Origin of the sequence: Syntrophothermus sp., from assembly GCF_013314835.1 — a bacterium.
GTDB lineage: Bacteria > Bacillota > Syntrophomonadia > Syntrophomonadales > Syntrophothermaceae > Syntrophothermus > Syntrophothermus lipocalidus.
This window is the reverse complement of sequence record NZ_JABUEX010000001.1, coordinates 1-114191: the sequence shown is the minus strand read 5'-3', so window position 1 is coordinate 114191 and position 114191 is coordinate 1. Positions and strand designations below refer to the sequence as shown.

General features: G+C 53.0%; 117 protein-coding genes, 1 tRNA gene, 2 pseudogenes and 3 riboswitches (1 of these 123 running past the window's edge). Of the genes and pseudogenes, 36 read left to right on the top strand and 84 right to left on the bottom strand.

The window, feature by feature from the left end; translation table 11 throughout:
* Window positions 1–134, top strand: a pseudogene (locus HPY90_RS00590) (methyl-accepting chemotaxis protein) (its annotated part extends 433 nt beyond the left edge of the window); the annotation flags it as partial.
* Window positions 135–195: 61 nt separating this feature from the next.
* Window positions 196–1380 (top strand): HD-GYP domain-containing protein, encoded by a 1185-nt coding sequence (locus HPY90_RS00585; RefSeq protein ID WP_287189910.1) that lies wholly within the window; start codon window positions 196–198, stop codon window positions 1378–1380.
* 446 nt (window positions 1381–1826) lie between these two features.
* Here the strand turns inward: HPY90_RS00585 and HPY90_RS00580 are convergent, their stop codons facing one another.
* The 11 genes from HPY90_RS00580 to fdhD form a co-directional block, all read right to left on the bottom strand.
* Window positions 1827–2462 (bottom strand): phenylacetate--CoA ligase family protein, encoded by a 636-nt coding sequence (locus HPY90_RS00580; protein WP_287189908.1) that lies wholly within the window; start codon window positions 2460–2462, stop codon window positions 1827–1829.
* Between the two features lie 174 nt (window positions 2463–2636).
* Complete coding sequence (locus HPY90_RS00575; RefSeq protein ID WP_287190170.1) at window positions 2637–2777, bottom strand: heavy-metal-associated domain-containing protein; 141 nt, start codon at window positions 2775–2777, stop codon at window positions 2637–2639.
* Between the two features lie 46 nt (window positions 2778–2823).
* Entirely contained in the window at window positions 2824–5223 is a 2400-nt protein-coding gene (locus tag HPY90_RS00570; RefSeq protein WP_287189906.1) for a heavy metal translocating P-type ATPase, read from the bottom strand.
* A gap of 257 nt (window positions 5224–5480) precedes the next feature.
* A complete protein-coding gene (locus HPY90_RS00565; RefSeq protein ID WP_287189905.1) occupies window positions 5481–5834 on the bottom strand; it encodes a hypothetical protein in 354 nt (117 codons plus the stop codon).
* A 72-nt stretch (window positions 5835–5906) separates the two neighbouring features.
* Window positions 5907–6386 carry a DUF6803 family protein gene (locus HPY90_RS00560; RefSeq protein ID WP_287189902.1) on the bottom strand — a complete coding sequence of 160 codons (480 nt, stop codon included), beginning with the start codon at window positions 6384–6386 and terminating at the stop codon, window positions 5907–5909.
* A 343-nt stretch (window positions 6387–6729) separates the two neighbouring features.
* A complete protein-coding gene (gene cysK, locus HPY90_RS00555) occupies window positions 6730–7659 on the bottom strand; it encodes a cysteine synthase A (protein ID WP_287189899.1) in 930 nt (309 codons plus the stop codon).
* A gap of 159 nt (window positions 7660–7818) precedes the next feature.
* Window positions 7819–7920: a YezD family protein gene (locus tag HPY90_RS00550; RefSeq protein ID WP_287190169.1), complete on the bottom strand. Its 102-nt coding sequence runs from the start codon at window positions 7918–7920 to the stop codon at window positions 7819–7821.
* 274 nt (window positions 7921–8194) lie between these two features.
* Window positions 8195–9349 carry a trans-sulfuration enzyme family protein gene (locus tag HPY90_RS00545; protein WP_287189896.1) on the bottom strand — a complete coding sequence of 385 codons (1155 nt, stop codon included), beginning with the start codon at window positions 9347–9349 and terminating at the stop codon, window positions 8195–8197.
* Between the two features lie 16 nt (window positions 9350–9365).
* Complete coding sequence (locus HPY90_RS00540; protein WP_287189893.1) at window positions 9366–10505, bottom strand: trans-sulfuration enzyme family protein; 1140 nt, start codon at window positions 10503–10505, stop codon at window positions 9366–9368.
* 38 nt (window positions 10506–10543) lie between these two features.
* Window positions 10544–10837 (bottom strand): methionine biosynthesis protein MetW, encoded by a 294-nt coding sequence (locus tag HPY90_RS00535; RefSeq protein ID WP_287189891.1) that lies wholly within the window; start codon window positions 10835–10837, stop codon window positions 10544–10546.
* Window positions 10838–10942: 105 nt separating this feature from the next.
* Window positions 10943–11040, bottom strand: a riboswitch (SAM riboswitch).
* A 440-nt stretch (window positions 11041–11480) separates the two neighbouring features.
* Window positions 11481–12266: a formate dehydrogenase accessory sulfurtransferase FdhD gene (gene fdhD, locus HPY90_RS00530; RefSeq protein WP_273699239.1), complete on the bottom strand. Its 786-nt coding sequence runs from the start codon at window positions 12264–12266 to the stop codon at window positions 11481–11483.
* Between the two features lie 378 nt (window positions 12267–12644).
* Between fdhD and HPY90_RS00525 the strand changes: the two genes are divergently transcribed.
* Window positions 12645–13094 carry a hypothetical protein gene (locus tag HPY90_RS00525; RefSeq protein ID WP_013174492.1) on the top strand — a complete coding sequence of 150 codons (450 nt, stop codon included), beginning with the start codon at window positions 12645–12647 and terminating at the stop codon, window positions 13092–13094.
* Window positions 13095–13170: 76 nt separating this feature from the next.
* Entirely contained in the window at window positions 13171–13812 is a 642-nt protein-coding gene (locus HPY90_RS00520) for a rhomboid family intramembrane serine protease (protein ID WP_273699240.1), read from the top strand.
* A 247-nt stretch (window positions 13813–14059) separates the two neighbouring features.
* Here the strand turns inward: HPY90_RS00520 and HPY90_RS00515 are convergent, their stop codons facing one another.
* The 4 genes from HPY90_RS00515 to HPY90_RS00500 all read right to left on the bottom strand — a co-directional run bounded on the left by HPY90_RS00515 (window position 14060) and on the right by HPY90_RS00500 (window position 19698).
* Complete coding sequence (locus HPY90_RS00515; protein WP_287189880.1) at window positions 14060–15790, bottom strand: Hsp70 family protein; 1731 nt, start codon at window positions 15788–15790, stop codon at window positions 14060–14062.
* A gap of 3 nt (window positions 15791–15793) precedes the next feature.
* Window positions 15794–17422, bottom strand: coding sequence for a hypothetical protein (locus HPY90_RS00510; protein WP_287189877.1), 1629 nt, complete (start codon window positions 17420–17422; stop codon window positions 15794–15796).
* Window positions 17422–18903 carry a hypothetical protein gene (locus tag HPY90_RS00505; RefSeq protein ID WP_287189874.1) on the bottom strand — a complete coding sequence of 494 codons (1482 nt, stop codon included), beginning with the start codon at window positions 18901–18903 and terminating at the stop codon, window positions 17422–17424. The genes HPY90_RS00510 and HPY90_RS00505 overlap by 1 nt, the downstream gene beginning before the upstream one ends.
* Window positions 18904–18993: 90 nt before the next feature.
* Window positions 18994–19698: a hypothetical protein gene (locus tag HPY90_RS00500; RefSeq protein ID WP_287189871.1), complete on the bottom strand. Its 705-nt coding sequence runs from the start codon at window positions 19696–19698 to the stop codon at window positions 18994–18996.
* A gap of 353 nt (window positions 19699–20051) precedes the next feature.
* Here HPY90_RS00500 and HPY90_RS00495 point away from each other — a divergent pair, with 353 nt between their 5' ends.
* The 9 genes from HPY90_RS00495 to HPY90_RS00455 all read left to right on the top strand — a co-directional run bounded on the left by HPY90_RS00495 (window position 20052) and on the right by HPY90_RS00455 (window position 30625).
* Window positions 20052–21596, top strand: a complete 1545-nt coding sequence (locus HPY90_RS00495; protein ID WP_287189868.1) for a spore germination protein — start codon at window positions 20052–20054, stop codon at window positions 21594–21596.
* 2 nt (window positions 21597–21598) lie between these two features.
* Window positions 21599–22717 carry a GerAB/ArcD/ProY family transporter gene (locus HPY90_RS00490; RefSeq protein WP_287189867.1) on the top strand — a complete coding sequence of 373 codons (1119 nt, stop codon included), beginning with the start codon at window positions 21599–21601 and terminating at the stop codon, window positions 22715–22717.
* Entirely contained in the window at window positions 22668–23849 is a 1182-nt protein-coding gene (locus tag HPY90_RS00485; RefSeq protein WP_287189866.1) for a Ger(x)C family spore germination protein, read from the top strand. Before HPY90_RS00490 ends, HPY90_RS00485 begins: the two co-directional genes overlap by 50 nt.
* A 178-nt stretch (window positions 23850–24027) precedes the next feature.
* Window positions 24028–25164, top strand: a complete 1137-nt coding sequence (locus tag HPY90_RS00480) for a Ger(x)C family spore germination protein (RefSeq protein ID WP_287189865.1) — start codon at window positions 24028–24030, stop codon at window positions 25162–25164.
* A 151-nt stretch (window positions 25165–25315) separates the two neighbouring features.
* Window positions 25316–25519 carry a hypothetical protein gene (locus tag HPY90_RS00475; protein ID WP_013174482.1) on the top strand — a complete coding sequence of 68 codons (204 nt, stop codon included), beginning with the start codon at window positions 25316–25318 and terminating at the stop codon, window positions 25517–25519.
* Window positions 25520–25586: 67 nt separating this feature from the next.
* Window positions 25587–26693 carry a GerAB/ArcD/ProY family transporter gene (locus HPY90_RS00470; protein ID WP_013174481.1) on the top strand — a complete coding sequence of 369 codons (1107 nt, stop codon included), beginning with the start codon at window positions 25587–25589 and terminating at the stop codon, window positions 26691–26693.
* A gap of 15 nt (window positions 26694–26708) precedes the next feature.
* Window positions 26709–27863 (top strand): Ger(x)C family spore germination protein, encoded by a 1155-nt coding sequence (locus HPY90_RS00465; RefSeq protein WP_287189862.1) that lies wholly within the window; start codon window positions 26709–26711, stop codon window positions 27861–27863.
* A 252-nt stretch (window positions 27864–28115) separates the two neighbouring features.
* The gene (locus HPY90_RS00460; RefSeq protein WP_287189860.1) at window positions 28116–29318 is read left to right on the top strand and encodes a GerAB/ArcD/ProY family transporter; all 1203 of its coding nucleotides are present in this window, start codon (window positions 28116–28118) and stop codon (window positions 29316–29318) included.
* Window positions 29319–29416: 98 nt separating this feature from the next.
* The gene (locus HPY90_RS00455) at window positions 29417–30625 is read left to right on the top strand and encodes a cofactor-independent phosphoglycerate mutase (protein ID WP_287189858.1); all 1209 of its coding nucleotides are present in this window, start codon (window positions 29417–29419) and stop codon (window positions 30623–30625) included.
* Between the two features lie 31 nt (window positions 30626–30656).
* Here the strand turns inward: HPY90_RS00455 and HPY90_RS00450 are convergent.
* The 10 genes from HPY90_RS00450 to HPY90_RS00405 all read right to left on the bottom strand — a co-directional run bounded on the left by HPY90_RS00450 (window position 30657) and on the right by HPY90_RS00405 (window position 41630).
* Window positions 30657–30741, bottom strand: a tRNA-Leu gene (locus tag HPY90_RS00450).
* A gap of 90 nt (window positions 30742–30831) precedes the next feature.
* The gene (locus HPY90_RS00445) at window positions 30832–31623 is read right to left on the bottom strand and encodes a DUF6125 family protein (RefSeq protein ID WP_287189856.1); all 792 of its coding nucleotides are present in this window, start codon (window positions 31621–31623) and stop codon (window positions 30832–30834) included.
* Between the two features lie 334 nt (window positions 31624–31957).
* On the bottom strand, window positions 31958–32770 hold the full coding sequence (locus HPY90_RS00440; protein ID WP_013174476.1) for a CoA-transferase subunit beta: 813 nt from the start codon (window positions 32768–32770) through the stop codon (window positions 31958–31960).
* Window positions 32771–33748, bottom strand: coding sequence for a CoA transferase subunit A (locus tag HPY90_RS00435; RefSeq protein WP_013174475.1), 978 nt, complete (start codon window positions 33746–33748; stop codon window positions 32771–32773).
* Window positions 33749–33840: 92 nt separating this feature from the next.
* Window positions 33841–34989 (bottom strand): acyl-CoA dehydrogenase, encoded by a 1149-nt coding sequence (locus HPY90_RS00430; RefSeq protein ID WP_287189852.1) that lies wholly within the window; start codon window positions 34987–34989, stop codon window positions 33841–33843.
* A 42-nt stretch (window positions 34990–35031) separates the two neighbouring features.
* Complete coding sequence (locus HPY90_RS00425; protein ID WP_013174473.1) at window positions 35032–35904, bottom strand: 3-hydroxybutyryl-CoA dehydrogenase; 873 nt, start codon at window positions 35902–35904, stop codon at window positions 35032–35034.
* A gap of 33 nt (window positions 35905–35937) precedes the next feature.
* Entirely contained in the window at window positions 35938–37173 is a 1236-nt protein-coding gene (locus tag HPY90_RS00420; protein ID WP_013174472.1) for an acetyl-CoA C-acetyltransferase, read from the bottom strand.
* 326 nt (window positions 37174–37499) lie between these two features.
* On the bottom strand, window positions 37500–37652 hold the full coding sequence (locus HPY90_RS00415; protein WP_287189848.1) for a Com family DNA-binding transcriptional regulator: 153 nt from the start codon (window positions 37650–37652) through the stop codon (window positions 37500–37502).
* A gap of 462 nt (window positions 37653–38114) precedes the next feature.
* Window positions 38115–40208 (bottom strand): sigma 54-interacting transcriptional regulator, encoded by a 2094-nt coding sequence (locus HPY90_RS00410; protein ID WP_287190164.1) that lies wholly within the window; start codon window positions 40206–40208, stop codon window positions 38115–38117.
* A 30-nt stretch (window positions 40209–40238) separates the two neighbouring features.
* Window positions 40239–41630 (bottom strand): MFS transporter, encoded by a 1392-nt coding sequence (locus HPY90_RS00405; protein WP_287189846.1) that lies wholly within the window; start codon window positions 41628–41630, stop codon window positions 40239–40241.
* Window positions 41631–41798: 168 nt separating this feature from the next.
* Here HPY90_RS00405 and HPY90_RS00400 point away from each other — a divergent pair, with 168 nt between their 5' ends.
* Window positions 41799–42293 (top strand): hypothetical protein, encoded by a 495-nt coding sequence (locus HPY90_RS00400; RefSeq protein ID WP_287189844.1) that lies wholly within the window; start codon window positions 41799–41801, stop codon window positions 42291–42293.
* Window positions 42294–42299: 6 nt separating this feature from the next.
* Here the strand turns inward: HPY90_RS00400 and HPY90_RS00395 are convergent, their stop codons facing one another.
* The 7 genes from HPY90_RS00395 to HPY90_RS00365 form a co-directional block, all read right to left on the bottom strand.
* Window positions 42300–43118: an inositol monophosphatase family protein gene (locus tag HPY90_RS00395; protein WP_287189842.1), complete on the bottom strand. Its 819-nt coding sequence runs from the start codon at window positions 43116–43118 to the stop codon at window positions 42300–42302.
* A 342-nt stretch (window positions 43119–43460) separates the two neighbouring features.
* Window positions 43461–44018 carry a hypothetical protein gene (locus HPY90_RS00390; protein ID WP_287189840.1) on the bottom strand — a complete coding sequence of 186 codons (558 nt, stop codon included), beginning with the start codon at window positions 44016–44018 and terminating at the stop codon, window positions 43461–43463.
* 134 nt (window positions 44019–44152) lie between these two features.
* The gene (gene yedF / locus HPY90_RS00385; RefSeq protein WP_287189838.1) at window positions 44153–44740 is read right to left on the bottom strand and encodes a sulfurtransferase-like selenium metabolism protein YedF; all 588 of its coding nucleotides are present in this window, start codon (window positions 44738–44740) and stop codon (window positions 44153–44155) included.
* Between the two features lie 27 nt (window positions 44741–44767).
* The gene (locus tag HPY90_RS00380; RefSeq protein WP_287189836.1) at window positions 44768–45919 is read right to left on the bottom strand and encodes an aminotransferase class V-fold PLP-dependent enzyme; all 1152 of its coding nucleotides are present in this window, start codon (window positions 45917–45919) and stop codon (window positions 44768–44770) included.
* A 70-nt stretch (window positions 45920–45989) separates the two neighbouring features.
* A complete protein-coding gene (locus HPY90_RS00375; protein WP_287189834.1) occupies window positions 45990–46247 on the bottom strand; it encodes a putative Se/S carrier protein in 258 nt (85 codons plus the stop codon).
* A 9-nt stretch (window positions 46248–46256) separates the two neighbouring features.
* Window positions 46257–47531, bottom strand: coding sequence for a double-cubane-cluster-containing anaerobic reductase (locus tag HPY90_RS00370; protein ID WP_287189832.1), 1275 nt, complete (start codon window positions 47529–47531; stop codon window positions 46257–46259).
* A gap of 130 nt (window positions 47532–47661) precedes the next feature.
* The gene (locus HPY90_RS00365; protein ID WP_287189830.1) at window positions 47662–48450 is read right to left on the bottom strand and encodes an acyl-CoA dehydratase activase; all 789 of its coding nucleotides are present in this window, start codon (window positions 48448–48450) and stop codon (window positions 47662–47664) included.
* A 598-nt stretch (window positions 48451–49048) separates the two neighbouring features.
* Between HPY90_RS00365 and HPY90_RS00360 the strand changes: the two genes are divergently transcribed.
* On the top strand, window positions 49049–49918 hold the full coding sequence (locus tag HPY90_RS00360) for an amidohydrolase family protein (RefSeq protein ID WP_287189828.1): 870 nt from the start codon (window positions 49049–49051) through the stop codon (window positions 49916–49918).
* On the opposite strand, the gene HPY90_RS00355 is transcribed toward HPY90_RS00360, so the two are convergent.
* A complete protein-coding gene (locus HPY90_RS00355) occupies window positions 49915–53565 on the bottom strand; it encodes a S8 family serine peptidase (RefSeq protein ID WP_287189826.1) in 3651 nt (1216 codons plus the stop codon). The two genes, HPY90_RS00360 and HPY90_RS00355, sit on opposite strands and share 4 nt — an antisense overlap.
* A gap of 130 nt (window positions 53566–53695) precedes the next feature.
* Between HPY90_RS00355 and HPY90_RS00350 the strand changes: the two genes are divergently transcribed.
* Window positions 53696–53938: a ribbon-helix-helix domain-containing protein gene (locus tag HPY90_RS00350; protein ID WP_287189824.1), complete on the top strand. Its 243-nt coding sequence runs from the start codon at window positions 53696–53698 to the stop codon at window positions 53936–53938.
* A 77-nt stretch (window positions 53939–54015) separates the two neighbouring features.
* Here the strand turns inward: HPY90_RS00350 and HPY90_RS00345 are convergent, their stop codons facing one another.
* The 5 genes from HPY90_RS00345 to HPY90_RS00325 all read right to left on the bottom strand — a co-directional run bounded on the left by HPY90_RS00345 (window position 54016) and on the right by HPY90_RS00325 (window position 59006).
* A complete protein-coding gene (locus tag HPY90_RS00345) occupies window positions 54016–55920 on the bottom strand; it encodes an N-acetylmuramoyl-L-alanine amidase family protein (RefSeq protein WP_287189822.1) in 1905 nt (634 codons plus the stop codon).
* A gap of 353 nt (window positions 55921–56273) precedes the next feature.
* A complete protein-coding gene (locus HPY90_RS00340; RefSeq protein ID WP_287189820.1) occupies window positions 56274–56798 on the bottom strand; it encodes a PilW family protein in 525 nt (174 codons plus the stop codon).
* Entirely contained in the window at window positions 56795–57205 is a 411-nt protein-coding gene (locus HPY90_RS00335; RefSeq protein ID WP_287190161.1) for a prepilin-type N-terminal cleavage/methylation domain-containing protein, read from the bottom strand. Before HPY90_RS00335 ends, HPY90_RS00340 begins: the two co-directional genes overlap by 4 nt.
* A gap of 57 nt (window positions 57206–57262) precedes the next feature.
* The gene (locus HPY90_RS00330; RefSeq protein WP_287189818.1) at window positions 57263–57670 is read right to left on the bottom strand and encodes a prepilin-type N-terminal cleavage/methylation domain-containing protein; all 408 of its coding nucleotides are present in this window, start codon (window positions 57668–57670) and stop codon (window positions 57263–57265) included.
* Window positions 57671–57791: 121 nt separating this feature from the next.
* Window positions 57792–59006 carry a type II secretion system F family protein gene (locus HPY90_RS00325; RefSeq protein WP_287189816.1) on the bottom strand — a complete coding sequence of 405 codons (1215 nt, stop codon included), beginning with the start codon at window positions 59004–59006 and terminating at the stop codon, window positions 57792–57794.
* A 284-nt stretch (window positions 59007–59290) separates the two neighbouring features.
* Here HPY90_RS00325 and HPY90_RS00320 point away from each other — a divergent pair, with 284 nt between their 5' ends.
* The 3 genes from HPY90_RS00320 (at window position 59291) to galE (ending at window position 62711) form a co-directional block, all read left to right on the top strand.
* A complete protein-coding gene (locus tag HPY90_RS00320) occupies window positions 59291–60361 on the top strand; it encodes a CapA family protein (protein WP_287189815.1) in 1071 nt (356 codons plus the stop codon).
* 136 nt (window positions 60362–60497) lie between these two features.
* Entirely contained in the window at window positions 60498–61643 is a 1146-nt protein-coding gene (locus HPY90_RS00315) for a mechanosensitive ion channel family protein (protein ID WP_287189813.1), read from the top strand.
* An 84-nt stretch (window positions 61644–61727) separates the two neighbouring features.
* Window positions 61728–62711: a UDP-glucose 4-epimerase GalE gene (gene galE / locus HPY90_RS00310; protein WP_287190158.1), complete on the top strand. Its 984-nt coding sequence runs from the start codon at window positions 61728–61730 to the stop codon at window positions 62709–62711.
* Between the two features lie 240 nt (window positions 62712–62951).
* Here the strand turns inward: galE and cobT are convergent, their stop codons facing one another.
* Window positions 62952–64079: a nicotinate-nucleotide--dimethylbenzimidazole phosphoribosyltransferase gene (gene cobT, locus HPY90_RS00305; RefSeq protein ID WP_287189810.1), complete on the bottom strand. Its 1128-nt coding sequence runs from the start codon at window positions 64077–64079 to the stop codon at window positions 62952–62954.
* Window positions 64080–64346: 267 nt separating this feature from the next.
* A riboswitch (cobalamin riboswitch) is annotated at window positions 64347–64551 on the bottom strand.
* A gap of 178 nt (window positions 64552–64729) precedes the next feature.
* Here cobT and HPY90_RS00300 point away from each other — a divergent pair.
* Window positions 64730–67795 carry an FAD-binding and (Fe-S)-binding domain-containing protein gene (locus tag HPY90_RS00300; protein ID WP_287189809.1) on the top strand — a complete coding sequence of 1022 codons (3066 nt, stop codon included), beginning with the start codon at window positions 64730–64732 and terminating at the stop codon, window positions 67793–67795.
* Between the two features lie 45 nt (window positions 67796–67840).
* Here the strand turns inward: HPY90_RS00300 and HPY90_RS00295 are convergent, their stop codons facing one another.
* The 12 genes from HPY90_RS00295 to HPY90_RS00240 all read right to left on the bottom strand — a co-directional run bounded on the left by HPY90_RS00295 (window position 67841) and on the right by HPY90_RS00240 (window position 78668).
* A complete protein-coding gene (locus HPY90_RS00295) occupies window positions 67841–69241 on the bottom strand; it encodes an NADH-quinone oxidoreductase subunit N (RefSeq protein WP_287189807.1) in 1401 nt (466 codons plus the stop codon).
* Window positions 69229–70746 carry a complex I subunit 4 family protein gene (locus tag HPY90_RS00290; protein ID WP_287189805.1) on the bottom strand — a complete coding sequence of 506 codons (1518 nt, stop codon included), beginning with the start codon at window positions 70744–70746 and terminating at the stop codon, window positions 69229–69231. The genes HPY90_RS00295 and HPY90_RS00290 overlap by 13 nt, the downstream gene beginning before the upstream one ends.
* A 22-nt stretch (window positions 70747–70768) precedes the next feature.
* Entirely contained in the window at window positions 70769–72643 is a 1875-nt protein-coding gene (gene nuoL / locus HPY90_RS00285) for an NADH-quinone oxidoreductase subunit L (protein WP_287189803.1), read from the bottom strand.
* Between the two features lie 14 nt (window positions 72644–72657).
* Window positions 72658–72966 carry an NADH-quinone oxidoreductase subunit NuoK gene (nuoK, locus tag HPY90_RS00280; protein ID WP_287189800.1) on the bottom strand — a complete coding sequence of 103 codons (309 nt, stop codon included), beginning with the start codon at window positions 72964–72966 and terminating at the stop codon, window positions 72658–72660.
* Window positions 72963–73463 carry an NADH-quinone oxidoreductase subunit J gene (locus tag HPY90_RS00275; RefSeq protein WP_287189798.1) on the bottom strand — a complete coding sequence of 167 codons (501 nt, stop codon included), beginning with the start codon at window positions 73461–73463 and terminating at the stop codon, window positions 72963–72965. The genes nuoK and HPY90_RS00275 overlap by 4 nt, the downstream gene beginning before the upstream one ends.
* Window positions 73460–74206 carry a NuoI/complex I 23 kDa subunit family protein gene (locus HPY90_RS00270; RefSeq protein ID WP_287190156.1) on the bottom strand — a complete coding sequence of 249 codons (747 nt, stop codon included), beginning with the start codon at window positions 74204–74206 and terminating at the stop codon, window positions 73460–73462. The genes HPY90_RS00275 and HPY90_RS00270 overlap by 4 nt, the downstream gene beginning before the upstream one ends.
* Complete coding sequence (gene nuoH, locus HPY90_RS00265; protein WP_502707176.1) at window positions 74206–75243, bottom strand: NADH-quinone oxidoreductase subunit NuoH; 1038 nt, start codon at window positions 75241–75243, stop codon at window positions 74206–74208. The genes HPY90_RS00270 and nuoH overlap by 1 nt, the downstream gene beginning before the upstream one ends.
* Window positions 75244–75279: 36 nt before the next feature.
* Entirely contained in the window at window positions 75280–76386 is a 1107-nt protein-coding gene (locus HPY90_RS00260; protein WP_287189795.1) for an NADH-quinone oxidoreductase subunit D, read from the bottom strand.
* Window positions 76386–76826, bottom strand: a complete 441-nt coding sequence (locus HPY90_RS00255) for an NADH-quinone oxidoreductase subunit C (RefSeq protein ID WP_287189793.1) — start codon at window positions 76824–76826, stop codon at window positions 76386–76388. The genes HPY90_RS00260 and HPY90_RS00255 overlap by 1 nt, the downstream gene beginning before the upstream one ends.
* Window positions 76823–77305, bottom strand: coding sequence for an NADH-quinone oxidoreductase subunit B (locus HPY90_RS00250; RefSeq protein ID WP_287189791.1), 483 nt, complete (start codon window positions 77303–77305; stop codon window positions 76823–76825). The genes HPY90_RS00255 and HPY90_RS00250 overlap by 4 nt, the downstream gene beginning before the upstream one ends.
* On the bottom strand, window positions 77296–77604 hold the full coding sequence (locus HPY90_RS00245; RefSeq protein ID WP_242649131.1) for an NADH-quinone oxidoreductase subunit A: 309 nt from the start codon (window positions 77602–77604) through the stop codon (window positions 77296–77298). The genes HPY90_RS00250 and HPY90_RS00245 overlap by 10 nt, the downstream gene beginning before the upstream one ends.
* Window positions 77605–78182: 578 nt before the next feature.
* Window positions 78183–78668 (bottom strand): PsbP-related protein, encoded by a 486-nt coding sequence (locus tag HPY90_RS00240; RefSeq protein WP_287189789.1) that lies wholly within the window; start codon window positions 78666–78668, stop codon window positions 78183–78185.
* Window positions 78669–78948: 280 nt separating this feature from the next.
* Between HPY90_RS00240 and HPY90_RS00235 the strand changes: the two genes are divergently transcribed.
* Window positions 78949–80220, top strand: a complete 1272-nt coding sequence (locus tag HPY90_RS00235; protein ID WP_287190152.1) for an ArsB/NhaD family transporter — start codon at window positions 78949–78951, stop codon at window positions 80218–80220.
* A 271-nt stretch (window positions 80221–80491) separates the two neighbouring features.
* Here HPY90_RS00235 and cysK (HPY90_RS00230) read toward each other — a convergent pair whose 3' ends face one another.
* The 3 genes from cysK (HPY90_RS00230) to thiD form a co-directional block, all read right to left on the bottom strand.
* Window positions 80492–81406, bottom strand: coding sequence for a cysteine synthase A (gene cysK / locus HPY90_RS00230; RefSeq protein WP_287189787.1), 915 nt, complete (start codon window positions 81404–81406; stop codon window positions 80492–80494).
* Window positions 81407–81685: 279 nt separating this feature from the next.
* Entirely contained in the window at window positions 81686–82963 is a 1278-nt protein-coding gene (thiC, locus tag HPY90_RS00225; protein WP_287189785.1) for a phosphomethylpyrimidine synthase ThiC, read from the bottom strand.
* Between the two features lie 42 nt (window positions 82964–83005).
* Complete coding sequence (gene thiD / locus HPY90_RS00220; RefSeq protein WP_287189783.1) at window positions 83006–84520, bottom strand: bifunctional hydroxymethylpyrimidine kinase/phosphomethylpyrimidine kinase; 1515 nt, start codon at window positions 84518–84520, stop codon at window positions 83006–83008.
* Between the two features lie 48 nt (window positions 84521–84568).
* Window positions 84569–84667: riboswitch (TPP riboswitch) on the bottom strand.
* 213 nt (window positions 84668–84880) lie between these two features.
* Between thiD and rbr the strand changes: the two genes are divergently transcribed.
* Window positions 84881–85414 (top strand): rubrerythrin, encoded by a 534-nt coding sequence (gene rbr, locus HPY90_RS00215; RefSeq protein WP_287189781.1) that lies wholly within the window; start codon window positions 84881–84883, stop codon window positions 85412–85414.
* 209 nt (window positions 85415–85623) lie between these two features.
* Here rbr and HPY90_RS00210 read toward each other — a convergent pair whose 3' ends face one another.
* On the bottom strand, window positions 85624–85779 hold the full coding sequence (locus HPY90_RS00210; RefSeq protein ID WP_287190149.1) for a Spo0E family sporulation regulatory protein-aspartic acid phosphatase: 156 nt from the start codon (window positions 85777–85779) through the stop codon (window positions 85624–85626).
* Between the two features lie 173 nt (window positions 85780–85952).
* Here HPY90_RS00210 and HPY90_RS00205 point away from each other — a divergent pair, with 173 nt between their 5' ends.
* On the top strand, window positions 85953–86339 hold the full coding sequence (locus HPY90_RS00205; RefSeq protein WP_287189779.1) for a helix-turn-helix domain-containing protein: 387 nt from the start codon (window positions 85953–85955) through the stop codon (window positions 86337–86339).
* Here HPY90_RS00205 and HPY90_RS00200 read toward each other — a convergent pair.
* On the bottom strand, window positions 86336–86806 hold the full coding sequence (locus HPY90_RS00200) for a YbaK/EbsC family protein (protein ID WP_287190146.1): 471 nt from the start codon (window positions 86804–86806) through the stop codon (window positions 86336–86338). The two genes, HPY90_RS00205 and HPY90_RS00200, sit on opposite strands and share 4 nt — an antisense overlap.
* Before the next feature lie 122 nt (window positions 86807–86928).
* Between HPY90_RS00200 and HPY90_RS00195 the strand changes: the two genes are divergently transcribed.
* The gene (locus HPY90_RS00195) at window positions 86929–87687 is read left to right on the top strand and encodes a transposase (RefSeq protein ID WP_287189777.1); all 759 of its coding nucleotides are present in this window, start codon (window positions 86929–86931) and stop codon (window positions 87685–87687) included.
* Here HPY90_RS00195 and HPY90_RS00190 read toward each other — a convergent pair.
* From HPY90_RS00190 to HPY90_RS00165, 7 genes are all read right to left on the bottom strand, one after another.
* Window positions 87625–87972, bottom strand: coding sequence for a hypothetical protein (locus HPY90_RS00190; protein WP_287189775.1), 348 nt, complete (start codon window positions 87970–87972; stop codon window positions 87625–87627). The two genes, HPY90_RS00195 and HPY90_RS00190, sit on opposite strands and share 63 nt — an antisense overlap.
* 346 nt (window positions 87973–88318) lie before the next feature.
* On the bottom strand, window positions 88319–89227 hold the full coding sequence (locus HPY90_RS00185; protein WP_287189773.1) for an SWIM zinc finger family protein: 909 nt from the start codon (window positions 89225–89227) through the stop codon (window positions 88319–88321).
* Between the two features lie 48 nt (window positions 89228–89275).
* On the bottom strand, window positions 89276–92440 hold the full coding sequence (locus tag HPY90_RS00180) for a DEAD/DEAH box helicase (RefSeq protein ID WP_287190145.1): 3165 nt from the start codon (window positions 92438–92440) through the stop codon (window positions 89276–89278).
* 166 nt (window positions 92441–92606) lie between these two features.
* A complete protein-coding gene (locus HPY90_RS16055; RefSeq protein ID WP_353733625.1) occupies window positions 92607–92885 on the bottom strand; it encodes a toxin-antitoxin system TumE family protein in 279 nt (92 codons plus the stop codon).
* A 10-nt stretch (window positions 92886–92895) separates the two neighbouring features.
* Window positions 92896–93171 (bottom strand): MJ0235 family protein, encoded by a 276-nt coding sequence (locus HPY90_RS00175; protein WP_287189771.1) that lies wholly within the window; start codon window positions 93169–93171, stop codon window positions 92896–92898.
* Window positions 93172–93303: 132 nt separating this feature from the next.
* Window positions 93304–93462 (bottom strand): hypothetical protein, encoded by a 159-nt coding sequence (locus tag HPY90_RS00170; protein WP_287189769.1) that lies wholly within the window; start codon window positions 93460–93462, stop codon window positions 93304–93306.
* Window positions 93463–93520: 58 nt separating this feature from the next.
* A complete protein-coding gene (locus tag HPY90_RS00165; protein WP_287189767.1) occupies window positions 93521–93691 on the bottom strand; it encodes a hypothetical protein in 171 nt (56 codons plus the stop codon).
* Here HPY90_RS00165 and HPY90_RS16310 point away from each other — a divergent pair.
* Window positions 93629–93772 carry a DUF8813 domain-containing protein gene (locus HPY90_RS16310; protein ID WP_502707175.1) on the top strand — a complete coding sequence of 48 codons (144 nt, stop codon included), beginning with the start codon at window positions 93629–93631 and terminating at the stop codon, window positions 93770–93772. The genes HPY90_RS00165 and HPY90_RS16310 overlap by 63 nt on opposite strands.
* A gap of 726 nt (window positions 93773–94498) precedes the next feature.
* Window positions 94499–95659, top strand: coding sequence for a DNA sulfur modification protein DndB (locus tag HPY90_RS00160; protein WP_287189765.1), 1161 nt, complete (start codon window positions 94499–94501; stop codon window positions 95657–95659).
* A gap of 417 nt (window positions 95660–96076) precedes the next feature.
* Here the strand turns inward: HPY90_RS00160 and murJ are convergent, their stop codons facing one another.
* Complete coding sequence (murJ, locus tag HPY90_RS00155) at window positions 96077–97663, bottom strand: murein biosynthesis integral membrane protein MurJ (RefSeq protein WP_287189763.1); 1587 nt, start codon at window positions 97661–97663, stop codon at window positions 96077–96079.
* 80 nt (window positions 97664–97743) lie between these two features.
* Window positions 97744–98166 carry a ribonuclease toxin HepT-like protein gene (locus HPY90_RS00150; RefSeq protein ID WP_287189761.1) on the bottom strand — a complete coding sequence of 141 codons (423 nt, stop codon included), beginning with the start codon at window positions 98164–98166 and terminating at the stop codon, window positions 97744–97746.
* A gap of 491 nt (window positions 98167–98657) precedes the next feature.
* Between HPY90_RS00150 and HPY90_RS00145 the strand changes: the two genes are divergently transcribed.
* Both HPY90_RS00145 and HPY90_RS00140 read left to right on the top strand, forming a co-directional pair.
* Complete coding sequence (locus tag HPY90_RS00145; protein ID WP_287189759.1) at window positions 98658–99074, top strand: hypothetical protein; 417 nt, start codon at window positions 98658–98660, stop codon at window positions 99072–99074.
* Entirely contained in the window at window positions 99055–99678 is a 624-nt protein-coding gene (locus HPY90_RS00140; protein ID WP_287189757.1) for a nucleotidyl transferase AbiEii/AbiGii toxin family protein, read from the top strand. The genes HPY90_RS00145 and HPY90_RS00140 overlap by 20 nt, the downstream gene beginning before the upstream one ends.
* Before the next feature lie 303 nt (window positions 99679–99981).
* Here HPY90_RS00140 and HPY90_RS00135 read toward each other — a convergent pair whose 3' ends face one another.
* A complete protein-coding gene (locus HPY90_RS00135) occupies window positions 99982–100194 on the bottom strand; it encodes an AbrB/MazE/SpoVT family DNA-binding domain-containing protein (RefSeq protein ID WP_287189755.1) in 213 nt (70 codons plus the stop codon).
* Window positions 100195–100464: 270 nt separating this feature from the next.
* Between HPY90_RS00135 and HPY90_RS00130 the strand changes: the two genes are divergently transcribed.
* Window positions 100465–101220 carry an SDR family NAD(P)-dependent oxidoreductase gene (locus HPY90_RS00130; protein WP_287189753.1) on the top strand — a complete coding sequence of 252 codons (756 nt, stop codon included), beginning with the start codon at window positions 100465–100467 and terminating at the stop codon, window positions 101218–101220.
* Between the two features lie 389 nt (window positions 101221–101609).
* The gene (locus HPY90_RS00120; protein WP_287189751.1) at window positions 101610–101831 is read left to right on the top strand and encodes a hypothetical protein; all 222 of its coding nucleotides are present in this window, start codon (window positions 101610–101612) and stop codon (window positions 101829–101831) included.
* Here HPY90_RS00120 and HPY90_RS00115 read toward each other — a convergent pair.
* The 3 genes from HPY90_RS00115 to HPY90_RS00105 are packed head-to-tail and all read right to left on the bottom strand — an operon-like array spanning window position 101803 to window position 103026.
* A complete protein-coding gene (locus tag HPY90_RS00115) occupies window positions 101803–102369 on the bottom strand; it encodes an SNF2-related protein (protein WP_287189749.1) in 567 nt (188 codons plus the stop codon). The two genes, HPY90_RS00120 and HPY90_RS00115, sit on opposite strands and share 29 nt — an antisense overlap.
* 11 nt (window positions 102370–102380) lie before the next feature.
* Window positions 102381–102794 carry a type II toxin-antitoxin system VapC family toxin gene (locus HPY90_RS00110; RefSeq protein ID WP_287189748.1) on the bottom strand — a complete coding sequence of 138 codons (414 nt, stop codon included), beginning with the start codon at window positions 102792–102794 and terminating at the stop codon, window positions 102381–102383.
* A complete protein-coding gene (locus HPY90_RS00105; protein ID WP_013174395.1) occupies window positions 102769–103026 on the bottom strand; it encodes an AbrB/MazE/SpoVT family DNA-binding domain-containing protein in 258 nt (85 codons plus the stop codon). The genes HPY90_RS00110 and HPY90_RS00105 overlap by 26 nt, the downstream gene beginning before the upstream one ends.
* Before the next feature lie 135 nt (window positions 103027–103161).
* Here HPY90_RS00105 and HPY90_RS16050 point away from each other — a divergent pair, with 135 nt between their 5' ends.
* Window positions 103162–103359 carry a DUF4411 family protein gene (locus HPY90_RS16050; protein WP_353733624.1) on the top strand — a complete coding sequence of 66 codons (198 nt, stop codon included), beginning with the start codon at window positions 103162–103164 and terminating at the stop codon, window positions 103357–103359.
* Here the strand turns inward: HPY90_RS16050 and HPY90_RS00100 are convergent.
* Window positions 103296–103556 (bottom strand): hypothetical protein, encoded by a 261-nt coding sequence (locus tag HPY90_RS00100; RefSeq protein WP_287189742.1) that lies wholly within the window; start codon window positions 103554–103556, stop codon window positions 103296–103298. The two genes, HPY90_RS16050 and HPY90_RS00100, sit on opposite strands and share 64 nt — an antisense overlap.
* A 132-nt stretch (window positions 103557–103688) precedes the next feature.
* On the opposite strand from HPY90_RS00100, the gene HPY90_RS00095 reads away from it, so the two are divergent.
* Together HPY90_RS00095 and HPY90_RS00090 are read left to right on the top strand one after the other, a co-directional pair.
* The gene (locus HPY90_RS00095; RefSeq protein WP_287189740.1) at window positions 103689–103928 is read left to right on the top strand and encodes an AbrB/MazE/SpoVT family DNA-binding domain-containing protein; all 240 of its coding nucleotides are present in this window, start codon (window positions 103689–103691) and stop codon (window positions 103926–103928) included.
* The gene (locus HPY90_RS00090; protein ID WP_287189738.1) at window positions 103928–104347 is read left to right on the top strand and encodes a type II toxin-antitoxin system VapC family toxin; all 420 of its coding nucleotides are present in this window, start codon (window positions 103928–103930) and stop codon (window positions 104345–104347) included. Before HPY90_RS00095 ends, HPY90_RS00090 begins: the two co-directional genes overlap by 1 nt.
* A 308-nt stretch (window positions 104348–104655) precedes the next feature.
* Here HPY90_RS00090 and HPY90_RS00085 read toward each other — a convergent pair whose 3' ends face one another.
* The 4 genes from HPY90_RS00085 to HPY90_RS00070 form a co-directional block, all read right to left on the bottom strand.
* Window positions 104656–105090 (bottom strand): type II toxin-antitoxin system VapC family toxin, encoded by a 435-nt coding sequence (locus HPY90_RS00085; RefSeq protein ID WP_287189735.1) that lies wholly within the window; start codon window positions 105088–105090, stop codon window positions 104656–104658.
* Window positions 105087–105344 (bottom strand): AbrB/MazE/SpoVT family DNA-binding domain-containing protein, encoded by a 258-nt coding sequence (locus HPY90_RS00080; RefSeq protein WP_287189733.1) that lies wholly within the window; start codon window positions 105342–105344, stop codon window positions 105087–105089. The genes HPY90_RS00085 and HPY90_RS00080 overlap by 4 nt, the downstream gene beginning before the upstream one ends.
* A gap of 580 nt (window positions 105345–105924) precedes the next feature.
* Complete coding sequence (locus tag HPY90_RS00075; protein WP_287189730.1) at window positions 105925–106311, bottom strand: type II toxin-antitoxin system VapC family toxin; 387 nt, start codon at window positions 106309–106311, stop codon at window positions 105925–105927.
* A complete protein-coding gene (locus HPY90_RS00070) occupies window positions 106308–106544 on the bottom strand; it encodes a type II toxin-antitoxin system Phd/YefM family antitoxin (RefSeq protein ID WP_287189728.1) in 237 nt (78 codons plus the stop codon). The genes HPY90_RS00075 and HPY90_RS00070 overlap by 4 nt, the downstream gene beginning before the upstream one ends.
* Window positions 106545–107038: 494 nt before the next feature.
* Here HPY90_RS00070 and HPY90_RS00065 point away from each other — a divergent pair, with 494 nt between their 5' ends.
* Window positions 107039–107509, top strand: coding sequence for a nucleotidyltransferase domain-containing protein (locus HPY90_RS00065; protein ID WP_287189726.1), 471 nt, complete (start codon window positions 107039–107041; stop codon window positions 107507–107509).
* Window positions 107500–107928 carry a type VII toxin-antitoxin system HepT family RNase toxin gene (gene hepT, locus HPY90_RS00060; protein ID WP_287189724.1) on the top strand — a complete coding sequence of 143 codons (429 nt, stop codon included), beginning with the start codon at window positions 107500–107502 and terminating at the stop codon, window positions 107926–107928. The genes HPY90_RS00065 and hepT overlap by 10 nt, the downstream gene beginning before the upstream one ends.
* Window positions 107929–108267: 339 nt before the next feature.
* Here the strand turns inward: hepT and HPY90_RS00055 are convergent, their stop codons facing one another.
* The 5 genes from HPY90_RS00055 to HPY90_RS00035 form a co-directional block, all read right to left on the bottom strand.
* A complete protein-coding gene (locus HPY90_RS00055) occupies window positions 108268–108702 on the bottom strand; it encodes a PIN domain-containing protein (protein WP_287189722.1) in 435 nt (144 codons plus the stop codon).
* Window positions 108699–108917: a type II toxin-antitoxin system Phd/YefM family antitoxin gene (locus HPY90_RS00050; protein WP_287189721.1), complete on the bottom strand. Its 219-nt coding sequence runs from the start codon at window positions 108915–108917 to the stop codon at window positions 108699–108701. Before HPY90_RS00050 ends, HPY90_RS00055 begins: the two co-directional genes overlap by 4 nt.
* 134 nt (window positions 108918–109051) lie before the next feature.
* On the bottom strand, window positions 109052–109636 hold the full coding sequence (locus tag HPY90_RS00045; protein ID WP_287189719.1) for a hypothetical protein: 585 nt from the start codon (window positions 109634–109636) through the stop codon (window positions 109052–109054).
* Between the two features lie 6 nt (window positions 109637–109642).
* On the bottom strand, window positions 109643–110605 hold the full coding sequence (locus HPY90_RS00040; RefSeq protein WP_287189718.1) for a ParA family protein: 963 nt from the start codon (window positions 110603–110605) through the stop codon (window positions 109643–109645).
* Between the two features lie 308 nt (window positions 110606–110913).
* On the bottom strand, window positions 110914–111051 hold the full coding sequence (locus HPY90_RS00035) for a hypothetical protein (protein ID WP_287189717.1): 138 nt from the start codon (window positions 111049–111051) through the stop codon (window positions 110914–110916).
* On the opposite strand from HPY90_RS00035, the gene HPY90_RS00030 reads away from it, so the two are divergent.
* Window positions 111032–111604 carry a hypothetical protein gene (locus HPY90_RS00030; protein ID WP_287189716.1) on the top strand — a complete coding sequence of 191 codons (573 nt, stop codon included), beginning with the start codon at window positions 111032–111034 and terminating at the stop codon, window positions 111602–111604. The two genes, HPY90_RS00035 and HPY90_RS00030, sit on opposite strands and share 20 nt — an antisense overlap.
* A 345-nt stretch (window positions 111605–111949) precedes the next feature.
* On the opposite strand, the gene HPY90_RS00025 is transcribed toward HPY90_RS00030, so the two are convergent.
* From HPY90_RS00025 to HPY90_RS00005, 5 genes and pseudogenes are all read right to left on the bottom strand, one after another.
* Entirely contained in the window at window positions 111950–113077 is a 1128-nt protein-coding gene (locus tag HPY90_RS00025; protein WP_287189715.1) for a glycosyltransferase family 4 protein, read from the bottom strand.
* Window positions 113074–113385 (bottom strand): glycosyltransferase, encoded by a 312-nt coding sequence (locus tag HPY90_RS00020; protein WP_287189714.1) that lies wholly within the window; start codon window positions 113383–113385, stop codon window positions 113074–113076. The genes HPY90_RS00025 and HPY90_RS00020 overlap by 4 nt, the downstream gene beginning before the upstream one ends.
* A gap of 5 nt (window positions 113386–113390) precedes the next feature.
* Window positions 113391–113716, bottom strand: a pseudogene (locus tag HPY90_RS16305) (transposase); the annotation flags it as partial.
* A 44-nt stretch (window positions 113717–113760) separates the two neighbouring features.
* Window positions 113761–113952: a hypothetical protein gene (locus HPY90_RS00010; RefSeq protein ID WP_287189710.1), complete on the bottom strand. Its 192-nt coding sequence runs from the start codon at window positions 113950–113952 to the stop codon at window positions 113761–113763.
* A 5-nt stretch (window positions 113953–113957) separates the two neighbouring features.
* Window positions 113958–114191: hypothetical protein (locus HPY90_RS00005; RefSeq protein ID WP_287189708.1), on the bottom strand; the 234-nt coding region annotated here is incomplete at its 5' end.

Genomic DNA, 114191 nt, shown 5'->3' with positions numbered 1-114191 from the left:
CAGCAATTGCCGAAGACGTGGCAACCGGTGCGAGGACTCATACGGGAATGGTGGCAGAACTTACTCATATCATTCTTAGCCTAAAGGATACCACTGCCCAACTGGAAGAATCGATACGGTTCTTCCACACGTAGTCTGAAACGCGGGTTTCTTTGCCTACTTTGGCGGCGAAAGAACATGGAAGGGATTGGGACAATGTACATTAATAAGCATCCTGTAACGCATGAAACTCGAAGGTACACATGTGACGTAGAAGAACAACTCAAGCGTAATCAAGATTTGCTAGCTACCATGAATTGTCTTATGCGCCTCTCTCTCGAAGAGACAAATCTAGAAGATATCCTTAGGGCCGCACTCGACCTCATCGTCTCCATACCGTGGCTTTCAGTGCAATCGAAGGGCAGCATTTTCATCGTCGAGGACGAACCCGGGGTTCTGGTGATGAAGGCTCAAAGCGGGCTTGCCGCTCCACTTTTGGAAACGTGTGCACGAGTTCCCTTTGGGAGGTGCCTCTGTGGACGTGCAGCACTGGAACGCAAGATACAGTTCGCTGCCCACCTGGACGAACGTCATGAAACCCGGTATGAAGGTATCGTTCCCCACGGTCACTATTGCGTTCCCATCCTATACGCCGACAGGATTCTGGGAGTGATAAACCTGTATGTGAGAGAAGGTCATGTCCGCCAAAACAACGAGGAAGAGTTCCTGGCAGCCATCGCCGATATGCTAGCTGGCATTATCATCCGCAAACGGGGTGAGGAAGCGCTGAAGCAGAGCATTGCAAAGATGCGCCGAACCTTGGACGGTGTAGTTAATGCTCTGGCAGTTACCGCAGAAAAGAGGGATCCGTATACGGCGGGACACCAGCAGCGGGTATCCCATCTGGCTTGTGCTATCGCCAAAGAAATGAAGCTCCCCGAGGACCAAATCGATGGAATAAGGGTGGCGGCAACCCTTCACGACATTGGTAAGATAGCTGTTCCTTCCGAGATTCTTACCAAACCGGGTCAACTTACCGAATTGGAATGGGGGCTGATCAGGTGTCACCCCCAAGCCGGGTATGAAATTCTAAAGAACATACCCTTTACGTGGCCTGTTGCCCGTATCGTTCTCCAGCACCACGAACGAATGAATGGCTCCGGGTATCCGTCCGGCCTCTCCGGCGAAGAAATCCTTTTGGAGGCAAGAATACTGGCGATTGCTGACGTGGTAGAAGCCATGGCCTCTCACCGGCCCTACAGGCCCGCTCTCGGAATAAAAGAAGCCCTCACTGAGATTTCACAGAATAGCGGCGTTCTTTATGATTCTGATGCTGTTAATGCCTGCTCACGCCTCTTTCAAAAGGACGACTTGACAACCCTGGCGCGATGTATGTCTTAATAAATCCCCCAAAGGAAGCTTCATGTAAGTTTCTTTAATTTAGGATGTATCACATTTTTTTATCTGTCCTTACTAGTTTTCTTGCCAGGGAAAGGGACAAAGGGAGTTATTGAAGATACCTCCACTTCCTCTCATATCTTTTGCATTGGTCCATGTCAGGGAATACTTGCCGGTGACTAGGAGTTGTTACCCACCCACGCAAATCTCCTCGCACCGCCTTTATCGCTGGCAATTACTGTTTTACCACTATCTTCACTTCCCGTTACTGGGGTTCGCAGTCAACAACATATTAGGGAGAACAGGGACTGCCGGTAGTTTTATAGGAGTGACAAAAAAATGCAGAGGCTATCTCTGCATTTTTTCGTTTCAATGGCAGTATTTCATTTGAGATTCTTTAAGGCTGCCCGGCTTCTTCCGGTATGACGCCACAACACCTGTCCAGTTCTTCATAAGGTACTTGGGAATTCCGGTTCACTGTGAATCCGGAAGAAGGGAGTAGGAATCCTGGCTGCCCCAACCTTGTGAGTAGCCTCCAGCCCCTCTTCTACGCTTTCAAACTGTGACCGGGGAATGGCAAAAACCTCTTCGTCATCGTTGGTCATGGCCCCCAGCCGCTGAGCCCCGAGCACCACCGGCCCCCCGCAGAATAGGCTCATACTGATGGCGTGAACGTACCTGTCGGCTGGTCGCATTCCCGTAGACCAATAGAGACGGGCTTCGTAATCCATCCACTCGTCGAAGTCCGTCCGGGTAAAGGGGGAAGCCGTGGGCACCCCGGTTGAGCCGCTGGATAGAGCAGTATACACTATCTCCGTCTCGGGTACGGCTACCAGGTCACCCAGGGGCGGCTGCCTTTCTTGGCTCTCCCGTATTATTTGCTTATTTAGAAATGGAAACCGTTCCAGGTCTTCCAGATATCGTACCTGGTGAGGACGAATCCCCTTTTCATCCATTATCCTTCGATAGTACACGGACCCATGGTAGGCCCGTAACACGGTCTCGGACAATCTGGCAAGCTGGTAAGCGCGAAGCCCGTCTTGGCTCATGGTCTCGATCTCCGCCTCCCAGTAGGTATTTCCCATAGCTCATTTCTCCTTTCCCAATTAAGACCAGGCTCTGTCATGGGTAGAGTTACCCGCCCGTACCAAGAACAAAGGCCGGGGAGAGCGTTCCCTGCGGGTCCAATCTCCCTGGCCTCCAGTTATCTAGTCAGCCGGGTGCCTAGAAACTATACATGACTAATCCCATGGGTTTTATCAAACCATTGACCGGGGATAACTGGACTTCACCCGGCGCACCCCGGGAATCCTGCGTAACACCCTTTCAATTCTGGTCTCGCAGTTACTACAGGTCATACCCCTGAGGTTCAGCACCTGCTTTATGACATGCTTCCGCATCAATTAATGCCCTCCCCACATAGGAACCTGCAAGCCCGGTTCCTTTTCAGGTCAACCTTACCCGCTTAAGCCTCAAGGCGTTACTGACCACCGAGACTGAACTTAAGGCCATGGCTCCTCCCGCTAACACCGGGCTCAGAAGTCCCGCCGCCGCTAGCGGAATCCCCACCGTGTTGTAGAAAAACGCCCAAAACAGGTTCTGCTTGATGTTTCGCATCGTGGCTTTACTGAGACGAATAGCTGTAACTATGGCCCGCAGGTCTCCTCGCATGAGCGTAATGTCGGCCGCTTCCATAGCTATATCAGTGCCCGTGCCTATAGCTATGCCCACATCGGCCGTGGCCAGAGCCGGGGCATCGTTAATCCCATCCCCCACCATGGCGACAATACGGCCTTTATCGCGCAGCCTTTGTACCTCCCGCGCTTTATCTTCCGGCAGCACTTCCGCCAGCACGTTATCAATCCCTACCTGCCCAGCTATAGCCGCTGCTGTCCGCCAGTTGTCCCCGGTGATCATCCAGACCTCCACGCCCAAGTCTTTCAGTTCCCGTATGGCTTCGGCCGAGTGTTCCTTCACCGTGTCCGCAACTGCAATGGCGGCGGCAACCACCTGGTCTACCGCCATGAGCACAGTGGTCTTTCCTTCTGCTTCCATTTCATCTACCATTGGCAGAAGGGGTTTCAGGTCTACGCCTTCCTCCTGCAGAAACCTGCGGGTACCGATTAGAATCTTCTTTCCCTCCAGGATAGCTCTCACCCCTTTGCCGGGAACAGCAGTAAACTCCGTGGGTTCTGTCACGGTCAACCCGGGCGCGCGTTCCAAGGCTCCCCGGGCAATGGCCTGGGCCACCGGGTGTTCCGATTGTTTCTCAACTTGCGCCGCCCAGTTTAACAATTGCTTTTCCTGGCCCGCATACTGTTCGGCGGTTATCACATCTGTAACCTGCAATTCGCCCGTAGTAATGGTACCCGTCTTATCCAACACCACCGTATTTATCCGGTGAGTCCTTTCCAGGTGCTCCCCTCCCCTGATGAGAATTCCATTTTCCGCCCCCCGACCGGTGCCCACCATGATAGAAGTGGGAGTGGCTAAACCCATGGCGCATGGACAGGCGATCACCAATACCGCTGTGGCGTTGAGCAACGCCCGGGAGAAATTGCCGACATCGATGCCCCAGTACCAGACGGCAAAAGTTGCGACCGCTATCACCACCACCACCGGGACAAAGTAGCCTGCCACCACATCAGCTAGCCTCTGAATAGGCGCCTTCGATCCCTGAGCCTCCTCGACCACTCTGATAATCTGGGCCAGTACGGTATCACGCCCTACCCGGGTGGCTTTCACCTTGAGCACCCCAAACTTGTTGACTGTTCCCCCGGATACCGAATCCCCGCTTTGCTTGTCTACGGGTATGCTTTCCCCGGTCAGCATCGATTCATCCACGGCGGAGTACCCCTCCACAACCTTTCCGTCCACCGGAATTCGCTCGCCGGGACGTACTATTACCGTGTCTCCCACCGCAACTTCGGTGACCGGAACCTCCATCTCCTCTCCGTCACGGATGACCCGAGCGGTTTTGGGCTGTAACCCAATCAGCTTCCGAATGGCCTCAGAGGTTCTGCCCTTGGCGAGGGATTCCAGGTACTTGCCCAGCAATATTAAGGTAATTAAAAGGGCGCTGACCTCAAAATACAGGTGAGGGTGTCGGGTAAAGTACGCCGCCCCCACGCTGTACAGGTAAGCGGCGCTGGTCCCCAAGACCACCAGCACGTCCATATTGGCGCTACCGTTGCGCAGGGCAGTGTATGCTCCCCGGTAAAAAGGAAACCCGGCTATAAACTGTATGGGAGTGGCCAGCAGCAGTTGGGTGGTAAACGAGGTCAGCCAGCCGGGAACGGCCATACCGAATAGGTGGCCGAACATCATTATGATAAAAGGAAAAGATAACACCGCCGAAAATACCAGTAATCTCTTTCTTTGCCGGAGTTCCCCCGGCTCATCCTCTTCACCGGTATCCGGCCGCGTGGAGGAAAGCAGGCGAGCACCGTATCCAATCCTGGTCACCGCCCCGATTAAGTCTTCGATGCCCAACTGGGCCGGCTGGTATTCCACGGTAGCTATTTCGGTCGCCAGGTTGACGTTCACCTTTTCTACTCCGGGCAACTTGCCCAAACCCTTTTCCACCCGGGCCGCACAGGCGGCACAGCTCATGCCCTCAATTTTAAGTTCCGCTTTCTCGGAAGGCACCGAGTATCCCAACTTTTCTATCCGTTCGACCAGGTCGGAAACCTGTACCTCCCCGGGGTTGAACTCCACCGATGCCTGTTCCAGAGCCAGGTTGACCCGGGCCTGGCTAACCCCGGGCACTCGGCTCAATACCTTCTCAATGCTGGCAGCGCACGCCGCGCAACTCATTCCCTTTACTTTAATAGTAACCCGTTGCATCCTTTGGTCCCCCTTGCCTCTGAATTTTACTTGAATCTAGCCTAACCCAAGTTGATCGGGGTTATTAGGTTCAGGAGCCGGGCTTCCATTTCCCAGTGCCCGAACGTTATCATGCCCGTGTCCGCCACAACCTCCACTTTGTTCAGACCGGGAGCCCTCCACCTTATGCATATGCCAGCGACGAATTAAAGGGAAGGTCAGAGCCGGCCGGAGAGCGGGCAGGAACTGAGAACCAAAGCCCGCCCCCCTGCGGCATCTTAAGGATTGTGCATGGTATTGATCATCGACTCTTGTGAAGTGGTCCCCTCAGGGATAGACGGACCTTCCCCACCGGAAGGTCTTTCCCGTACCCATTCTACCACTGCCATCACTACCAGCCCAACCCCGACAATAATAGCGGTAACCGGCCAGGCACCACTGTAGCATCCAAAAGCATATCCTCCCTGGTAGGCCCAGGATTTGAAACCTGCCAGGCCCAGGTTGTAGCCTCCAACCAGTACCAAAGCTCCTCCCAAGACGCCCAGAACCCACTGCCACTCCTTGCTTCGGTCCGGGAAACCAAGCAGCACATATAACAGAACTCCAGTAAAGATTAAGCCTATCAGTAACATCCGGGCTAACCTCCTTCAGTATTTACCTACCCGGAAGGGTACTTTTACCCCCTTGCTCAAGACGCTATTAAGTTACATTTTCGGCATAGGCGGAGAAGCAGCTTGAACTAATTCCGGACTCACCATGCCGAATATCATGGCAATATGAGCTACCACCAGAAAGGCGGTTAAGAATATGAAGTGAAGCTTCATTCTATCCATGTCGGATCGCCCTCGGCCCAGCACGCCCAGTTCTATCAGGGCAATACTTACCAGCGGGATTACGCCACTCAGGTAAAAGCCTACCGCTACTACGTCAACCCAGCCCCGCCACTCGATACCGGGTACAACGTTAGTTATTAGATTAAGGAAAATACCCAGGAAATATATCCCCGCTACAACTCCCAGCCATTTATTGACGGTACGCAGGGTTCCCGTAGTCTGGTGGGTATGCACCACAAAAAACTCAGTTGCCACCAGAGCTTCAGCCAGGATTACCGGAATCGCCATATAGATGATCAGGTTCCAGGGCTGGTTGGTCATCAGAAGTTCCATATAATGAGTAATAGACACGATAAACTACCTCCCCTTGGTTTTGTTTTCCTAAAGACTTTTGCTTGCCCTATTCTTGCGTTTACCTTGCCATACCCCCTTCCAAATTCATTGTTGTGGCCATAACAGCCAGTTCAAACCCTGTCATTTCATACAACACCGGGGCATTTGCCTCAGTACTATGACAAATAGTAAGCTTAATTATCCTAAATTCCATCGGAATTATCGTAATTACGGCAAAGCACTCTACTCATAATCAACTCTTTTTACGTTGAAACCTTCACACCCAGTCTAATAGCCTCATCTCCGCATGAGGTCACAGCAAGGACAAACGCCCCGACCACATGCAAAATTCAAGAATCTCTTACGACTCTTGAAATAACTCGGTACTCAAGTATCTTTCACCGGTATCCGGCAGTATAGCTACAACCAGTTTCCCCTTGTTTTCCGGTCTCCTGGCTACTTGTAGGGCAGCGAAGGCAGCCGCTCCGGAAGAAATACCCACCAGCAGCCCCTCTTCCCGGGCGAGACGACGGGCGGTTGCTATCGCTTCTTCATTTTTTACCTTAAATATTTCATCAATCACCTGGAGATTCAGTACATCCGGGACAAATCCGGCACCAATCCCCTGAATCTTGTGCGGGCCGGCCTTTCCTCCCGACAGAACCGGGGAATCAAATGGTTCTACTGCTACCGTTCTAAAGTCTGGTTTCCGACTTTTTATCACTTCACTGATACCGGTAATAGTGCCACCGGTACCGACCCCAGCTACCACAATATCAACTTTACCGTCAGTATCCTCCCATATTTCTTCCGCAGTGGTAACCCGATGAATGGCAGGATTGGCTGGATTTTTGAACTGTTGAGGAATGAACGCGTTGGGAATCTCCTTCGCAAGTTGCTCTGCCTTTTCGACAGCCCCTCTCATCCCCTCCGCCCCCGGGGTCAGCACTAGTTCCGCACCATAAGCTTTCAACAGGTTACGTCGTTCAATACTCATGGTGTCTGGCATAGTCAGTATCAAGCGGTATCCCCGGGCCGCACAAACAAAAGCAAGGGCGATGCCAGTGTTACCGCTGGTAGGTTCAATAATGACCGTATCCTTTGAAATCAAACCTTTATCTTCTGCATCCTTAATCATGCTGTAACCGATCCGATCCTTCACGCTCCCGGCTGGGTTAAAGGATTCAATCTTAACTACCACGTCCGCTTCCAGTCCAGCAGCCAGCCGCTGCAATCTCAGAAGAGGAGTCCTCCCAATCAGGTCAGTCAGATTATTAGCTATTTTGGCCATTTTGCATTCCTCCTAATGATATGTTTTGGTACCTAAATCACCAGTTGCGCTCGGCGCGTTTCACCTCCCACCACTTTACAGAACCACAGACTCTTACAGTGTAATGCCCAATAAGGAAAGTTTGCCCTTCCTCCAGCCCGAAGTACTTCCCACGATATTCTACTTTAGCCTTTCCTTTTCCAGCTTCTCAATCTGAATGACGTGTCCGTCTTGTACAATGATACTGACTATGCCGTACTTGAGGCTGTGTATGGCCTCGATGATCTTGTTCTTGACCTCTTCCGGGAAAGCTTCCTGTTTCAGGTTGGCCTTTTTTACAGTTCCCAGAATATCACCTCCCTAACTGCCGTGCGGCATCACTATTCTCCCCAAAAAGATTGCCCTTCATTATGTCCAGTAAATCTATAGGATTATTCAGTCTTGGTTATTATTTTAGTCTTTTCCGTTTCTGTGTCAAGAAGAAAACGGGCAGAAAGCATGTAGCTCCTGCCCGTTTTTGTTTCATTACGTATTTAGGTAAGATAGGCGGAGGAAGCTAGTCCTGGGAAGACCTGGCTGCTTCCAGGGCCTGGGTCAAATCGGCCTGCAGGTCCTCGAAATCCTCGAGGCCCACCGAGAGGCGGACCAGTTCACGGGTCAGCCCCAGTTCCCGCCGGGTCTCTTCGGGTAAGGCGGCATGGGACATAGTGGCCGGCAGGGAGACGATGCTCTCCACGGCTCCCAGGCTGGATGCAATTACCGGCAAGTGCAGGCTATTGATCAACCGCCGGGCCTGCTCTTGGTTTTGCAGCCGGAAAGACAGGACTCCGCCCGCTCCTTCAGCTTGAGAAAAATGAAGCTCCCTCCCCGGGTGTCCGGGTAAGCCAGGGTAGAAGACTTCCACTACTTCCGGTTGACCGGAAAGCCACTCGGCCAAGAGAGCCGCCGATCTCTGCTGCTGCTCCATCCGCACCTTCAGCGTTTTGATTCCTCGCAGGATCAACCAGCAGTCATGAGGCGCCAGGACAGCCCCGATAGAATTCTGAATAAAGCGGATTTCCTTCGCCAAGCGCTCCTTCCCGGTTACCACCAGACCAGCCAGGCAATCGCTGTGCCCTCCCAGGTACTTCGTGGCGCTGTGCACCACAATGTCGATACCCAATTCGAGTGGCCGCTGCAGGTAAGGAGTCATCAATGTGTTATCGGCAATGGTGACAATATTGTGTTCCCGGGCCAGGTTCGCAGCCGCGCGGAGATCAGTAATTTTCATCAGGGGGTTGGAAGGTGTCTCCAGAAACAAAGCCCGGGTCTCCGGCCTGATGGCGTTCTTGATGTTGTTTATATCAGAAGTGTCGACGAATTCCACCTTGAACCCGAAACGCGGCAAGAGCCGGTGAACGAGACGGAAGGTTCCCCCATAGATATCCCGGGCCACGAGTATGTGGTCGCCGGCAGAGAATATGAAGAAGGCGGCGGCAATGGCCGCCATTCCGGAACCGAAGGCGAACCCGTACTTCCCTCCTTCCAGTTCAGCAATGGTCTCTTCCAGAACAGCGCGGGTGGGATTCCCCGCTCTGGTGTATTCCCACTTACCAACGGTATCTACGTCAGGTTGGGCAAAGATTACGCTCTGATAAATAGGGGCGCTGACCGCCCCGGTAGCTTCGTCAACTTCATGACCGGAATGAATAAGCTTGGTTCCCTTCCCCAATTCTACTCCCCCTTCTCTACCATGGTCGCAGGGCCTGGCTCAGGTCGGCCTCCAAATCGCAGGCATCCTCGAGCCCCACCGAAAGCCTCAGCAGACACTCGTTTATTCCCAGACGCCTCCGCGCCTCCTCCGGGACATCCGCATGGGTCTGGGTTTCGGGGTAGGTGATCAGGGATTCCACTCCCCCCAGGCTCTCCGCAAAAGAGATGATTTTCAGTTTCTCCAGCACCTGGGGAACCATCTCTTTTGATTTTACTTCAAAAGAAAGCATGGCCCCGAATCCCCGGGCCTGCTTCTTGCAGAGTTCATGTCCCGGGTGGCCGGGTAAACCAGGAAAATAGACTTTTTTCACCCCCGGATGCTGGTCCAGGAACCGGGCCAGGTGAAGTGCCGAAGCCTGCGCCCATTCCAACCGGGCCGCCAGGGTTTTTAACCCCCGCAGGAGCAGCCAGCAATCCAGCGGGCCCGGAACCGCCCCGGCCACATTCTGGATGAAGGCCAGTTTTTCGCCCAGTTCCTCACTTCTACAGACCACCAGGCCAGCTACTACGTCATTATGGCCGCCAATGTATTTGGTTGCACTGTAAACGACCAGGTCAGCGCCCATCTCCAGGGGACGCTGCAAGTAAGAGGTGAAAAACGTATTGTCGACAATAACCAGGATTCCGTACCGTTTGGCAATACCTATGATTGCCTCCAGGTCAATTATCTTCATGAAAGGGTTAGTAGGGGTTTCTACAAAAATAGCCCTGGTCGTAGGGGTAATATTACCAGTCAGGGCGTCCAAATCCGTGAGGTCAGTAAAAGAAAATTTGAGGCCGTTTGCAGCGCCCAGGGTGGCAAAGAGGCGGTAGGTTCCGCCATAGATATCATCGCAAACTAAAAGATGATCCCCCGGCCGGAACAACTGCATGACGGCAGCGATGGCAGCCATCCCGGAGGCAAAAGCCAGCCCGCGCTTGCCTCCCTCCAGGCTGCACATACTCTCTTCCAACGCCTGCCGGGTCGGGTTTCCCGAACGGCTGTAGTCATAACCTGTACTCTGACCCAGGCCCGGATGGCGGAACGTTGCGGTTTGGTAAATCGGCATGCTTATTGCACCGGTCCCCCTATCCCGGCCGACTCCCACCTGAACCAATTGAGTTGCCAGTTTCATCTACTTCACCCCTTATGAATCATGTTTCTTATGATTGATCATGAATGAGATACCATAAACAGGACCTCTTTCGCGCGGCCGGAGTCCTCTTCGTCAAAGGGCACAACCTCGACATCTACCAGCGACACTCCCTGCTCCACCCGCACACTGTTCGCACGGGTCCAATCGTAAAAATCTCGGGCGGTGAAAAGATGAATGTTCGGGGTATCGTACCATTGGTAGGGAAGTTCCGCTGTTACCGGCACCCTGCCCGCGGAAGACAGTGAAGAAATGACCCTCCAGTGTCCAAAATTAGGGAAGCTGATCACCCCCGCACCTCCCACCCGGAGCATCTCCTCCAGTATCGGTAACTACGCTTAAAACATCACTCACTCACCAATTCACCTCTGCTCTTCTCCATACTAAAAAAACCTCTTCCGAGCGAAGAGGTATCAGTAACCTCATCTTTCGGAATTACTCCGCAGGAGTTAGCACCGTGCGTTTCGCCGGTTGCCGGGCTTCATCGGGCCAGTCCCTCCGCCACTCTGGATGAGAATCCTTTATGTTACTATTTCTATCAAAATGATAGGAATTAGAAATAGAATAGTCCCCATTCCTGTAGTGTCAACACGTTTTTTGTCTTCTGCCGTTACTTTCTTAAGCTCACTCCTCTTTCCAAAGGATGACTGTAAGACTATACTTTATTAAAATTATAGGAATTATAGATATAATAATCCAACGTCTTCTTATCGTCAATACCTTCCTAGTTTTGGAGCGTACAAAGTTTAGTAGGGGTTGCCGCTGGCTTGAATTAAGAATGTTCGTGTTAAGTCCTTCACAACAGTATTCCGTGAGATTCCTTTCAATACGGGTTTTATCCGCATTTTATCATCTTCCGTACCTTAAAGCGCCAGCGAATATCTGCGGCCAAATCATACTCTTCAATTCCGTTTACTTCTCGCGTTTTTGCGATTATACGAAATGATTCCGTCAGGTTCAGAAATCTATACGTTCAGGATGGCTGTAGATAGACATGCGCTCCCCCCGTGCAAAACCAACTATCGTGACGCCTAGTTCCTCTGCTAGATCAACAGCTAGTCCGGTAGGCGCAGAACGCGATACGACTACAGGTACTCGCATACGAACAGTTTTAATCAGCATTTCTGAAGCAATGCGTCCACTAAGCAGTACTATCTTGTCCGTGGGATAAATACTATGGAGGTAAACGTAGCCCAGTATCCGGTCAAGAGCATTATGTCGGCCAATATCCTCATATCTCACCACAATGCCATTGTTGTCAGCTAACGCCGCACCATGTACGCCTCCCGTGAGGTGAAAATTCTCCGATTGCCGATCGAGTTCAGCCATCAGATTAAGGAGGTGTTGGGCCTTAAAACAAGCATCAGTCTCTACAGTCTTGAGCTGATCCCGATCATTGACAAAATAAAGAGCCGGCCGCCCCTTGCCACAGCAACTGGCGAAATTCCTGCGAAGAAAGCTGTCAACCCCTGATACCGGATTTACGGTATCGACCCAAGCTACGCCCTGTTCCATGCGAAACTGCAGGCTAAATACCTCGTCAGGTCCATTTACAAGGCCTTCACTGAGAAGGAATCCTACCACCAATTCTTCCAAAGCATACGGAGAGCATAATAGCGTTGCCAATTCAGAGTCATTCAGCATTATGGTGAGCGGAACCTCATTCACAACTGGATCTTCGGTTTCAACAACTTGATGATCAGAATACACCAGGATCCTGCGACTATCGAATACTTCGGCCATTACTCTTGACCTCCAATCAACCTCAAGTATTGGAGCTATGTCCTATTAAGCTGATATGTATTATAGGTTATATGTTCTAAATGTCAATCATAATCTTCTTCTTGTTATGATTGTTATGAAATCCATGATATTCTCAGTTGTAAGAGCAAAAATGTCCGCCTGCTTCTCCTCCTGTATCTGACGGTCATTTGCCCTGTCTACCAAAGTCCTGTACGGTATAGACTTGTTAGCCCGCAAAGTTGGGACGTTTCTCGTTTTGTATTGCCACTTTTGCGCTTAGCCCTGCCAATAGGTATCTATTCGGCGGAACTCATCTGCTATAATTGAGAAGGGTTTCACCGATACTATCATTGAAAAAGCAAAAGGAGTTGATTTTGAGTGTTAACCAAAGATAACCTGTTCACACTCAAGCTCGTACGGCAAGAGAACCACCTCGCTTTGCCCACCATTACCTCGCTCGTGCTCGTGAAAGAGATACACGATGTTCTTTACCAGTATCTAGTAGATGAAGAAAAGGAACGCTTGCTGAACACGTTTCTGGATAAGCTGAAGAGACACATGACCCGGGAAAAAGAAGGCAACGGCCCGTTTTCGGTTCCGGTAGAAGAGCTGAGGTTTCTGGAGCAAGAAGGGCTTGACGAACTCAAGTACATGAACTGGCTGGAGATACCGGTGTACGTGTTCGAAGTCGCTCTGAATGTGGATTCCTCCGATGAAAAGTATGAAGAGTATGTAGAAACCGTTTTTTCGATTCTGGATGAACTGGTGGTCTACAACCGTGTTCCCGGAACCAACTTGGTCAATGTTTATCCTCAAGGCACGGTTTGATTAGCCCCGCAACCCGGTTGAATTGACTACATAGGCATAATTAAGTAATTAAAATCGCGAAAGGCAGGCCCACACCATGATACCTCTGCGTGACAACGTGCCTGGGGAAAAATTCCCTTTCAGCATGTGGCTTATCATCGCCCTCAACTTTTTGGTTTTTTTCTATGAACTGTCTTTACCCTCAGAAGAACTGCAAAAGCTTTTTTACACCTATGGTTTGGTCCCGGCTAATCATTCGCTTTCCTCTTTCATCACCTGCACTTTTCTCCATGGAAGCTGGATGCACATCATCGGCAACATGTGGGCCTTGTTCCTGTTCGGCAACAATGTAGAAGATAAGATGGGCCCGGTCCGTTTTATCTTGTTTTACCTGGCCTGCGGGGTCATTGCCGGAGCCACCCACTGCTACATCTACCCTCATTCCACGGTTCCTACAGTAGGCGCTTCCGGTGCCCTGGCCGGAGTCATGGGCGCTTATTTCCTTATGTTTCCTAAGGCTCGCGTCCTTACATTGATCCCGGTATTTTTCTTTTTCTACCTGGTAGAGATACCGGCCGTGGTCTACCTCGGGTTCTGGGCTTTTACCCAGCTGGCTTCCGGCACCGTTGCCCTGTTTGCCCCGGAAGGAGCCGCCCAGATCGCTTTCTGGGCACACGTCGGGGGTTTTGGCGCCGGCATGATTTTGCACCGGCTCTTTCTCGAACCCGTCGAAAACTGAACCACAGATACACACAGATTTAACACTGATTTACACTGATGGCATAAGTTTTATCTGATGTTAGTTGTGTATCGTGAGACATCTCTTCCTGTCAATTTGTTTTGTCTGGCTGACACATATTTTAACTTCAATGTACATCAGCCCGGCACTCAGCTCAAGCCTTGATTAGTTGTATAGCGTTGTTGTGACAGGATGTCATGTTGAAAGCTAGGTGGGTTGAGTGCCGGGTCTGTGTCCATCTGTGGCTTTACCTATGGTTTGACTGCGAAAGCATGTCTAAAAAAAGAAGCAGCTTAGCTTTGACGGCTTCGTCGAAGTTCTGGAACGGGCGGCCGCGTTTAAGTCCCTCCAGCACTGCGGCATAATACCCGCTTACCTCTGGCCGGCACAGCTGTAACCTGCGGACCCGGGCCAAAACCTCATGTTGCCTGTCCAACCCCGCTTCCCACAGGCAGGGGACATCTCCCGCGATTGCACCCTCGACCTCAAGCTCCGGTTCTTCGGCCACCCTCAAACAAGATTCCGCCAGGTCTAACCAGACCTCAAGCGGTTCATCCCCCTGCACCGGGCGTGACTCCTCTAGTACCAAGCCTTCGGGGTCAGTTCTAATCTCTTGCGGTTCCTGGGCTTCTCCCCCTTGGTAAATACGGATCTTAACCCTGCCGTTATCCTCGGACAGGTTGTAGGGAGAAGTTGGCAAAACGGAACACAAGCAGTAGACCCCGCCGGAATCCAACTCCAGATTAGCGGTGTCGAAGGGGATAGTGTCCAATTCCGGTTCTGTCCCTTTCTTTTCAATATAGAAACGAAAGGGAAGCAAGGTCTTGACTTCCAGGTTTAAAGCAGACTCTCCTCCCGGCCACCGGCACAAACCTTGGATTACGCTGAATTCGGGCGAGTAAGGACGATACACCCGCGATCCTATTCGAGACACGACCTCTTCCACCCCTTGCATCTTAGAAACTCCACCTGTTAACACCACGATGTCGATATCCCATTTCCCGGCCCCGAACAGCCCCAAGCGCTCGGCACTAGGCCCCACCACGTTGTTTATGAAATCTTCCAATCTTGATAAAGTGCGTTCGAAAACCAAAGACAAATTCCTTTTTTCAAAAACCGCTGATAGGCTCCGTCCCCGGTAAAAAGACGGTATATCGATAACTATATCCTCCTGCCCTTGCATCCTGAGTTTGACTTCCTCTGCCCATTTCAACATTCTCGAGTATTCGTACAGCTCCTCCCGGTTCAAACCTTTTTCCTTCTTGAACCTCGGCGGAATCGTTATTCCGGTATTCGCCTCGAAGCAAGGGAAAAGAGTTTGGCGAAGAACCGCCTTGTCAATTTCCGCCCCGCTGAAAGCATCGCTGCCGGCGTGCAGCTGGGCTTCTAATACTACTCTCACCTTGCGGTCTGGCCTCACGTGAACGAAGCTGGCGTCGGCCGTCCCTCCGCCGAGGTCAAGGATTAGAATGTTGCCCTGCCACAACCGGGCCTCATCCGGTCCCCCTTCGGCCAACAACCCGACCAAAGCAGCTACCGGTTCCAAGGCCAGCCTCACCCGGACCCCGGGGAAAACGCTTCTTACCGCCTCTAACAACATCCGCCGGGCTTTTAGACCGAAGTAATTGGGAACACCGACCGTAACCGCCTGCAACGGGTGCGGCAGACTTCCGGAAACATACTGGTCACGGAGATAGGAAAAGTACGACCTCAATATCTCACTCAAGCCAAAGTCTCCCACCCTGAAATTCAGGTTCCGCTTCAGCTCGATCTTGAAGAACCGGACGATTTCCGCTTCCTCTTTCGGTAAAGACAAGCTATCCGAACCGAAGCACAACCTGCCTCCCTCTGGTGCCAATGCAACCACCGAAGGTAGCATCCCCCCAGGCCCGAGCAGGTTGACGAAATGGCCGTCTTCATCGACATAACCCAGTTTGGTGTAGCTTGTACCGAAGTCTATTCCCAGGTTCACCGGCATTACCTACCTTTTCATACCCACCACCAGATAAGGTACCTCCCAGCGCTCAATCCCATCAACCTGTATCCAAAACACGTCTCCCTTTTCTTCTAGAACCACGAGATGCTCCTTTTCGGAAACCGGTTTGCGTTCCACATATCCTTTGTCCAAAACCGGCAGGCACTCCGGGGGCAGTTTTTCTCCCACTTTGATGGGATAGCGCCTGACCTCTACCGGCAGGTCCTTCCATGCCCGTTTCAGAGTGCGTGGAGACAACAGGTTATCTACATCCTCCCCAAACCCGGAAAACAGCTGGCGGCACCTGCGCAGACCCTCCGCGACCTCACGGTAACGCCCCTGTGCTTCCAGATACATCTGCAGCCGTTCCCGGTGATAGCGGAGCTTGACATCAATCAGCTCCAGGTATTCTAAGGTATACTCGACCCGGTACCCGAATCGGCTCGGCCGGGGAAGATTCGCCCTGGACCAGCGTTCGCGCAATTCCTGTTCATATCGATAAACAGTTTCCTCGAAAAGCTTCTCCAACTCCAAGGGACTGAGGTCCGGGTAGCGCTGCAGCTTGTCGGCCAGCGCCTCCAGTTCCCTCTGAAACTCTCGCAATAAACGGGCTATCGATCCGGCATAATCTCCTGCAAGTGATCTCATCCACCTGAATTCGCTTAACATCTCCGGTTCGAGGCCTTCGCGGCTAAACCGAAGAAGGCACCGAAAAATCTTTACCCACTGTCCCAAACGGTGTCTCGCTTCTTCTGCAAACCTCGCCGTGTGTTCGGCCATCTTGTTGCTTGAAACCTGCCGCTGGTAGAAGCCCAATCTCTCCGCTTCAAATTCCAGCCAGGCGCCTATTGTCTCCCGTATCAGGTTTCGTAGGGACGAAGAGAACTCTAAGGCCCGACCCAGCGCTAGAGCCTTTTCAAGCAAGCCGGGCCAGGAATCACCGAGCCTCGACTCCCTAGGAGGTGCGGCCACATCCTCGAGCATTTGTATAAACGTTTCGGCTTGCCCCAGCCAACGCCCCACTTCGTCTCGAATCCTGGCACCGGGTTCAGCCGTCCACCCTTCCACCCACCAACAAACCACCGGCAACAGGTTAACGTCGCTTTTGATCAGCTCAGCCCACTCGGCATCCCTCTGAATTTTCTCCACGATGTTGAACTGCTGTTCCAAGGACCTGATCTCGGAGGTTAAGTCTTCTACTACTTCAATTAATTGCCGGTTGACCCTCATACGGTTGTCGGTTAAAGCCTTCAACTCCTGCTGAATCACCTGCTCCAGATCGCTTAAGACCTGAGTAAAATGCTTAAGCAGGTTGGAAAGCCCGGCACAACGCACCAGGTTGCTGACAAGGTCATTTTTTACCTGCTCCCCCTGCCTGCTGACCCGGTAAATTTCGGCCATCATCCGGTTAACCTTTTCTATATACACAGGTATCATCTTCTGGTCGAAGGCACGGTAGTAAAAGCTGTTGACGTGATACAGATAATCCTCCAAAACCTCGATATCGACCGTCCCTGAGGGCAAAAACAGGTTTTGAACCGAGGTCAGTTCCTCGATCTCATTTCTGAGCTGGCCGAGGAGCGAGTTCAAAACCGCCTGACAAGCCTCTTTTAGCTTCGATAGTTCTGGTTCCACTAATCCGTCACCCCCAAAACCCTGCCGAGAAACGCCTGCAAAGCTGCTTTACTGCCCTTGCCCCGAACCAGTTCTTTTTTATTAGAATGGAGTTGGTTATCTCTGTTGGCGAAAGCTTCTGTCCAGCGCAGGACGTCAAACACCTGTCGCCGGGTCTCGCCTTTTGCCACCGCACTCAGAGACTCCGCTATTTCCCGGTTCATAAAACGAACGTTGGGGACCCAGCCCCACAAATCCAAATAACGGGTCAGCATAGATTCGCCCACCTTAGACTTCCTTCGAACGTCCAATCCGGGCATGACCACCAGGCGTACGAACTCCATAATTACGAAAGCCTCGTGGGGTCGGCTCTTCATCCGCTCTCCCACTGCTTGCATACAGCCCTCAATGTCAACACCTTCTCGTTCCCTGCCCTTAAGACATTTGATTATTGCATCATCTGGTCTGGTCTTGGCTAGTCTTAGACAGAATCTCTCCACCTCCGACCGGGGATACACCGAAGGCGTGCTCCTCGCTTCCTGCAAACGCTCATAAAGTTCCAGATAAGCGAGCGATGCGTTCTCGACTACCAGTTGACTGAGGCAAGACCGGTATAGCTTCTCTACTTCCCTCCCCAGGTTCTCACCAAACTCCAGCAAGCAATAAACCGGGATGACGGCCCGGGCCAAACGATCTAAACGGCGGTAGACTCGAACCGCTTCTCTCCCCTGCAGCCTGCCTCTTTCCATGAAATCGCTGTAAGTCTCGACGGTCAAAACCAGGCTGTCCTCAATCCAACCCAGTTCAAATAACCTTACGCAACACTCACAGAGTTTCAAAAGCCTATCAACCCGGTAAGGATGCTCGTAAAGTTCGGCTTCGGCCTGCTCAAGGCTGGACAACAGCGATTTGGCAAGTTCCGTCTTATTTCCGAAAATGCAGTCCAAACCCCGGGCCCTGACCTTGTGTATGGCCACGCCCAGACGGGATTCTCTCGCTCGAATCTCTATCTTTTCTTTCTCTTCCCGCAAGAGACGGCGCAGCTCCGGATTAGCTGTCCGTGAAATTAGGTAATCGATATCTTTACTATCAAAGCCAGCCAATAACCGGCGATAGGCATCGGTTAGGGCCGGGGTATATATGTTTATTAAAAAGTCCCGTCGGCCTCGACCGTCTTTCTGCGGCCATAGCTCGGCTAGTTGTTGCAGGAAACGTAGCCTAAACCCTTCGGACCTATCGCCCAGCCACCTGATAACAGCCATCTGGTCGGAGTAATCCCACAATACACGGTACAAGAGGCCCTGGCTCTGGCTCAGACATAACACCCGAAACAAAAAGTCAAGCACGTCCCGGTCAATCTCAAGTTCTAGCCTCGCGCCCTTGGATATCAGGCTTCTTACCCTCTTGCGGCCTTCCAGTTCCCGGCTCCAGTATGCGAAAATGTCTTCGTTCGGGCCTATGGAAGCTACGCTTTTTACGATGTCCTTCAATCCAATGGTCATAAGCCTCTGACTCCTATCAACCGTCAAGAGTTTATCAGGTTAAAAAGCCGGTTCCAGTCTCGTGCTAAGGAATCCCATGTATAACACACGCTATCCGTAGAAAACGTGGTTCAGTAAATTGCAGGCATTGGCCGCTTTGCATAGATCAGCTTCGGTAAGGTAGACCAAATAGTAAATAGACTTTTCCTTATTGGTAAAAATACCTGATAAGACATCCTCTCCCCGCACCTCGAAACGGTCTTGAGCCGCTTTGCCCCTCGACAGGTAGCGCACGCTCACTATCCTGCTGACAAACGGGTGCCGGGCGATTCTTCTAAAATGTTGCGCCAGTCCGATCTCCTTATTTTCGTTGCCTACCTCATAAACCAGCACCGGGTCCCTCTTCCTGGGCCGGGGCAACCCGTGCCCGGCAGTTTGGTTCCGTTCAATCCACTCGACGAGATCCCTTACCTGTTCGGCCTTGATCTCGGACCCGTACTCCGTTCGCAGGTATTCCTGTAGGCTTACCGGCATAGTGCTTACCGGCAACGGGCCAAGCTTTAAAGCCTGTACTACCTCCCAATTCTGACACAAGTACTCTAGAAACTCGGCTCGCCCGCTGGCAAACCGGGGCAACCGGATTCCGTAGTCAGCCATCAGCAGGGAACCGTAATTGTCGCGGAATACCCTGTACGATTCCTCGCTACCGGAACGTAGAGTTTCTGTATAAGCAAGGAGACGCCGGTATTCCTCTTCTTCCAAAGGAATCCGGTCAACCAGTTTGCGTAAAACCGCCCTCATTGTCTTCACCATCAAGTGCTGTCACGCCTTACCGGCCTGAGCCTCATTTCTTCATGATTCACTTCACCTCTTAATTCTACAACAACGGGTATCTAACCGCATCCAAAACTCGTCACACCGTGACACCAATCCCCTCGCTTAGACTTAGGCAGGCCCTCCAGCAACTGTACCAGATAGTTGAGGGGTCGAACAAAAAACGCTATGCACTGTTTGGATGGAGTATCAATTTTTGAATATAATGACAAGGTTTGATACAGACTTTAGTAAGCAGTATTATCGTCTTTGTTCAGGTAAAGCCTGGAAGCAGCCGACTAACAAAGGCGCTAGCTTTCTATGCTACCAGCAACTGTGAGAGCGAGGAGATCTCGATGAGATATATAACGCGGAGTCCCGGTTCTCCTGAGATTCAACCTACCGATGAAGAAATAATCTCAAGCAAGCTTTCGACCTCCCTCGAAAACAACCTGCAATATTTGCAGAGGCTTTTCGAAGGTTGTTCCGACGCGGTGGTGAGGAGGCTTAAGTTCGGTCGTGAGCTAGGCATAAACGCAGCTCTGGTTTACTTCGACGGCTTGATGCAGAAGAACGAAGCTGAAACCGCCGTGCTTCGCCCCCTGATGATCGATTTTGATATACTGAAACGGGGTCCCGAGACAAAATCGCTCGACATCTACACCGCAGTCCGCGACTACCTGCTTACTGCCACCGAACTCCAAGAAGCGACCACCTTACAAGAGGTAGTCGAGTTCACCGCCTCGGGAGACGCGGCCCTGCTCATCGACGGATACGCTCAAGCCCTGATCCTCGACTTTAAGAGCTGGGAAAGCCGAAAAGTTGAAAGCCCGGATGAAGAAGTTTTGATCCGGGGTCCGAAAGAAGGATTCACCGAAACCCTGAGATTCAACACCGCGCTCCTCCGCCGTCGCCTGAAAACCAACCGGTTTAAAACAGAAAGCATGGTACTGGGCAGGATTACCCGCACCAGCATCGTCATCTGCTATATCCAGTACATAGCTCAGGATTCCCTGGTCAACGAAGTAAAAAAACGTCTTCAGACAATCGACATCGACGGGGTGCTTGACGTCGGTTATCTGGAGGAACTCATCGAAGACCACCGCTTCTCCCTCTTCCCCCAAGTAGAACACACTGAACGGCCGGACCGGGTAGTCGGTCACCTTCTAGAAGGAAGGGTCGCGGTCCTGGTGGATGGTTCCCCCTGGGCCATGGTGGTACCCGCAACCTTTCCCCAGTTCTGGAACTCACCGGAAGACTACTACATGCGGTACATACCTTCGACTCTAACCCGGATACTGCGACAGATCGCCTTCTTCGCGACCTTACTTTTGCCGTCGCTTTACGTGGCTACTATAACCTATCACCAGGAAATGATTCCTACCCCATTACTTCTGACCATCGCCGCTGCCCGAGAGGGAATACCTTTCCCCACTTTTCTCGAAGCCTTCTTGATGGAGGTCACCTTCGAAATCCTGCGGGAGGCTGGGCTTCGTATGCCTCGCGCCATCGGCCCCGCCATAAGTATCGTCGGGGCCCTGGTCATAGGAGACGCAGCCGTTTCCGCCGGTCTGGTTTCTACGCCAATGGTGGTGGTAGTAGCTTTTACCGGAATCTGCTCGTTCAGCATCCCAGTATACAGCGCCGGGGTTTCTCTTCGCATGGTGCGTTTCCTGATGCTCATAGCCGCCGCCTTCCTGGGTTATTTCGGCTTAATGATAGGCATAATCTTCTTGCTAATTCATTTGGCTTCCATCAGCTCCTTTGGAGTGCCTTACCTGGCTCCCTTGGCTCCTATGCGGTGGGAAGACCTGGGAGACATCCTGGTACGGCGTCCCTGGTGGAGCAGTGTTCGGCGTCCCCAAACACTGGCCCCAGGGAACCGGCTGCGGCAGGCGTAATGATGGGTAATCGAATTTCCCCTTTTCAGCTCTACTGTCTTTTGATGTTCATGATTATGTCCAGCACCGCCATTTTTGAGCCTCCTCACCTCATCAGAGCCGGCGGCAACAACGGCTGGATCCTGGCCTGGTTTTGTGCTCTGGTTGCCTTACCTTATGCCTTGGTCTATTCGGCTTTAGCATCCAAGGCAAACATGGGCCTGGTCCCTTTTTTCGAATCAAGCCTGGGAAAGTGGTTGGCCAAAGCCTTGATTCTCTCGTATTTGTTTTTCCTTATCTTTTCCTGTGCGCTTGGCCTTCGGATGTTTTTCGAGTTTGCACTCTCGGTAGTGCTTTTTGTCGTACCGGTCAGCGTGTTTGCCGGTTTTCTCCTCGCAGCCGCGGCTTGGGCTGCCCGCCGGGGACTAGCCACGATTGGCCGGTTAGCCGAAGTCTTTTTTTGGACTAACACTTTTGGGGCTTTGCTCACAGCAGCTCTTTCTTGCTTCAACATTGACTGGAATAACTTCTTGCCCTTCGTACCAAGAGGTATACTACCGCTGGCGCCGGGGGCCTGGAAACATTCACATGTCTTTGCCGAATCTTACATCGCGTTTTTTTTATCCTCGTTTGTCAGCAATCGCAGCCGGACGTACCTTTCCGTCCTCGGCAGTGTGCTGTCCTCGGCCTTCTGGATATGTGTTTTTACTCTGCTCAGCATCGGGGTTTTCAACCACTACCTGGCAGGAGTTCTTTCTTATCCTATTTATTCTGTAGTAAGGAACATCTCGGTAGGGGATTTTATAGAAAGGGTAGACGCGGTGTTTGTCGCTATTTGGATAACCAACGCTTTTGTCAAAACCAGCCTCTTGCTTTTTGTCATTGCCCATACCAGCGCCGCGGCCGTGCGTTTGCGTGATTACCGCTTTCTGGTGCTACCGTTCGCCCTTCTGATCGGCGCCTTGAGCATCGCAATGTTCAGGAATACAGTTGAATTGAAGTTCTTTTACGATTTCTTTTTCTACCGGGTGATGTTGGTGTTTGCCGTAATCTTGCCGTTGGTTTTATTAATCCTATCGTGGTGGCGAAGAAATGAATGCAATGACCAGAAAGTACCTGATTCTGCTAGTAGTGCTGGTTAGCCTAGGTTCGGTTTCCGGCTGTTGGGACAGCCGCGAGATTAACGACAATTTTGTGGTAGTTGCAATCGGGTGGGACGCTGCCGCTAAAAGACATCTCATGTTTACCGAACAAATTGCTGAAATGCCGCCCCAAGCGGGAAAGCAGAAAGGGGCAAAGACAGCCCGCTCTTCGCCCACCTTCGTGACAGTCTCTAGAGATGGGAGGTCCCTCACCGAAGGACCGCGCAACGTGCATTTAAGACAACCCCGCAGCCCCCTCTGGCAGCACGCTTACTGTTACTTACTAGGCGAAGACCTCTGCCGCCAAGGACTGAGCGGAGCCGTCGACTACTTTCTGCGTAACCGTAATATACGTAAAACCGGCTACCTCTTTGTAGCCCGAAACTCAACCGCCGCCCAGGTTCTTCAAGTGCCGACGGAGGTGGAAAAGCTGCCCGGCCCAGCCCTGGTTTCCATGATCAAGAACCAGGATCTGCATATAGGTATATACACCCCTACTGACATGGGTGACTTCCTTACCAAAACCATAACGCCAGGGATAGAACCTGCTGTTCCAGGAGTAGAGATAGTCAACGAGAACGGTAAGAAGGCCCTGCGTCTATCTGGCATGGCGGTTTTCAAAGAAGGCCGCCTGGTCGGGTGGCTTAACGAAGAAGAATCGCGCGGTTACAGGTGGCTCCGTCCCACCCCTCTTGCTGGAGGTACCAAAATTATCAAATGCCCGTTTTGCGGTAAACCGGTGCTGCTCGATACCACGCGTTCACAGTGCCGGATAAAGCCCCGGATACAAGATGGAAGAATTGTCATAACCATTGACATAAAAGAGGAAGGCAATTTCTATGAACAAACTTGTTCTCACCAGCTCCTGACTCCTAAAACATTCCCTCAACTCGAGCAGCAAGCCGCCCAATTGATTGCACGTCAGGTACGCGCGGCGGTCAATAAAGCCCAAGCCCTCGACTCGGATATCTTCGGCTTTGGCCAAGCCGTTTTTGAGAGCTTCCCCAAAGAATGGGCCAGCCTTGAGAGCAAGTGGGCCCAGGTATTCCCAACACTCGAGGTCGAGATCCATGTCAAATCCGAGATCAGGCGGAGTTACCTCACCACCGAAACGTTGCAGTACCATTTTTAAGCCACTGATATACACAGATTAGCACAGATGATCACGGATTCTATTTTTAATTAGACGCTGATTGACGCAGATGAATTATTAATTATTAGTTGTAATCATAATTATAGATCTGGGTTAATCTGCGTCTAAGTATCTGTGTCCGTCTGTTGCTCGAATCCTCACAGCAGGGAGTTGAAACATGCGGCGAAGGATATGGTTGCTCATTCTTATCTTTTCCCTCTTGGCAACATCAGGCTGCTGGGGGCGTGTAGAGTTTCCCCAGGCCGTTGTCATAGGCGGGGCGGGTATGGATCTCTTACCAGACCGAAATATATTAACCTCTTTCCAGCTCATGCTACCGCCTGACATCAGCAGGGGTCCATCTTTCGTCGTTGTTTCTGCCCCCGGCCAAACGGTGTCCGTGGGACGCCGGAGAATAACCCTAGAATCCCCCGGAGTTCAGATTATCGAACACATAGCCGCCTTCGTTGTTGGAGAAGCTATGGCAAGAAACCTGGTAGACATGGTCGATCTCATGTTACGAAGTCCTCACCTTCGAGAAAACACCGATATTTTTGTGGCACGAGGTTCAGAAGCTCGCCAGGTGCTTGAAACCGCTCCGGTCATTGAAAAATCTTCTGCCCAGGCCCTCAAAGCCATGATAAGATCGCAAGACCCGACCACAGGAGTGTATACAGAAGTGAGGATCAATGAGGTACTTTCCAAGCTCGCGGCTCCCGGTATCGAGCCTGTAATTCCTGGAGTGGAAGTTATATCGGACGCTTCAGGGAAAAAGACGCTGAGGCTTTCCGGCACTGCGGTTTTTAGAAAAGGGCACCTGGTAGGATGGTTAGATACCCGTGAATCGCGGGGTTACCGCTGGCTGCGCCCCAAACAGGTAAGAGGAGGGACGGTTACCGTCACCTGCCCTTTCGACGGCAAACCAGTCTTGTTGGAGATGCTTAGAACGAGATCAGAAATCATACCCCGGTTGGAAAACGGCAGAGTGGCGTTCAGCATCAAGATTAGGGACGACGCAATGTTTTACGAACAAAGATGCACCCATGATTTATTGACTAGTCCCACAATTTCCCAACTAGAAGCCGAAGGCGAGCGCCAGATTGAAGACGAAGTCTTGGCGGCAATTTACAAAGCCCAATCTCTAGGGTCTGACATATTTGGCCTGGGGCTGGCTGTGAGCCGGAGGTACCCTCGCGCATGGCAATCCATGGAGAAAAACTGGGAGAGCCTATTCCCTAGCGTGCCTGTCTCGGTGCAGGTAGATGTCAATATCAGAAGGAGCAACTTCTTGACGAAAATCCTGTATCTGCGATGAGCCGAAGATTGATGAGCCACAGATAAACACGAATTTGCATAGATGTACACAGATTGCTGTTGAAATGGGGTAATGTAGATAATAGTTATCAGTGATAATCTGTGCTCCATCTGTGTAAATCTGTGGCTCTAGACTGCTAGGAGGGTGAGTTATGCTGGCTTTGCTGATTCTGCTGTTCCTTGTCATCATCCTTATCGATGTCCCCCCGCTTTTGAGGGACAAGATGTACCGGGAATTGGCGGTGTTTTCGGTTTTGATGGCTATCGCCGTATTGTACAGCCTGGGCCAGTTTTACAACTGGCCCCTTCCCAACCCGGTCAGAGCTTTAGAGACCGTATTTCGTTTCCAGCCATAACGCCCAAAAAAGGCAGGCGAAAGTAAAGGGGGTCCCTCTGATTAGATCCGCAGGCGTCAATCTTCGAATGACGGTGAACTGGCTACAGGTGTTGCTTCTGTGCTTCTCCATTCGCATAGCTTTTGACTTAGTAATGGTGTTGCCTGTCAGTGCCGCCCCCAGTCCCAACCGGGACGTATGGTTGGTTCCGCTGCTCGTCATCCCGGTAGCCTGGCTAGTTGGGGCCATCGTCATCAAACTGGGCAGCATTTTTCCCGATAAGACTATTATTCAGTACAGTCGTACTCTTCTGGGACCCGTTTTCGGTTCGATACTCGCTCTTTTGTATGCCTGGTGGTTCATTTTTTTTGCGGCCCTGGGGGTGCGCATATCGAGCGATTTTTTTCTGAATTCGGTCATGATTTTTACACCCGTCAGCGTCTTGATGGGTTTAACCCTCTTGACCAGCGTCATCGCCGCCCGCCGGGGACTAACAACCATTGCCCTCGTCAACCAGGTTCTAGGACCGGTAATGCTAGGGTTGATCTGGATGCTCATTTTCCTGTCCTTGAACCGGCTGCGGCCGTCCAACCTCTCGCCGTTCATGGCCGGCGGTCTAGGCAACTTGTTGACCAATGCCGTAACCCCCATGGCCGTGTGTTCAGATATAGTTAACTTGGCGATGGTTATACCTTTTATGGATAACCCTGCCCATGCCTCCCGGGTAGTTAAGTGGGGAGTCCCCCTGGGTGCATTGCACCTTATGGCCATCGTTCTGGTAGTTATATCAAGCTTAGGGATTGACAACGCTGCTTTGGCTACCTACCCGGGGTTAAGTGTAGCCAGGCGCATCGCATTCGGCGAGTTTGTGCAAAGGGTGGAGCCGGCGTTACTGACTGTTTGGCTGGGGGGCGTTTTCGTGCAGGTTACTCTCAACCTGATGTGGGCTTCCCAGGCCATGGCCCAAGGCTTTAACCTGCGGTGCTATAAACCTCTGGTACTTCCTTTGTCGGTTTTGGTCGGCTTGGTGGCCCTGCTTTTAGGTGAAAACACGCTTGAGTACACTGCTCTGTTCGACCCCACCTTTTTCGGGCCGTACGGCTTTACTTTTTCCCTTGTCATACCCTCGCTGCTGTTGCTGGTGGCACGGATAAAGCGCCCCGCAATAAAGTCGCCGCCGGAAACACAAACCTGACCCTGGAGTGATGCTGTGAAAAAGAATTGGCTTCTTGTGCTCTTTATCCCGGTCATGATAATCACCGGCGGTTGCTGGGACCGGACTGAATTGAACCAAACTAATTTAGCCATCGCTGTAGGCTTAGATGATCTTCCCGGGGACCGCTTGCGTTTTACTGTACAGATTCCGGTCTCTCAGAAAACACCGGGCCAAACTCCACCATCACCTCCTTTTGTGGTGGTCTCTACTACAGGTGAAACCTTCACTACTGCGGGCCGAAACATCATGTTGAAGAACCCGCGCAGCATCCTCTGGCAGCACTGGTCGGCCAATGTTTGGGGTGAAAGCCTGGCCCGGCGCGGACTGGCCGGCCTGGTCGATGAGTTTGCGCGTAACCGCAACGTGAGAAAAACCGGAGATGTCTTCATCGCCCGCGACACGACCGCCGCCGAAGTTTTGTCGGTTCCTACAGAAGTAGAAAGGATACCCGGAGTAGCCTTGACTTCGATGATAAAAAGCGAGGATCTGTACGCGGGAATATACACGCGCTGTCTTTTGCGCGACTTTATCATCCGCTCCATCAAGCCTGGCATCGAGCCTGCGGTGCCCGGCATCAGCGTGGTCAAAGACCCCAGCGACCGGTGTTTTCTCCAGATCTCCGGCACCGCGCTTTTTATGAAGGGGAAACTGGTTGGATGGATGAACGAGGAGGAATCGCGCGGGTACCGGTGGTTACAACCGAAAACGGTCTTGGGTGGTATAATGACAGTTCGGTGTCCATACTGCGGCAGCCCGGTCGTGCTCCAGTCTTTGCGCTCACAATGCCGCATCACCCCTGCACTCCAAGGACAAGAGATTATCATGCGGGTAAAGATAAAGCAAGAGGGCTTCTTTTACGAACAGACCTGTACTCACCCTCTGGTCACCCCTGCCATGCTTAAAACCCTGGAAAGAGAATCCGCCCAACTCATCCGCCAACAGGTTCTGGATTCGGTAAAGAAAGCCCAAGAACTGGGTTCCGACGTTTTCGGCTTTGGGCTAGCATTGAAACAGCATTATCCGCAAACATGGGACCGTGTTGGTAGCAGTTGGGAGGAAGTGTTCCCTGCAGTTAGGGTCGAAGTTGACGTGGAGTCCAAGATTCGCCGTACTCACCTAACTCGCCGTACCGCAGTAATCCGGTACTAGGCTAAAAGACGCAGATTGACGCAGATTTCTCTAGCATAGAGCCACAGATGCACACAGACCCGGCACTCAGCTGGCCGAAATTGCAACATGCCAGCTTGTCCCGACAACGCTATTCACTAATCAGGGTTTGAGTTGAGTGCCGGGCCGATGTACATAGATTGGTGTAAAAAATGCGAAATCCTAGTGGCCAGGGTGTCAAAAGCATCAGAGTCTTTGATAATCAGCGTCTGATTGCTAAAAGGAGATGTTTATATGAATGGACAACTCTTACCATCGCAAGTCTTCTGGCTGATCTCAACCTCCGTTTTGACAACTTACGCCCTGTACCTACCATCCCGCATAGTTCAGCTATCGGGTCCGGACTTCTGGTTAGCAGAAATACTGGCCCTCGTCCTTTGCTTGCCCTTAATCTTGCTGGTGGTCTTAGCCGGTATGCGTTATCCCGAGCGCAGTTTTGTCGAAATAGTAGAAACAGCCTTGGGCAAACCCTTAGGGGTGTTCCTCAACCTGCTGTTTTTCTTCAGCTACCTTCTCCTGGCCGCCACAGTAGTCCGGGGTTTTGTCGATATTTTGATTGTCGCGATTCTACCTAGAACCCCGCCTGTGGTTTTCATCGCGACCACTCTGGCGGTTTCCGTCTATCTGGTTAACAACGGAATTAGGGTCCTCGGACGGTTGGCTGGGCTCGCCGGACCTATGGTGTTCGCCTTGATGGGGGTAACTGTCTTTCTGGCTCTGAGGGAAGCCGATTTTTCTAACCTGCTGCCGGTGCTGGCCCACGGCTGGAAACCCGTGCTGACCGCCATTCCACCCATCCTCACTTACCTGGCCGAATTCGGAACCATCGCTTTCGTCATGCATCACCTTAACCTCCCCTCATCCGCCTTCAAGATCAGTTTGGGGTGTCTTTTGTTTCTGGGTTTGACCAGTGTCGGGCTCACCATAGCCGTCGTCTCCGTTCTTTCTGTCGAGTACAGCGCGGCTCTAACCGCGCCTTTTCTCAGTTTGGCCCGCGGCATCGTGCTCGGCAAGTTTCTCAACCGTATAGAAGCCCTGGTCTTAACCATCTGGATTCTTGGGGGGTTTGTCAAGCTGGCCTTCATCCACTATCTGTCAGCCTCCACCCTTGCTCAAACCCTCCGCTTAAAACGCCACCAGGTGGTTTCTTTGCCTTTAGCCCTGCTTACGGGGACACTTTCCCTCGAGCTTTTTCCCAGCATTTTCGAGGTAATCGATTTTCTCTCATGCGTCCTTTGTTGGTATCATCCGCTCATATTCTTTGGTCTTCCCATACTGGTCTGGACAGCTTCGGTTATCCGGTGCCAAGGAGTTTCTTCCTGGGATTCCCTCAGCCAGGCTTGCACGGAGATCAAGCTCAGCCTTTTCCTGTTCGCAAGCACTGTCAAACAGGCTTACTACTCCGTGGTTACGCCTTCAACTCCTTACCAAAATTAATCGCGTCTCCCCTCCCTCGGGTTCTTACTAGCTGGTAAAATCGGAACTGTTTGTTGTATAATCAGACCACGAGACTCCCTTAGAAAGGAGAAAAAGCCTTGAAATACGTGGTGGTGCTGGGCGATGGCATGGCTGACTACCCTATACCCGAACTCGATTACAAAACCCCGCTGGCTCATGCCAGAACCCCAAACTTAGATTTCTTAGCTTCCAGGGGTAGAATGGGTATGGTCAAAACCGTACCTGACGGAATGCCGCCCGGCAGTGACGTAGCCAATCTTTCGGTAATGGGGTATGACCCGACCCGTTACTACACAGGACGCTCGCCCTTGGAGGCGATTGCCATGGGAGTCGAACTTAAGCCGGGCGATGTTGCCTTTCGCTGCAACTTGGTAACCCTTTCTGACGAGCCCGAGTTTACGCAGAAAAGAATGATTGACTACAGCTCAGACGAGATAACCAGCGCCGAGTCGGCCCAACTCATAGCCGCGGTTAAAGAGCGGTTTGACGACGAAGACATCCGTTTCTATCCGGGGGTAAGCTACCGCCACCTCATGGTATGGACAAATGGGCCTTTAGAAGTAGAACTGACTCCGCCCCACGATATTTCCGACCGGGTAATTGCTGAATACCTGCCTCGGGGAAAAGGTAGCGAGGTTCTGCTCGGTTTAATGCTGGAGAGCAACCGTTTTCTACCCTGTCACCCGGTCAACCAGTTCCGGGTTCACCGCGGGCTCCGGCCAGCCACCTCCCTCTGGTTCTGGGGACAGGGAGTTAAACCGGCATTACCCCTTTTTGCAGAAAAATACGGCCTTGTCGGCTCGGTCATCGCCGCCGTTGATCTTACCAAAGGTCTCGGGCTTTGCGCCGGTCTTAGGGCGGTAAATGTCCCGGGAGCAACCGGAAACATAACAACAGATTTTCGAGGCAAGGCTCGGGCTGCTCTAAAGGAACTGGACGACGGGCAGGATTTTGTCTACATCCACATCGAGGCCCCGGACGAGGCCGGGCATCGCGGAGAACTGGAGATTAAGATTAAGGCTATAGAGGAGATTGACGAAAAGGTAATAGGGGAATTGCTATCCGGACTGCCAAAGTTCGGGGAATATCGTCTTATGGTACTGCCGGACCACCCCACGCCTTTAAGCGTGCGCACCCATACCGCCGAAGAAGTACCCTTTGTGATATTCGACAGTCGGCAGCATTATCCGAATAAAGCAAGCACCTACGACGAAGCGTCGGCCCGAAGCACCGGCCTTCGCTTTGCAAAAGGACATGAACTGATGGACTATTTCATCAAGGGATAGAAAAAGGGGGCTTTCGCCCCCTATTTTCCTTTGGTGCGGCAGAAGGGACTCGAACCCCCACGGTGTGACCCGGTAGATCCTAAGTCTACTGCGTCTGCCAATTCCGCCACTGCCGCCTCTATGACTGTCACTTATTATATATGAGCCATTCTCGTTTTTCAAGGCCGCTGGTCCGTTAGTCCACAAGCCGCGGCCCATTATCATAATCAATCATCATTAGGTATATAAAAGCGCCAAGCACACCACCATTCATCAGGATGCTCGTCCGGAGGGCAGCCTATACACTCGGTCTTGATCCGGGAATCGATAGTACTGGCAAATGTCCGGTACTCTACAACTCCTGCCGACTTGCACGGATAATCCTCGAGACCCTTGCTCTTACGAGCGCTCTGAACCCGGCAGTCGTTCATCTGGAATATTATGCTGTTAGGCGATTCGTCGATAATCGTCTGTACATTAATCCTAGAATACAGCCTGAACCTTAAGGCCTTTTTCAAACCTTCCAGTCCCGCCTGGTCTGGCAAGCCCAACAGCCTTTTAATCGACCAGGCCTCAAACGGTGAAAACCTGGTCCAGCAGGTGTCGTTGCAGCGCTTGGCGTCGAACATACCCACGGTTCTTTCCACCGCTTGAAACCAGACACCATCTACCGCCAACCAGTTGAGGGCAAGGTTATCAATAACTTCTATCAGTTTTTCCCTGGGCATTTCTAATAGCGGCTTGGGTATTCCCTTTTCCAACTCGAATCCCAACACTTTAGAGAATCTCCTCATCTGGATATTGTAAGCATCGGTCAAAGCTATTTGTAGGATATCTAAGGCTTGCGACATGCCAAACTGGTATTCAACCTCTCTGAACCAAAGAGTATGGTGTACCATAACCCGATGCACGAGATCAACCAAAAACCGTGCCAACTGTTCTTGGCTCATGTCCTCGGGCCTCTCGATTTCTGCTCTTTCTACGGCCCTTTCTTCCTGCAGGGCTACTCCCTCGCCCACACCAATCCCTCCCATATTAAGATTTCTTGCCCGTACCAATCGAGCAACCCTTCCGCTATTCGGAAATGCGAGTCACTTCAGTACCGAACGAACCCCACCTCCCTAATTCTCTCTTTCCCCTCCACTAAGAAAGCATTCCTCATCTTTAATCATAAAGGCGGCGCTGCTAACCGTCAATCGGCCAAGCATTAAGGCAAGTTCTTGAAAGTCCTGTTTCATTCAACCAACCCAGCAAGAGAATGGCCCGACGCCCAGCCCTTTACCAACGTCAGGCTGAGCACCGGGCTCCTGTTTCTTTAATCCAAAGTACTAGATAAGGGTCATACCCTCGCCATTAAGGCAGGAATATTCCTTCGGGGTCTACTTTGGTGTAAAGGAGCTCAATATCCAGGTAGGTAGGAGGGTGTGTCTCCCCGCTTACCCTGGAAATATTGAGGTCGAAATCTACGTTGTTCTTCACATCTTCCACCGAGAACCCGGGGTGAACCGTGTCTAGGTACATAATACCTTCTTCGTCAAAACGGAAGACCCCCATATCAGTGATAACCGTGTCTATGCCTCCGCGGAAGAACTTCCCGTATACCTCTTTCCTCGGCGCCCACTCACCGCTCGGCCATTTCTTTATGCGCCATCCAGGAGCAGTAATGTAATCGACGTGTTCTTTGAATCTCCTTTTCTCTTGGACCATGATATAGACTGATCTCCTGGCCAAAGAGTTGATGTCGGGGTTACCGCCACTCCCGGTGAAGCGCTTCTTGGGTTTGGCGTAATTACCGACGACAGTAGTATTCACATTGCCATATTTGTCTATCTCGGCTCCTCCCAAGAAGCCAAGGTCAACATAGCCGCAGTGGAGCTGCCCGAAGAATGCCTCTGTAAGTCCAGCTGCGATGGCTGCCTGGTAAGCGCAGCGGGCATCTCCGACCGAGGTCGGCAGGTCAATAGCCCGGCCGTCAACAGACCCTGCTTCATAGATGCAGACCGCGTTCGGGGCGTGCGAAAGTTGGGCCAGCATTATGGCCAGCATAGGCAGGCCAGTTCCGGCAAACACCACGTCACCGTCCCGTACCTCCCGGGCAGCAGATACTGCCAACAGGTCAATGGGTTTGTATTCACCCGGCTTGGCGTATTCGTTCTTGGCCGACATTTATCTCTTCCCCCTTTTCACCCGTGTTGAATAGCCCAGAGCTGCGTTGGCTCTCAATTTTTCCAACCGAGTAATTCCCAATTTCGCTAAGTACTCGTCGTGGTTCTTGACCCCGAATACCCACTCATCCGCCCACTTGTCAAAGCTTTCCTGGGACTTGGAAGCGGAATAGAACGCTCTTATGAAATCGGCGTCGACGTCATAGTACCCTTGAGAGCCCGTGGGATGCGCCGCCCAGGGAAGCTCGACCACGTAATCGACGGCATAACCGGTCGCGAGATTAAGCTTAGGTTCCTGACGCAGGTAACTGTCGGGTACTATCTCTTCTGCCAAAACGATTACCTTGTCCGCAGCCTTGATAGCCTCCGCATCGGTATAGGTCTGGGCATTGACGCGAACCGTTCCTTCGTCTCCTACCTGAGAAGCGTAGATGAGAGCCCAGTCGGGGTTAACCGCCGGCATCAGCAGTATTTCACCCATGTTGTAGAAGGGGTCATGAATAATGTCATACTTCTTCAGAGGAATCTTCGGATTGGAGCCGTCTCTCAGTCCGGCTCTACTCAGCATGTCGAATTCGGGGTTTAAAATGTCGGTGCCCATGCTGTGAGCAGTAGGCATGAAGGGAATTCCATATGCTCCGGCCAAAAGCCTGGCCACACACTGAGCGTGGCTGTAGTCCTCGGTAATGATTGACCCTTTCACCTGGCCAGCTGCTACCATCTCGCCCAACTTTCCATACAACTCGTGCCCGACCCAGCAGGATTCCCATATCTTCACGCATCCTGCCCCGGCCAGGACTTCAGTGTGGGTTCCACCGTTGACCTCGAAAAGATGCAGGTTCTTCTTGCCCTGGCGTGCCAGTTCGTAAACCAAAGCCATCGGCCGGCGCCAGATAGTGAACCCGCTGAAGGTCAACAGGTCGCCGTCCTTAATGAGACTGGCCGCCTCTTGCAGCGTAATTTTTTCCGGTTTACCCATTACTCTACCTCCTCCTCCTCAAATCTAAAAAACAAGTATGAAAATCCGTTACCCCTGTAAAGGGGTAACGGGATTTTCCACAACCACCACAACTAGAAACGACCGATAACGTGCCTGCCAATTATCATCCTTTGAATTTGGTTAGAGCCCTCGTAAATCTGGGTCACTTTCACGTCTCTCATCATGCGTTCGACCGGGAACTCTTTGCAGTAGCCGTACCCGCCCATCAACTGTACACAGTTGGTGCAAACTTCCATAGATGTGTCGGTAGCAAACTTCTTGGCCATAGAAGCTTCCTTGCTGTGGGGAAGCTTGTTGTCCTTCAGCCATGCTGCCCGGTATACCAGAAGCTGAGCCGCTTCCAGGGCAGTAGCCATATCGGCCACCATGAACTGCACACCCTGGTTTGCTGCTAAGGGACGGCCGAACTGCTTTCTTTCTTTTATATAATTAACTGTATATTCAAGAGCGCCCTCACCTATGCCAAGCCCCTGAGCCGCGATTGTTATACGCCCGCCGTCCAGCAATCCCATCGCCACTTCGAACCCATTATTGACCTCACCCAACACGTTTTCTTTTGGTACCTTGACATTGTCAAAGTAGAGCTCGCAGGTAGGAGATCCGTTCATGCCCATCTTCTCCACCGGCTTGCTGATGGTGAAGCCAGGAGTATCTTTCTCTATGATGAGGCATGTGATGCCTTTGCCAGGGGGCTGGGACGGATCGGTCTTTACGAATGTGCAATACGTAGTAGCATACCCGCCGTTGGTAATGAATATCTTGCTGCCGTTCACTATGAAATGGTCCCCGGCATCCTCTGCCCTACACCGAATAGAAGCCGCATCTGAACCGGCATTCGGCTCGGTGAGAGCGTACGCCCCTATAATTTCACCGGTGGCCAGCGCCCGGAGGTATTTTTGTTTTGCCTTCTCCGTGCCATAGAGATAAGTGCTCATGCAACCTAACCCGGTATGAACCGCCATTATGACCGCAGTAGATGCACAAGCCTTGGCTATCTCCTCGATAAACATGGCAAAGTCAAGATAGGTGCCGCCTGCTCCGCCCCACTCTTCCGGAATCGGTATCCCGGTAAGTCCCAGATCAGCTAGCTTCTTGAACGTCTCCATAGGGAACCGGTGCTCGCGGTCGATCTCGGCCGCGATCGGTTCTACTTCGTTTTTGACAAACTTGCGGACCATATCCCTTAACATTAAAGACTCTTCACTCAATTGAAAATGCAATATCCTCACCCCTTGCATTCAACTTCTTTGACAATCCTCCACCTACTTGCTGTAGTCGTAGATACCCTTGCCGGTCTTTCTGCCCAACCAGCCGGCCTGGACATACTGCTTCAACAGCGGGGACGGACGGTACTTCGGATCTCCATACCCTTGGTACATTACATTGAGAATAGCCAGTACCGTATCGAGACCAATCAAGTCAGCCAGAGCCAGCGGTCCCATAGGATGGTTCATCCCCAGTTTCATGATGTTGTCGATATTCTCGGCCGGGGCTACCCCTTCATACAGCTCCCACAAAGCCTCGTTAATCATTACCTGAAGAACCCGGTTCGATACAAACCCGGGTACATCTTTACACCAAACAGGTACTTTACCCATCTTTATTGAGGCCTCTTCTACAACCTGGTAGACTTCATCGGTAGTAGCCAGGCCCCGGATGATTTCGACCAGTTTCATGACCGGCACCGGGTTCATGAAGTGCATTCCGATAACCTTCTCTGGACGCTTGGTGCAAGCTGCAATCTGAGTTATCGGCAGAGATGAGGTGTTAGTAGCAAGAATGGTGTGCTCAGGGCAAATCCTGTCCAATTCGCTGAATATATTCTTCTTAATGTCGAAGTTCTCGACGACTGCTTCAATTACCAGGTCAGCATCTTTCGCGTCTTCGAGGCTTACCGATTTGCTGATACGCCCCAGGATGGCGTCCTTCTCTTCTGCGGTCCTCTTGCCTTTCTCCACATCCTTGGAAAGGTTCTTGGTAATTACTCCTAGCCCTTTTTCTACCAGTTCCATGGTAATGTCATACTGGACCACTTCATATCCTGCTTGCGCTGCAACCTGGGTGATGCCTCCACCCATCTGGCCAGCACCCACCACGAATATCTTTTTGACTTCCACCTTTATAACCCCCTCCATGCATTACCTTGAATCCCTTAAGGGCTCTACTGTCTACTCGACCTTGATCATCATCGCATCGCCCTGAGCTGCACCGCTGCAGATCCCGCATACTCCGAGTCCGCCGCCGCGCCGCTTGAGCTCGTAGGCCAGGGTCATCAGTATACGGCCGCCAGAGGCTCCGATGGGATGTCCGAAGGCTATGGCGCTGCCGTTGACGTTGACCTTCTCATCCAGCTCCTCGTCGGTCAGCCCGAGGATGGCTTTCCCACTGGTCAGAACTACTGCGGCAAAGGCTTCGTTGATCTCGATGAGGTCCATATCTTTGATCGACATGCCCTTCTCGTCTAACAACTTCTTAATCGACAGTCCGGGCACAGTAGCTATATACCTAGGCTCCTGCGAGACTTCAGCGTAACCCAATACGGTTGCCAGCGGCTTGATTCCCAGTTCCTCGGCTTTTTCTTTGGCCATCAGAACCAGCGCACTGGCCCCGTCATTGGTTCCCGGAGCGTTCCCTGCAGTTATGGTTCCCTGCGGGTCGAATACCGGAGGTAGTTTTGCGATGTCTTCATAGGTGCACCCAAATCGAGGCTGCTCGTCAGTGTCCACCACAACCGGCTTCTTTCCTGGTACCGTTACCGGTACGATCTCGTCCTTCAGCCTTCCCGCTTTAATAGCCGCTTCGGCCCGGTTCTGGCTGCGCACTGCCCAGCGGTCCTGAGGCTCGCGATCCAACCCGAACTCTCTTGCGACTTCCGACCCGTGAATAGCCATGTGCCGGTTGTAGAAAGCACACCACAAACCGTCCCATACCATCAAGTCGGTACAGTTCTTGTTCGGAACGCCCATCCGAGCCCCCCAGCGCATGTCGAACAGCCCGAACGGGATATTGGACATGCTCTCCATCCCACCACCGACAGCAATGTCTATATACCCGGCAGCGATCATCTTGTAGGCTAGCCCGCAGGTAATAATACCGGATGAACAGACTTTATTCACCGTGATGGAAGGTACCTCCACGGGAATTCCCGCCTTGATAGCCGCCTGCCGACCGGGAACCTGCCCACAGCCAGCTTGTACTACCTGACCATAGTAAACGTAATCGACCTGTTCCGGCTTTATGCCTGCCCGGTTGACGGCCTCTTTAATGGCGATGGCTCCCAACTCTACCGCCTTGAACGACTTTAAGGCGCCGCCGAATCTACCAAAAGGTGTTCTTGCTGCTCCTACGATGACAACCTCTCTCACGTTCCATTCCTCCCTTTCAAGTGTTGTAAACAGCTGCAAACTTATCGACCTCCTTCACCATCCCCCTTTCTGGGCTAAAACCCAAGCAATTCTTTTGGTCGAGGACAAACCCTGCCCTTCATCAGCAAAAAGGCCCCGCCAACAAAAGTGACGGGGCTCAAAGGCTCTCTAAATTCAGTCACAGTATCCACTTTTTGATCTATCCTGCGCGGCAAGTACGCCTATTTCAAGATAACCCTGCCTTTTAAAGGTCCCCCGAGGAGCTCAGCGGCTCTCAGCAAACTGAGGTCCAGAAGACCCCGGGGTAGGGAGGGTATCCCACAAACTACCACCAGGCTGTCCATTACACTTTAACGACTAGCGGTTTACTTCTTCTGGTCACTGCTCGAAACGGTCACTACCGGCTCTTCTTTTAAATAATTCTTGTAACCGCAACGGGGGCATTTGATTTCCAGTTCCTGGCATTCCCTGTACTTTCCTAACAGTTTATTGCACTTCTGGCACCTGAATTCTTTCAACCTGTCTTCACCCCTTCACCGCCACTCAATATAGAAGAACAGATTAGCCCCGTCAGGTCTACCTGGCGGGGCTCAGGGGCTCTCTTCCAGCTATCTCAATTCTATTAAGTTCTTCGCCTTCATCATTCCTCACGTCTCAAAGAAAAATGCCTCCGCGCCGTGTCGCCGTACAAGTCACGGCGCGGGCAACTAGTGAGGGAAGTAATTCGGAAAACTTACGTGACGCGTGCTTCCGATAGGAGCTTCCCGGCAACCGCTTTATTAAAGTGCAAGTTGCGTGCCACCCAAGCTGGAAAAGAAAAAACGTCCATAAACCCCGGTCAAATCCGACAAAGTCCTGAAAACAAAAAATGTGAAAGAGCAAATCCCCTCTTTCACATTTATTGTATAATTGCAACAATATATGGCTAAAACCGTGTGCCCTGCTGTTGCATATTTGCCGGGCACGTTGCGATACCGCAACTAATTCAGTTTATTTATCAGCCCGTATTTGGCAGCCTTTCTCACTATAGTCGAAGCATCGACTCTTAGTTTGCTAGCTATTTGCCTGGTTGTACGGTATTCAGCATAGGCTTTTTCTAATATCTGCCTTTCCACGCTCTCCACCGCGTCTTTTAAGGGAAGAATGCCCGAAACCCTTACTTCCGCGGCCCCCGTTGTTCCTCCACCAAACTGTGGTGGGAGATCTTCCACTTTCACTATGTCACCGCTACACGTGACCAGCAACCTTTCTACCAGGTTCTCCAATTCCCTTACATTGCCGGGCCAATCATACTTCATTAAAACCTCGATAGCTTCCGGAGAAAAACGCTTGTTCATCTCGTATTTTTGATTTATCAATTTTACAAAATGCACAACTAACAACGGAATCTCCTCTTTTCGCTCTCTCAGCGGCGGTACGTAAAGCGGTATCACGTTTAAACGGTAGTAAAGGTCTTCACGGAACTGCTTGTTTTGAACCATTTCCTCGAGATTGCGGTTTGTCCCCGCGAGAATCCTGGCGTCAACTCGTGTGGGCCGGGTGCTACCAACCCGCGTTACCTCTTTACTCTGCAACACCCGCAATAGTTTTACTTGGAGGTTCAAGGGCAGTTCTCCAATCTCATCTAAAAAAAGCGTGCCCCCATCTGCCATTTCAAAGTAACCGGCTTTTCCTTCTCGCCTGGCTCCTGTAAAAGCTCCAGCCTCATAACCGAAAAGTTCTGATTCCAATAAATGCTCAGGAATAGCGCCGCAGTTTACTTTGATAAAAGGTCCTTCTCGCCTTCGGCTATTGTTATGAATCGTCTCCGCTATCAACTCTTTCCCGGTCCCCGATTCTCCCGTGATTAACACGGTTGAGTCTACCTGTCCCACCCTTACCACCATTTCTATGAGCTTACGCATGGCAGCCGAACCGACAACCAACCTATCCGAACCCACGTACTGCAGCTTCAAAGTCTTCAGCTGGCTTTCATAGTGTTGGCTCAGACTGCGGGCCTGTTCCAGTTTCTGTTCAAGCCGGGTCAGTTCCGTCATATCCCTCACATTGTAGACAATCCTTGTGACCCGCCCGTCTTCATCGAACACCGGGCTGCCTGTCCACAGGATGGCCTTACCCTCGGGGGTTGTCTGCATCGAAGTACAAGGTTGGTCGGTACTGATCCCCAGGCTAGCAGCTTCTTGAGCAACTATGCCCTTTTTAACCAAAACTTCAATGTTCTGCCCCACCAAGGTTCCTGGTTCAAACCCGGTAATTCTTTCCAAAGCTTGGTTGGCCCGCAGAATGTAGCCGTTTCGATCAGTGATGAACAGCCCGTCAAACGAAGACTCGATAATAGCATTGAGTACTTCATTGAGATCCTTGACAAACTGTAGCTCCTGGGACACGGCCTCCAGTTCTGATACGTCCTGAAGCACGGCTACGGCGCCAATAAGGGTCTCGCCTTTCCAGATAGGCGTACGGTTAGAAATAAAACAACGGCCATTGAGCCATATTTTTTGAGCGGTTTGGGTTTTACCCTCTTTCAAGACCTCCAGTAACCCCGTGTTAGGTATGATTTCAGCTACGTGCCTACCCAGCGCCTCCTCGGCCGTAACCTGCAAAGCCTTCTCTGCCGCTTGGTTGATAAGCTTGATGATTCCCTTTTCATTAACAGCAATAATCACGTTATGAGTAGCGTTTATTACCGCTTTCAATTCGGTACTCATCCGGTAGTAAGAATCAAAAAAAGCCTCTAGGAAATCGGAATTAGTCACAATCCCTACAATTTCGTCTTCTCGTACTACTGGAATTCGTTTCACTGTAGTGCGGAAATACTGAGAAAGCTCGTCCCTCGGATGGCCAACCAAGACCCGTCTTGTCATCACCTCACTCACCGGAATAGACATGTCCTGCTCCTGGCTTACCAGCCTCAAGATATGGCTCTTGGTCAGCAACCCGATAACCCGGCGGCGTTCATCGACTACCGGCGCCCCATCTATTCCATGTTCGACAAAGACTTTGGCCGCCTCGGAAACAGGCATTTCGGGATGTAAGAGAACCGGGTTGGGAGTCATGATGTCCTCGAGCCTCAACTTAACCACCTCACCTTCCCCTCAGAACCTCTATCCCTTCAATCTGTCCGGTTCAGCATGAATGGTGCCTCGAGCCAGTGAAGCGAATATTCCCCCCACACAAGTAACCGCAAACAGCCCAAGTATCAACCTCATACTTAGCAAGAAAGGCCCGATCTCGGCGGCGTCTATTTTTACTTTCCCCATCACCGCACCGATGATGAGAGCCACCACTGTCATGCTGAAGCTTTGTCCTACCAACCTCATAGTACTCAGGGTCGACGAAGCTATGCCATACTGATGCGCTGGGACTGAGCTCATAACCGCGTTGTTGTTAGGGGAGGCAAAAAGCCCGAATCCCAATCCCATTACCACTAAAGTAATAGCGACATATATAAGAGAGGTGTCGGGGTTCACAAACTGGTACATGATAAGCCCTACCATAGTTAGAGCCATACCCCAAGTCGCCACTATCTGGGGTTCAACTTTATCTGACATCCGGCCCGAATATGGTGAAACTAAAGCCATGATAACAGGCTGTGAAAGCATGACCATCCCTGCCGCTTGAGCGCTTAGCCCTTTCACCATTTGCAGGTAAATCGATAACAAGAACGTTACCCCAGAGGTTGCCATGTAATTGATAAAAGCTGCCAGGTTGGAGAAGGCAAAGGAACGGTTTCGCAGTAACACTCTCAATTCGATCAAAGGCGATTCCGAGTTCAGCTCGCGGTAAACGAAAAGAGCCAGAAGCACTACCCCCAGCCCTAACAGCCATTTACCCATCGCCGCGGTCGCAATTATGGAAAGGCCGTACATCAATGCCACCAGCCCGGAAGTGTAAAAGGCAGCCCCAGCCAAGTCAAATCCAGTCATCTTTCCAGGAGCTACGTCCGTCTTGATCCTGGTTGCAGCCAGCAAGGCCATCAAAGTTAGGAAGGTGATAAAGAAAAAGATATAACGCCAACCCAAATAATGTGTGATAAATCCTCCCAGGACAGGTCCTACCGATACTCCTACGTACACTACTGCTGAGTTAATGCCCAAAAACTTGCCTCTCATTCCTGGGGGGGTAACGGCTGTGAGTATCGCCATCCCTGTGCTGAAAATCAAAGCTCCTCCCATCCCTTGCAACACCCGCATCGCCAGCAACAACGAAGACGTCCGGGCTAGCCCGCCCACTAAACCGGTCAACCCAAAAATAGCAATACCAGCCATAAAAATGGGTTTGCGCCCTTTTATATCTGCCATGCTTCCGACCGGTAATAACAAAGCCGCCGAAGCTAACATGAAACTGGTAGATATCCACGTCAAAGCAACTATGTTCGCCCCAATATCTTTACCTATTGCTGGAATAGCGATGTTTATGGCACTACCCGTAAAAGGGGTCAAAAAAGAAGTTATGCAGACAGCTATTAATGTGAATCGTTGCTCTTCAGTTAGCAACAAGCATCCCTCCATGTCTTGCCATAATCATTACGCCACAGTCTACCTTCAATTTAACCATCCTGCCCCACACCTGTCCAGCAAAGTTTCCCCAGGGTCGATGTTGCAAAGAGGTCCGGGGACAAGTATCCTCTAAAGTAGCTTAACCCGTTGGAAAGGAGGAATTCGATGCCGGAATGCATTATATGCCGGCGCAAGGTGCTTGTGGTCGACCAAAAAGGCCTCTGCGGCGAGTGCCGGGCCGCCGCTACTTTGGAAGTGGCAACCCGATTAGACACCATTTACCTTCATTACCGTACTGTACAAGGCTCCGACGATTTCGAGGAGTGTCTCAAAAGCTGTGACCTCATAATCAAAGAAGCCGAAGCCTTGCTGCCCTATGAAAAACTGGAAATAGAAGTAGCTCCCCCTCTCCCCTCTGAAATCATTGACATGATGAGGGAAATCAAGGATGACATCATCATGGAAGAAGCCGAGCGCCTGTTGCAATCCCTGGATGCAAACACTGCTGCGGACAGTAGCAGGCTGCCCATTCCCCCGCCCCCATGCGGTGAAGTGGCATTAAAGCTGCAAGAACTTAAAAGCATGATGTCTGCCCCATCGCGCCTGGCAGACATTGAACGAGAGTTCGAAGAGAAGTATCGAACATCTATCATGGACTGATTAGAATCACAGCAATGCCTGTTCCGGGAAATAAAGCCCGATCTGTTCCAACAGCCAGTCATGGATCAGCCCGTTGGTAGCTATTATGTGCCCGGTTTTCATGAATCCTTCTTTGCCCTTCCAGTCAGTGACTCTGCCGCCCGCTTCCCTGACAATTACGGTTCCTGCCGCGATATCCCACGGGCAAAGATTCAGTTCTAAAAAACCGTCGAAGCGGCCGCAAGCAGTCCAGCACAGGTCTAAGGCCGCGGATCCAGGCCTTCTCAAACCGTGAATACTAGGTATTATATGGGCAAAAAGCTGGAAATAGCTCTGCAAAAACCGGAAACTCCTGAAAGGGAACCCGGTGGTTAAGAGGCAATCGCCGGGCAAGTCATTCCTTGTAACCTGTATCCGCTCTCCATTTAAATATGCGCCCTTCCCTTTTTCAGCCACAAAAACCTCCCGGAAGTTGGGGTCATGAACCACGCCGCCCCAAAGGACTCCGTCTATCTCGTAGGCGATGCTTATACAATAGACGGGTACCCCGTGAATAAAGTTGGTCGTTCCGTCCAGCGGGTCTATATACCAGCAAACACCTGAGTGCTCATTTCCTTTCAACGTACCCCTCTCTTCGGCCAGAATAGCATCCTCGGCAAACATCCCCTTGATGGTTTGAACGATAGCCTCTTCCGCTCTTTCGTCTACATCGGTTACGAAATCGTTGATGCCCTTGGTTCGGATCAAATCCGGGCTAATATTTCCCTCGGCCCGCTTAATCACTTTAGCCGCTACCTCGGCAGCTTTTAAAGCTACAAGTGTTCTTTTGGAAAACTCCATATTCATCAGCCCCACTCCTTACCGTCCTGATAAATTAGCCACTAGTATAGACAGACTCTTATATCATCCGGCGATCTGGCGCCGTCATTACTCGAAAATGAAAATGTTGCCTGACAAGTGTTAGATGGACCTTCCAAGACTTCCCAAACGCTCCGAATTCCTAAAAGCTTTAACCAGTGTACATCAGCCCGGCACTCAGCTGACTGAAATTGTAACATGCCAGTAGGTTTCGAAAACGCTAGCCGCTGATCAAAGACTTGAGCTGAGTGCCAGGTCTGTGTCCATCTGTAGCTCGTTTACAGCAAAAAAGCCGGGATTCCGGCCCTTTATCTACTATTCAGATTGCTCCTACGCATATATATTAACCAGCTTCCCTGGCTCTTTATTCCCCTCAGATTTGGCTGGCCCGGTAACGGTCACAGTCTTCCCTCCGGCTACGTAGACCCGCCCGCATTCGGGGCAAGCTGCCGTATATAGCTGTACATACTGATATATGACTTCTTTACCCTCTCTGGCCGCCTCAGCCCGTTCCCGCTGCACGTGTTCGTTCTCATGGGCGGCCACCGCCACCCCGGCCACAGCTGGCGAAAGAGCGGTGGGCGCTTTCATCGAAACCCCAGGGTCGCTCGATTGATCCTGATACCTCCGGTTCTGGCAGGTCTTACATGGTATGATCCCCAATCGTTTAAGCTGCTTGTCAGTAACCCGGTCAACGGTAGGTTCGGTACTGCCCCGATTGTCTTTTCTAACCTCCTCGGGCAACCGGGTACCGCCCGCGTCCGTGGATCCTCCAGCTTCGAGGCGAGAATGAACAGGATTTGCACCTTGACTATCTTTAGCCTGTAGCCTCGTCATCAGGTTCCTCTGATTATGGTAAAAATCCCCCGAACCCGAATTTATTCTCATCGGAAACACGTACCTCTTCCCCGTGCCCAGCATCTACTTTGAATTCATTTTACCCCAATTACCTCGTGGTAAAAAGATTTCCATGATAAAAAAGCGGGCTTTCGCCCGCTTCCCTGGATTCAGGCAAGAACCGCTCAGAAAGTCAAAGCCTTGGGAGCACGAGTCAGTATTTCCATAGCAGCATACATGTTGGTGACCTCACCCACCTTGAGTTTATCTTTCAGCTGGTAGTAGTCCAGACACGTGCCACACGAAAGAATTTGAACTCCTTTGGCGGCCAGGGCTTGCAAGTGCTCCAGCACGGGCGAACCTTCGGTAGTCATAAATACCCCGCTGTTCATGAATATCAGATGGGAGATGCTGGACTCAAGCTCGGTCAGGGCGTAGAGAAAGCTCTTCATTAACACCTCGCCCAGCTCGTCTGCGCCGACTCCGAAACGGTTACTCTTGACCAGGATTGCTACCTGCCGCTCTTCCTCTCCTAGGGCGGTTTCCGACTGCTTGGCTTTAGTCATGTGAATATAGTACGTCCCTTCTCTATCCTCCACTTCCACCGCATACCCCTGGCTCTGGGCAAGTTTGCTCACATTTTCCAAAGCTGCTGTGTTGTCCACCAGTGTCGTGATACGTTCCGCTTCTCCCCTGTCCATAACCTTCTTGGTCAAAATGACCGGCTGGGGACAGGTTAACCCCCTGGCATCAACGATGTTTTCACCCTTCATCTCCTTGCCACACCCCCTAGTAATCCATTAGTATCGTTCTCTGGCAATCTCGTACACTGCCTTGATCGCAGTTTCTACGTCATCAACACTCGTAAAATACCCGAGGCTCATCCTAACCGCCCCCTTCTTCAGCGTTCCAACCGTCCCGTGAGCAAGAGGAGCGCAGTGGAGCCCGGATCTGGTCACTATTCCGTACTTCTGATCCAGGATTAGGCTGACTTCCCCGCAGTCGACGTTCTCGATGTTGAAAGGGACGACCGCCGTCCGGCTGGCGGCGTGCTCCGGTCCGTAAAGCTCAACTCCAGGTATCTCTTTCAATCCCGATATCAGCATCTCGGTCAATTTCTGTTCGTGTTCGCGGATACGCTCGAGGCCTTGGGACATCACGAAGTTGACTCCGGCCAAGAGGCCGGCTGTGCCTGGGGTATTTGGGGTCCCGCTTTCCAAAAGGTCCGGCATCATTTCCGGTTGTTCGAGAAACTCCGATTTTGACCCCGTCCCCCCTTCTTTCAAAGGAGTGATCAAAAGCCCGGGACGAACGTAAATCCCGCCAGTTCCCTGCGGTCCTAAAAGAGCCTTATGCCCGGTAAAACAAAGAATGTCGATGTTCTGCGCTTCAACGTCGATAGACAAGACCCCTGCCGTCTGAGCCGAATCGACCATAAAGATAATCCCGTTATCTTTAGCAATCCTCCCGATCTCGGCGATAGGCATTATTGTCCCTGTCAAATTAGAAGCGTGGAGAACACAGATCATCCGGGTATTTGGTTGTATGGCCTTCTTCACTTCCTCAGGATCCAGCAACCCGTCCGGATGGCAGGGAACCGCGGTCCATTCAACCCCCTTTTTCCGGAGTACGTGCAGGGGACGGGCTACTGCATTGTGCTCCATACTGGTAGTGATCACGTGGTCTCCCGGTTCCAGTATACCCTTGAGGCCTACGTTTAAGGCCTCGGTCACATTCAAAGTGAAGGCGATATGGGAGCTTTCCTTCACATTGAACAACTTGGCCAAGGCCTCCCTTGCCTCCATGAGCACCGACCCCGCGGCTAGGGTCTTGCTGCTGGCTCCCCGTCCCGGGTTGCCACCCTGATAGCGGTTGAAACGATCCACCGCCTCATAAACCGACTCGGGTTTAGGATACGAAGTGGCCGCGTTGTCGAGATAAATCACCCTCATCTCGTCCTGTCCTTTCCCTCCTCTTGCCCTGCAGCCACCAGGCCACATACAGCACTAACGCCTTGTACCCTTAGGAACTCCTGTATTTCCATTGTTTCCTCTTGGCTACAGGGACAATTCCTTCTACTTTAACTTGTACCGTTTCCGCTACCGCCTTCACCTCGTCTACCGCCTCGGCAGGGACTACCAGAGATATCCCACAGCAAGAACTGACTGCCCTCGGGGTAGGCGCTATAGTACAGCTGATCCCGTGTACCTGCAGTTTACGGTAAAGCCGCAGCCCTTCGTGATGGTTAGGAAAGAGCACGTACCAGTCAACCTCTTCCATAACATCCCCCTACTTCCTGAGCCTTTCCAAAAAAGCCTCCACCCTGGTCCGGAGCTGCTCGAAGTCCTGCTCGCTGTAATCGGTCTCTATATGCAGGTAAGGAATTCCTTGGGCGTCTAACGCCTGCTTCACCAAGTAGCTTTCAGTGGAATATAGCCCACAGAATTGGAGATTGTAGTCTATGATCCCGTCGACCCGGTATTCTTGGGCTAACCTCAAAATATCCTGGATCCGGTTAGAGTTGGGCGTAAAACAGGCGCAGTTTGTCTTCATATACCTTTCAGCCAGAGCTATAATCTGCCCGTCCAAGTCCCTGGGCTCCTCTTCGACCAAATGCTCAAAATACCTGGTGCCGGTGCAGGATTCTTCCACCACCACCGGAGCCCCGGCCGACTCGACCAGATGGTGCAGCTTCCAGTTGGGGATAGCCATAGGCGTACCGGTTATCATAATCCTGGGGGCTCCCGCTGGGAAAACCCCTTCACCCCGTTTCACGCGCTGTTCGAGTTCCTCACAGAGATTGTTGGTCATTTCTGTGAACCTGCTTGGATCATCGTAAAACGCGATCTCGGTAGCCAGCAGAGCGTCTTTACCGCTGATGGGCACCGGGTCGGCTTTCCTGGTTTCGTACAAGCGCTTCAAAGCCCTGCGTTTGTTGTTGAGCATAACAATGCTCTGGTGAAGCGCTTCAGGCGTAACCCGGTTACCGGTAAACTCCTCTACCACCTTTATAAAACCCTTGATTTCGTCGGCCCAGCGGCCGATGTCTTGGGGCCTTTTCATCTGCGGAACATCCATTACGTGGAACGGAACCTCGCCCGCCAGTATTTCCCACGCTTTCTTTTTGCCATCGCAGGTCGTTTCACCCACGTACATGTCTGCTATCCGGAAAAACGGACAGGTACGGTCAAGCCTGGCACCTACGGAGGCCTTGATTAGCGGGCAGGTGTTCACGGGGAGCACGCTTTCCCCTGCCGGTACCCAGAACTGCGAACCTCCGCACAAACCGGTAGCGATTCCCCCGGCCGCAAAAACCACCTCATCAGGTACGTAAACGCAAAAAGTGCCGAAGACTTTTCCTCCCCGGGCCTGGTGTTCCAGGAGCTCAGCCGGGCGCACCCCGTGGATCTCGGCTACCACGAAGTTGAAGTAATTCATCCCTTCCGGTCGTTTCTCCTGGGAAAGGTAAATCCCTCCAAAGGCATCGGGCAGGGCTTCGCACAACAAATCGTGCTTATCGACATTCATCCCCAGGTCTTCCCACATCTTGCGGTAATCAGCCATTTTAGTTCATCCTCCTTACCCCGTTAGTATAATATTAAAACCCGGACCACAGTTGCGAACTGTTTTGAACGGAATCGCCACGATTCTCGGTCAGAACTCCCTCCGGACCCCTCGCAGGCCCGTTTCGATATCACGAAAGCCACTGGGCCTTCCCCTCTACCTGGTCCCGGGCGATCAGGGCCGCTCCTACTGCTCCGGCCATCTGGCACTGCTCGGGAACCACCACCTCAGCCCCTAACTCCGCTTCCAGGCACAAACGCAAGTCCTCGTTTCGGGCTACCCCTCCTGTAAAGGTGATCCTATCGACGGGTCCCAAACGTTGTACCATGCTGGCTATACGTCGGGCAATAGACCGGTGCAGCCCGGCCACGATTTCCCCCTTGTCTTTTCCTGCTGCCAAAAGCCCTATGACCTCACTTTCAGCAAAGACGGCACACATGCTGCTCAGATTTACGGGTTTCTTGCCCCAAGCGAGATCGGCTAATTCGCTAACATCTGCTCCCAAAGCCGCCGCTGTAACCTGAAGAAATCGCCCGGTCCCAGCAGCGCACTTATCGTTCATAATGAAATCGAGGACCCTTCCTCGGTGATCGATTTTAATAACTTTACTGTCCTGTCCTCCCACATCTATCACAGCCGCGCTTCCTGGCACCATATGAGCAGCACCCCGAGCGTGGCATGTGATTTCTGTAACTGCTTTGTGAACGAACGACAAGGATATGCGCCCGTACCCGGTGCCCACTACAAAATCCACTTGCTTTTCGCTAACTCCCAGCTCAGCCATTAGCTCGCGAAAAGTCCTTAAACCTGCATCCCGTGGACTCCAACCTGTAGGCGCCAAGCGGCAGTAGGTTTTGTCTCCGTCGATTACCGCAACCTTTGTGGCTACGGAACCGACGTCGACTCCTGCTACCAACACAGGTACTTCCTCCTTTCTTCATCTTCATCGCAGCTTTCTAATGTCTCGCTCCAAATACGTAGCCACAGACCACCATGACACTTAAAGGTGTCACCACTAGAAAATTAAAATAGATGAGAACACTCCCCCTCGGCTCTATTTTCGGGGCAGACCCCCATGACATCTGGCGGCGTCACCACTAGAGAATGAAAACTTCGGGTTCTCCAGCGGTAACCTAGAAAATCTTCAATTAAGGAAAATCTGTGTTCATCTGTGACCATCTGTGCGCATCTGTGGCTAGTTTTCGGGGCAGATGTACACTGATGTTCCCAGATGAACACTGACACGAGTGACGGATTTGGCATCCTTTTGTTCTGGCTTATAACTTTTTGTTATCGATATGACGCCCGGACTTTTGCACAATTGTATCATAAGTCTTTCACTGGCGTCGATAGCTCGTTTTAGTTATAACTATGGGTTATGGTTTTGGCCACGCCTCGGCCCGCGCCTTTCCAAAATATGCTTCCAATCAAGCCTAGATAATCTACCGCTTGGTTCATTGGTATATAATTGAGAGAAAACGGTTGCAAAATTGCTACATGAAGGAGGAAACAGAACGGTGAGCATCGGTGTCACGCGCTACTTTATTGACGCGCACGCTCATATAATGACAGAGAAGAGAAATCGTGGTGGGCTGAGGTGGGCACACAGAATGATAAAAGATTTTCATTCCCCACAGGAAACAGATCCTGAAAAACTGTTATCCCACGCCACTTCTTGCGGAGCAGATTACCTGTTCAACCTGTTCTATCCGTTGCGGGCTGGCGAAACTCGAACCATTCACCAGTGGCAATACCAATTCGCCACTAAACATCCCGAAGTCATACCTTTCGCGTCGATTCACCCGGCGGATGAAGACAAAATCGGTATTCTAACCGAGGCCCTTGATGTCTTAGGTATGGCCGGCGTGAAGATCCATCCTTACGTGCAGGAGTTCGACCTCCTGGACCCGCGCATGGAGGAAGTCTACAGCTATATTGAAGCCCGCCAGTGCCCACTGCTTATCCACAGCGGGTTTGCCCGTTTTTACGGGCTTCCTTCCATGGTAGAGCAAGTAGATACTTTCCTAAAAAGATACCCGCGAATGAAAGTGGTCCTGGTCCACATGCTGTGGCCGGATCGAGAAATAGAGTTTTGCAAGGATTACCTGGAGGCTTATCCCAGTCTTTATCTGGATATCACAAACACCGCATGTTTGGTGCAGGAACACCCTGGCCAGTCTGAAATGCTCCGCTCCTTTATCGCCCGCTACAGTCACCGTATGCTGGCCGGAAGCGACTTCCCTATGAGTGCGGCTTATCCGGTTAGCTCGGTTTACCAAGCTATCTACAATGTCTGCCCTGACAGGGAAAGTGCTGAAAACGTGTGCTGGCGAACGGCCGTCCATCTGGTCGGGGCCGAGCGTTTCATTGGTCTCAACTTGACCTAACCCTTAATGCCAAAGCCACGGGCTACACATAAAGCCGCTTCAAACCGGGTTACGTGTCGGTACGGGTAGAACTGTCGATAAAGCAAAGTCCGCAGTCCGTCTAGCAATCCCCGGCTCCAGGCCTGCACTACTGCCGGACGGGCCCAGGATGGCGTACGCTTCAGGTCAGTGTAAGGCGGTTTTCCTCCGAATCCGGCTCCGAAGGCCCTGACCAGCATGGCTGCCATCTCGGCTCTCGTGACCGGCTGGTTAGGGCGAAGCGTACCGTCTGGATAACCCGCTACCAGTCCTCTTCTTACAGCTTCGGCCAGATCCTGGCGAGCCCAAGCAGGTACCTCTTTTTGATCTAGAAATTCCTTTGCCACAGCCGACCTCTCGCGCCCTCCTCCCGCTCTGACCAGTATCAGCAAGAACTCGAGCCGTGTTATTGGCTTGTTGGGGCGATAGGTCCCATCCGGGTACCCGGCTACCACTGAGCTTTCAGCTAATCTGGCTATGGACTCATTGTCCGGCTTTCCAGATATATCCGCAAAAGTTCTCGTCTCACCCCTTGATGGGCTAAAAGGCTCGATGCCAACCCTTAGAAAAGCCAGCCCCCCGTTTTTATCCAAGGTAACCAGTTCCACTTCACGTTCTCCCGAGTGGACAGCAAGCAAAGCACTGAATCTACCAGCCTGGTCTGCCTTCAGTCTGGTTCGGCTACCGTCTGCGCGGTAAACGTAGACCGCATAACCTGATGTTTGACCGTCTACCACCAGCACTCCGTTCAATTCCTTGACCGAAGCCATCAAGAACGGCTTCGATAGGCTTGACTTTACCTGCGCTGCCACCAGAGCTGCCAGTTTCTGTCCCGACCCCTGAAGAGATAAAGCTACCAGCCTCACCTCATCCCCTGAGACCAAATCCTGGGGTTCAATCCAGTAGCCACCTTTCGTGACCAGGCAGTTGTCCGCTATGAGGTAGCTGTTTCCCCCAACAGTTACGGTTTTCGGTGTTGCCTCCCGGTACGCGTCAAACCTACCGGTCGTGTCTTCTGCCACTTCAGCCACGTCCATCCTCAGCACCGTGTTCCGATTTCCATCGATCACAGCTCTTACCCAACTCCCAGGCTGAACTCCCGCCACATCGACCGGAAGATCCCACCTGAAAACCTGCGTTTCTTGATCCAGGTTCAGTTCGCGCATCACGTTGTCCTGACCAGTGAGGTACAGTTTCTTTTGTTTTTCTACCAGGTAAATGACCTGACCGTAAAGCACCTTTGAGTATGCTTCTAAGGCCAGAACCCGGTTGCTCTTAGGAACCAGCACCAGTTTGGCATAGTCTCCCAGTTTTACACCACTCAACTGGGTCTTTTCCCCGTCCCTGGTTACGGGAAGCCCGGGGAAACAAGAGTATTCCTTTCCAGTCTCCAGTATCAACTTCCCGGTGTCTGGATCAACTTGTGTCACCCGCCCCTGAACCACCTCTCGTTTTACCGCAACATACATAACATCTCCGCTAACAGGTGACACGTACAGTTCCACCGGCATGCCTGGCAGTAACCCTTCCAATCCCGAAGCCTGGGACGTCCCGTAAGGTCTATCGTTCAAGCCGGAATCCACGCACTCGTCCAGGAAGGTGACAAGCGTGTCCGTTCGAACCTTATAGGTCGTTGCTTCCTCCAGGAGCTTCAGCGTCCGTGACTCATAGTCTACCGCCTGCACCACTCCGGTTTCTTTCCGATAGCTGGCTTTGATCAGCCAAGCCCTTTGGGTGCTCGGATTTACCGTAGCCCACACCTCGATCCCCGCTGGAAGCTCGCTAGAAGACACCGATTCCCCATTCAGGGTGTAAACCCCTTCAATCTCCCGTTTGGCCCGATCATCTATTAGATATCCCCCCGCTCTAACCTGGGGGTTAACCTCCATCAACTGCTCACCTTGCGGACTAGATAAGACCTGAACCCCTCCTGCTTGGTACGTACGCCCGAATATGTATGCCCGCTCGGCCCCCAAGTAAACATCGCTTCCCGGCAAAACCCGCCCAGAAGTGAAGGGTACTGTTTCCCCGTTTACCACCATCACCGGCTGTCGAGCGTCCAGTGATACCGTCCCCAGACCTGCCAGCCGAAGAGAACCGTGGTCGCCCTCGATCAGAACATCACGTGCCGGCTGCTGCCCGTAGACCAGGGCGTAGTCTTGGAACAGTCCCCCGCTCCCTGTCGCTCCAACTCGCACGGACGCGGCCTTCACCCGTACCGTGTACTCACCAGTAACCGGGTGCTCAATCCGCACCTGCTCCACGTTATTGCTGTTGTCAGGTCCACTCAGCCCTAGAAAATGGTTCCCAGTGTAAACCTCGCCATCCGGTCCCTCAACTACAAGGTCGAGGTCGTTCACCAGGTTTCCTGCTCCCCCCTGCCCCACAGCATCTGTCCAAACCAAAGTAACTATCAAAGGAAGCTGTGGTTCACGCACCCGAACCTTCCAGGCCCTTTCCTGGCCAGTTGCCAGCCCCTGCCGGTCATCCTCGAACCGGGTAAGCTCTTCTTCCAGCATCAGTATCGTCTGAGCCAGGTCCAGAGTACCAAACCCCAACTTCATAACGTTTTGCTGGCTCGGGCGGCTACCGTCGATCAACAAGGCTTTGAGCAGAGCAGCCGAAGGGTTGGCTACCCCCTCCTTCTCTAAATACTCGGTCAACAAAGCGACCGCCCCGCCGGTGATAGCAGCCGCCATGCTGGTACCACCCATTCGGGTGTAATCCGGGTCAGCTGCAAAGTTGCTCTCGGTCAAACGGGAACAGGCAGAAATGACGGCCGAAGCCGGCACCATAAGGTCAGGCTTGATTCTCCCATCCGCAGTCGGGCCCCGGCTGGAAAACGAAGCGGGTTCTTCTGCGTCCCGGGCATCGGGCCCGAACGAAGGCCTAGGCGTTTGGGCAGCACCAACCACCAAGGCATTCTTGCTGTTGGCCTCTTCTGTTAAAGTTCCTTTACCAGGGCCGCTGTTGCCAGCCCCGAATACAGGCAGGAACTCGGGATAAGCCCGCACAAACGCATCTACCTGTTGCGCAGTCCGGCTGTATGTGTTGCCGCTCGTTCCCCACCCATTCACATGTACCCTTACCCCTGCCCGATAGGCAGCCAGAAACATTCCGGCAACATCCTGGGGAACCTGCAGCTTGCCTGAAGGGTCGAGCAGGGCTTGAAAATAAAGGCTGGCGTTCGGCGCGATACCTTTGTACTTACCGCCTGAAGCCTTGCCAGTCCCGGCAATGGTCGCTGCCATGTGAGTCCCGTGCCCAACCGGATCATCGGGTACCGCCCTGCCGGCCCAGGATCCCAGGGAAACTATCTTCGGTATTTCACCCGGTACGCTGGTGAGATCAGGGTGCATGTCGAGAAGGTTTCCTTTGTCAAGGCCACTGTCTGCCAAGCCCACGACCTGCCCGCGCCCGGTCAATCCTCCGGGCACCGCCAGGTCCCGGGCAGTGATGGGAGTGCACCCAATAAGATCGGCTGTGCGGTCGTTCAGAAAACTGACCTCGCGAGCCCTACTGCTAACCCAAACTGCCGGTACGTAAGCAGTATCTATGTAAAGTAAAAAACCGGAGAGCAAACAAGTGGATAAGACCAGAGCTATCAAAGAGCGTATCTTCTTCCACATACATTTCGTCTCCTCGAAGTCTAGATAGATCTTACCGCCGGAATTGACCCGGCTGCCAAGTCGCCAAAAGGCTTTCATGTGTATCAACACGTAAATGCGTGCTAGAATTTATTTAGTGAAAGTGAGTAACATGGACCATCAGAATATTACTCTTTCGTTGCCCAAGGAACTTCTTCGCCGGGTAAAACACCTTGCCGTAGAGCGAGATACGTCCGTGTCGGCTTTGCTTATCGAAGCACTGGAAGAAGCCGTTCTGGCCGGCGACAAGTACGACCGGGCAAGGGATAGGCAGCTGGCGCTAATGGAAAAAGGTCTTGATCTTGGCACCCAAGGCCTTATATCCTGGAAGAGGGACGAACTCCATGAAAGGTAGCCCTGAGCAACGGTACCAGTTACGAAGGAATAAAGGTCGTAAACCCTCTTGTATCTAACCCAAGTAAATCATAATATCTACTTGCGCCCGATGCTCACCAGATAATCTTTGATGCCCTGGGCAATGGCGGCCGCGGCCCTGAGCTGGATGGAGGTTTGAGCCAAAAGCGTTTCCTCCTCCGGATTAGTGATGAAGAGCGTTTCCACCAGCGCGCAAGGTATGGCTGTTTCCCGCAGAACCGCAAAATTCCCCTGCCGGACCCCCATATCACCGCGGGCTAACTCACTCAGAAGAGCCTTCTGGATAGACGAAGCCAGCAACCGCCGATCTCCTTCTTGGCTGTAAAGAACCTGGTTATCGGCAGGTGCGTAATAATAGGTTGATATCCCCTGCTTGTCCGGGCTAGTCGAGCCGTTGCAGTGAATAGACACGAATAAGTCAGCATCGGCGTTATTGGCCACCTGGCTCCTTTCTGCCAGGCTTAAATAGACATCGGCGGTGCGTGTGTAAGCCACGTCAATGCCGTCTAGAGACAAGATCCTCCCCACCTCAAGGGCAATAGGAAGATTGATGTCTTTTTCCTGAGTTCCGGCCGGGCCAATGGCACCGGGATCTTTTCCTCCGTGACCGGGGTCAAGCACGACCCGCACCTGGCCTGTCCTCCTAGCAGAAAGGTCAGCCTTTATGAAGACTTTCAGCTCCTTTCCTCCCTGGCTGGGCGTCACACCGAAAACCGGTTTACCTATAGTAGCGAAGGTCAATAGGGTGATGGGATACTGTTCCATTCTTTCTTCCACCTGTACCTGGGTGGCTCCTTTACCGTCCAACCCTATAACGTCGCCGACCGAGTTTTTGCGGATGCCTTTCAAAGTCAGCACAAAGTGCCCGCTTTCGCTTTTTGTCTCGTAGGCGGTGCCTACCGACAGGCTCACGGTAACTATCTGTATGTTACCTGCCACTATTTCGGTTATGCCAGTTAGTTCCCCTTCCACCACCGGTACGGTTTCAGAAGGCGATGGTTCCGGTTCCGGCTGAGGCTCGTAGCGCTCGCTGCCCCTGGAAGGAAGAGAGGCTTCAGGTTCCTGGGAGTTTGACGGCGCATTCGGTGTTGTCCCGCCGCTAGCCGAATTCGAAGGGGGATCTGCTGTCTGGTTTGTATTTTGGTTCATATTCGGAGTCGAACCGCTGGTAACCACCTGCACCAGCCAGCCGGCCACCCAGCCCTGGGCCCCGCTCTCGGTCTTAACCAGATACCAATCGGATGAACTCTTCAGCACCTGCACCGTATCGCCCTTTACCAGTTGTCCAACTTTGCTGTAGCTGGTACCGGGACCGGAGCGAAGGTTAACCACCTGCCCTGTAACCAAGGCCGCTTTGTTTTGAGTCCCCTGGGCAACCGAACCCTGCGTGCTGCTGGATCCGGTAGTTGCAACATTGTTCCTTATCTTGACGAGCGAGGAACTTATGTATCCGACAGGGATCCCTTGTCCGGTTATCTTATACCAATCGCCGCTTTTATCTACCACCGTAAGAACAGTCCCTTTGCTTACCTTTCCGACTACCTTATAAGAAGTGCCCGGCCCTTGGCGCAAATTGACCGTGCTTCCGGTCACTTCAACCGTGGTCGTTCCCGAACCGGTAGCTGAGACGGTGCTAGAGGACGTAGTCGAAACCACCGTCTGGGACTGACTAGTGGCTTTGACGGAGATGAGAGAAGAGGACACCCAACCGGTCTTGTTCCCGGCGAACCTTATCTGACACCAATCACCGGCCTGTTTTATCACCTCAACCTGAGCCCCTTTGGTAATGGCCCCTACCTTGGTATAGTTGGTTCCCGGCCCTGACCTGATATTTACCACCGAGCCGGTGATAGTTCCTGTAGCAGCCCAGGCGGCGCTCGCTACCACCAGAAAAGACAGCACAAAAGTCACCAATACCAATACTGAAATGAGACGCGCGGTTCTCGTATTAATCCGCCTCATTATGTAATAGCCCCCTTTCAGCCATGTTTAATGCGACAAACTGACCGCTATCCGTTGGTCCTACTGCTTCTTTTCGTAAACTTAGCTTCAGACGGGCGCCGGACCACCCAATCCAGCTTCTGAACACAAAATAGCGACTGTTACGTGCCTTTGCAACAAAAATGTCTCTGACTTGTTAATACGATCGTTTATCGTTAAAACTTACACTCATAGCTCATGTATTTTCCTGTTTCGACAAAATGTCCCTGGGTCCTTCCGGCAGCCACTGTAAAATTGTTCCGCAATCGCAAACTCGGCAACCCAGGTTAAACACAGTCGCAAGCGTCGGCATCCATAACCTCTTAATCCCATACCTACTCGGAAAAAACGCCGGTGCGGCAACGCGGAGTCATTGAGGTCTGAAGACGGTAGGAGTATCCATGGCTGGCAGTTACCATAAATACTTTAATCACCCCGGACTGAGGCGAAGTAAATCTCAGTTCCTCCACCAGGTTAGCCACGGGGTTAGAAGCAGCAGGAATAGTAGATGTCACGGTTTGATAAAAGTCCCGATATAGAACCCCGTTGTAATACCGGAATCCGAGCTTTTGCCCTGTGCTGTCCAGGAACACCACTTCGTCGTCGGTTAGTTTGACCACTTTCTGTGCTTGTATCAAGCTCCGGTATAGGTAGTCCGCCGCCACCCGGGCCTGGTCCTGAACCTCAGTCTGGTTATCAGAATTGTCAAAACCCCTGTACCCGGTTAGATAAAAGCTAACCCAGGCCAGCGCTATGACCCCAGTCAGGGCTAGGGCTACTAACAACTCTATTAAAGTTACTCCACTGCAACGAAAATCCGTCGCAGCGTCTGTTGAGGCCCATCCCGGACATAGCTTCACTGAGCAAACCCTCTCCCCCAAACAACGCTCATCAAATCGACCCGACGAAGCCTGCCCCTTGTCTCCCATGATACTTCGACCTCCACCCGGTAAAGGTCTAGAGCCTCGTCGTAATCATCTATCCTCACCTGAGCGGTCATTCCCTCCTGCTGGCCCTCTACCGCCAATCCTAGTTCTTCCCAATTCCCGCGTACCGGGCTGTAGGTGTCTTGGCTCAAGGCGGGAAGGTTTTCCGCAGATGCCTTGACCTGCTCCATGATCTCGGTAGCGTAAGCCGTCGCCCGGGACTGGTCAGCTGCCAAAACATTCCACGCAGAAGCACTTACCAAAGCCGCTGAAACGCTTACGGCAACCACCGCAATCAAGGCCAAAGCTGCCAACACCTCTATTAAGGTCATCCCCCTCATGTAAATTGTGCAAATTGGGGACGGTTCTTGATTTGCACTCTCGTTTTGCATTGCTCATCATTTTCCGTCACAGTTGTTGGGACAGGTAACCGTGTACCCGTTGGTAGCATCACCGGAAAGAGTATACGACTTCCCGTCTACTGGACATTTAAACTCGCCGCGTTGAAGGTATTTGGCACCTTGTAGAGTTGTTATAATGTTGTCCCCAGTAAGGGTAACCGGATTAGGTTCGTTGGCAGCATAGAGGTTGGCAGCGTCTTCTATGAGCTTAACGTTTGCCATGCAGGCCTTTTCCTTGGACAAATTAAGGGCTTTCACCACCTGGGGAGCAGCCAAACTTGCTAAAAGAGCCAATACCGCTACCACCGCCACCAGCTCTATCAGCGTGAAACCGTTTGGCTTAAGTCGTACCCGCCGGTGTTTCCTCTGATACTTTTCTCCTGCGTCCGTTTTTTCTCTTTTCATCCTTACCCGCTCCTTCCACTGTTTCAATTCAGCTTATGGATCGGCCCAGAATCCCTAAGCCGTACTTTTCGCGCCTTAACTTCCACCCTTCAAGACATCGTAAATTCGGGCCGCCCGTTTCTCACTTCACAACCGTGATCATCTCAAACACCGGGAGCAAAGTCCCGATTACCACCATGCCCACTATCCCGGCCATAAACAGGATGAGCGCCGGCTCGAACAGAGCAATCAGAGCGTCCACCGCTCGCCCGGTTTCTCCCTCATAGTACTCGGCCACCTTCACGAGCATCTGGTCTAGAGTCCCGGTTTCCTCACCCACGTTGACCATCTGTATCACCATCGGTTCAAAAACCCCGGCAAGGCCCAAAGACTGAGACATGCTGCTACCGTGTTCGATGCTGCGCACGACTGTCTCCATGCGGCTAGCTATCACCCGGTTACCCGCAGCCTGTCCCGCAATGGGCAAAGCAACCACCACAGGCACTCCGGAACCCGCCAGAAGCCCTAGAATTCTAGTAAACCGTGCCGAAGCTATCCTGGTGCTCAGCCTCCCAACTATGGGCAAACGCAGGTAAAAGTGGTCCCAGACCTGCCTGCCCCTCGGCGTCCCGCTCCAGGTTTTCAGTACCACCGCCACCAACAAAAACGAGGCGGCGAGCCCCCAGAAATGGTTACGGATCAGTCTCGTAAACCCTAACAACAACCGGGTAGCGGTCGGAAGGCTCACACCAGCTCCGTTGAAAACCGAGGCAAAAGCCGGGACCACAAAACTGGTCAGAAAAGCAACCACCGCCAAAGTAAGAATCGCTACTGTACAGGGGTAAATAAGGGCGTTCTTGATCCTCTGTTTTACTTCATGTTCCTTTTCTAAATGAGCAGCCAGCCTCTCCAAGACCTCATCCAATCTGCCCCCTGTCTCCCCCGCCTTTACCATCTGCACGTACAAGTCAGAAAAGATGCTCGGGTACTCCGCTAAAGCTTCCCATAACGGCAATCCCCGCCGCACGGACCGCATGATGCCAGTCGTAGCCTGGCGGAGGTGCCGGTTGCGAGCTTGCAACTGCAGCACCCGCAAACAATGGAGCAGAGGCAGTCCTGACTTTATCATAGTGGCAAATTGACGGGTAAACAGTACTATTTCCCCGCTCCTTACCAATTTTAAAGGCAGCCGCCGCCCCAGCCATTCCTCGGGATGGCGGATCTCCTTTAACTCCACTACGAATAACCCCTGGTAGGTCAGCTCTCTTATTGCTACGTCTTCGCTTTCTGCCTCAATTTGCCCGGTTACCTGTTTGCTTTGCCAGTTCCGGGCCCGAAATCGGTACGACTTCGCCACTTTTCTCACTCCGGTACAACTAAACGGCCTGATTGCCCTGGGTCTAGTCGAATTAACCCGTTCCTTCCTCTTCCTACACCGCCCAGTCCATTACGGTAATTCATTACGACACCAAACTTATCGTTCCTTTGTCGAAATTTCACGAAAAATCGACACGACAGAAATCTGCTCTAACAAGGCAAAAACCGTCCTCGAAAATCCAACGGCGCCGTGAGAGAAAACAGCTTTCATACTCCCCTCTCCCGGCAAATACAATTAACCAAGACGTTTCCGGAGTTGGTAAGATGAGAGTGTTATTCATACCCAAAATCTACCTGCAACTTTTCGGGCTGGTAGTCATCGTCGCATTAGTTACCGGAGTACTCTACCCCGCCTTGGGAACCAGCCTCATGCCGCGGCTGTCCCGTAACAACGAAGTATCGCTGGTCGCGGTTGGAGATGTGGTGGTAGGAAGACACGTGGCAGAAACCATGCAAACCTGGGGCCCCATTTATCCTTTCGCCAAGACAGCCAACATTCTAAGCAAAGGCGATATAACCTTTGCCAACCTGGAATCTCCGCTGGGATTGCCGAACAAAAACTATCCCCAGTATGGTCTGTTCAAACCAAACCCGTTGGCGATAGAGGGCCTGAGGCGAGCGGGCATTGACATCGTATCACTGGCTAACAACCACGCCTGTGATGGCGGAAAAGGGGCCCTATTAGACACCCTTACTAATCTCAAACAAAATCGCATCCTGTTCTGCGGGGCCGGAGCCAACCTTGCCGAAGCGAGGAAACCGGCCGTAATAAGCAGGAACGGACTGCGAGTAGCGTTCTTATCCTATTGTGATTTCTCATTCATCTGGAGTAAACAGCACTCCTTGTTCCGGGCTGATGCTGAGCCCGGAATAGCTCCGTTAGAAAAGAAATACCTAGTTGAAGACATTCCCAAAGCCCGCAAAATGGCAGACGTGGTGGTGGTTTCCCTGCACTTCGGTCAGGAATACATGGATTGCCCTACGCCATCTCAGGTAGAAGCCGCCCGGCTAGCAGTGGACAGCGGCGCCGACCTGGTGTTGGGACACCACCCCCACTGTCTTCAGGGAATAGAAAAATACAAGTCCGGTCTGATCTTCTATAGCCTGGGCAACTTTGTTTTCGACCTTAAACGGGAAAAAACCAAAACCAGCATGATAGTGAAATGCACCCTTACCCCCCGAGGAGTACCGAACTATGAATTACTTCCGGTTTATATCAGTAACTGCCAGCCAAGTTTGCTTGCTGGGCAGTGGAAAGGCTCGGTTCTCCAACGAATTGATGAACTCTCGAAGTGCGTACCGCCCGCTGCTTCCGCCAGCCCAGGTGATCAGTGAGGTGATCAGGGGGACGGTTCCTGCGATCACTCGTGATCGCAGGAACCGTCCCCTTGATCATCACCGTCCTTGTTTCCTCCTTCCGGATCTGTTAAAGTTCTCATAGAAATTGGTCGGAAGAGGAGATATTGAGATCGTGGGTTTTTTCGAAAGGACAGTTGGAGTAGCAAACGCCATGGTCCAGGCCACAAGCAAACAAGGCTGGATAACTATCGGCGTAGCTGGAACCCTCCTCATCGGGTTCTGGGTTCTGCGCAAGATCCTGACCCGCCTCATTACTGCTGTCTGCTACAAGATGGCCTCCCGAACCAAAACCAGCTTGGACAATCACCTAATCGAAGCATTTACCAAGCCCCTGGAGTGGTTTTTTGCCCTTCTGGGCCTCTACCTGGCCTTGAATTACCTTTCCTTGAAACCTCCGGCTGACGCTTTTATTTCCAACGTGTTTCGAACCGGTGTTATTCTCCTGATCAGCGCCGGTTTGTACAACTTCGCTGGCAGTTTCGAGGCCTTGAGCGAAGAATACGAAGAGCTGTTTGGGGCCAAGGTTGACAAGATACTGGTTCCTTTTCTCTCCAAGGTGCTCAAATTCGTCATAATCGCCCTGGCCGTAACCGTCATCGCCCAGGAATGGGACTATAAAATAGACGGGCTGATAGCCGGGCTGGGATTGGGCGGACTAGCAATCTCCCTGGCGGCAAAAGATGCTTTAGCCAACGTTTTCGGCGGAATCGTCATAATCACTGACAAACCCTTCTCCATCGGTGACTGGATCCAAACCCCCAGCGTCGAAGGCACAGTCGAAGACATAAGCTTTCGCAGCACCAAGGTCCGGACTTTCACGCAGGCCCTGGTGACAGTGCCCAATTCAACCCTGGCATCCGAACCAATAACCAACTGGTCCCGCATGGGTAAGCGGCGAGTCATGTTCAAGCTGGGGCTGACCTACGGCACCTCTCGTGCTCAGATCCAGGGGTTTGTTTCGGCTGTTGAAAGACTGCTCACATCCCACCCTGAGGTTGACCAAGAAACGATAGTGGTGCGCTTCGACGGTTTCGGAGAAAGCAGCCTCGACATCTTAATACAGTTCTTCGTGAAGCCAACGGCTTTGGCCGATTACGCTCGGGTAAGAGAGGACATCAACCTCGAAATAATGGCTCTTATGGAGGAACAAGGCCTTAGCGTGGCCTTCCCCAGCCGCAGCCTTTACTTTGAAACGCCGGCAACCGTTACTCCGATGCGGCCACCGGTGGCAGAAGCCGAACCCATCAAGAAAGATTAATAACCGGCAAGATAACGGGTTTCTACGTCGTAGTGTGTAAGCACTGAGCAGAACTATTCTGGTAAGGAGTGGTAGCAAGTGGGGATGATACTCGTCACCGGCGGAGCCGGCTACATAGGCAGCCACGTGGTCAAAGCTTTGGGCCAAGCCGGGTATGATGTGGTAGTATATGACAACCTTTCTACCGGCCACGAGTGGGCAGTGTTGTACGGAAAGCTAATCAGGGGCGATGTTCGAGATCAGGAGGCTTTAGACAAGGTCTTTAAACAGCACAGCATTGATGCCGTGATGCACTTCGCAGCCCACATCGTGGTCCCGGAATCGGTACGCCAGCCTCTGAAATACTACCTCAACAACGTAACCGGCAGCCTGAGCCTGCTGGAAGCGATGAAAAGAAACGGCCTGAGGAAGTTCATCTTCTCTTCCTCGGCCGCCGTCTACGGGATACCTGACAAAATCCCCATAACCGAAGAAAACCGGCTCGATCCCATAAATCCATACGGGCAAACCAAGGCCGTGGTCGAAAAGGTCCTGGCCGACATGGCCTATGCGCAAGACCTGGATTATGTCGCCCTGCGCTACTTCAACGTCGCCGGTGCTGATCCCCAGGCCCGCATCGGTGAAGGGAAAGAAGACGCGACCCACATCATAACGATGTGCGTAAGGACTGCTGCGGGACTGCGCCCCTGCCTGGAAATATTCGGCACTGACTACCCCACCCCTGACGGGACCTGTATAAGGGACTACATCCACGTAGACGACCTGGCCCAGGCTCATCTCCTGGCGCTGGAACACTTGCTCGCCGGAGGCAAAAGCCGGGTTTACAACTGCGGATACAGCCGGGGTTATTCGGTTCTCCAGGTGGTGGAAGCGGCCAAGAAAGTCACCGGCGTCGATTTTCCCGTCAAGTACTCTGGCCGTCGCGAAGGGGATCCCCCGGCCCTGGTAGCGGGTGCCACCAAACTCCAGGCCGAACTAGGCTTCACTCCTCGTTACGATAACTTGGACTACATAATCGAAACCGCCTGGCGCTGGGAACAAAAACGGATCCGCCTGGCTTTGAAATAAGACCTGATTAGCCCAGATTAACTTTATTTGGCCCCAGGGCTAAGCGAATACGAGCTTGAATAACGGACGAATAAACCGACAGGGGGTATATTTCCTGTCGGTTTATTAGCTCGTGTGGTAACCTTTGTCCATGAAAATTGCGGGCAAACATTATTGTAGTCACCGCGGTTTTCCTGTGGTGGAGGCAAAAACAATATGCTGCACGCAGGCTTATTCCTTTGAGACGCTTTCTTGTCGGCTTCATGGAATAGAGACTGCCTTAGTTCCCTCTCCTATTAAATCCTGCTCGCTCTGGCGCTCTTCCACGCTCCGGGAAACGCTGGCCTGTTCGAAGGTAGCCATTTTCCCTATCACTTGGGCAGCCCCTTCGATGATAGGCATAGCCAGGGCGGCACCCGTGCCTTCTCCCAGACGCAGGTCGAGGTCAAGTAACGGGCGCAGACCGAGGCGTCTCAGCATGTGCCTGTGCCCGGGCTCGCGCGAAACGTGTCCGGCAAACATGTAGTCCGCGCTAGCCGGCGCCAGTGCGTGGGCCAGAAGAGCGCCGGCCGTAGATATAAGCCCGTCTACGACGACCGGCACCCGGCAGTAAGCCGCCCCCAGGATCAGCCCGGCAATACCGCCGATTTCAAACCCGCCTACCTTAGCCAGCACATCCACCGCATCGTTTGGATCCGGCTTATTTATCTCGAGCGCTTTCTTGATGGCCTGGATTTTCTTGCTCAATCCAACATCATCCACTCCGGTGCCCCGACCCGTAATCTCAGCCACGGAAAGCCCCGAAAGAGCAGCCAGTATCGCGCTGCTCGGAGTCGTATTTCCTATACCCATATCCCCGGTGCCGAGAAGCTCCACTCCTTCTTCGACCAGATGGCACGCGATGCGGATTCCGGCCTCTAGGGATTGAACAGCCTGCTCTCTGGTCATGGCCGGTCCTTTGCACATATTTTTAGTCCCGTAGTCTACCTTGTACGAAAGGATCTTCCCCTGCTGCACGAGTTTGCCGAGATCCTGGGCCACCCCCATATCGACTACTATAACCCTGGCACCTGCTACCGAAGCCAGCACATTTATAGCCGCTCCTCCGGCTACAAAGTTGGCGACCATTTGCGGTGTCACTTCTTGAGGATAGGCGCTGACCCCTTCTTCCACCACCCCATGGTCTCCGGCCATGGTAACAATGGCTTTACGGCTAACGCTCGGTTTTAGGGTCTCTTTAATGGCCGCCAGGCGTTCGGCAATCACTAGAACTTCCCCCAGGCTCCCGCGGGGCATGGTCAAGTTGTCGATATGACTCCGCGCCTTTTGCCGCCATTCATCCTTCAACGGTTCGATGCCTTGAATAACCTTGTCCAGAGTTAAAACCACAGTAATTCCCCCTCCTTGGTTCTCGCCAATAGCGACCTTCCAACTGTCCTCAACATGAGTACCACTTCAGCCGTGTGTCCAGTACCTCTGCCAATGTGACATGCCACGACACAAACCCGGCCCGGCCCAAGCTATCAAAATACCCCCACTAACAAAATCATCTACCCCCTCCCCCTTAAACAAATCAGCCAAAATAAAAAAGTCCCCGGCTTAAGCCGAGAACTTTACCATCGTCCTCGAGCACGTCGTCTTCCTCACCGCGAGAAGACGAAGAGCTCATACCAGGCAGGTCTCCTGGCTCCCGGATCACCGCTGCCTGCGCCTTCCCATCGCCCTTCCCCGAGACGTCTCTCGGGTTGAGAAACAGTGGCCAATCGCAGGCTCGCTCCCCGGTCACAGTGGCGGGACCGCTCGGGCTTTTCACCCGATTCCCTATTATCCCCGACGGGGCACCTGGCTGAGATTGCTACTATGCTCTTTGATTTCAAATTGTACTGGTACCCGTTCCTCGTGTCAAGAACAAAGTCTTCTTTTCCTCCCGGCTCCCCAGTCCCTTTCTTTCCTTACCACAATTCTCAAGGTATTCCAAAACCCCCTATTGCCGTTTGTACGTTTATGGACTATATTGGTCTTAAAAGGAGGGATTTGTGATGTCAGGTCTGTCAGCCCAGGTAAAGGATCAACTCCGCTCCCGGCTTGGCAACAGGGTCTCTTTTGACGAACTGGAAAGAAGGCTCTACGCCCATGATATGGGGGTCATGCCCTCCATGGTGAAGCCCCTGGTGGGAAACCCTATTCCCGATGCAGTGGTGCAGCCAGTATCGGAACAGGAGTTGGTGGAACTGGTGCTTCTGGCTCGGGAACACAGCTTCAAACTGACCCCGCGCGGCAAAGCAACCTCCGGCTATGGAGGAGTTCTGCCGGTTAACGGCGGCCTGGTAGTGGAATTCAACCGCATGCACCGGATCCTCCGTGTCGACGCGGATAACAGAACCGCCACCGTAGAACCCGGAGTGGTGTGGAAAGACCTGGAATACCACCTCAACCAAGCCGGTCTTACCCTGGCCCTGTATCCCACCAGCTTCCCCTCTTCCACGGTCGGAGGCTGGCTGGCTCAAGGAGGAGCCGGTATCGGCAGCTACGAATTCGGGTATTTTAGGGAAAACGTGGTCAAAGCCCGCGTGGTTCTGCCTGATGGTACGGTCAAAGAATTTTCCGGGCCAGACCTGGATCTGGTAAGCGGCGCTAACGGCATCACCGGGTTCATCAGCCAGGTCACCATCAACGTCAAGCCCCTGCGACCTCTTTCCCTGAGCGCCGTGGCCTTCAACGAGGCTGAGGATCTGGGGCGTTTCTTGAACGGACTTTACGCGCGCCGGGTCCCCTTGTGGTCGGTTACCTTCATCAACCCCGACGCAGCCCGCATGAGGAACCGCTTACCCCTCCACCTGCACCACGGGCGTCCGGTGCAGGACCCGCACCGGGTAACCCTTCCCGAAAAGTACATCATCCTTATGGCCTGCACTGAAGAGAGGTGTGACCTGATTAAGCCCGAAGTATTGAGCCTGGCTTTTGGCTGTGGTGGCGAGCTCCTATCTGAGGAAATAGCCGAACACGAGTGGGCGACTCGTTTCGAACCCATGCGGGCCAAGCGCATTGCCCCTTCGCTCATTCCCAGCGAAGTCATCGTGCCGGTGGAAAAGATGGCCCAGGTGATACAAGAAACTACCAACGAAATCAAACACCCGTTTATTCTGGAAGGCTTTGCCGTCAACCGGCGGGAAGTAGTGCTTTTAGGCTTTATCCCCCACGATGAACGCCGCTTCAGCTTTAACCTGGCTTACGGCCTTTCCTTGACTGCCTTGAATACGGCCTTGAAGCACGGAGGCAGGCCGTACGCCACCGGCCTCTACTTCACCGGCTTTGCCCGGGAAGTCATGGGATCGGAAACGGTTGACCGCCTGCGACGGTTCAAGGAAGAGCATGACCCCGAGAGCTTAATGAACCCGGGTAAGGTCCTGGACGGAAGTTTTCTGTCCTCGGGTCTCAAGCTGGCCAGCCGCCTGGAGCCGCTGGTGAGGGTTTTCGGCAACCTGGCTCAAGCCAGCGAAACCCGGGAAGTGTTCGAAGAGCGCAAAGGTATTCCAGGAGACATCGTGTGGTACGCCTTTGCCTGCTCCCAGTGCGGGTACTGCATAGACCACTGCGACCAGTACTACGGCAGGGGCTGGGAATCGCAGTCGCCGCGCGGCAAGTGGAGTTTCCTTAAAATGTATCTGGAAGGCGAGGTCGAGTTTGACCAGCGGGCGGTGGATAACTTCCTGGCCTGCACCACCTGTGAAATGTGCAACCGGACCTGCCAGTTGGACCTACCCAACGAGTCTTCGTGGCTCAAGCTGAGGGGAATATTGGTCGACAAATGGAAGTTCCGCACCTTCCCCCCATTCGAGATCATGGCCAACACCATGCGCCAGCAGGGCAACATCTGGGGCAGCTATGCCCGGGACCGCGATGCCTGGATAACCGATGAACTCAAGCCCTTTATAAAAGAGAAAGCCGATTACGTGTTCTTCCCTGGCTGCACCTCGTCCTTTGTGGAGCAGGATGTAGCCCGCTCCACCGCTTATATTTTGCACCGGGCCGGCGTCGATTTTGCGTACATGGGCAAAGAGGAATGGTGCTGCGGCATACCGATGCTGGTGGCAGGCAGGTGGGAAGTCTTCGACGAGGTAGCCAGTCACAATATCGAGCTGGCCAAAAGAACAGGTGCGAAAAAGATTATAACCTGCTGCCCGGCCTGCTGGCTGGTATGGGAGGTTTACTACCGCCACTGGGCCGAGGAACACGGCATAGAATATCCGTTTGAAGCCATGCACTACGCCGACGTGTTAGCCGACAGGATCGACGCGGGCGAGTTCGTCATTCCCGGAGACATCGGGCGCAAGGTTACCTACCACGACCCCTGCCACATGGGGAGGGCCGGAGTCCGCTATGAAGGGCCGCGCACCCTGATCAACGCCCTGCCCGGCAGTAATTTCCGTGAGATGCGTTTCCACCGCGAGGACGCGCACTGCTGCGGGGGTGTTCTGACCCTGGTGGCCGACCCCGATGTAGCCGAAGAGATCGGAGCCATGAGAATACAAGAAGCACTTGACGCGGGAGCCGACACCTTGATCACCGCCTGCCCTTGCTGCCGGGTGCAGTTGAAGCGCTCGCGGGACAAGCGCGACCTGTCGGTAGAAATCACAGACCTGGCCGTCCTCACGGCCCGAGCCTTGGGCTACGATGTCCCCGCGTCGGACCCGGTCATCGCAGAGAAATGGGGCGTATTCGAAGCCATGATCCGGCTGATGACCCCTTGGGGTATGGCCGAGCTCATGGCTAAGATGCTGCCTGAAATGATCGAAGCTATGCCTGACTTTTACCGAGGCATGATGCACATGGTCAAAAAGGCACCGGATGCGGTTAAAGGACCTATGATAGCGATGATGAAGAGCCTTCTTCCTTCCCTTTTCCCATCGCTGATGCCGGAAGTGATGCCCAAAGTGCTGCCCCGGATGCTGGAGTTGGTTGGTGAAGCGGTTCCCTTGCCCGAGTACCTGGCCGAACAGATGCCGAACCTCATGCCCCCGGCGATGGACGTTCTGATGCCGCGGATGCTGCCCGAAATCATTCCCTACTTCCTGCCTCATCTCGAGGCCTACCTGAGAGCGTGACGGGATTACTCCCCCTTCACGCTTTCTCGTTCATCGGCTCAACGGTTACGGGAGGGGAGTAAAGAAGGAAAGCGGCGCGGGATAGATGCCGATGAGAACGGTGGCCACGAGGCACACCCAGAGGGTCAGGCCTGTGGCCGTTCCCGGGTTCAACCTGGTGACTGTCCCTGCCTCACCGATATACATGGCTTTAGCCACCGACAGGTAGTAGTAAACGGAAACCATGCTCATGACAAGGCCAACAAACGCCAGCCACAACCACCCTGCTTGCACCGCACCCGTGAACAGGTAAAATTTACCGACAAAGCCTGCCAGGGGAGGAATCCCGGCCAGGGACAAGAGACAAACCGTCATCACCGCCGCCATGAACGGCGAACGCTCGGCCAAGCCGTTCATGGCCTTGATCTCGGTGCTGCCGGCATCAACCTCAACAGCAGTCGCCACCGCAAAAGCGCCGACGTTGGCGAAGACGTAAATCATGGCATAGAAGGCCGCTCCTTTTAGCCCGTAATCGTTCATAGCCGCAAGTCCGGTCAGCATATACCCTGCCTGCGCGATACTGGAATACGCGAGCAGCCGCTTGATGTCAACCTGTACCAAGGCAATCAGATTGCCGACTACCATCGTCAAGCCGGCCAGTACAGCTACCACCAGCCGCCAGTCTACCGCCGTCTCAGGCAAGGCGGTCGTGAAAACCCTTAACATCGCGCCCAGGGCCGCCGCCTTCGATCCCACGGCCAAAAAAGCGGTTACGGTGATAGGCGAGCCCTGGTAAATGTCTGGAGCCCACATGTGAAACGGCACCAGGGCCAGTTTAAAGCCGAATCCGGCCAAGATAAACAGCACCCCTGCCGCCAGTACCGGTTGGGTAAGGAGATTCGCGGCGATCTCCGCAAGTACTGTACTGCCGGTCACGGCATACACGAGGCTTATACCGAAGAGCATGACCGCTGATGAAACCGCCCCCAGGATTAAGTATTTCAAACCCGCCTCTCCTGAACGCTTATCCCGAACACAATACGCTGCCAGAATGTAAAAACTTATGGTCATCAGTTCCATCCCCACATAAAGGGTGAGGAGTTCTCCGGCGGTCACCATGACCGTCATTCCCAGAAGCGCCAGGACCATAAGCCCGTAGAACTCGTCTGTGCGCCGCCCGAACCGGCGGGCATACAAGTCTGAGCTCAGAACCACCAGTATTCCCGCTATCAGGAACAGGGTCTTGAAAAAGGTGCTCCAGGCATCTAGATGGTATATACCACCGAACAGGACGGTATCCCCTCGATAAAGATGAAGCGTCATCGCCAGGATGGCTCCCAGGGCTACAGAGGTTATCACTCCCTGAACCCGCCTCGCCCTTACGGGAACCAACACTCCCCACCCCAGCAGTATCAAGCCCAAGACAACCAGACCGATCTCGGTTGACAGCAACTCTAGCGGAACCATCCTATCCCCCCTAACTGCAGCGGTCCGATGTGGGCCACGATGTCTCCCACTCCCAGGTTGATTATGTCCATCAAGCTAAACGGCGCCAGCCCACCGACGATAATGGCCGCTCCTAGAACCACCAAGGGCACCATCTCTACCCCTTTTAAGTCTTCCAAGTGAGACCATTCCTCTCGCAAAGGCCCGAAAAATATATTACCGAGAGCCCGCAAGACATAGAGGGCAGTGAGAATGATACCCGATACGGCCAGAACGGTGAACACCCGGTAAACCCCAAAACTCCCGACGAAAATCGTGAACTCTCCGATGAAGTTTACCAGGCCCGGCAGTCCCAGCGAAGCGAGCCCGGCCAACATGAACCCGAAAGCCAAGCGCGGCATCCGGTGGGCCAGGCCTCCGAAATCGTCAACGTTCCGGGTATGGCTCTTGTCGTAAAGGTTCCCGACCATGGCGAAGAAGAGCGCAGCCATAACCCCGTGGCCGAACATCATCATTACCGCTCCGTTCACGCTTACCAGGTTCAAGGCCGCCAAGCCCAGGAGCACGTAACCCATGTGGCTCACGCTGGAATAACCCACGATGTACTTCAGGTCTTTTTGGGCCAGGCAGATGAAGGCCGCGTATACCACGTTGCCAATAGCCAGGACGGCGATGAGGGGCGCGACGTAAGCTGCTCCCTGCGGCAGGAGCCAAATCCCGAACCGGATGAGAGCGTAACCCCCTATTTTTTTCAAAACCCCAGCATGAACCATGCTGACAGCAGTCGGAGCCCCAGCGTACCCGTCAGGTGACCAGGCGTGAAACGGGAACATGGAGAGCAGGGTTCCGAACCCGAAAGCCATCAGGGCAAAAACAAACACCTGAAACCCGACCGGAAAATCGAGAGCAGCCAGGGTCAAAACGTCCATACTCGGGTAACCCAAGATTTCACCGGACTTCACGAAAAGGGAAATCATGCCTACCAGGAGAAAAGCACTGCCCACGAGCAGGTAAATGGTCAGCTTCATCCCGGCGTATTCCTTCGTCACCCGCTTGCTGCTGCCGTACATGATGATGAGGAGGTAGATGGGTATTACCACCACCTCATAAAACAGGAAAAATATAAAGAGGTCAGTGGTTACAAAAGTACCCATTACCCCGGTTAAAAGGAGCAGAAAGAGGCTGAAAAACTCCTTTACCCTGTACGTTACCCGCCAGGAAGCGAAGACGGCGCTGAACCCGATCAGGGTTGTAAGAACCAGCATGGGAACGCTGATGCCGTCTACCCCTAGGGAATAGCTTACCCCCAGGTCAGGTATCCAGGGAACGTGCTCCACAAACTGAAAACCGCCCGTACCCCGGTCGTAGGTTCCCCACACCCACAAGGACAAAGCCATGCTCACCAGAGTCGCTACGGCAGCTATCGTTTTCGCAAGCTCTTCTTTCTCCCGCGGCACCAGCATTATGAGGATGGCCCCGGCTACCGGAGCCAGCAGTATAGTCGTCAATATCGGCCAACCGCTCACCTACCGCCCCTCCTTCTTCAACTTACAGCCGGGCCCAGCCGAAGACCAGCACCAGGCCGATCAAGGTTATGGCTCCGGCCAGCATGTACCCGGCATAAGTCTGCACCTGCCCGGTTTCGGTATAGCTCAAAACTCGTCCACCCTTTCCGGTCAGGGCCGCCACCCCGTTTACCAGGCCATTGACCACGTATATATCGATCCAGAACAAGAGCTTCCCCGTCCCGTCCACCAGGCACCTGGTAAGCCAGAGATAGATCTCATCGATGTAGTACTTGTTGGCGAGCAGCCGATACACTCCGGGCAGCCGTTCTTTCACCTGGTCTGGGTCGATCCAGCCTTTTTGGTACACAGCCCAGGCCAGGGCTATACCGGCCAAAGCCACCCCTGAAGATACTAACATGACCGCCAGCGAAGCCTCATGGTGGGGGGCTCCAGGGTACGTCACCCAGTGGGCAAAAGCGTTCCCCGCCGCGGGGGATCCCAAAAAGCCCGCGAAGATGCTAAAGAAAGCAAGTACGATAAGCGGCACCGTCATCACGGCTGGAGACTCGTGGGGATGACCTTCGGCATCTCTGCGACCGAAAAAGACCACGAACACCAGGCGGAACATGTAAAAAGCGGTCAGGAAGGCCACCAGGGTACCCAAGAGATACATCCCCGTGTATCCTTGAGCCCAGGCTGAAAGCAGTATCTCGTCTTTGCTCCAGAACCCTGACAGGGGCGGAATTCCGGCCAAGGCCAGGGCTCCTATGATAAACGTCCAGGTGGTTACAGGCAGTTTCTTACAAAGCCGCCCCATTTTCCATATGTCCTGTTCACCGGCCAAAGCATGGATGACACTGCCTGCCGCTAAAAACAGCAATCCTTTGAAGAAGGCATGGGTCATCAGGTGGAACATCCCCGCAGTCATGGCCCCTATACCCATAGCCATTACCATGTATCCCAACTGGCTCAAAGTAGAGTAGGCCAGGATGCGTTTGATATCGTTCTGCGCCACGGCTATGGTAGCGGCAAACAAGGCCGTGAACCCGCCTACGACCGCGATTACTGCCATGGTTTCCGGGCTAGCCTTGAATATGAAAAACGCCCTGGCGATCAAGTACACCCCGGCCGCAACCATAGTAGCCGCGTGGATAAGCGCGCTGACCGGTGTCGGGCCTTCCATCGCATCCGGAAGCCACACGTGCAGCGGGAACTGAGCCGATTTGCCAACTGGTCCTGCAAAGAGCAGCAGTGATATGACTATCAACACGGCAGTGTTGGTGTATCCGGCGATTTGCCCGGCCAACCCTTCGAAGTCCAGGGTGCCGAATACGATCTGCAAAAACAGGATGCCCAAGAGAAACCCGAAATCTCCGATGCGGTTGGTTATGAAAGCCTTTTTCGCCGCTTCCCTGGCCGAGACCCGCTCGAACCAGAAACCGATAAGTAAATAAGAAGCCAGTCCTACCAGTTCCCAGAACACGTAGATCTGGCCGAAGTTGCTCGACAGGACCAGTCCCAGCATGGCCCCGGCGAAAAGGGACTGGTAAGCGAAGTAACTGGCAAAACCCGGGTCACCGCGCATGTACCCGAGAGAATAGACCTGAACCAAGAAAGCCACTATGGTCACCACCAAGAGCATCACCGCGGCCAACCCGTCGATCATTACCCCCATGTCTACATGCAGACCGGGCATAGACAACCAGGGGACGGCCAGTTTGTAACTGAACCCCTCGCCCCTGGCCAAGACGTGAACCGCTACCGCCGCCGACAGGAGCAGAGATAAAGCGATAGCCGCAATCGAAACCGCAGCCGCTACCCGCGGCCACCGGTGGAAATAGAGCCCGATGACGGCAAAGGCCAAGACAGGGATAACCGCTATCAACCACGACCAGCCAAGGCTAGCTTCCAGCACCTGAACCACCTGCCTTACCACTTAAGTAGGTTGAATTCATCGAGGTTTACCGACCTTCTCTGGCGGAAAACGGCGATTATCAAAGCCAATCCCACCGCTACTTCGGCTGCTGCCACTACGATGACGAAGAGCGCGATAAGCTGGCCTATGGCCTCGTGCGGGGTTACGTACCGGTTGACGGCGATAAAGTTTACGTTGACGGCATTGAGCATGAGCTCCACCGACATTAAAACCGCCACCGCGTTTCTTTTAACCAAAACCCCATATGCCCCTATGCCGAACAGCAGAGTGCCCAACAAAAGGTAATGCTGAAGCCCTATCATTCCTCTCCCCCTTTGGCCAGTATAATGGCCCCAACTATTGCAACCAAGAGCAAAACGGCCGCTACCTCGAAAGCCACCACGTAGTCACCCAAGAGCAGCTTCGCCATCTGTCCCACCGGATCGGTTTCAACTGCCAACCCTTTCGCGGGAAAGCTCGTCTGCCAAACGGCTTTTGCCAAGGCGGCGGTCAAAAGCACGGCTATAGCCGCTCCCCACCAGCGGCTAACCGGATGGAATAAACTGGTCCGCCTGATATCGTCTTTGATGACCAGCATCACCGCAAAGATGACCAGGACCGAAACAGCGCCGGCATAAATCATAATCTGCACCAACCCCAGAAAGTCCGCTCCTAGAAGGAAGTACAATGCCGCCACCCCTAGAAACGAAGCTACGAGAAAAAAAGCTGCCCGGACGATATTGGATGAAAACACTACCCCGGCCGCCCCGGTCACGGTCACTACTGCCAGGATATAAAACGTTACTGCTTCCCACGTCACCGGCTTTCGCCCCCTGTCTCGCCCAAGCCTTGTTTCTTCGCCTGTTTGAGCAAGGCTTCCGCAACCTTGCGGGCCTTGTCTTCGTCTTCGGCCATCAGCTCCACCAGCTTATCCGCCCTCTGCGGCTGGTTCTGAAGAAATGCTGCCAGAATCGGGGCCTCCTCTTGGTTCTCGAGGTAACGGCCCAACACCTTGGCCGGGTTTTTGGCCAAGGCGGTTTTCAGGGCTTCCTTCTTTTTCTCCCGCTTGTCATCCGGACCAGGCGACTCGACCTCCTTCTCCCCCGTCCCCGTTACAGCTTTCGGGGGCTGGCTTTGGGACTCCATCGGGGCTGGTGTTTCCTTCCCTTCCACGGGCGCCGGACCCTGGTATACCACCTTTAACTGGTCCCGGCTGAAGGTCGCCCACTCGAACTCGTGGTTGAAATGAAGACATTGGGCCGGACAGTTCTCCACGCACAGGTTGCAGAACATGCAGTACTGGTGGTCAATCTCATAGCTGAGCAGCCTCTTCTTCTTCGCGGTTTCGTCCCGACCCTCTTCTAGGCTCAAAACCCCGTTGGGGCATGTCCGAACGCAGATGCCGCACACGATACATTTTTCCGGCTCTATGTACAGCCGCCCGCGAAAACGCGGGTACAGCTTAGGCCGCTCTTCCGGGTACTGCTCGGTCAGCTTGCGATCGAAGAAGTGTTTAAAGGTAACCTTCAATCCTTTCAAAAGACCGGTTCCGTAAACCCGCATCACCCAGCGACCCCCTTTGCCAGGTAGACCCCTACCCCGGTCAGCATGAGGTTGGCGAGGGTCACCGGTATCAGCACCTTCCAGTTAAAGGCCATGAGCTGGTCCATGCGGATGCGGGGGAAAGTCCACCTGATCCACATAAACACCAGCATCAACCCGTAGGTCTTGATCACGATCCAGAGCCAGGAGGGCAGCCCCGGCCCATGCCACCCGCCTAAAAACATGGTCGCAGCCAGAGCCGAAACCGCAAACAGGTTCGTGTACTCCGCCAGGAAGAACAAAGCCCAGCGCATACCGCTGTATTCGGTGTAAGCCCCGGCAGTCAGTTCCTGCTCCGCTTCCGGCATGTCGAAAGGAGCTCGGTTCAGCTCGGCGGTGGCAGCGATGAAATAGGTTATGAATGCTACCGGCTGCAGCAGTATGAACCAGACCTTCTCCTGAGCAGCCACGATATCCGAAAGGCGAAGCGACCCGGCTATCACCACCACGCCGAGAAGCGAAAGCACGAGGGGTATCTCATAGCTGATTATCTGGGCCACCGAGCGCATCGCTCCCAAAAGCGACCACTTGTTGTTGGACCCCCAACCCGCCATGAGGAGAGCGATGGTAGCCAGAGAACCGAGAGAAAGGAAATAGAACAGGCCTATGTTCAAGTCCACCACTTGCAGGCCGCGGCCGAACGGCAGCACTGCGTAAAGCATTACCGCCACGGTCATGAAAAGCACCGGCGCAAGCTTGAACAAAGGCCGGTCTGCCCTGGAGGGTACGATATCCTCCTTTGTAAGCAGCTTCAGGGCGTCGGCTACGGTCTGCAGGGTTCCGAAAGGCCCCACCCGGTTAGGTCCCAGCCGCAGCTGGATGAATCCCGAAACCCTACGCTCCAGCCACACTAAGACGATGACGTTCACGGTTATGATCCCCGCCAGGCAGGCAAACTGTACGAACAGCAACACGAGATCAGCAGCCTCTTGGCTTAAACCCCACCGCGTGAGCCAAGCCAGCAGTATATGCGCCGTGTCGACAAACAAGGTTTCTATCTGAGCCACCCCTACCCCTCCTACTCGTCCTCTTCTTCAGCGGTCAGCTTCTCCCAAAACCGGGTCCAAGGTAGCGATATTGGCAATAACGTCCTGTACCAGCCCGCCCTTCGAGATCAGGGGCAGAACCATCAGGTTCACGAAAGACGGGGCCCTTATATGCAGCCGGTAAGGTTTTTCTCCCCCATCGGCCACTATATAGTAGCCGAGTTCCCCTTTGGACGATTCGATCCGGTGGTACACCTCGCGCCCTTTTTCCACCTTCAAGACCCTGGGAACCTTGCCCCGAATATCGCCCCCGGGAAGTCCCCTCAGGGCCTGCTCTATGATGCGAGCGCTCTGTTTTATCTCTTCTACCCTCACCATCGTCCGGTCCCAGCAGTCGCCTTCGGTTCCCACCGGGATCTCGAATTCGAAACGCTCGTATATGCCGTAAGGCTCGGCCTTGCGAATATCGTAGGCCACGCCGCAGGCCCTCAAGTTGGGCCCGCTGGTGCCGTAGGCTATGGCATCTTGGGCTGAGAGCCGGCCCACACCTTTCAGCCGGGCCTGAAAAAGCTCGTTTCCGAAGAGCAGCCGGTCATATTCCTCCAGCATCTGCGGTAGGTCAGCGAGGAAACTTTTCACCGCTGGGAAAAACTCATCCGGCAGGTCCTCTGCCACTCCGCCCAGTCGCATGTAAGAAGCTATCAGCCGCTGCCCGCTAGTCATCTCGAACATGTCCATGATACGTTCCCGGTCCCGGAAACAGTAAATGAGCCCGGTGGTAGCCCCCAGGTCAATGGCCAGGCTGCCGATGTATAGAAAATGAGAGGCTATCCGCGAAAGCTCCGCCATAATCACCCGGATGTACTCCGCCCTTTCCGGGACCACGATGCCGGCCAGCTTTTCCACTGCCTGAACGTAGCCCAGGGTGGGCAGGTGGCTGGCCAGGTAATCCAGGCGCGATGTATAAGGTATGTACTGGCTGTAAGTGCGGCTTTCGGCTATCTTCTCAAACGAACGGTGTACGTAGCCCACGTGCACCGCCATGTCCACTACCAGTTCACCTTCCAGTACGGTTTCGGCGTGCAGTCCCCCATGGGTGCTCGGGTGTTGAGGACCTATATTTATGACCATTCTTTCGGCACTGAGCACTCTCATCACCTCTCAGCCGGAAAATCTTTGCGCAAGGGATGCCCTTCGAAACCCTCGGGCAGGAGTATCCTTCTCAGGTTGGGGTGCCCTTCAAAGCTTATGCCTAAGAGATCGAACACTTCCCTCTCCTGCCAGTCCGCAGCCGGCCACACCGACACCACCGAAGGCACAACCGGCTCTTCTCTCGAAACGCTGGTTTTAACCACGAGCCCGCGGTTTTCGGGCACCGCGTAGACATGATAAACCAGTTCGAACCTGTCCCGGTAATCAACTGCCGTGAGATTGGCCAGGTAATTAAACCCATGAATCTCTTTCAACCGTCTCATGAATGACAAAACCTGCGGGCAAATGACCCTTATAACAGTAAAACCCGCCCCCTCTTCTATCAGAACCTGGTCCCCGAACACCTGACTGATGTCTTCTACTACTTCCTTCAAAACCTTCATCCCTTATACCCCCGCCCAGACTGTCCGGATTCTACCTTTTTCTTGAGCTCCAAAAGCCCGTAAAACAAGGCCTCAGGCCGGGGCGGGCAACCGGGCACGTACACGTCGACCGGAAGAAAAGAATCACAACCGGGAAGAACGCTGTACCCGTCCTTGAACGGTCCCCCGCTGGTGGCGCAGTTGCCCATGGCCAGAACCCACTTCGGCTCCGGCATTTGGGCCCATACCCGCTCTACTACCGGCTTCATCTTCAAGGTAACCGGGCCGGCCACGATTAAAAGGTCGGCCTGGCGGGGCGAAGCGCGGAAGACTTCGTAGCCGTAACGGGCGATGTCAAACCGGGCCGCTCCGGCGGCCATCATCTCGATCGGACAGCAGTTGCAGCCGTAGGTCAAAGGCCAAAAAGAACGGGCACGTCCCCAGTTCCAGATCTTCTCGAGAGTAGTTACGATAATGTTCGGACCCGTGTCTAGTACCACCGCAGAGCCCCCTCCTTCCACGCGTACCAGAGCCCGGCAACCAGTATTATAATGAAAACGAGCATCTCGATCAAAGCGAACAAGCCGAGCCGGCCAAATTTTACCGCCCACGGCAAGAGAAACACGATTTCCACGTCGAACGCCAGAAATACCAGGGCATACAGGAAATAGTTAACCCGGAAACGCCCCCAAGTCGGGCCGATACTATCAACCCCACACTCGTAGGGAAGCAGCTTTTCGTCTCCTTTTTTTACTTTAGGCTTCCTGCGAAACACCCACGCCGCCGCTAGGGCCGCAATCGGAAAAGCCGCAGCCAGGAAAAAGAATACCCCCAAGGTCGCAGAATCAGACAACCTCCACTTCCCCCTTGCCCAAACGTCTGAATATTCTCGGTATCCCCGTTACTTTATCATCTACTACCGAGCGCAGCAAAGGCCAACAGATTGTAATTATAATTATAATGATCTCTTATGTAAGTCCTCATTGGCCATTATGATAACAAATACTATCATTACCTGCAAGCCGTTAAACTAATAATACATCACAACATTTCTAGGGTTATGTTTTGCGCGATCTCGTTTATTATCTGTTTATTATCTCAAGTTGTTTGTTTCTCTTTATCACTGCCCGGTAGGAACTGGACCGGGTGCGAAACACCGCCTGTCTAACTATCAGTTTAGCCATATACTCCCCCTTGCCTCTCCGGGAGCATTGGACAATGTCGTCGAGTTGAATACTAAGGTACCGGTCTCTCCGTTATGACGTATAGCGAATGCTCTTCATGCAGCTTCCGCGCCGCCTCGCGCAGGGCCTTCTCTTCCCCAGTTATCTACCATAGCCCAGGCTCTGTAGAGTTTCACTCCAACCACTCCCTTTGTTACGAAACGGCGAAAGAACCTATCATCCCTTCTGCTGCTGGCCATAACTCGTCGAACCCGTTTTCCTCAGCCGCGAAAGTGAGGGCATAAGCCCTGGTTCCCAGCAGAGTACACAATTGAACGACCTTTAGATTCACATACCCTTGTTTGCTGGTAAAAACTATCCGGCGGGCGGGCTGCCCAGCCAGCTCGGCTGCTTCTATGGTGTCCAGCCGGTAGGAAGGGATTATCTCTTTTTCCTTTTCGGTCATAGACTGCACGTACCGGTCCAGGTCAGTCTCCGTCCCCGACAACTCCTGCACGGTAATGTTGAAATTAGGCTGAAACATGCTGCTGCCTGCATCCTTGGGGGCCAGAAACATCACTATTACCCCTTTATCCCCTTCCTTCTTCTTCCACTCCCTGGGGTATTCCAGGCTTATCCCGTAAGCCCGGTTTTTGTAAGTTTTAGTCGAACCAGAAGTGAAGCCGGAAAACCCTACCACGAACACTCCTCCTTCGTCCCGAGGTATTCAAGTTTAGCACTTTCACATTATATATATCATACCGTGTTGGCGGCTTCGGGAAAACAGGCTTGCATAGACAAACCAGGGGGACGGTTCCTGCGGTTTATTTCAGGGTGCTAAGTCTCGGTTCCGGCTTCGCGGAGCTTGCTGGCCTCCGGGAACCTGCAGTCAGCAAAAGTCAACCAGAAGAACCGTCCCTATGGTTGATTTGACAAAATGCTCCAGTCTAGCTATCATAGTGGTTGGTTTGGAGGTGGGTATGATGGAATTCTGGTTGTCCATCGGCATATTTCTTGCTGCCTATGCCATGATCATGCTGGAGAAAGTACACCGCACCGTTATCGCTATGATCGGCGGTGTCATAGTGGTGTGGGCTGGGATACTGAGCCAGGAGAAGGCTTTTGCCTCGATCGATTGGAACACCATCGGCCTGCTCACCGGTATGATGATAATCGTAGGTATAACCCGGCAAAGCGGCCTGTTCGAATACCTGGCCATAAAATCTGCCAAACTGGCCAAAGGCGAACCGATCCCTATAATGGTCGCACTTGCTGTTTTCACAGCCGTGGCTTCGGCCTTTCTAGATAATGTTACTACGGTGCTCCTGGTAGTTCCCGTCACCTTTGCCATCGCCGACCGCTTGGAGGTGCCGGCATTTCCCATGGTCTTCGCCGAGATCATGGCATCCAACATCGGCGGCACCGCTACCCTGATCGGTGATCCCCCTAATATAATGATAGGAAGCGCCGCCGGTCTTGGTTTTGTAGACTTCCTAGCCAACGTGACTCTGCCGGCCGTTACTATCCTGGCCGTCACCCTAGGCATCTTGGTGCTTATGTTCCGCAAGCAGCTCCTGTCCTATCCCGAAAAAACGGCAAGCATTATGGCTGTTAACGACGAGGAATATATCAAAGACCGAGCCCTTATGAAAAGATCCCTGGTCGTCCTGGCGCTTACGATGCTGGGGTTTGTCCTGCACCAGGCCCTCCACCTGGAGTCGGCTACCATCGCCCTGACCGGGGCCGCCCTTTTGATGCTGTGGCCGACCGACAGCCCTGAAGAGGTTCTGTTGACTGTAGACTGGACCACAATATTTTTCTTTGCCGGGCTGTTTATAATGGTCGGGGGCATGGAGCACGCCGGAGTCATCGAAGCCATAGCCAAAAAATCTCTGGAACTGACGCACGGCCACCTGGTAGCAACGGGCCTGCTGGTGCTTTGGCTCTCAGCCGTAGCCTCCGCCTTCGTAGACAACATCCCCTTTACTGCGGCTATGATACCCTTACTGGAAACCGTTGGCAGCATAAGCCATATCCCGATGGAATCCGTGTGGTGGGCTCTGTCACTGGGCGCCTGCCTGGGGGGCAACGGAACCCTCATCGGGGCTTCAGCCAATGTCATCGTAGCCGGCATCTCCGCCAAATACGGCCGTCCCATCGGCTTCATCGAGTTTCTGAAACTCGGCTTTCCCTTGATGCTGCTGTCAATAGTCTTATCGAGCCTGTACCTCTACCTGTTTTACTGGCGATAGCATCCACAGGCCACAGATGAACACTGATTTTCATTAGACGCTGATTTACGCAGATATTCACGATGCTTGAAAAATGTCATCATAAACTGCGACTCTCCCCTTTTCGTAAGCAGATGCTACATCAGAAGAATCTATTCACAGCGAGAATATGATTCTCTATCAGAACAAAGCAACTGATTCCTAATATTAGGAAAACATCTGTGCCCTTCATTGATCATCTGTGTCCATCTGTGGCTGTTCCTTGATTTCTGCGTCAATCCGCGTCCAATCATCAATCAAAAACGCCCGTGGACAGGTAACGTTCGCCGGTGTCCGGAGCTATAGCCAGGATACGGTGACCACTGCCCAGGCGACCGGCTATTTCGAGGGCAGCCCATACCGCGGCTCCGGACGAAATCCCGACCAGCAGTCCTTCCTCGCGGGCCAGCCGCCGGGTGATCCGGTAGGCGTCCTCGTCACTCACCTGCACCACTTCATCCACCAGGCTCATGTCCAGCACCTCGGGAACAAAGCCAGGGCCAATCCCCTGGATAAGATGCAACCCAGGCTGACCCCCAGATAACACCGGCGAGTTCTTCGGCTCTACCGCAATGACCTTGAGTTCCGGCGTTCTCTCCTTGAGATAACGTGCAGTACCCGTAAGTGTCCCCCCAGTGCCGACTCCGGCCACGAAGTAATCCAGCCGTCCTTCCACCGCCTGCCAGATTTCGGGTCCGGTAGTGCGGTAGTGAATTTCCGGATTTGAGGGGTTGGCAAACTGGTTAGGCATGAACCAGCCGCGGTTTTCTCTCACCAGCTCTTCGGCTTTCCGCACCGCTCCGGCCATGCCCTGGTCCCCGGGCGTCAGTACCAGGTCGGCCCCGTAGGCTTTAAGCATCTGGCGCCGCTCGGCGCTCATGCTGTCGGGCATGACAATGACCAGGCGGTAACCCCGGGCTGCTGCTGCCACCGCCAGGCCGATGCCCGTGTTTCCGCTCGTAGGCTCAACTATCGTGCCTCCCGGCTTAATGAGCCCTTTGGCCTCGGCGTCCAGAATCATGGCAATCCCTATCCTGTCCTTGATGCTCCCTCCGGGATTGAAAAACTCTAGTTTCAAAAGCACCTCGGCCGCCTCCGGGCCAGCCAGCTTGTTCAGCCGCATGATCGGGGTTTTCCCTATCAGTTCCGTAACATTTCCTGCGATCACACACCATCTCCCTTTCTTCCCATAATCTACTGCCCGCAAACCAACATCCAGTGGTTTAGACGCTGATTAACGCAGAATATACGTACCTAACAGTCAATACAGGTGGGCCGCTTGTGCAATAACCGTGCACTGCGTCGGGTTGTGCGAATCTGAGGGTTCCGCCTTTAATTGAATATCTGCGGAAATCAGCATCAAAGCCCTTACGCGCGTAAACATCTGCGGTACTCTGCGTCTAATAAACATCAGTGTAAATCTGCGTTAATCAGTGTCTATCTGTGGCTACAAATACTTGTTTACCAAGTCGATCGCGCAGTACTCCCCACACATGGAACAGACCTCCTGGTCAAAGGGGTTACGTTCACGGCGAATCTGCCGCGCTTTCTCAGGGTCAAGCGCCAGCTCGAACTGCTTCCCCCAATCGAGTTCGCGCCGGGCCCGACCCATAGCCTCGTCGCGGGCCCAGGCTGCCTGCAGCCCCTTGGCGATGTCCGCCGCATGGGCGGCAATGCGCGAGGCCACGACCCCTTCTCTCACATCCTCACCCGTCGGCAGCCCCAGGTGCTCGGTCGGGGTGACGTAGCAGAGAAAATCGGCCCCTGCCCAAGCCGCCAGGGCCCCTCCGATAGCAGCAGCGATGTGATCATACCCCGCGGCTATGTCGGTCACGATAGGGCCGAGGACGTAAAAAGGAGCCCCGTGGCACAGCCGCTTCTGCAGCTGGATATTGGCCTGAACCTGGTTCAAAGGCACGTGTCCCGGCCCTTCCACCATAACCTGCACCCCGGCCTCGCGCGCCTTCAAGACCAACTCTCCCAGAACCATCAGTTCCTGCAGCTGGGCCCAATCGGTAGCATCTGCCAGGCACCCCGGCCGTAGCCCGTCTCCCAGGCTCAAGGTAACGTCGTGCTCGCGGCATATCTCTAACAGCCGGTCGAACTGGGCGTACAGCGGGTTCTCCTCTCCTCGGTGCAGCATCCAACCGGCCATTATCGCCCCGCCCCGGCTGACGATTCCGGCAAGGCGAGGGCGCTGCTTCAGTCCTTCGACTATTCTCCGGGTTACCCCGCAGTGCACGGTCATAAAGTCTACCCCGGCTATGGCCTGATCCTCGATGACCGCAAAAAGTTCCTCTGGCTCCATTTCTACTACCGGGCGAGACTTCTCTCTGGTCCTCACCGCCGCCTCGTACACCGGCACAGTACCCACTGGCACGTGACTGCGGCTAAGTATCTCGCGCAGGCAGATCTTAACATCCCCTCCAGTAGAGAGATCCATCACCGTATCCGCCCCCGCAGCTAAAGCTGCCTCCAGTTTTTCTACCTCAGCCTGCCAATCGGGAAACACAGGCGATGTGCCGATATTAGCATTCACTTTTGTGCGCAGGCCCAGTCCGATACCACAAGGCACCAAGCCCCGGTGGTTAGGATTGGCCGGTATAACCGCCAGCCCTCCAGCCACTCGCTGCCCCAGTACCTCAGGATGAATCCCCTCGGCCTTTGCTACCGATTCCATCTCTTGGGTTATCTTTCCCTGTCTAGCTTTTTCTAACTGCGTCACTTCAATTCCTCCAATCCTGCGTCCGTCTGCGTCTCAATTGTCTCAAATCCGCATCATCTCTATGAACCTCCGCACCTGGTCCCAGGGATCCGGGCTGTCCCAGACCGCCGAAATAACAGCAACTCCCGCTGCCCCGGCATTGAGAACTTCGCGCGCGTTTTCAGGCGTGATTCCCCCGATGGCTATCACCGGCACCGGAGAAAAGCTAGCCACTTGCCGCACCGTTTCCAGACCACAGGGAGGAGCCGCGTCCTGCTTGCTGGCCGTCGCGAATACCGGCCCCAACCCCAGGTAATCGGCTCCTGCCGCTATCGCCGCCCTGGCTTCCTCAACGGTACTCACCGATACCCCAACGATTTTGCCCGGGCCCACTATGGCTCGAGCGACCTCGGGCGGAATATCAGTCTGCCCCAAGTGCACGCCGTCAGCTCCCACGGCAACAGCCACATCTGCCCGGTCATTGACGATGAAGATCGCACCGTGTTCCCGGCAGGATCGGGCTACCCGTAGACCTACTTCTATCATCTCCCTGCTATCCTTTTCCTTTTCCCTCAGTTGAATGACTCGGGTTCCCATCCGTATGGCCTTTTCAGCCAGCTCTGCGTAGTCCTGCCCGCTACACCAAGGGCTCCCTATGATGAGATTTAAGACTGGCTCGCGTCCCGGCTCGGGCCTTTTTCTCCAATTCGCAAAAACCAGGCCGCGCAGCCGAGCCACCGTCCGGTCGGCCACTGTCCCCGGATAGAACAAAGCCGAGTGATTGACCGGCCCGGATCCTTTTCCCGGACTGTATGAATAGCGGAGCCCGGTAGTTACAAAATCCTTGGCCGCCTGGGCCGCTTCCCAAGGTTCCATCCCGTAGGCCAGAAACGAGGCCAGGGCTGCCGAATAAGTGCACCCGGTCCCGTGCGTGTTAGGAGTAGGAATATAAGGACCCTCCAGTTCTCGAAACTCCCGCCCGTCGAAGGCCAGGTCTAGACAACGTTCCCCTCGCTTTACCCCGGTAATGATCACGAACCGTGCTCCCATATCCCGTATAGCCCGGGCCGCCTGGTGCAGGTCCGCTTCCATACGGATGTTAGCCCCCCACAGGACCGACGCTTCATTCGGGTTAGGAGTTACGAGGTCCGCTGCCGGCATCATCAACTCGCGCATGGCCCGTTCCGCTTCCGGCAAGAGCAACCGGTGTCCGGTAGTGGAAACCATCACCGGATCCACAACTACATTTCTGACCCGGTGTTCCCTCAGCTTTCTAGCCACGGCCCGGATGATGCCCTCATCGTAAAGCATCCCCGTCTTGGCTGCCTCCACTTTTATATCAAGGAGCACGCTGTCCATCTGCTGTTCCACCAGAGCCGGGTCTATGCCACCCACGCCCTGAACTCCCAAGGTATTCTGAGCGGTAACCGCGGTGATCACACTCGTGCCGTAGACCCCTAAAGCCGCAAAAGTCTTGAGGTCCGCCTGTATCCCTGCACCTCCTCCCGAATCCGAACCGGCTATGGTAAGAACTTTGTGCACCTCGTCCGGTGTCATGGCCTCCACCTCTTTCCCCAAAAATAAACGAGCACTCCCCGAAGAGAGTGCGGTTGACCATCACCTGGTGATGTTCGTCCCCCGTTTCCCTCCGCTGGCATTACCCAGATCAGGTTCTAAGGGTTGGCATCATGCCTCTCAGCCTTGTCGGCACCCCCACCGGGTTAATCTCACGATGTGCTGCTGTTATTAATGATTATACCTTATAGGCTTATTTTCGCCACCGGTTTAAAGCGTCGGAAAGAAGCCACCCTCCAAAAGTTCTCGAAGCAAATTCCGGTACTGAAAATATGGACAAGGAATGTATTGGAGTCGCATTTTATAGAAATGACTGGTATGATAATGGTAGTTACAGAAACTAAGCAAAAGGAGGCGAACTGTATGGAATTGAAAGGATCGAAGACCGAAGCCAACCTCTGGGCAGCTTTTGCCGGTGAGTCCCAGGCCCGCAACAAATACACCTACTTCGCGAGCCAGGCCAAGAAAGAAGGACTGGAACAGATTGCCGGCATCTTCCTCGAAACCGCCGACAATGAAAAAGAGCACGCCAAGCGGTTGTTCAAATTCCTCGAAGGCATAGGCACTACTGCCCAAAACCTGGAGGAAGCGGCCAAAGGCGAAAACTACGAACATACCACCATGTACAAAGAGTTTGAGAAAATAGCCCGGGAAGAAGGCTTTGACGACATCGCCGATGTCTTCCGGGAAATAGCGGAAGTGGAAGAAGAGCACGAAAAGCGGTACCTGGCCCTGTTAAAGCGGCTTAAAGAAGGAACCCTGTTCCGCCGCGATGAGCCCATCCGCTGGCGCTGCCGCAACTGCGGGTATGTACACGAAGGTCCTGAGCCGCCTGAAGTCTGCCCGGCCTGCGCCCATCCCCGCGGTTACTATGAACCCGCCTGCGACAACTACTAGAAAGCGTGAAAGTGACCGGGAATTTTCCCGGTCACGCTTTTTCCTCATCGTTGACTTTCAAAAAGCAAGCCTCCGGGTAGCATCTCGCGAGATGATGAAAATTCGATTGCCCAGACGGTCGAGGGGCGTTAACCGGCCCGTTTCCAAAACTCCTTGCCTGTTTAACGCCCCTCGCCATAAGGTTTCACACATGTCCCCGAATCAGCAACCTAGTTGCTTTTGTCCTTCGATTTCAACTCCTTCCGCATGTACTCGACCACGTACTGGTCAACCTTCTGACTGAGCCTGTAAATCAGCTCCTTACGCGCGTTCATCCTGGCCGCATTATTGAGAAGTGTGCGCGCAAGTTCGATTCTTTCTTTCACGTCCAACCCTAATCCTCCCCAACTGGTATTTTGAACACGACAAGTTAGTCTCAAAGCAAGATTGTACATGAAATATATGCTTAGAGCAAATTCTATTTATGAGCTCCTTGCCTATTCAGATAGGCGCTCAAGTCCGTTAAAGTTATTTTGAGTACATTTTTGCGGAGATTGCGATGCAATTGGATTTGAAAGCTCTCGGTCGAAGAATAAGGGAACAAAGGCAGAAACTCGGGCTATCCCGCAGCCAACTGGCCGAAATCATCGGGGTTTCTGATTACTATGTCGGTCAGTTGGAGCGAGGTGAACGGGTAATGAGTCTTGCGGTGTTCATGAAGGTAGTTTTCTGTCTTCGCGTCTCTCCCGATTATTTGTTAACCGGGGCCCAAAACGACGATATCCTTTCTGTTAGCGACCCGGGCCACACGCACTACTTTGCTTCCAGCAAACCCGACCCCGAGCTCACGGAGCTCCTCGCCCGCTGTTCTTCCCAGGAACTCGAATTGATAAAAGAAATCGTCAAGCTACTCCTAGCCTACACCTCGGCTCAATCCCTGCGTTAGGCCCAGCCCCTGCACACGTCGACCCACCTCACGTTCCGCGAGTAGAGGTCGAGCTCCTCGCAGGTGAGCTCGATGGCCGAGTTGCTGCTGCCGCAGGCGGGAAAGACCGTATCAAACCGTTTGAGCGACACGTCGCAGAAAACAGGCACGTCCTGTTTCAGTCCAAACGGACAGACTCCGCCCACCGGGTGCCCGGTCAGGGCCAAGGCCTCGTCCGGGTTCAGCATGTGGGGTTTAAAGCCGAACTCCTGCTTGAATTTCTTGTTGTCTACCTTCGCATCACCCGCCGCTACTACCAGCAGAGCTCCTTCCCCGTTCTTAAAAGCCAGGGTCTTGGCAATCCGGGCCGGCTCTACTCCTACCGCCTTGGCAGCCAGCTCGACCGTAGCGCTCGAGGTGTCGAATTCCAAAATATCCTTCTCCCTATCCCACTGCCGAAGATACTCACGTACATCTTCAATCCCCATTTTTTCTACTCCTTTCCCCTTCCCTAACTCACGCAAACATTATACATCCCATCAACCACAGGGACGGTTCTTGTGGTTGATTCTAATGCCATTAGATGGTAAACTGAAACAGGGTGACTGCGATGCCGAGAACAAGCAGAAAGAAATCCGAGACGGGTATCTACCACCTCCTGCTCAGGGGCATCAACAAACAGACCATATTCGAAGAAGACCTAGACAAAAAGCGATTTCTGCAGGCACTAAAAGAATACAAGGCCAAGAGCGGATACAATCTCTACGCTTACTGCTTGATGGCCAACCACGTTCACCTGCTCGTCAAAGAAGGGCCGGAGGAGCTCGGAGTGGCCATGCGACGCATAGGAGCCAGCTACGTTTACTGGTATAACGTAAAATACGACCGGGTCGGGCACCTCTTTCAAGACAGGTACAGGAGCGAACCGGTCGAAGACGACAGGTACTTCCTGGCCGTGCTGAGGTACATTCACCAAAACCCGGTAAAAGCTGGCGTGGTCCCAGAGGTTAAAGCCTATCCATGGAGCAGCTACCACGAATACGTCAGCAAGCCCGACCTAGTCGACACAGAGTTCGTCCTCAGCCTTTTCGGTAAAAATCGAAAACAGGCCCTGTCTGATTTCCAGAGATTCCACACAGAAGACGAAACCGCCTCGTGCCTCGACGTGGAGGAGCGGCGCCGGATCAGCGATACTGAAGCCGCGAACATCATCAAAAGCGTCTGCAACATACCCCACTGTTCCGATCTGCAGAAGCTTGACCGGCAAAGCAGGAGCGATTACATCAAAATATTGAGAAAAAAAGGCTTATCCACCCGGCAAATATCTAGGCTCACAGGCCTGTGCCGAAATGTCATTGTCAAAGCATGACATCAACCACGGGGACGGTTCTTGCGGTTTATTTTTCTGGCGCATAATCAACCACAAGAACCGTCCCCGTGGTTTATTATGCCCGGTTGACTCGATAACGAGTATGGGCTTTCCGAGCGTCTTTTCCACATTTTTGAGCTTTTTTAAGACAAAAGCTAATCCCCCAGCATCGTTACGTGCCTTGATGGGCTCGCAGTAGTCCTGGCCGTCGGGCGTAACGAAACCGTAATATGAGAAATCACTGGCTACATCGACTCCCACATAAGGGCAGAGGTTGTTGGACATAAAAACACCTTCCCATTGATTAGTGAAGGAGTCCATTCCTAAAACAGGGTTTCACATCCTTGCGCGTAAAACGGGAATAATATCCCAACCAGCCCAAACGTACAAACCCCAGAAATGGAGGTAATAGTCATCGGTGAGGGCATAGGTTAAAACCAGCCCAGGGACGGTTACATCAACCTCCTTCGGTGTTAGTATTTGTATCTGGGCTGGTTAGAAATCAGCTATCTCTAATTTACAAGGGACGGTTCTTGCGGTTGATTTTTGCTCAGCCCAGGTAGATTGTAACCATCGCTTGAGTTACTAACAAAGCATAAAAATAAACCACAAGAACCGTCCCTGTGGTTTACTAGGATTTTTTAACGGGCAATAACACTGCGGCTACCAGGTCGCCGCTGCTGTCGACTACCCGTTGGTAAATCGGCTCCAGCGCTGCCGGGAAAGGCTTGTCCCCCTGCCAGAAAGGAAACGGTCCCGCCTGCCGCAGTAAAGCCACCGGCAAGACAGATCCCCCGTCTGCCGGGGCCGGTATGTCGGGTATCCCTTGGCCCTGCCAAAATAGGACGGGATCTGCCGGCAGGACCGCCTCAGCCGTCCGTGCTGATGCACCACTTTCTTCCCCCTCCTCCCCCGCCAAAGAGTCACCTTTCGGAACCGCCATGGCCTCGGTAAGAAAGGACCTAAATCGGTCGCGGTCCATGCCCCGCAGCTTAAAGATGAGGAACGGGTCGCGGTCGAACTCCTCTCCCAGCAGGTAGTAGACGGCTGCGATGTGCTTGCAAGGGTTTGACCAGTCCGGACACGAACAGTCAGTGTGCAGGTCGCGGGCCCTGGATGGAAAAAGAGAAAGGTTTGCTTTTGCAAAAACGGCCTCGATATCTTCCGGCATCTCGCCCGCCAGCAATCGGGCGGCGTAGATGGGCTGGGCGGCTAAATGCTTCGCCACCTTTTTCCATTCGGCTTCGCAAAAGGTGTGGATCTTTATTTCGACCTTGTAAGGCTTGACCCTGGACCCCTGTACCCTGGCCTCTACCTTACCGGGCTCAATCTCAACCGAAAGAACCTGGCCCCGCCGGGCGTAGCTGCGCCCGCGGCTCAGGCGGGCACCCAGCCGAAGGCTCTCCAAAACGGCGATCCACCGCCTGCTCCACCACTTTTTACCAAAAGAACCGCGCTGGGAAACCGCCTTAATGCCGCCCTGGACCTCCCGAGGCTGCGAAGGCGGATGATACCCCCCGTATCTGTTGCTTCTGCTCATCTGCGCTGCTATCCCCTTTCTAGTACAAAACGGCAGTCACAGTTTCTGTCATTCAATAACCGCGCCCGACCTCAGAGCCATCAATTCCTTCAACTCGCGGGTGGAAAGCTCAGTCAGCCAGTCTTCCCCGCTCCCTACCAGCCGTTGGGCCAGCTCCAGCTTGCCCTCAATCAGTTCATCGATCTTTTCCTCGATGGTTCCCTGACAAATGAATTTGTAAACCTGTACCTTTTGTGTCTGCCCGATGCGGAAGGCCCGATCGGTAGCCTGGTTCTCTACCGCCGGGTTCCACCAGCGGTCAAAGTGAAAGACGTGATTGGCCCCGGTCAGGTTAAGCCCGGTCCCCCCGGCTTTCAAGGTGAGAATGAAAAACGGCACCATCCGCTCGCTCTGAAACAGCTCAACCATGCGGTCGCGCTCCTTTTTGGGCACTCCTCCGTGCAGAAAAAGTACAGGTCGGCCAAACGTTTCTACCAGGTATTTCTGCAGCAAGGCTCCCATTTCCGCAAACTGAGTAAAGATGAGCGCCTTTTCCCCCTCTGCCAGTATCTCTTCTGCCATCTCGGTCAGGCGAATCAGCTTGCCCGAACGGTCAGGCAGGTCCGAGTTATCCTTGAGAAAGTGGGCCGGGTGGTTGCAGATCTGTTTTAGCTTGGACAGGGCAGCCAGAATCAACCCTTTCCGCTCAATACCGTCCGCTCGGTCCAATGCCTCCTCAATCTCCCGTACCACCGCCGCGTAGAGGGAAGCCTGCTCCCGGGTTAAGGGGCAAAAAACTTTCACCTCCATTTTATCGGGGAGATCGGAAATGACGTTTCGATCAGTCTTCAACCGCCGCAGTATAAAGGGCCCCGTCAACCGCTTCAAAGCCTGGGTAGCCTCTGGGTCCCGATTCACCTGGACAGGTACCAAAAACGTGCGCTTGAAGCGGGCCTGGCTTCCCAGCAACCCGGGATTCAGGAACTCCATCAAAGACCAGAGGTCTCCGACGTTGTTCTCCACCGGGGTCCCGGTCAGAGCGATGCGAAAGCCGGCGGGTAAGGCTCTGGCTGCGCGCGCCTGTCGGGTTTCTGGATTCTTTATGTTCTGGGCCTCGTCCAGGATCACACCGTCCCATTCCACCTGTTGAAACAAATCTCCCTCGCGGGCGAGCAGGGCGTAGCTAGTAACGACCATGGCATGGCTCCCGGCCGCTTTGGTGAAACGGCTTCCCCGCTTCCTCTCCGGCCCGTGGTGCACAAGAACAGCAAGGTCAGGAGTAAAGCGGGCCGCTTCCTTTTCCCAGTTGGCGATAACCGAGGTAGGACACACCAGAAGCACCGGCCTCCTCATGCCCTCTTCGTACCGGCGCTGAATCAGAGCCAGGGTCTGCACCGTCTTCCCCAGTCCCATGTCGTCGGCCAGACAAGCCCCGAGCCCCAGGCGGCTGAGAAACTCAAGCCAGGCGTACCCGCGTATCTGGTACGGGCGGAGCTTCCCTCTAAGACCCGGGGGCGGTTCGATTTCCTCGTAAGGTTCATCACCCTGAAGCCGGGCCAACACCTCCCCTACCCAGCCCGACGCATTCAGGCCGGCCAGCGGAAGGCTTTGAGGGGAGTTGACTGCGCCCAGAGCCAGGCGCACCGCATCCCCGACCGTGAGCTCCTTCTCCTCCATGCGCCGCCAGAATTCCACCGCCTCTTTCAACTTGACCGGGTCCGCTTCCACCCACCGCCCTCTCAGCTTGACCAGCGGCGACTTGAGGCGGGCCAATTCTTCCAGTTCCTGGCGAGAGATGACCTCGTCCCCCAGAGCCGCCTCCCATTCGAAGGCGATCACCTGCTCCAGGCCCAGCCGGGAACCGGAAGTGAAAGCCGGACTCTTTATCTTCCCCCGCACCGCCAGACGAGCCGTCACGTCCCTTTCCTGCCACCAGGACGGGAGCATAACACCGAATCCGGCTTGACTTAAAAGCGGTGCCTGTACGGTCAGAAACTCGTAAGCCTCGCTGCTGTTCAGGCTGAACCCGCTCGGGGCTGGGTTCCGAAGGCTGGCCTCTATGCGCGGCGACAGACCAGCCGCCTGTCCCAGAGCCGCAAGTAAGAACTCGGTCGCCGCACCCCAATCTATCCCCCGGGACAGCTTTGTTTTGCCCCTTCTGCTCCCCCAAACCTGGGCTACTGGAACCAGCAGGCTGAGGTCATCGCGGGCCTGCAGCAGGTAGCTGACCCTCCACTGTTCATCCCCCTTCCTCGTCTTACGGGTTCTTGCCGCCGAAGTCCGTTCACTACTGCTCTCATTATCATCACCGGCATCCGGCTCCTCCAAACGGAAACACAACCGAAACGGAGCAGTAGCCAGAGTATCTATCTTGCGCCGCCACTCATTCACCTGCCAGGCCAAACGCTCTGCTTCATGAGGTGCAACCTCCAGGCAGCCGTCGGGCGAAGCCAAAGACTTGAGCCACTGGTCGTGAAGACGGGCCCCGTCCTCGTTGGTTTTCTTCCGCCGCCCGCTCTTCTCAGACGATTGGTGCAAAACAGCCGCCTGCCTCCGGGCCATGGCATCCAACATAACCCGGATAAATTCATGGACAGCCGCCTTTGCTCCGTTCTGGGGCGGGACAGCATCTGCCGTCAGGCAAAAGCAAGCCCCCGGCAGCCCCCCGGCCAGGCAGTTCAAGTTCCTCAGGTCCTCATCGGCAAACACCGGATCCCAGACGGCGAAAAATCTGCTACCCTCTGGCTTGATCCCCGGCAGAAACCGCCCCCGGGCCGCCAGGGAAACCGCTACCCTGAAGGCCTGTATCCAGTACCCGATATCGCTCCCGACCACCACTCCGCGCACCGGTGCCGAGATCACCGAGGCAGCGACCAGCAAATCCTGTGCTTCCAGCACCGTCATTTCCAGAGCCGATACCGTCCAGGGCTTTATTTCAGCATCGGCACCGCTGCCGGCCGACCCCGAGATCAGGAGACTCGAAGCTACAGGTCCCTCAGGAATCGAAGGCAGCCAGGCCACCAGGTTCCTGCTGGCGGATTCCCCTCCCCGGAACTCGACTCCCAGCATTTGCAAAGCTTCCCGCAGCCGTTCCGGCGGCGCGTCGAAAGGTGAACGGGGTGGAACGCCTCTCGGGGCTCGGCCCCGGCGGCGCCCCAGCTTCCCGCTCTCCCCCGGCACTTCCCCCCAAACATACATCCTGCCGCCGATTATTCCCAAGTGAAGTACGATCATCAAAAAACACCACCTAAACCACAGGGACGGTTCTTCTGGTTTACTTCTGGGCAAAATAAGGCGCCGGAACCGTCCCCCCGGCTTCGTAGCAAAAATGGGCCCGCCAAAACCATGCCCGGGTCATATTCAAAGGTCGGCCATCGCTTCGCATCAACATCTCAATGGTCTATAGGACGTCCTTCAAGGTTATCTCGGTTGACGGAACTACCCTATCTCCTATATGTTTATGGTTCGGATATGTCTCGATGCCCTTATGATGAGGCGCGTTATCCCACCGCATGATGAGCACTCCATCTTTGTCTTGCCAATGATAGGAGTACGAATAATCCTCCTCCGCCACATACTGCCTAACAGAGAGGATCGTATTATTACGTAGACTAACACAAATCCTCACATAATAGAAATCCGGCCCCTGCCGGAAATCTTGGATCTCGTGTGAATGCATAGCCTGGGACTCATTCAGTAATTCTAATATCTCGAGCACCATCAATTTCTCCTATTGTTTTTCTAAGCCCTTCTAGGCTGCGCTGGTAAGCCTTCCATTCAAGATAATCATCCCATTTTTCATAATGTTCTTCTTCTTGTTTTACACGTGCCTCAAATTCTTCAAAGCCGCATCCATATTTTTGCTCGAAAAACCTTATGTGTTCCTTTACCAGAGCTATTTCGGATATAAGCTTCAACTTCTGATATTGTTTTTTTTCACTTTTCGATACTTCGATCGCTCCCACGCTGCCACCTCTTTTTCCCATGCCATCGATCCATACTTTACTTTGTATTATATCATCTGCGGCATTCTTAAGCATTTGGTGTTCTACAAATCCGTTATAACTGCAATAATCAAGAACGCTTACCGAACAAACCTACTCAGTTCCCCCGCTTATCTGCATAATGGCATCAACCTCCTTTTTATCCATTTTGCCCAACTCCCGGTAAAGTCGTTCTTCTTCCTGGCGGTCTAGCTTCAGGTAGCTCTCGAAAAAAGCAACCAACAGCTCCCTTCGCGCCAGGACATAAACCACAGGGACGGTTCTTGCGGTTTACTTCTTTGATAGAAAATAAACCACAAGAACCGTCCCCCTAGTTGTAGTTGTAGTTGTATCGTATGGCAAAAATCAACCGCAAGAACCGTCCCCGTGGTACTCTTTCTATGACGGCGGGAACTTCTATGCGAATCAGAACCTGCGGGTGGGGCGGTATTTCGGGCAGGCAGTTGTGGCCGCGGTTAAAGAAGGGAAATTGCTGTACCACGATGCTTACCAGCTAACAGGGCTTTACGGGAAAACCTTTGAACGATTCGCAGAGTCGCTACAATTGGGAGAGAGACTATGACACGGGAACCTCGTTACGTATTAGATTCCGACGTGTTTATTCAGGCGTCGCGTTCTTAATGCGTTCGATGTAGTCCCGTCCTTTTGGGAAGCGTTAACGGCTCGGGGTGAGGTTGGTTGGATTTGAGACACCGTGATCGTGACAAAGAGCCAAACGGTGGGATTTTATGAGTCATAAGAAGGCGTCCTTGATAGGGTGAGCGAACAGGCGGAGGTCGTCGATGTTGTTTTGGACCATGATGCTCACCCGTCGGTAAGTTATTGCTGCAAGCACTTACTAGGTTTACAATGGTCTTGGGAACAAACTACATAGAGGGTGTAGCATGGAAGAAGATACATGCCAGCCGAGTTGAGATTGTGTTTAGCCCAAGCCTGAGCCTTTCCTAAAACGGAAAGTCCAGCTTTTACTATTCCAGGATTCAAACTGAGTTCGTCATCATTGTGCGTTTGACCCTTTGTCTTTGTCAATGATTCCCCTAAGTGTCTGCAAGCTGGGCTTGCGTAGGCACGTTGTCCCACCGCATGATGAGCGCTTCATAGGCCGCACAAGCCCCCGCTTCCGACCCACAGCTACCTTTGTCTTGCCAATAACAGAAGCTAAGAACGGTATTGTCCCCCGTGGTACCGGTAACTTCCCCGAGTCGGATTGACTTGTGGTCTGATTTTAAATATACTTGCATTAGATATATTTCTTGCAATACTTTCTGATAGAAAGAGAGGATAGTTTATGCTTCGCATTCCGGCTTTGCGGGGAGAAATGGGGGGCATCCAGTACTACCTCACCGTGTGGGGACTGGGAGAGGCCGCCCGCAACATAACCTATTCCGAAGAACTGGAAAAACGGCAAGAAGCTGAGATACCGGCCGACCTCCGGGCCCAGCGCAAGATCAACTGGCCCCGCGTGCGTCGGGAGGTAGTGCCTTACCTCCTACAAGTGCCGGACCATTTCTTCAGCTCTCTCACCGTGGAAGTGGTATACCCTGCCCATGCCAAATCCGAAATAACCTTTGAACCGGTGAACGGGGAATGGGGTTACGTTATCCTGGACGGCACCGAGGAACTGCGTACTTTAGACGGGCAACACCGGTTGGTAGCCATCAAAGAAGCGCTGAAGGAGAGCCCGGGCCTTGCAGCCGAAAAGATATCGGTCATCCTCGTCCCCCATCGCGGGCTGAAGAAGTCCCAGCAACTGTTCAGCGACCTCAACCGCAACGCGAAACCTACTACCAAAACCTTGAACATCCTCTTCGAGTGGCGCGGTCTATTTGAACAGGCCGCCAAAGAAGCCATGAATCGCTCGTCACTGCTCGCCAGCCGGGTGGAACTCGAGCACAATTCCCTAGCCCAAAAATCGAAAAAAATAATCACTTTAGGAGTTCTTTACGAAATGAGCAAAGAAATCCTCAAAGACCGCAACGGCTACTACGATTCGGAAATGGCCGATATTCCTCCCGAACTCGTTTCCCGGGCCGCCGGTGAGCTGGTGCAGGTCTTCGACGAGGTCCTGCTTCCTTCGCTGCCCGAGATCGAGAAAGTGGTAGCGGGAAAGATGATGCCATTCGAACACCGCTCCCGCTACATCGCCATGCACAGCGTGGGCTGGCAGGCGTTGGCAGGAGCCATCCGGGCCGCCATCGAGCAGCGTCCCCAGGATTGGAAGCAGCTGTGCCGGGAAAAATTCAGCCGCCTCGACTGGGGCCTTAGCAACCCGGCCTGGGAAGGATCGGCCATGGCGGGCGGGCTGGTCGCCAACCGCGCTCCCGCCATCCGCTATCTCGTAGCCCAGCTCAAGGAATACTTGGGACTGGAGCTAACCCCAGCCGAGACCGAGTACTTCACCACCCGTAAGCCGTTCCCGATAAGGAAACTGAAGGAAATCGGCAGCTGAGCAAGCCCATCCCCTGCCGCGCCGCATGACTGCGCTGAATACCCTTTCTACGCGCGGCTGTTTGCAAACGGCAGAGTACTCATCACTACGGTACAAATATGGAAAAGGACAAACGATATCGCGTAGACTTTGAAGTAAAGAGCCGCCGCCAGTATTTTGACATGCAGCATTTCTACCGTTTGCAGAAAGCGGCTCTATTTAAAAAGTTGGGTAAGTACGATGGTTGATCAAATGCTTGTCGAAGAAAAGCTAAAACTCCTGGCCGAGTACATTTCGGATTTATGAAATAATATCGATGATCTTCGCCTCTTCGCCTGCTTAATCAAGGATGCCTTCTTATGACCTATCAACAGACCGCAGCCTCCGAAGATCACCCGCAACCTATTCCATGACACGTCGCCTTACTGTATGTCCCGCTTAATTCACCGATCCCGTGCTTGGCCTTCGCTGAAGTAACCCCACGCCCTTGTCCACCAAGGCCACAAACTCCCTCACTCTCAAAAACCAGGCCGCTACCCCGAACACGAAAAGCCCGGCACTTCCGGCCACCGTCACCCGGATGAAAGCCCCTACCGTGCCCTTACCGACTATGCCCGCCAGCACCGCATCACAGGCCGAGGCGGCAAGGCCACAAACAGCGGCGGCCACGACCGTCAGGCCAACGTCACGGCCGATGCCCGAAAACGACACTTGACCGCCACTCGCCCGACTCAACCGCCAGCCCAGCTGGAAGATGTTGAACGTAGCCGCCAGCGAATTAGCCAAGGCCAGCCCCGCGTGCTTCAAGGGATGAATTAATATAAGGCTTAATACCAGGTTCAGCCCGATGGCCACCACCCCGCACTTCAGAGGCGTTACCGAGTCCTGCCGGGCGTAGAATCCGCGCGTCATGAGCGGATTAACGCACTGCCCCACCAGGCCGATGGCAAACATAGCCAGGGCCAAGGTAGTCATGGCCGCCGCCCGCTCGTCGAAAGCCCCGCGCATAAACAGTAGCTCCACCGTCGGCCGGGCCAAAACTAAGACCAGGACCGCCAAGGGCAAGGTGGTGACGACAATTAGGCTCACCCCTCGGGTCAAAGCCCGGGCAAAATCCTCCTCCGACTCCGCCACCGCCCTCTCCGCCAGGGCCGGAAAAATGGCGGTAGCCAGGGGAACCGCCAGCATCCCCTGGGGAAGCATCGCCACCTTCTGGGCATAGTTCAGGGCCGTGATGCTCCCTTCCGGCAGGCCCGAAGCCAGTATCCTGTCTATTATGAGGTAGATCTGTCCCAGCCCGGAACTGATCAAGACCGGCACCAGCATCTGCCAGGCCTCGACCATGCCCGGGTGTCTCAGGTCCCATACCGGCCGGTAGCGGAATCCCACCCCGCGCATGTACGGGACCTGCAGCAAAAAAGCGGCCGCATAGCCTGAAAGAACCCCCCAGGCCGCGGCCACGATGCCGTACTTCATGCCCAGGACCAACCCGCCGATCACCAAAACGTTGGTCAGGACCGAGGAAAAAGCGGGTGGGCCGAAAATCCCGTTGGCGTTGAGAAGTCCGTAGTATATGTTCCCCAAAGCCAGGAAAATTACGCTGGGCAGTACTATCCTGGTCAGCGAAGCAGCAAGAACCGCCGTTTCCTCAGGCAGCCCCGGGGTGATGATCCACACCAGCTGCCGGGCTAGCGGCTCCCCAACCAGGGTAAACCCGGTCAAAACCACCAAAAGAAAGGTAATCATAGCCGAAAACAGCCGCCAGGCTTCATCCTCTCCCCAGCGACTGCGAAAAGAAGTAAAAAGGGGCACCGCTCCCGCTGCCAATGCCCCTCCCAGGACAGCAAAAATAATGCCGGGAATGGTCAAGGCCACGAGATAAGCGTCGGTAGCTGCTCCCGCCCCGAAGCCGTAGGCCAAAACCATCTCCCGAATAAACCCCAGAATCTTAGATAATCCCGTAAATATTACGATCACTGCCGCAGCCCTGGCCACGGTTCCTGCTGTGTTGTTAATCGTACCCATCCCTCTTCACCTGACACACATCTTACCACAAACGAAGCCAAACGGTAATATCGGTAAATGTTACACGCCGCCCGTCATTTTCATTGTAAAAGGATTTCGTCCATCTGCTTGAAAAAGGAGACAATGTCCTTTTTAACCGCGGCAGATATTGAGGGTAAGCTGGTAAGAACCGCTTGCTCCTTGGCCGGATCCAAATTGAAGCCATACAAATTGCGAAAAACATGCCTGAATCCCCTTAATTCATTGAGTTTGGCCATCGTACGCTTGCTTATCACCGCCACCCGGACTCCCGGTATGTTCAAGGACATTTCCTCCAGCAGTTCCTTGTGCCACTGCGACCCGCCCGGTATACCCTCTCCGAAGCTGCGGGCAATGTGCATGAAAACCCGCTCTAAACAACAGTAGTAATCATGCAGATACGACCCAAGTACACGGCACGATATTTCATCATCCAACGGCAGGCCGTTGATGTTATCGGTCGCTATCCTGGGAAAAACTTTCAATTTCTTAAGAGACGACTCCAGCCGCTTGATATTTTAACTATTTTGGGGTTATCGCCGCGAGATCTGATCGAGACCTGATATCGTTATCAATTACCTGAACAATGAGACCCAAGGAAACCGGCGGTTTCTCGTCTGCGGCGGGCCGCCTTTTTTCCGGCAGAAACGAGGCCAAACAGTCTGCTGCCAGGTTCCTTAGTTCCCTTTCCCAGCCAGAGCGCAGGTTGTCCGACGCCGGGAACTCTACCTACGGTTCAGCAGCACACGTTTCTTCATATTGACTAATTCGCCGACAGAATCGCCTATCCTCCTGGGTAAATTCGCTTTATTCCTCCATATTTCGCCAATATCTGTCGAAATTTTGCGATAGCTTTTGCTTACGTTATCCTGAATATACTTTCCTTTTGTAAGAAACTGTGGCTGCTTGTCCGAGCCCGGTAAGAATATGCGCCAGGGCGTAGTGATCGATTTGGGGTTACAATGAGGACTCAAAAATGCGAGAAATCCTACCCGGGATAATCATAGATCCGGAAGTCAGGGGTATCATCATCCTCTCAACATGGTCCGTGAGGTTTCTTTGTTGTGTTATAATGGGAGCAAAGCAATGGAGGGCCATCTTAACGGTGGAAGAAAAGACTTCGCTGTTGGAAGCCATCATAAACGCGCAAACTCAAAACTATCTTACCGAGGAGCACGCTGCCCGTCTCGTAAAAGAGCTGGCTTTTCCTGAGGAGTATATCGTGCAGATGTTCAATTTGTTTACGGAAGTACCACCAGTCACGTTCACCAGGTTTCAGTTAAAATACGGCCTCAAGAACCAAGACATAAGGCAGTATTATGAGACTTACGTGAAACCCGTTTACCCCAATGCTGAACTGGAGGACATGCTCAATGTGGCAGACTCTTTTTAAGACTGCCCTCGCCATTTTGGACGAAGCGGGGCTTAGCGCCGACGAATGGAGTTTTGGCGGCGGAACTGCGTTGGCTCTGAGATATAAACACCGCGAGAGCAAAGACATAGACATATTTATCACCGATGCCCAGTGGCTTCCTTACCTGACTCCCCGACTCAACCCAGGTTTACGCGGGCATAAGGACTACGAAGAGGCCAGCAACTACGTCAAGGTTGCCTTCGATGAAGGAGCGATCGACTTCATAGTGAGCCCCCACCTCACACCTAACCACTCCACTTTCGAAGACATATGCGGGCACCGCATCCAGGTTGAAACTCCGGTTGAAATCGTAACCAAAAAACTGTTTTACCGTGCCCACAGCATTAAGGTGCGGGACGTTGTCGATACCGCCGCAGTTTTTATCCACGAAGGCCAAAACCTGCTCAACCAAGCTTCTTTATTAGGCGAGAAGCTGGATATACTGAAGCGCAGGTGGGATGTCATTAAACCGTTTTACGATAGAGAAGTTGCCTACTTGGCCATCCTGGATACTGTGCTCGCCGCACAAGCACCCGTCCTTTTTGAAGAACTCCTTAACTGCCTGCAAGCCAGGCTCGCGTAGTTGGGTGGGATTACTAAACAACAGTGGTAATCATGCAGATACGACCCGAGTAAGCGGCACGATATTTCATCGTCCGACGGCAGTCCGTCGATGTTATCGGTCGCTATCGACCTCAGGCTGAGCGTAAGCCTGCCAGTAGTTACCACAAAGACCTACCTGCAGTAGTGCCTAATCGGCAAGCCGCGTCCCCATGGCTTTCAAGGTTAACATGGAAACAAAAGCCCTAGGACCATGACTGCCGCCCGCTAGGGTAGAAAAACGGGTCTGCAGCTTTACATCCGATATCAATTGCTTCACTATTAATCAAAAGTAAAGAAGAAGGGTGAAAGCCACGCCGGTCGTTAAAATATCTAAAAGCAGTTGTGTATAACTTGTAGTTTTTGGCGAAAGAATGATCTTGTCCCCTTGAACTTCTAATAATAGTTTTTGTCCCGGCTGTATGCCAAGCCTTTTGTAAATTGCAGCAGGCAAGGTTATTTGCCGCTTACTGGAAACTCTTACTATAACCTGCTCCACTTTATCTACTCCATTCAGTTCTTTTTCAAAGCCATCATAAACTCAGTAAGTGGTTATGACAACAGCGTACTGAAAAGAGAAGTTGATGGCTTTTTGATTTTCGGTTTGGCTCCTTCAAGGAAGAAGTAGGTATTTTGGAATGTCAGCCAAAAACCGAAGGGCTTTGTTGTCTTGCGGAGAATTAACACCAATTCTGAATCATGAATAAAAAAGCACTTTAAAGGCATGATAACTAAATGGAAAACTTATAAATAGGAAGGGGTCTTTCAATTGCCTTTACTACAAGATAAGGTCGCCGTAATCACTGGTGCAAGTTCGGGTATCGGAAGAAAGATTGCTTTGTATTTTGCCGAAGAAGGAGCACGAATAGTTATAGGGGATATCAGAGAAGAACCTCGTGAAGGAGGAAAGCCAACCCATCAGGAGATTATTGAACAGGGTGGAGAAGCGGTTTTTCAAAAGACCGACGTATCAGAACTTGATGACTTAAGGAATTTGATCAAAAAAGCTGTAGATACTTTCAACCGTATCGATATCTTGATAAATAATGCGGGTATCTTTATGATGAAACCAATTACAGAAGTTTCCGAAGAAGAATACGACAGGCTTATGAACATTAATGTTAAAGGCTCATATTTTGCGGCAAAGTTTGCCGCTGAAGAAATGCTTAAACGGGGAATAAAGGGAAGTATTATTAACATCTCAAGTGTTGCCGGAATTGCTGGCGCAGCCAGTGCCACAACTTACTGTACTTCAAAGGGCGCTATTACCAATTTTACAAGAGCACTAGCTGCCGAATTGGGCCCATCGGGAATCCGTGTTAACGCCATCAATCCCGGTGTTATTGTTACAGAAATGACCGAGACAGACGTTCCTATTGTAGGCAAATTTGTGGAAGGTGTTCCATTGAAAAGGGACGGGAAACCAGAGGAAGTTGCCGCTTGCGCCTTATTTTTAGCAAGTGATGAGGCCTCATTTGTTAACGGTCATAACCTGGTTGTAGACGGGGGTTATACTGCGATATAACCTTCAACTTCTGCGGCTTTTTGTCCCGCAAAAAATATTCTTCCCTCTACACTTTCTTCCATCGTTTGCTCAGCAGCCAATTCAAGGTACGTAATATCGGGAGTTGTTGGCCGCGTGTGGTAGTACCCATATACTTTGCGCATTGTCCCTAACAACTGCGATTCGTCCCTGCTTTGCGTACGGCAGCGTGGGAAAATGGAAGGTGTCCCATATCATGACACAAGGCGGCCATCCGCAGGACACGGCGCCAGTAGCTAAGTTTGTCTTTATTATGAAGTTCTGGAATAACACTCTTAATCTTATCATCAATCGCTTCCGGCCATGCTAAGGTAGGGAACGGCTACACTCCGGTACAGATTGGACGCCGGGAAGTTATTACAGAACACCCCTTGATCGAACAAAAGATATGTTTCAATCTTTGGGACTGGCAACGCGGCATCCTCAAGATCGCCTACGAACTGGCTTATAAAGAGCTGGGCCCCAGGTATCTGGCTGACCCTGCGGCGGCCAAAATACGTGCGTTGCTACAGAAAGAAACCATCAGGCGGGAGGAAGCTGCAAGGGTAGGGATAAGGGGGCAGATCAGTGATCATCCCCTCTACCTCGCCTGAGCAGAACCACAAGATGCATCTGGCCAGGCCTGGTCACGCCATGCTCAAAAAAGACGCATAGTATATTCAAGGCAGATCCCCCGTCTACCGGGTCCGGCATGTCGGGTATCCCTTGGCCCTGCCAAAAAGCGTCGGGATCTGCCGGCAGGACCAGCCGAGGCGCATCTGCCGATGGACGAGGTTCCTCCCCCAATGGGACGGCACCTTTCGGAACCGGCAGGGCCGAGTTATCCTTGAGAAAGTGGGCGGGGTGATTGCAGACCCGTTTTAGCTTTGACAGAGCGGCCAGGATCAGCCCCTTCCGTTCAATCCCCTCTGTTCGATCCACCGCCTCCTCAATCTCCCGCACCACCGCCGCGTAGAGAGAAGCCTGCTCCCGGGTGAGGGGGCAGAAAACCTTGATCTCCATTTTATCGGGCAGGTCGGCGATGACACTTTGGTCAGTCGTCAACCGCCGCAGTATAAAAGGCCCCGCCAACCGCTTCAAGGCCTGGGTAGCCTCCGGGTCCCGGTTCACCTGAACCGGGACCAGAAACATGCGCCCCTGTTTTAAGGCTCAATCCTCTTGATTTCCAGTAACCTGTCAAAATGGCGGTCGTAGGAATAGATCTCGACCCTATTTCCACTCGCCATTTTGGCAGCAACAAAAGCATCTGTCCAGTCTATGTTTTTTTCCACGTACCAATCTAGCGCCTTCCTTGCCACGGACTTGCTCGAAAGCCGCATGCCCCGAAGCAGCAATATCGGCAACAACAGCTCCCTTATCCTCGCCTTGGGCTGGCGGTAAAACTTTTCAAGCGTCCACACCACTTCGGCCATAACCAAGTCGGGCAAAAATACCTGTTCGGCCCCGCTTTCGACCCTCTGCAGCAGTTGAGAGCAGCGCTCGGCCTGACTGGGGTTGTCATTGAGGAGAAATCTCAGTATAACGTTGGCATCAATCGTCCTCGCCTTCGCCCGCAACCTCCCTCGCTACCTCCTCCATAACCTGCTGCCTTACTGCCAAAAAATCTTGTGCTTCGGACACCTTCACACTACCTCTTAAAGCAGCTATTCCTTCATCAGCCTTTACCACCTGCACCGAGTCCCCCTGCACGACAAAGCGCAGGCGGGTCCCCGGAGCTGCTCCCAGAACTTTTCTTATCTCGGCCGGAATAGTTACCTGTCCCTTTTTCGAAATCTTTACAACTGACATGGACCTCACCCTCATTCTTTACTTTAGATTGATTGTAAAGCTCCTTAGCTCGGGTGTAAAGCCCAGAACAAAAGCTAAGGCCCTATTTTCGCCAGCAATGGTCTGCTCTGCAGTGTTGATTGGGTTAAACGGGAGGTGGAGCGCGGGAACGACTATCTTGCCCAGTGGGCCAAGAAAGTTTTTGCCAGATGGTTTGACTCGACTGCCGACAAGGATATCGTGGAATGTTACGGTGAGGTTATGAATTGGGTCAACAGACAACACCAGTTTTATGACAAGGCTAAAAGAGATTTTGCCAGTTGTTCTTCTTCCTCGCGGTTCAGCTTCAGGTAGGTTTCGAAAAAAGCGGCCAACAGCTCCATCTGCGCCGGGTCCAGCTTCATCCGGGCCAGCATGCGCAGGAATTCTAGCTTTACGCGGACCCTTTCATCCGGCCTGAAGCCCATCTTGCTTAACAGCGCTGCCGCTACCGGATTATCGCTATGGATGTACTCCCGCCAGTCAAGTTTTTTTAACTCCAGTTTGTACATACGGACTTAACTCGATTTCACTTGACAAATATCATGCAACTCTACGACCGTCCGGTGCTTACGGTTGCACTTACCCAAGTCTAGTGCTACAATTTAGACAGGAGTATTACCGCGCGTGTGGAGGTGTGAAAAATGCCGATTGTGAGAATCACCGCCAAAGGGCAGGTAGTCATTCCGGCCGAGTTTCGCCGGAAACACGGGCTGCAGGCGCCTGGCAGAGCTCTGATAACGGAAAGAGACGGGCAACTGGTAATAACTCCGGTAGCAAGTGACCCTGTAACGGGATCCCGCGGGATTTTGCGTTCTAAGACCCCGTTGAGAGAAGCCCAAAAACGGCACAGAGAAGAGGAAATAGGCCTGGAGGACAGGTAATGAAGAACAGCCCGAAATGCTATATATTAGATTCTTATGCGGTTCTCTGCTACCTCCAGAATGAACCGGGAGCCCAAGAAGTCGAAGCGATATTGAAGGAGGCCCAGAAGGGGAGAGCCAAAATCTATATCACCTGGGTGAATCTCGGCGAGGTCTACTACCGCGTGTGGCGGGAGTATGGGAAAGACAAAGCCGCTGAGGTAATCGAGTTGGTTCAGGCATGGCCGGTCGAACTGCTGCCCGCCGACGCGCGACTCACCCTGGCGGCCGCGGCGATAAAAGCCCAAAACCGGCTGGCCTATGCCGACGGCTTTGCCATCGCGGCAGCCCAGATACACAAAGGCCTGCTGGTGACTGGCGACCCGGAAATCGAACAAGCTAGCCGTAAACTAGGCTTCGAGATAATATGGCTGGAGTGAATGCCGCAAATAACCTGTCCTTTCTGGCATCATCCAGCGTGTAGCCATCGTCTTTAACGATGCCGGCAAGGTCATTAACCAGAGCCAGGAGTTTTGAAAAAGGTGTTGCCCGGGTAATGCCACATTCACCCAATCATGCGATTTTGACTAGATGTGGAAAGGCCTGAATACGGCAATTTATGTGGTCACAGTTTATCCCCGGACAACTGGTTTACTTCTGCCCTGACTACCTCGACAGGCACACAAGCCTAGCAGAGCAGCAACTCAACCCCCAGTTAAAAATAAACCACAGGAACCGTCCCCGTGGTTTACGTGTAATCACCGAGAAGGATTACTTCCGGTGCATGAATCCTGGACCAGGACCTGTCGTTTCCAATAATTGCATCGCATCCATCTGCCTGGGCCGTTGCGATGATGAGTGCATCGGGTAGGGGTAAATCAGTTTCAGCTCTGATCGAGGCACCCATCTGGCTTATCTGACGCGAAACCGGCATGACTTTCAGCCCCGGAAACTCATTGAGCAACAGCTGTACCTTGGCTAAGGCTTCGCTGTCGTTCTTCTTAAGCGGTCCAACCAAGAGTTCGGCCTCCGTAATCGCAGAAATGACAGCTCGCAGTCTCCCCTCTTCAATAAGGATGAATAAAGGATGTAAGAGAACATCGTAAGGGCTGATACCCTGCAAAAAATAGATTATAACGTTGGTGTCGAGTAATAAACGTTTGGCACGGACCACTTTGTTCATGAATGCGTCCTGTCCCATGTTTCCCGTTCCTTTCTGACGTATGCGTCGACTTCTTTTGCAGTTCTACCGTAGACGTTCTTCACAGAACCCGCTAGCAGTTCTGTGTAGCTCGTGGTTTTTGGTGAAAGAATTATCTTGTCCCCTTGAACTTCTAATAACAGCTTTTGTCCCGGCTGTATGCCAAGCCTTTTGTAAATTGCAGCAGGAAGGGTTATTTGCCGCTTACTGGAAACTCGTACTATAACCTGTTCCACCCTATCCCCTCCATTCAGTTCTTTTCCAAAGCCATTATAAACTCAGTAAGTGGTTATGACAACAGAATACCATTACTTTTTCATTGCCAAACCCGTTATCCTTGAGACCCCGTCAACCGCTTCAAGGCCTGGGTAGCCGCCGGGTCCCGGTTCACCTGGACCGGTACCAGAAACATGCGCCCCTGTTTTAAGGCTCAATCCTCTTGATTTCCAGTAACCTGTCAAAATGGCGGTCGTAGGAATAGATCTCGGCCCTATTTTCGCCAGCAATGGTCTGCTCTGCAGTGTTGATTGGGTTAAACGGGAGTCGGAGCGCAGGAACGACTATCTTGCCCAGTGGGCCAAGAAAGTTTTTTTTGCCAGATGGTTTGAGAAGTCTTGGGGATCGATAGCAGGTACCGGAGAGAATACTGGAGGACACAGACTCCTATGCAACGAAGCAGAAGAAAGGCAAAATTGCCTTCGACGAAGGGGCGATCGACTTCATAGTGAGCCTCCACCTCACTCCCATTGGGGGGGGGTGCAGACCAAGCAAATTCTGAATATAGCAAAAATAAACCGCAGGAACCGTCCCCCTGGTTTACCAAATAACCTCCACGTCATAACGGCTAATCTGAGGGTCTGCCGTCAGGATAGGGAGATTCTCAATCTGGGCCTGGGCGATGAGCAGACGATCAAAGGGATCCCGGTGAATAAGAGGCAGAGTAAAAACGTGAAGAGCGTGGATCAAGTCAACAGGCAGAGGACTAACACCATTTACGGCCAGCTGCTCCATAACAAAAGCCCTCACGTCTCCCGGAATTATTAATTTGCCTAACCCGGCCTTGATCGCCATTTCCCAACCGCTAGCAGCACTGAAAAAGACCACGTTCTTTCCTTCTTCGATTATTTCTCTTGCCCGGCGAGATAGTTTAGGATCATCCGTTATCCACCATAAGAAAGCATGGGTATCAAGAAGCGCTCTCATCTCTCAAACAGCTCCTGAATGGACTCCGGAAGTGGTTCCTCAAAATCTGGGGCCACTACTATCTTGCCCTTGGCTGTTCCGGGAACCCTTTTGCGCGGCTGTTCCGCAAAGGGAACCAGACGCGCAACCGGCTTGCCCGCTTTGGCGATTATTATTTCTTCCCCCTCTTTAACCAGAGCGAGGAGTTTTGAAAAATGCGTTTTGGCTTCATGCACATTGACTTCTCTCGGCATTTTCTCACCCCGGTTTCATTTTAGACGCGTATATGGACTAAGTCAATAGCTAAGTCCATATACCTAAATCAGGGGGACGGTTTTTCTGGTTTACTTCTGCTCTGACTACCCCGACAGGCATACAAGCCTAACCGAAAAAAACCAAACAACGCTAGCCCCTACTAGATTATTACGTCGCTGTCGAGTAATAAACGTTTGGCACGGGCCACTTTGTTCATAAATGCTATCGAGCCATAAAATTATGTACGAAGTGCTAGATAAGCTTTATCAATGTCGTCGCCAATCAAAAAGTTGATCACCTCGGTTGGGAGGGGATGGTCAACTTTTGGGTTACCATTTTTCACTTCAGTGGTCAACGTTATCAAATGCAAAAAATGTTTTCGTCGCAGTCATGTGTTATAATTTTGATGACAATAACTGGGTAAAGGGGGTAAACGTTCTGTCACAGACCATAAAGAAAGCCTGCGCGAGCGCGAGGGGGGAGGGAAAGCGGAATGTCGCAACTGGTTAGAATTGACTTGGATTCCGTGATTGCAAAAGTTCGCACGGCCCTAGAAAACTTTCCTCAGGTAGCGGGTGCATATTTGTTTGGCTCTGCCTTAGAATTGTGCCGGCCAGAGAGCGACATCGACGTGGGACTTGTTTTAGAACCCGGCATCAATCCGGACAGTTTTGAAGCAGACCGGTTAGAAGCCGAAATCGCCCTAGCACTTACCCCTTTAGACGGTCACCCTTTTGATATTGTTGTTCTCAATCCTCACAACATCATCTTCTGTTTCGAGGTTATCAAAAGCGGCAGGCTTATCTACTGTCGCGACAGAGAACGCATCACGGATGTACTGGAATACGTATCTAGGCACTACCCAGATGTTTACCCGCGCTACCGACAAGCCTTAGACGAAATAATGGAAGAAATAGACTCCTTTCCCACAAAACAAAAGGAAGGTGCCCTCTTGTGGGATTAGACATCGAACGTATACGGCAGAAAAGCAGTTACATGCTGGAACAGGTAGCCAGCATAAGAGAGCTGCTGAAGCGAAAATCGAAGGAAGAGATTCTAGCCGATCTCTGGCTAATAAGAGGTCTAAAGTATTCTCTACAAACCTCGGTAGAAGCGATAATAGACGTCTCTTATCATGTGGCGGCAAAGGTTTACGGGTACGCTCCAAAAGATGCACGGGATGCTGTGCATTGTCTGGTGGACCGGGGAATTCTTTCCCAAGACAATGAAGTAATTTATTCCTCGATGATCGGTTTTCGTAACCGGGTAGTCCACGGTTATCAGGAGATATCCGCAGAAAGGGTGTACGAAATCGCAGATAAGGAACTCGATGATCTCCTCAATTTTGTCCGAGATATTAACTCTTTCGTTGAGAAGCTGTGATCAACTGCTACGCTCGTAGCCACGTCATCCGTGTCCTGGCTTGATTGATACGGTTTTCTACCATGACGAGTAAATACAACTACCTGCCTTCGCGGGGAACTTCTCTCGCAGGCATCATACTAATTCACCTCAAACTCATTATACACCGCACTGTTTTCGTACGTCGAGGTTAGTTCTGTTCCTTCAGGTCCTGGCTACCGATCAACTAACACCACAGAAACAATATTCGCTGGCTGTGTAAACAACTGATAATAACCACCTAATAATAACCACCTAGCAAAAGATAATCACCTGTTATCAGCGCTGAAGGGAGATATACGGTCCTTCAACAGCACCAAATCAACCACAAGAACCGTTCCCGCGGTTTACCTGTACAAGAAAGTTTTGGGGATCGATAGCAGGTACCGGAGAATTATGGAAGTCCTTGGTATTGCGGGTGACGATGTAGTCGGCTTTTACTCTTTTAGCAATGGCTCCGACCAAAGCATCTTCGAAATCTGTTATCTTACTGGATAAAGCGTTCATAACATCGGATGCAAGGACATCGGCAATGGAAACCAGCTTTAGCAACTTAACAATGGCTTCCTTGGATTTTGCGTGGTCTTTATTGGAACGCTGAAAGATATAGTAGATATCGGTAATAGTGTTAGCTGTAATCAATATCTCGGCCTTATTGAGGGCGGACAGTTTCAGCACCTCATAAGACGCGTCAAAGAATTCCTTGCGGTGCATCAAGACATCAAGTACGACATTGGTATCGATGAGTAACCTCATTGCCGGGATAACCTGTCCTTTCTGGCATCATCCAGCGTGTAGCCATCGTCTTTAACGATGCCCACAAGGTCATTGAGAATATCGAGTTTGTCTTCGCGTAAGCTGGTCAGCTTAACAATCGGTTTGTTGTTTTTAGTGATGATTATATCTTCTGTTTCCGCGAGCCGAAGGTATTTGCCGATATTGGTTTTCAGTTCTGTAGCGGTGATAATCAAAGCAACCCCTCCTTTCTGGTTCGGGTATAGTTTCGCATTTGTAGTATATTCAGATAGTGCGAATATGTCAATAAATAATGTGCGAATTGTACTGTGCGATATAAACTGTGCTGTCCAAACCCGTCCCCGCCAGGCTAAAACCCGTACTTCTTGCGCATCTCTTCCATAAAGGCCTCGTCGTCGGCCGGAAGCCGCCTGGCGATCTCGTCCGGGAGCCGCTTCTCCTCGAAATGACGCACGATAGCGCTCTTAACGTCTTCCCCATTCCGCTTACTGAGACCCCTTATGCTTAACCGGCGCGCCAGGTTATCCAGGTCCTTGCGAAAAAAAGCATCCAGGTACTCTTCCATCCGGCTCAAATCCATGTGCTCTAGTTCCGCCAACGTAGCCTCCAGGTCGCCCATAGCCATCTTCTTCCGGCTCGGCGACCCATTCCTGCCCGTTTTCTTCCCGTCCGCACGTTTCTTTCGCTCACCGCCGGCCCCTGCCCGAGCCCTTTCTCCCTTCTCAGCTCCCTTCCCAGCGCGCGAATGTTTCCCGTCAACTTCCTCGCCAGGCGTTTTCATAGCACCGTTCAGACCGATACCGCCGGCATCTTCCCACGGCAGGGCTAAACGCGAGGCCATATCGGCAATCATTTCCTGTATTGAACACCCGCGGTACCGCTCCAAAACCGGGCGCAGCGTGTCGATAACCTCAAGCAGCCTGTCCACCGTCATAGCCGCTCACTCCGAGATCCGGGCCAGGAATTCCACCAGGATACGCCGCAGCAGCCGCGCCTGCTTGGCAGCCGTTCCGCCCGACCTGGCCAGGGAATAAACCGGGCGTGCTTCGTGCAGGGCCCGGGGAATCGCGTCACCAGCAGTGAGGTAAGTATAGAACACGGAGTCTTGGTACCGCTCCTTTAACCCCTCGTAAATGGCAGCCTGGGAGCTTATCGGCCGTTTCTTCCTCTCCACAACCTGATTCATGATGATGCCCGCCAGTTCAGTCGCCCGGTAACAGCCGTTCTCTGCCAGCTCCCACATCCGGTTGAATTCCTGCACCTTAGCCACTATGGAGTGCAGCCCGTACGCCGAAAACCAGTCGGGAAGAGCCGGAATGAGGTAGAAATCGCTGGCGTAAACGGCATTCTGGGTGACGAAGTGCATGCTCGGCGGGCAGTCGATGAAGATGAAATCGTATTCGCCGCGCACCTGACTCAGTATCCGGTCAAGCACCCGGAACTTGTACATCGGAGGGCCCGACATGCTCTCCTTGAAATCCGGGCGGGAATACACTGTAAAATTCAAGTCCGTAAACACCAGGTCCGGGTGTCCCGGCAAAAGGTCCACCTTCTCAAACTTGCGCGCAGCGTCTCTCCTGACCGCTCCCCGCAGGATATATTCTTGAACCTTGGCCGCTGGGCTGTCACCGCTCAAGAAGGCGGCATAGAGATCAGCCACTGTTTTACTTCCCCGGGCCAGCATCTTCTCGAACTCCCCCGCACCCAGGCACGCGATGCTCAGGTTGCACTGGGCGTCGTTGTCTACCAGAAGCACGCGGGGCGCCTCTGCCGATCCCAGGTGCTCTTCGCGGAACTCCGGTTCCAGCATCTCCAGCCCCGTTCCTAGGTGATAGGCGATGGTGGTCTTGCCCACCCCTCCTTTCCAGTTAACGATGCTCGTAGTACGGCACTCCTTGCGCATTGTCGATTCCTCCTTCTTCCCGCAGGTCCTGCAGCTAATCTTGCCGCAAAACCGACTGCCGTCATCTCTTTTCGCTATTCCACGACAAGGTGCCCCGTTCCTCCTGTGAAAATTCGCCTTCTTCCGCCACTGTTCGTCACTTTATGTCGAAAGCTGCCTAAAACTAATCCTACCTCTCGGCGTCACATTCATTCCTTTTTCATGAAATTATACTTGCGTCAAAGACAATAATGTGTTAACTTATATCTCGGTAGCAATTCTTTGCAGCTATACTTTGGTTCATCTTTCGCAGGCGCAACACTTTTATATCACACGGCCGCCCAATCCGGGACAACCACCACCAAACGCATCATCACCCCGCAGGGGTTCACCTGCTGCCCGGCTCCGGGCCGACCCATTACCGCAAAGGAGGTACGCTCTTCCGCTATGAACGACTGGAACCGCATCGAACGCCTCTCTGCCGTTGCCGTAGTGATCAAGCCGGTTTACACAGAAACCGGGAAAGCTACGGAGGTAATTACCGCTGACGGTCAAACACTGCGAGACGCGCGCGACGTGAGGTCCGTCCTCACAGCCCTCTTCCGCTGCTATCAGATCGACCCCAGAGCTCAGAAAACTGCGGTCAAGAAACTCCTCGGCAAGCAACTCGCTCTCCCTTTTTACCTATCACCTGAGCGGGTATTCATTCCCCTTAAGATGCGGCAGCCCCGAGCGGAACACGATCCCGTGTACGGCTACGTCGACCTGAATTACATCTCCGGTATCCACCCCGCTCCCTACAACCGCTGCCGCCTGGTCCTGACCAACGGCACTGCTGTTGATCTTTCCTGCACCCGCACCACCGCTATAAAGAGCTGGGACTGCGGCACCCAGCTCGTCAAGTCACTCCAGCCCCAAAGCAAGAAAAGCAACCTTCGGGCTCGAGTTGTCGAAGTCGTGGACGCTATCATGGAACGACTCGAATTCGTGTGCCAAGGCCTGGAAAAACACTGGGATTAGGCGCCCCCTCGCCTAATCCAAGAAAAGACCCTACAGGCTTTCGCCACAAGCTCGGCGCCTAGCGCCGGGTATCCGGCCCGAACCGGCCTGCAAGGCCATAAAGCTCAGGCTAACGGATAAAGCCTCGGGGAGCGGTCTTGCAACGAACGTTTCAAGGACGCTCCCTGGCTTTTGAATCATCACCACAGCCCCAGATAGACCAATCTCTCAGCTACTTGGCAAGCTGGCACACATAAATCACGATGCCGAAGCTTTCCCTTCTGGGCTCCTCAGCGCTTTCCGAGTTTGTCTTTCGATTGGCGTATATAAGCATGTCATCTACGAACCCCCGTCACTAGGAGAGCCTCAGATTCGCTCGACCGCGGCCTCCATCACTTTGGCTTTGATCTCGTCTTTGAACCTATCCCTTGAAAATCGCTCCGCGTTTTTTCTTATGACGGCCCGGTCAAACCTGTCCTCGAGTCGCAAGAACTCGTTTACGGCCGCTGTTAGAGAGCTCACTTTCTGTTGGTGAAAGAAAACTCCGGTAGCCCTGTCGAACCCGGCTTCTTTAGCAGAAATCACCGTTTCTCGTACCCCATCCTTGCCATAGGCTATAACCGGGGTCCCCGCAGCCTGGGCCTCAACCGGCACGATCCCGAAATCCTCGTCCGCTGCAAATATCAAGGCCCTGGCTCGGGAAACAAGCTCAACAACCCGCTCGTCGGTCTGGTACCCCAAAAGCTCAACATTCTTTCCTGCAATCCTTTTAAGCTCCGGCATCTGCGGCCCGTCGCCCGCCACCACCAACGGCAGGCCCATCTCGGTGAAAGCCTCAACTACCAAGTCGGCTTTTTTATACGGTACTAAGCGGGATAAAAAAAGGAAGTAGTTTTCTTTATCTTCGACCACCTCAAACCGGGATATGTCAACCTGAGGGTAAACTACATCTGCCTCTCTCCGATACGCCCGCCAAATCCGCTTGGCCGTATAGCGCGAATTGGCTAAAAACTTATCCACCCGGTTGGCAGTTTGCACGTCCCACATCCTAATGTAATGCAGCACCGCACGGGCCACCGTCGCCTTGATACCCCGCTCCAGGTTATTCTCTCGCAAATACTGGTGCGTTAGATCCCATGCGTATCGCACCGGGGTATGACAGTAGCAAATGTGAACCTGGTCAGCACGAGTGATAACCCCCTTGGCCGCACAATGGGAGCTAGAAAGACTGACATTATAACCCGATAAGTCAAACTGCTCGATAGCCAAAGGGAAAAAGGGCAGGTATGACCTGTACTTTTCCTCAGCTTTCCGCAGCTTTTGTATGAAAGAAGTGTGCTCCTGGTTTCTAGAAAACCCAAGCTTTTCTACGCTGGCCTCAGAGCATACAAGAGTAAATAGCGGCGCTTCGGGCCAAAGCTCGTGAAAAACCTCAAGACACCTCTCAGCCCCTCCGATAGCCACCACCCAGTCGTGCACCAGGGCCAGCTTCATCTTCCCCTTCTCCTCTCGCTTAGCACCTCTTCAAACACAGCCAGCGTCTCTTCAGCCGTCTTCTCCCATGAGAAAAGCTTCGCCCTCTCCAGCCCCCTCTGGCGCAGCTCTGCGCGCAGCTTGGAATCTGAAAGGACCGTGTAAATCCCTCGTGCAATGTCCTCAACATCATACGGGTCCACGTAAACCCCGGCATCACCCACCACTTCCGGCAGCGATGCCACCTTCGAGACCACCACTGGCGTCCCGCAGGCCATAGCTTCAAGAGGCGGAAAGCCGAAGCCTTCGTACAGAGAGGGCAGTATCAACGTTTCTGCCCGGGTTCAACCAGTCCTTCCCACTCCAGAATCTGAATAATCTGAGTTACGCTCCGCTTAGGCACCTCGCGCCTTAAAAGGATGGCCTGCTCCAATATGTGGGCTGGAATGGCCTCTTTTGAGTTCCCTTCTCCCTTGCCTTTGGGTTTTAAACCGTCAAAACCTTCCTTCCGGTACTGGGAGAGGTAACGCCTTAAGCCTGTTCACAGATCCGGGCTTTCAATTGCCTGGCTTTAGCAGCATCGAGGTCTTCCGCTAGAAGCGGGGATAAAAGCTGCATTCTCTGGATTGCAATCTCTTCTGCTTTCTTTTTGTCTTTCATGCTGAATCACTCCTTGCTATGGTTTGATTCAGCATGAGTCTACTCTATAGCTCCCGAGGACAGAATGCAAAACGGGTATGTACCCAAAGATTAGAGTTTACTACCGGACGGACAATTCTGGCCAGCCAGCCGGGAGCTTCCCCTACCAACTGCCGGATCCTTTCGAGCACGGACCGGGAAAGGTCGGACCTGCCTTCCACAGATTCTATCCCGTAACGGGCGGCAATTGCATACATGCACCCTATAAGGTAAATGGCGGTTTCCTTGAACCACCTGCGCCAACGCCACAAGGTAGACTCATCACAAGCAACAGTGAGAGCTTTGTCTCCCTCAACCGCTGCTTCGATGCTTGTTTTTGATAACGTAAAAGTTGACCACCAGAGCAGAAAATGACCACGAAAAAGTTGACCACCCCAACCGACCTTTCCTGTAAGCTATGAAGAGCAAAACAAACATAGCTGCAGGAGGAAAGGGA

What these genes read in the sequence shown, in the direction of transcription:
- HPY90_RS00585 (WP_287189910.1), top strand. Translation starts at nt 196, where the DNA reads ATGTACATTAATAAGCATCCTGTAACGCATGAAACTCGAAGGTACACA.
- HPY90_RS00580 (WP_287189908.1), bottom strand. Translation starts at nt 2,462, where the DNA reads ATGGGAAATACCTACTGGGAGGCGGAGATCGAGACCATGAGCCAAGAC.
- HPY90_RS00575 (WP_287190170.1), bottom strand. Translation starts at nt 2,777, where the DNA reads ATGCGGAAGCATGTCATAAAGCAGGTGCTGAACCTCAGGGGTATGACC.
- HPY90_RS00570 (WP_287189906.1), bottom strand. Translation starts at nt 5,223, where the DNA reads ATGCAACGGGTTACTATTAAAGTAAAGGGAATGAGTTGCGCGGCGTGC.
- HPY90_RS00565 (WP_287189905.1), bottom strand. Translation starts at nt 5,834, where the DNA reads ATGTTACTGATAGGCTTAATCTTTACTGGAGTTCTGTTATATGTGCTG.
- cysK (WP_287189899.1), bottom strand. Translation starts at nt 7,659, where the DNA reads ATGGCCAAAATAGCTAATAATCTGACTGACCTGATTGGGAGGACTCCT.
- HPY90_RS00540 (WP_287189893.1), bottom strand. Translation starts at nt 10,505, where the DNA reads ATGAAACTGGCAACTCAATTGGTTCAGGTGGGAGTCGGCCGGGATAGG.
- HPY90_RS00535 (WP_287189891.1), bottom strand. Translation starts at nt 10,837, where the DNA reads ATGCTCCGGGTGGGAGGTGCGGGGGTGATCAGCTTCCCTAATTTTGGA.
- fdhD (WP_273699239.1), bottom strand. Translation starts at nt 12,266, where the DNA reads ATGGCCGAAGTATTCGATAGTCGCAGGATCCTGGTGTATTCTGATCAT.
- HPY90_RS00520 (WP_273699240.1), top strand. Translation starts at nt 13,171, where the DNA reads ATGATACCTCTGCGTGACAACGTGCCTGGGGAAAAATTCCCTTTCAGC.
- HPY90_RS00515 (WP_287189880.1), bottom strand. Translation starts at nt 15,790, where the DNA reads ATGCCGGTGAACCTGGGAATAGACTTCGGTACAAGCTACACCAAACTG.
- HPY90_RS00505 (WP_287189874.1), bottom strand. Translation starts at nt 18,903, where the DNA reads ATGACCATTGGATTGAAGGACATCGTAAAAAGCGTAGCTTCCATAGGC.
- HPY90_RS00495 (WP_287189868.1), top strand. Translation starts at nt 20,052, where the DNA reads ATGAGATATATAACGCGGAGTCCCGGTTCTCCTGAGATTCAACCTACC.
- HPY90_RS00490 (WP_287189867.1), top strand. Translation starts at nt 21,599, where the DNA reads ATGGGTAATCGAATTTCCCCTTTTCAGCTCTACTGTCTTTTGATGTTC.
- HPY90_RS00485 (WP_287189866.1), top strand. Translation starts at nt 22,668, where the DNA reads ATGAATGCAATGACCAGAAAGTACCTGATTCTGCTAGTAGTGCTGGTT.
- HPY90_RS00480 (WP_287189865.1), top strand. Translation starts at nt 24,028, where the DNA reads ATGCGGCGAAGGATATGGTTGCTCATTCTTATCTTTTCCCTCTTGGCA.
- HPY90_RS00475 (WP_013174482.1), top strand. Translation starts at nt 25,316, where the DNA reads ATGCTGGCTTTGCTGATTCTGCTGTTCCTTGTCATCATCCTTATCGAT.
- HPY90_RS00470 (WP_013174481.1), top strand. Translation starts at nt 25,587, where the DNA reads ATGACGGTGAACTGGCTACAGGTGTTGCTTCTGTGCTTCTCCATTCGC.
- HPY90_RS00460 (WP_287189860.1), top strand. Translation starts at nt 28,116, where the DNA reads ATGAATGGACAACTCTTACCATCGCAAGTCTTCTGGCTGATCTCAACC.
- HPY90_RS00440 (WP_013174476.1), bottom strand. Translation starts at nt 32,770, where the DNA reads ATGTCGGCCAAGAACGAATACGCCAAGCCGGGTGAATACAAACCCATT.
- HPY90_RS00435 (WP_013174475.1), bottom strand. Translation starts at nt 33,748, where the DNA reads ATGGGTAAACCGGAAAAAATTACGCTGCAAGAGGCGGCCAGTCTCATT.
- HPY90_RS00425 (WP_013174473.1), bottom strand. Translation starts at nt 35,904, where the DNA reads ATGGAGGGGGTTATAAAGGTGGAAGTCAAAAAGATATTCGTGGTGGGT.
- HPY90_RS00400 (WP_287189844.1), top strand. Translation starts at nt 41,799, where the DNA reads ATGCCGGAATGCATTATATGCCGGCGCAAGGTGCTTGTGGTCGACCAA.
- HPY90_RS00395 (WP_287189842.1), bottom strand. Translation starts at nt 43,118, where the DNA reads ATGAATATGGAGTTTTCCAAAAGAACACTTGTAGCTTTAAAAGCTGCC.
- HPY90_RS00390 (WP_287189840.1), bottom strand. Translation starts at nt 44,018, where the DNA reads ATGAGAATAAATTCGGGTTCGGGGGATTTTTACCATAATCAGAGGAAC.
- yedF (WP_287189838.1), bottom strand. Translation starts at nt 44,740, where the DNA reads ATGAAGGGTGAAAACATCGTTGATGCCAGGGGGTTAACCTGTCCCCAG.
- HPY90_RS00380 (WP_287189836.1), bottom strand. Translation starts at nt 45,919, where the DNA reads ATGAGGGTGATTTATCTCGACAACGCGGCCACTTCGTATCCTAAACCC.
- HPY90_RS00375 (WP_287189834.1), bottom strand. Translation starts at nt 46,247, where the DNA reads ATGGAAGAGGTTGACTGGTACGTGCTCTTTCCTAACCATCACGAAGGG.
- HPY90_RS00370 (WP_287189832.1), bottom strand. Translation starts at nt 47,531, where the DNA reads ATGGCTGATTACCGCAAGATGTGGGAAGACCTGGGGATGAATGTCGAT.
- HPY90_RS00355 (WP_287189826.1), bottom strand. Translation starts at nt 53,565, where the DNA reads ATGTGGAAGAAGATACGCTCTTTGATAGCTCTGGTCTTATCCACTTGT.
- HPY90_RS00350 (WP_287189824.1), top strand. Translation starts at nt 53,696, where the DNA reads ATGGACCATCAGAATATTACTCTTTCGTTGCCCAAGGAACTTCTTCGC.
- HPY90_RS00345 (WP_287189822.1), bottom strand. Translation starts at nt 55,920, where the DNA reads ATGAGGCGGATTAATACGAGAACCGCGCGTCTCATTTCAGTATTGGTA.
- HPY90_RS00335 (WP_287190161.1), bottom strand. Translation starts at nt 57,205, where the DNA reads ATGAGGGGGATGACCTTAATAGAGGTGTTGGCAGCTTTGGCCTTGATT.
- HPY90_RS00330 (WP_287189818.1), bottom strand. Translation starts at nt 57,670, where the DNA reads ATGAAAAGAGAAAAAACGGACGCAGGAGAAAAGTATCAGAGGAAACAC.
- HPY90_RS00320 (WP_287189815.1), top strand. Translation starts at nt 59,291, where the DNA reads ATGAGAGTGTTATTCATACCCAAAATCTACCTGCAACTTTTCGGGCTG.
- galE (WP_287190158.1), top strand. Translation starts at nt 61,728, where the DNA reads ATGATACTCGTCACCGGCGGAGCCGGCTACATAGGCAGCCACGTGGTC.
- HPY90_RS00300 (WP_287189809.1), top strand. Translation starts at nt 64,730, where the DNA reads ATGTCAGGTCTGTCAGCCCAGGTAAAGGATCAACTCCGCTCCCGGCTT.
- HPY90_RS00295 (WP_287189807.1), bottom strand. Translation starts at nt 69,241, where the DNA reads ATGGTTCCGCTAGAGTTGCTGTCAACCGAGATCGGTCTGGTTGTCTTG.
- nuoK (WP_287189800.1), bottom strand. Translation starts at nt 72,966, where the DNA reads ATGATAGGGCTTCAGCATTACCTTTTGTTGGGCACTCTGCTGTTCGGC.
- HPY90_RS00270 (WP_287190156.1), bottom strand. Translation starts at nt 74,206, where the DNA reads ATGCGGGTTTACGGAACCGGTCTTTTGAAAGGATTGAAGGTTACCTTT.
- HPY90_RS00260 (WP_287189795.1), bottom strand. Translation starts at nt 76,386, where the DNA reads ATGAGAGTGCTCAGTGCCGAAAGAATGGTCATAAATATAGGTCCTCAA.
- HPY90_RS00255 (WP_287189793.1), bottom strand. Translation starts at nt 76,826, where the DNA reads ATGAAGGTTTTGAAGGAAGTAGTAGAAGACATCAGTCAGGTGTTCGGG.
- HPY90_RS00235 (WP_287190152.1), top strand. Translation starts at nt 78,949, where the DNA reads ATGATGGAATTCTGGTTGTCCATCGGCATATTTCTTGCTGCCTATGCC.
- rbr (WP_287189781.1), top strand. Translation starts at nt 84,881, where the DNA reads ATGGAATTGAAAGGATCGAAGACCGAAGCCAACCTCTGGGCAGCTTTT.
- HPY90_RS00205 (WP_287189779.1), top strand. Translation starts at nt 85,953, where the DNA reads ATGCAATTGGATTTGAAAGCTCTCGGTCGAAGAATAAGGGAACAAAGG.
- HPY90_RS00200 (WP_287190146.1), bottom strand. Translation starts at nt 86,806, where the DNA reads ATGGGGATTGAAGATGTACGTGAGTATCTTCGGCAGTGGGATAGGGAG.
- HPY90_RS00195 (WP_287189777.1), top strand. Translation starts at nt 86,929, where the DNA reads ATGCCGAGAACAAGCAGAAAGAAATCCGAGACGGGTATCTACCACCTC.
- HPY90_RS00190 (WP_287189775.1), bottom strand. Translation starts at nt 87,972, where the DNA reads ATGTCCAACAACCTCTGCCCTTATGTGGGAGTCGATGTAGCCAGTGAT.
- HPY90_RS00185 (WP_287189773.1), bottom strand. Translation starts at nt 89,227, where the DNA reads ATGAGCAGAAGCAACAGATACGGGGGGTATCATCCGCCTTCGCAGCCT.
- HPY90_RS00180 (WP_287190145.1), bottom strand. Translation starts at nt 92,440, where the DNA reads ATGATCGTACTTCACTTGGGAATAATCGGCGGCAGGATGTATGTTTGG.
- HPY90_RS16055 (WP_353733625.1), bottom strand. Translation starts at nt 92,885, where the DNA reads ATGCATTCACACGAGATCCAAGATTTCCGGCAGGGGCCGGATTTCTAT.
- HPY90_RS00160 (WP_287189765.1), top strand. Translation starts at nt 94,499, where the DNA reads ATGCTTCGCATTCCGGCTTTGCGGGGAGAAATGGGGGGCATCCAGTAC.
- murJ (WP_287189763.1), bottom strand. Translation starts at nt 97,663, where the DNA reads ATGGGTACGATTAACAACACAGCAGGAACCGTGGCCAGGGCTGCGGCA.
- HPY90_RS00145 (WP_287189759.1), top strand. Translation starts at nt 98,658, where the DNA reads ATGCGAGAAATCCTACCCGGGATAATCATAGATCCGGAAGTCAGGGGT.
- HPY90_RS00140 (WP_287189757.1), top strand. Translation starts at nt 99,055, where the DNA reads ATGTGGCAGACTCTTTTTAAGACTGCCCTCGCCATTTTGGACGAAGCG.
- HPY90_RS00115 (WP_287189749.1), bottom strand. Translation starts at nt 102,369, where the DNA reads ATGTTTCTGGTCCCGGTTCAGGTGAACCGGGACCCGGAGGCTACCCAG.
- HPY90_RS00105 (WP_013174395.1), bottom strand. Translation starts at nt 103,026, where the DNA reads ATGTCAGTTGTAAAGATTTCGAAAAAGGGACAGGTAACTATTCCGGCC.
- HPY90_RS00100 (WP_287189742.1), bottom strand. Translation starts at nt 103,556, where the DNA reads ATGTACAAACTGGAGTTAAAAAAACTTGACTGGCGGGAGTACATCCAT.
- HPY90_RS00095 (WP_287189740.1), top strand. Translation starts at nt 103,689, where the DNA reads ATGCCGATTGTGAGAATCACCGCCAAAGGGCAGGTAGTCATTCCGGCC.
- HPY90_RS00090 (WP_287189738.1), top strand. Translation starts at nt 103,928, where the DNA reads ATGAAGAACAGCCCGAAATGCTATATATTAGATTCTTATGCGGTTCTC.
- HPY90_RS00085 (WP_287189735.1), bottom strand. Translation starts at nt 105,090, where the DNA reads ATGAACAAAGTGGTCCGTGCCAAACGTTTATTACTCGACACCAACGTT.
- HPY90_RS00075 (WP_287189730.1), bottom strand. Translation starts at nt 106,311, where the DNA reads ATGAGAGCGCTTCTTGATACCCATGCTTTCTTATGGTGGATAACGGAT.
- HPY90_RS00070 (WP_287189728.1), bottom strand. Translation starts at nt 106,544, where the DNA reads ATGCCGAGAGAAGTCAATGTGCATGAAGCCAAAACGCATTTTTCAAAA.
- HPY90_RS00065 (WP_287189726.1), top strand. Translation starts at nt 107,039, where the DNA reads ATGTCGCAACTGGTTAGAATTGACTTGGATTCCGTGATTGCAAAAGTT.
- HPY90_RS00055 (WP_287189722.1), bottom strand. Translation starts at nt 108,702, where the DNA reads ATGAGGTTACTCATCGATACCAATGTCGTACTTGATGTCTTGATGCAC.
- HPY90_RS00045 (WP_287189719.1), bottom strand. Translation starts at nt 109,636, where the DNA reads ATGACGGTGGACAGGCTGCTTGAGGTTATCGACACGCTGCGCCCGGTT.
- HPY90_RS00040 (WP_287189718.1), bottom strand. Translation starts at nt 110,605, where the DNA reads ATGCGCAAGGAGTGCCGTACTACGAGCATCGTTAACTGGAAAGGAGGG.
- HPY90_RS00030 (WP_287189716.1), top strand. Translation starts at nt 111,032, where the DNA reads ATGAACGACTGGAACCGCATCGAACGCCTCTCTGCCGTTGCCGTAGTG.
- HPY90_RS00035 (WP_287189717.1), bottom strand. Translation starts at nt 111,051, where the DNA reads ATGCGGTTCCAGTCGTTCATAGCGGAAGAGCGTACCTCCTTTGCGGTA.
- HPY90_RS00025 (WP_287189715.1), bottom strand. Translation starts at nt 113,077, where the DNA reads ATGAAGCTGGCCCTGGTGCACGACTGGGTGGTGGCTATCGGAGGGGCT.
- HPY90_RS00010 (WP_287189710.1), bottom strand. Translation starts at nt 113,952, where the DNA reads ATGTATGCAATTGCCGCCCGTTACGGGATAGAATCTGTGGAAGGCAGG.